This is a genomic window from Ruegeria sp. HKCCD7628, from assembly GCF_057221005.1.
Genome location: NZ_JBWVBA010000004.1, coordinates 226,003 through 335,631, shown reverse-complemented (window position 1 = coordinate 335,631; position 109,629 = coordinate 226,003). Strand labels below are relative to the sequence as shown.

Sequence of the window (109,629 nt, the reverse complement as noted above, 5' to 3'; positions counted from 1 at the left end):
AAAGCAGACCAAGAAAAAAGGCCCGCAAATTCTGCGGGCCTTACAAGTATTCGCTGAGATACTGGTTTACTGCGGAATTTCGCCTTCCAGCCCTTCAACGTAGAAGTTCATGCCAGCCAGGGTACCGTCGTCGGCTGTTTCGCCGTCCGCCAGCCAGTCGCTGCCGTCCTGCTTTTTGATCGGGCCGGTGAAGGGGTGGTATTCACCTGCAGCCATTGCGGCTTTCAAAGCCAGCGCCTCTTCCTTGACATCAGCAGGTACCGCGTCGGAAATCTCGCCGATAGCGACCATGCCTTCGCGGATACCGTCCCAGGTGTTCGCGCTTTCCCATGTGCCGTCCATCACGGCCTTGGTCCGTGCGATGTAGTAAGGTGCCCAGTCATCAATGATTGACGAGACGCGCGGGAAGGGGGCGTATTCGCTCATGTCAGATGCCTGGCCGAAGGTGACCACGTTGCCCGCTTCTTGTGCGGCGGCCTGCGGTGCGGTCGAGTCAGTGTGCTGCAGGATCACGTCCGCGCCCTGTTCGATCAGAACGGTGGCCGCGTCAGCCTCTTTTGCCGGGTCAAACCAGGTGTAGGCCCAGATGATCTTGAACTCGACATCCGGGTTTACGGCTTTGGCGTGCAGATAGGCCGAGTTGATGCCCCGGATCACTTCAGGGATCGGGTAGGATCCAATATAACCGATGATATTCGACTTAGTCATCTTACCCGCTATGTGACCCTGAACCGCGCGGCCTTCGTAGAAACGCGCCGAATAGACCGAGACGTTTTCGGCGGTTTTATAGCCGGTCGCGTGCTCGAACTTCACGTTCGGGAATTTCTTGGCAACGTTGATGGTCGGGTCCATGTAACCAAACGAGGTGGTAAAGATCAGGTCTGCGCCTTCCAGCGCCATCTGCGTCATTACGCGCTCGGCGTCGGGGCCTTCTGGGACGGACTCGACAAACACGGTTTCAACCTTGTCTCCAAACTCTTCTTCAACGGCCAGACGACCTTTGTTGTGTTCGTATGTCCAGCCGCCATCGCCGACTGGGCCAACGTAAACGAAGCCGACCTTTGTCTTTTCGTCGGCCATTGCGCCCGAAGCCAGCCCGAGCGCCATGGCGGCGCTTGCCAAAAGTGTAGTGAATTTCATGTGGTACTCCCCAAGTTGGTTCAGTTGGCCCCGTCTAGTGCGAGGCATGGAAGGTCCGGCCCAGTGAGGCAGGTGCGCTGCTCTTGTCGGCCGAAAGGATCACAAGCACAAGGATCGTGATGATGTAGGGCGACATTGCCAGATACTCGACCGGAATAGCAACGCCCGCCGCCTGCAAATTGAGCTGCAAAACGGTGATACCGCCGAACAAATAGGCACCCAGCAACGCACGCCACGGCTTCCAACTGGCGAACACCACCAGTGCAAGGGCGATCCAGCCAACCCCGGCAGTCATGCCCTCGGTCCATTGGGGCACACGGATCAGGCTGATGTAGGCTCCGCCCAGGCCCGCACAAGCTCCGCCGAACAGGATCGCCATGACGCGGATCTTGATGACTTTGTAGCCAAGCGCGTGCGCGGCATCGTGGTTTTCCCCGACCGCGCGCAGGATCAGACCGACACGAGTGTACTTTAGCGTAGCCCAAACCGCTGCAGTCAAAGCGATGCCAACATAAAGGATAGGGTCGTGCTGGAACAGGATAGGACCGATCACCGGAATATCGCTGATCACCGGGATATGGATATCTCCCATGCTCGGGGGTTTGACGCCTACATAGCTTTGCCCCATCAGAGCGCTAAAGCCGAGTCCGAACAGGGTCAGGGCAAGACCGCTGGCGACCTGGTTGGCCAAGGCCACCTGTGTCAGCACCACAAACAATAAAGACAGAACCGCGCCGCCAATGGCTGCCGCGATAAAGCCCAGCCAAGGTGACCCGGTCTCGACCGAGATCGCAAAGCCACTGATCGCGCCGACGATCATCATGCCCTCGACGCCAAGGTTCAAAACACCTGCTTTTTCAACAACCAGCTCTCCGATCGCGGCCAGCAGCAGGGGGGTTGCGGCCACCATCAAAGAGGCGACCAGAAGGACGGGGTTAATTTCACCAAGGTCCATTACGCCACCTCGCTACGTGCCGCACGGATGCGGTAGTTTGTCAGAAGATCGAAAGCCAGCAGGAAGAACAGAAGCATCCCCTGGAACACCTGAATTGCAGCGGCGGGCAGGCCCAGTTGGGATTGCGCGATTTCACCGCCGATATAGGTCAGCGCCATCAAGCCGCCGGCCAGCAGGATACCCACCGGGTGCAGCCGGCCTAGAAAGGCCACAATGATCGCAGTGAAACCGTAGCCTACGTTAAAGTCGATGCTGACCACGCCCGAAGGGCCTGAGACTTCGAACATCCCCGCCAGACCGGCCAGAGCGCCGGACAGGCCCAGACAAAACAGGATCAGACGGGCCGGGTTCACACCGGCAAACTTCGCAGCGCGCGGAGCTTCACCGGTCAAACGGATGTGAAAGCCCAGCATGTGCCGGTTCAGAAGGACATAGGAAAAGATCACTGCGATGAGGGCTGTCACGACGCCCCAGTGCATCCCAGATCCCGCGATCAACTCGGCATTATGCGCACTGTCATAGGATTGCAGATTACGCGATCCGGGAAAGCCAAACCCCTCGGGGTTTTTCAACAAGCCAAGCGACACCGAGGCCAGCATCTGCTCGGCGACGTAGACCAGCATCAGCGAGACAAGGATTTCGTTGGTGCCAAAGCGAACCTTCAGAAAGGCCGGGATCATCGCCCAGAGCCAGCCACCGAATGCCCCCGCGATTACCATGATCGGAAAAATGTAAAACGCGTCCAGAGGGTAAAAGGCCAGACCCGCACCGGCCCCAAATATGGCGCCCATGATATACTGCCCCTCGGCCCCGATATTCCATATGCCGGCACGGAAACCCAGCGACAGACCAATGGCGATCAGCACCAAAGGCGCCCCTTTCACCAGCAGCTGCGGGCGGTAATAGAATGCAAACTCACCGAACAGGGGTTCCCAGAAAATGGTGCCGATGGCCTCGACCGGGTTCTTCCCCAGAATGGCGAACAGCAGCCCGCCGAATACCATTGTCGCCAACACCGCGACCAAAGGGGTGGCATAAGACCACGCCTTGGACGGCTGTGGCCGTTTCTCCAACACAATCATCCGCTCATACCCCCGTTTTCGTCTTTTTCTGTAATAGCTTAGACATGGGCGACCTCCATGCCATGCGCGCCGCCCATCATTAGGCCAATCTCATCCACGGTAAGGCCCGTAGTTGGTCGAGGCGCGCTGAGGCGACCTTCGTTGAGGGCGGCGAAACTGTCGGAAATCTCCATCAGTTCATCCAAATCCTGACTGATACAGACAACCGCCGTGCCCTTGGCTGCTAAATCCAGAATAGCCTGCCGGATCGACGCCGCAGCTGCCGCGTCCACGCCCCAAGTCGGTTGATTCACCACTAGCACATCCGGGTTTTGTAGCACTTCGCGCCCAATCACGAATTTCTGCAGATTGCCGCCGGACAACGAGCGCGCGGCGTTTTCCGGGCCTGGCGTGCGCACGTCGAAGGCGCTGATGATCTTTTCAGCGAAACTTTTGGTCTCGGCCCATTTCAGGAAGCCATTGTTTTCTAGACCTTCCCGAACCGATCCAGTCAGTAAGGCATTTTCCGTGAGGCTCATGTCCGGTGCTGCCGCATGACCCAGACGTTCCTCGGGCGCGGTTAGAACGCCCAGTTTGCGACGCGTAGTAGGTCCCAGCAAGCCGATGGGCTGACCGTTGAACTTAATAGCATCAGCTGCGGTGGTGATTTCGCCCGACAGAACGCCCAGTAATTCATCTTGCCCGTTGCCTGCGACACCGCCGATGCCCAGAACCTCGCCCTTGCGGACTGTCATGTGAACGTTGCGCAGCGCAGTGCCGAACTCGGACGGCGAAGGCACAGATAGCCCGCTGACATCCAGCGCGACTTCGCCGAAGTCACGCCCCGACCGTTCGGGCGTTTGCAGGGTTGAACCGACCATCATCTCGGCCATGTCCCGCGCTGATGTCTCGGCCGGAACGCATTCGCCCACATTCTTTCCCAGACGCAGAATTGTGGCGTGGTCACACAACGTACGGATTTCTTCCAGCTTGTGCGAGATATAAAGGATCGAGGTGCCTTCGGCCCGCAATTTGTTCAGCGTTTCAAACAGGATTTCGACCTCTTGCGGGGTCAAAACGCTGGTGGGTTCATCCATGATCAGCAGCTTGGGGCCCTGCAGCAGACAGCGGATGATCTCGACCCGCTGGCGTTCACCTGCCGACAGGTCGCCGACGGTGCGATACGGGTCCAGCGGTAAGCCATAGGTTTCGGATACTTCGCGGATACGCGTGGCCAGATCGCTCATCTTGGGCGGGTTTTCCATCCCCAGCGCGATGTTTTCGGCCACGTTCAACGCGTCAAACAGAGAAAAATGCTGAAACACCATCGCAATCCCGTCGGCCCGCGCCGCGCGGGGTTCCGCCGGAGCAAAAGGCTGGCCGCGCAGCAGCATGGTGCCGCTGTCGGGTTTCACCAGCCCATAGATCATCTTGACCAGCGTGGACTTGCCCGCGCCGTTTTCGCCCAACAGGGCGTGTACTTCGCCTTCGCCGATATCAAAGGACACCTGATCATTGGCCACGACGCCGGGATAAGCCTTGGTCAGCCCTTGCAGACTTAAAAGTGGAGTGGTCACGCGCTCTGGTCCTTCTTCAGTTCGTTCTGCCAAGCCGGGCGCAGTAGTTGCGCGGCGACGCCAATGGCGATCATCTGCGGGTGTTTGCCCAGACCAGGATCGCCAATCGGGCAGGTGATCTGCCTGATCCGTTCCGGGGAATGGCCAAGGGTTGTCAGCCGCGACCGGAATCGCGCCCATTTCGTAGCTGAGCCGATGAGGCCAGCAAAGCCAAAACCATGCGTCAAAAGGCGATTACACAGCTCCAGGTCCAGATTATGTGAATAAGTAAGCACAAGATGCTCGGCATCGGCTGGGGCGTGCCGGACCAGAGCGGCGGGTTTGGGCGTTGGAATCGGGGTGACACTGGTCGGGATCTGCGTGGGAAAGCGTTCAAGGCCGGTATCGACCCATGTGATCGCAAGATCAGGCAGGGGCGACAGCACCTCAACCAGCGCCCGCCCCACATGGCCTGCGCCCCAAATCCATAGCTGCCGGGTCGGTTTGTGAACGGGTTCGACCATCCAGCCGTCGATCAATTGCGGCTCGGGCGCGACGCCCTGCGCGCGGGCTGCGGCCAGCAGGCGCTTGACCGAAAGTGGCATATCGCCGCCTGACGGGGCACGTGCGATGACTGTCTCATCCAGCGCGTCCAACGCGTGTTGGTCGTAAACCTCGCTCAAAAGCGAGACCGCCCCCCCGCAGCATTGGCCCATATCGGGGCCAAGCGCATGGTGGGTCAGTCGCATTGGGACGGACTGCGCCCGTGCGGCGAGCGCCGCCTGATGCTCCAGCGTACCGCCACCGATCGTGCCGGACTGACCGTCCGCCGAAACCAGCATGGCGGCGCCGACCTCGCGCGGGGACGAGCCTTTGATGGCAGCGATGACCACGCGGGTCACGCGCCCGTGAATCTTGACCGCCTCCTGCAGAGCTTCAAGGTCAAATCCCATCAGGTGCCGCCTTTCATCCGCTGGACACCGCGCCAGAGTTCCTCTGCCGTGGCGGGCGCGTTCAGGGCCGGGTAGCCATCCCCGCTGGCCGCCACTGCGTTCGACAGGGCCAACCACGCAGAAATACCTAGCATGAAGGGCGGCTCACCAACCGCTTTGGACCGATAGATCGTGTCCTCGCGGTTCTCGCCGCCCCATAGCGAAACGTTGAAGATATCGGGCCGGTCCGAACAGGCGGGAATTTTATAGGTCGACGGCGCATGGGTGCGCAGGTTGCCCTTGCCGTCCCAGACCAGTTCCTCGGTCGTCAGCCATCCTGCGCCTTGCACATAACCGCCTTCGACCTGCCCGATATCCAGCGCGGGGTTCAGCGAGGCCCCCGCATCATGCAGGATATCGGTGCGAAGAATGCGGTTTTCGCCGGTCAGCGTGTCCACCACGACCTCGGTGACAGACGCGCCGTAGGCAAAGTAAAAGAAAGGTCGCCCTCTGCCTGCGATCCGGTCCCATTCGATCTTGGGCGTTTTGTAGAAGCCGGTCGCCGACAGGCTGATGCGGCCCTGATAGGCCAGAGCGGCGGCTTCGGCGAAGGTATAGCGTTCCTCGCCAACTAAGACATGCCCATCCGTGAAGGTCACAGTCGCGGGATCGGCCTGGTGCCGTTCGGCCAGATAGTCCGTCATCCGGTCGCGGATCGTGTCACAGGCGGCTTTCACAGCCATCCCGTTCAGATCGCTGCCCGAGGACGCTGCCGTGGCCGAGGTATTCGGCACTTTGGCCGTGTCGGTGGCGGTGATCTTGACCATCTCCAGCGGAATGCCGAACCGCGATGCGGCCACTTGCGCGACCTTTTGGAACAGGCCCTGTCCCATCTCGGTCCCGCCATGGTTCAGGTGGACCGAGCCATCCTGATACACATGCACCAGTGCGCCCGCCTGATTGAGGTGGGTCAGCGTAAAGGAAATCCCGAATTTGACCGGCGAGAAGGCGATACCCTTCTTTATCACGCCGTTCTTGGCGTTCCACTCGGCGATGGCGGCCTTGCGAGCGGCATAGTCGCTGGATTTCAGAAGCGCTTCGGTCATGCCGTGCAGTTCGAAATCGCTGACCTCCATACCGTAAGGCGTGGTGTTGCCGCCTGCGGGTAGGGGACGAACGGGGGCATTCCCGGTTTCCACAGCACCTCGGCTGGTCAGGTCTTCGTGCGGGTCGGGATGACCCAGTGGTTTCGCGTGCAGCGGCTGATCGGCCACTTTATGCGCAGGCTCATAGTAGTTGCGGCGACGCAGCTCGACCGGGTCCAGCCCAAGCGCGTGCGCGGCGTGATCCATGACACGTTCGATCCCGACCATGCCCTGCGGCCCGCCGAACCCGCGATAGGCGGTCGCAGATTGGGTGTTGGTCTTCAGACGATGGCTTTCAATCCGGGCATTCGGCAGCAGATAGGCGTTGTCCGAGTGCAGCATCGCGCGGTCGGCGACGGGCAGGGACAGGTCCTGTGCCCAGCCGCAGATGACGTAGTGATGGAACGAGACGCCCTGAACATGGCCGTTCTCATCAAACCCAGCTTTGTAGGCAATGCGGAAGGCGTGACGCTTGCCGGTGATGATCATGTCATCATCGCGGTCATATCGCATCTTGCAGGCCTTGCCGGTGGCGCGGGCGGCGATGGCGCAAGCCACCGCCAGAGAGTTGCCCTGACTTTCCTTGCCGCCGAATCCTCCGCCCATCCGACGGGTTTCGACCCGCACGGCGTGCATGGGAACGCCCAAAGCATCAGCTACCTTGTGCTGAATCTCGGTCGGGTGCTGGGTCGAACTGTGGACCAGCATGTCCGCGCCTTCATTCGGCACGGCCAGAGCGGCTTGGCCCTCCAGATAGAAATGCTCCTGCCCGCCAAGTTCGAAACTGCCTTCAATCACATGGCGCGCGTTGGCAATGGCTGCGTCCGCGTCGCCCTTGGCATAGATGCGGGGGCCGTCCTCGAACCGGCTGTCGGCGGCCAGCGCCTCTTCGATTGTCAGGATCGGTGTGTCTTCGGCATAGTCAATCTTGCCCAGCCGTGCAGCCTTGCGGGCGGCCAGATGGCTGGTCGCCACCACCAGAAACACCGGCTGGCCGATATAATGGACCGTTCCGTCCGACAGCAGCGGCTCATCATGGATCGAGGGCGAGACATCATTGGCAAAGGGCAGGTCATCCGCCGTCATCACCTGCACCACACCCTCGGCGGCTTTCACCGCCGACAGGTCCATCGCGATGATTGTGCCCTTGGCAATCGGGCTGAGGCCAAAGGCCAGATGCAGCGTGCCTTTGGGCGTTGGGATATCATCCACGTATCGCGCAACGCCTGCGACATGCAGCGGGGCTGCGTCATGGGGGAGGGGTTTGGTCACGCTCATGCCGTCACCTTCAGTACGTCGGTCACTTCGCCCTGATCTTCGAGGAAATACCGCTCCAGCATCGCCTTGGCGGTTTCCAGACGATAGGTGGCCGAGGCGCGCATATCCGTGAGTGGTTGGTAATCGTCAGCATAGGCGGGCAGCGCGGCCTGAATGGTCGCAGCGGTCCAGGGTTTGCCGATCAATGCGGCCTCGACATGGGTGGCCCGCTTCGGAATGCCCGCCATGCCGCCAAACGCAATGCGCGCCTGGCTAACGGTGCCGTCCGTGACGGTGATGTTGAAGCAGCCGCAGACGGCTGAGATATCCTGATCGAACCGCTTGCTGAGCTTGTAGCATTTCAGGCGATCTGGCTGGCGGAGGAAGCTGACCGCCTCGACAAATTCTCCGGGCGCGCGGTCCTGTTTGCCGTAGTCGATGAAAAAATCTTCGAGCGGGATCGACCGGCGCGTGTCGCCCTTGCGCAGGTGCAGAGTTGCACCAAGGGCGATCAGGGCGGGCGGGTTGTCTCCGATGGGGGAGCCGTTGGCGATATTGCCGCCCACGGTGGCGGCGTGGCGAACCTGCACGCTGGCATAGCGGCGGATCATTTCGGCGTAGGAGGGGTGGAGATCGGCCAGCGCCGCGCCCATCCGGTTCATGTCGACCATGGTCCCGAGGCGGATTTCACCCTCGGTGATAGTGATGTTCTTGAGGTCGTCGCAGCGGTTCAGGAAAATCACCGGATCCAATTCGCGCAGCTGTTTGGTGACCAAGAGGCCCACATCGGTCGCTCCGGCAATCAAGGTGGCCTCCGGGTGGTCTGCGTAGATCGCGGCCAGTTCGTCCGATGACGTGGGCAGCATTGGTTGGGCAGCGGCATCCACGGGCGCGTCCTTGACCCAGACTGGTACAGGCATTGCCTCGATAGCCGTGGCGGCGCGGATGATCGGGGCATAGCCCGTGCAGCGGCACAGGTTCCCGGCCAGTTGTGTGTCATGGTCGGTCGCGCCATTCGCGTGGCTGGCGACCATCGACATGACGAAGCCCGGTGTGCAGAAACCGCATTGCGATCCGTGCAGATCGACCATCGCCTGCTGCACAGGGTGCGCCTCGCCATTGGGGCCGCTTGCGCCTTCGACGGTGCGCACGGCCTTACCGTGCAACTGGGGCAGGAACAGGATGCAAGCGTTCAAAGCCTTAGCACCGCCCTCATCTGTCACCATCACGGTGCAAGCGCCGCAGTCGCCCTCGTTGCAGCCTTCCTTGGTGCCGGTCAGGCCGAGATCCTCGCGCAGCCAGTCCAGCAGGGTGGCGGTCGGATCGACATCCGACAGCTCCACTGTCTCTCCGTTCAGAAGAAACGTGATGTTCATGCGTGAAACCCGTCGCCTTACCCGGTTGCGCCCCTGCGGCCCTCCTTCGATGCGACGTAGAAAGAGTGGCGGGCGAATAGCTTGCCGTCAGATGTTAGAAATAGCTCACCCGATCTGGCAAGAAAAACTGCCTGTGGGATGTACCATTACACCGGGCGGCGATGAAATTGAAATTGGTGTCTACCGCACAGTGCTTTGAAATTAAAGTGTTTTGGCTTCTTGGGTCGTTGCTGCTGCCGAAGCACCTTCTGGAAAAGCCGAATAATCCAAGCTGATTTTTTAGGCATTCCATCTATGCGGTTCCCGCTTTTGCCGCGCGCCTGGCTGGGATAGCTTGGGCTTCATGAGCAGCACTCCTCGATTCATCCACCTTCGTGTTCACACAGAATATTCCCTGCTGGAAGGGGCCGTGCGGCTGAAAAAGCTGCCTGGCCTGTGTGAAAAGGCCGATATGCCCGCCATCGCCGTTACTGACACCAATTCGATGTTCTCGGCGTTGGAGTTTTCCGTGACCGCCAGCGGGGCCGGCGTGCAGCCGATCATGGGCTGTCAGGTCGATCTGACTTACCTGCAAGCGCAGCCGGGGGAAAAGCCCAAAGCCCCCGCGCCGCTGGTGCTGCTGGCGCAGTCTGAGGTGGGGTATGAGAACCTGATGAAGCTGAGTTCCTGCCTTTATGTGGACAAGGGCGGGCAGTTACCGCAGGTCACGTTGGAGGAGTTGGCGGATCGCTCGGACGGCTTGATCTGCTTGACCGGTGGGCCGGAAGGGCCTGTGGGGATGTTGCTGCAACAGGGCCAGTGCCCAGCGGCTGAGGCTTTGGTGGATCGGCTGGCCGGGATGTTCCCGGATCGCCTGTATATCGAATTGCAGCGCCATCCGGGTGAGGGGGGGCAACCCGAGGCCGAACGTCTGACCGAGCGCGGCCATGTCGAGATGGCCTATGCCAAGAACCTGCCTCTGGTCGCCACCAACGATGTCTATTTCCCGACCTCGGATATGTACGAGGCCCACGACGCGCTGATCTGTATCGCCGAGGGCGCGTATGTCGATCAGCAGGACGGCCGCCGCCGCCTGACGGCGCAGCATTATTTCAAGTCGCAGCAGGAAATGGTGACGCTTTTTGCCGACCTGCCCGAGGCGATTGAGAACACGGTCGAGATTGCGCGCCGTTGCGCTTTTATGGCCTATCGCCGCGATCCGATCCTGCCGAAATTTGCCGATGATGAGGTCGCCGAGCTGCGGCGTATCGCCAATGAAGGCTTGCAGAAACGTCTGGCGGTGATCCCGCATGCGGTGACGCCCGAGGAATATCAGGAACGGCTGGATTTCGAACTCGGCATCATCGAGGGCATGGGCTTTCCCGGTTATTTCCTGATCGTCGCGGACTTTATCCAATGGGCCAAGGATCACGACATCCCGGTCGGGCCGGGGAGGGGCTCGGGTGCGGGCTCGCTGGTGGCTTATGCGCTGACGATCACAGACCTAGATCCGTTGCGGTATTCGCTGCTGTTCGAGCGGTTCCTGAACCCCGAGCGGGTCTCGATGCCCGACTTCGATATCGACTTCTGCATGGATCGCCGCGAAGAGGTGATCCGCTATGTTCAACAGAAATATGGCCGCGACAAGGTGGGGCAGATCATCACCTTTGGTGCGCTGCTGTCCAAGGCCGCTGTGCGCGATATCGGGCGGGTGCTGCAGATGCCCTACGGGCAGGTGGACCGCCTGTCCAAGATGATCCCTGTCGAGGGCGTAAAGCCTGTTTCCATCGAAAAGGCTCTGAAAGACGAACCCCGCCTGCGCGAAGAGGCGCGGAACGAAGAGGTGGTGGACCGGCTTCTGACCTATGGCCAACAGGTCGAGGGGCTGTTGCGTAACGCTTCGACCCACGCGGCGGGGGTGGTGATTGGCGACCGGCCTCTGGACGCGCTGGTGCCGCTGTATCAGGATCCGCGATCCGACATGCCTGCGACCCAGTTCAACATGAAATGGGTGGAACAGGCCGGGCTGGTTAAGTTCGACTTTCTGGGCCTGAAGACGCTGACCGTGATTCAGAACGCGATGGATATCATCTTCAAGTCCGGGCGTCCTTTGCACATCGCGGCCGATGGCACGGAACTCTATGAACCCGCCGATGGGGCCGAGAACCAGATCAATGCCATCCCGCTGGACGACGAGGCGACGTATAAGCTCTATTCTGCCGCCAAGACGGTGGCGGTGTTCCAGGTGGAATCCTCGGGCATGATGGATGCGCTAAAGCGCATGAAGCCGACCTGTATCGAGGATATTGTCGCCCTTGTGGCGCTGTATCGTCCCGGCCCGATGGAGAACATACCGACCTATTGCGAGGTCAAGAACGGGTTGCGGAAAATTGAATCCGTGCATCCGCTGATCGACCATATCCTTGAGGAAACACAGGGCATCATCGTTTACCAGGAACAGGTGATGCAGATCGCTCAGGTCATGGCTGGGTACTCCCTTGGTGGTGCCGACCTGCTGCGCCGCGCGATGGGTAAGAAGATCAAAGAGGCGATGGATGCCGAACGCCCCAAATTCGAAAAGGGCGCGGGTGAAAACGGCGTGGATGCCAAGAAAGCCAGCGAGGTTTTCGACCTGCTGGAGAAATTCGCCAACTACGGCTTTAACAAATCCCATGCCGCCGCTTATGCGGTGGTCAGCTATCAGACCGGCTGGCTTAAAGCGAACCACCCGGTCGAGTTCATGGCCGGTGTCATGAACTGCGATATCCACCTGACCGACAAGCTGGCCGTCTATTTCGAAGAGGTCCGCAAAGGGCTTGAGTTGCCCTATGTGCCCCCTTGCGTGAACCGATCTCAAGCGACCTTCGATGTGGTGAACGGAGCGCTTGTATATGCGCTGGGCGCCTTGAAAAACGTGGGCGTTGAGGCGATGAACTTGGTGGTCGATGGTCGAGCGGAAAAGCCCTTTGTGAACCTGTTCGATTTCGCCCGCCGGGTTGATCTGAAAAAGGTCGGCAAACGCCCGCTGGAAATGATGGCGCGGGCGGGCGCGTTCGATCAGTTGGACAAGAACCGCCGCCGCGTGTTCGAAAGCCTTGATCCTCTGGTGCAGTATTCCGCGGCGATCCATGAACAGAAGAATTCGAACCAAGTGTCGCTGTTTGGTGAGGCGGGCGATGACCTGCCCGAACCGCGCCTGTCGCCCACGCCCGATTGGCTGCCCGCAGAACGGCTGAGCGAGGAATTCAAGGCCATCGGCTTTTACCTCTCGGGCCATCCGCTGGACGACTATATGCCTGCGCTGAAACGCAAGCAGGTCATGACGCTGGACGAGGTGACGGAAAAGGCACGTTCGGGTCCGTTCATCGCCAAGATGGCCGGTGTTGTTGCCGGTCGACAGGAGCGGAAATCGGCGCGCGGCAACCGGTTTGCCTTTGCGCAGCTTTCGGACCCCAGCGGTGCGTATGAGGTCACGCTGTTCTCGGAAACGTTGGAGAAATCGCGCGAGTATCTGGAAACTGGCGCGCAAGTTGTATTAACCGCCGAGGCCACAATGGAAGCTGATCAGCTGAAACTGCTTGGCCGCTCTGTCGGCCCGGTGGATACGGTAGTGGCCGAGGCGGGTGCGACCGGCCTGCGCATCTTTGTGGACGAGGAACAGGCCCTGCCTACCGTGGCCAAAGTGCTAGAGGACGCGGCTGGCGCGGCCAAAAACGCCGCGCGCGGGCCTATCCAATTGCTGCTGATGGCGCCCGGATTGCCGGGCGAGGTCGAGATGGATCTGGGCCAGAACTTCCCCATCAATCCGCAAATTAAAGGCGCGATCAAATCGCTGGAAGGCGTGATGTCGGTCGAGGAGTTCTGACCCCGCCTTTTGTTGCCAGACACAGTCCCGCGGGCTAGGCTGACTTTGGTCGGTTTCGGGCCAAAGGAGGGTTTGACATGGTGATTTTAGGTCTCGGGTTCAGAACTGTTGCGCTTGCTGCTGTGGCGTCGTTGGCATTTGCCTCGGCAGGGGTGGCTGATGACAAGAAGAAAAAGCAGACAATCGAAGGTGCGCTCATCGGGGCTGGTGTCGGGGCGTTGGTCGGAGACGGCAAGGGCGCAGCAATCGGCGGCGTAGCTGGTGCGATCATCGGGCATAACTGGAAATGAAAGCCATGATGAACACCTCCGGACTGATCCTAAGCGCCGTGCTCTTAATAACGCCAACTTTCGCTGCGGCGGATGAGGCGGCTGAACAGATGGTGCAGGATGCATTGCCAGTGATGCATTATACCTGCGCGTCGATTGCCGAAGAGGCAGACGGAGACGAAGCCTTTGTCGTAGAGGTCGTCGGGAAAATGACGGCCCTGTCGCTATATAACCGTCAGATCAATATCGAAGATCACGCAACGACCGATGAGGAAAAGGCCCAATTGCGTGAAGCCTTCATAGCGGCGCTTTCCGAAGGCTGCGCTGCGGACAAGAACGCTCTTTTGGGAGGTGTGGTCGACAATGCGGTGAAAATGACGCTGGGGTTATAAGCAGTCAGTAATGCGGCGGGCGTTCGTCTCCGAACACGACCCCACCTGATCCTTCCTGCGCCCGTTCAGCCTCGCGCTGCAACAGCATCTCGACGCGCCGGGTCAGGCGATCGATCTCACTCTGTTGGGTTGTAACGACCGTGTTCAACTCTTCGACCGTGCGGGTCAGGTGGGCGATCTGCTCTTCCAGATGCTGCATGGGGCTCTCCTTTGGGCGTGGTCATAGCGGCACGGGCGGGTCATGACCAGCGAAAGCGCGCCTTGCCCCGATGCGGGCCATGGGATAGACCGCGCGCGGAACATGAACCGCAAGGACGCCCCACATGGCCAAGCCCAAGAAACAGCCCCGCCCCAAGGCCGTCACGCCGAAAGGGTTCCGCGACTATTTCGGCCAGGAAGTCTCGCAGCGCACCGAGATGCTGCGGGCGATTGCGGATGTCTATCATCGGTATGGGTTTGATGCGCTGGAAAGCAGCGCTGTGGAAACCGTCGAGGCGCTGGGCAAGTTTCTGCCCGACGTGGATCGCCCGAATGAGGGCGTATTTGCGTGGCAGGAGTTTGACGAGGCCGGCAACGGTGACTGGATGGCCCTGCGCTATGACCTGACCGCGCCGCTGGCCCGTGTTTATGCGCAGCACCGCAACGACCTGCCAACGCCCTATCGCCGCTATGCGATGGGTCCGGTCTGGCGCAATGAAAAGCCGGGGCCAGGGCGGTATCGCCAGTTTTATCAATGCGATGCGGATACGGTGGGCACGGCCTCGATGGCCGCCGACGCCGAGATTTGCGCGATGCTATCGGACACGTTGGAGACCGTGGGCATTCCGCGCGGTGACTATCTGGTGCGGGTGAATAACCGCAAGGTCCTGAACGGAGTGCTTGAGGCGATGGGGCTGGGCGAAGACGTAGCCGCCCGCGACAATGTTCTGCGCACCATCGACAAGTTCGACAAAGTAGGTGAAGCCGGTGTGCGCGAGCTGCTGACCAAGGGCCGACTGGATGCCTCGGGCGCGTTTATCGACGGTGTGGGGCTGAGCGACGATCAGGCCGAGCCGGTAATTGCCTTCCTGACCTCGAAGGCTGCGGATACCGCAGGAACACTGGCCAACCTGCGTGCTGCCGTGGGCGACAGCAAGATTGGCGCGGATGGGATTGCCGAATTGGAACAGATCGGCGCTCTGCTCGATGCGGGCGGCTATGGCTCGGACCGGATCGAGATTGACCCGTCGGTCGTACGGGGCCTCGGGTACTATACCGGACCGGTTTATGAGGCCGAGTTGACCTTTGAGATTTTCGACGAGAAAGGCCGTAAGCGGCAGTTCGGTTCGGTCTCGGGCGGTGGGCGTTATGACGACCTGGTCAAGCGGTTCACAGGGCAGGAAGTGCCTGCGACCGGCGTGTCTATCGGTGTCGACCGGCTGCTGGCCGCCCTGCGCGAAAAGGGCCGGATCGCGGCGCAAGCCACAGGCCCCGTGGTTGTGACCGTGATGGACCGCGACCGTATGGCCGACTATCAGGCGATGGTGGCCGAGCTGCGCAATGCAGGTATCCGGGCCGAGGTCTATCTGGGTAACCCCAAGAACTTTGGCAATCAGCTGAAATACGCAGACAAGCGGAACTCTCCCATCGCAGTGATCGAGGGGGGCGATGAAAAAGTAAATGGGATCGTGCAGATCAAAGACCTGATCCTTGGGGCCAAGATCGCCGAAAGCGCCACGCTTGAGGAATGGAAAGAACGCCCCAGCCAGTTCGAAGTGCCGCGTGGCGATCTGGTCGCCAAGGTGCGTGAAATTCTGGACAGTCAGGACTGACCCATGCCGAACCGTTCCCAGATACAAGCCCGCGCTGCCATGATGCGCGTGAGGTTCGAGGCCGCAGGCGCACAGGTCGTGGACCCTCCGCTGCTGCAACCGGCCGACACGCTGCTGGACCTTTATGGCGAGGATATCCGCGCGCGCGCCTACGTGACCTCGGACGCGCTGCGGGGCGAGCAGATGCTGCGCCCGGATTTCACCCTGCCCGTGGTGCAGATGCATATGTCCGACGGGGCCGAGCCCGCGCGCTATACCTATTCCGGCGAGGTGTTCCGCCGTCAGGAGCATGATCCGGATCGCTCGAATGAATACATTCAGGTCGGATACGAAGTATTCGACCGCAATGATCCCGCAGGCGCGGATGCAGAAGTCTTCTCGCTGCTCGCGCTGCAATTGCGAGGGCTGCCTTTGCGCGCGGCGACCGGGGATATCGGCATCCTGACTGCCGCTGTCGAGGGCCTTAAGACCACAGACCGGCGCAAGGCGGCGCTGATGCGGCACTTGTGGCGGCCTCGCCGATTCCGGGTGCTGCTGGACCGCTTTGCCGGTCGCAAACCGGGACCTGAAGGGCGCGACAGCCTGTTGGATGCAGAAAATCCGCTGGATACGGACATCCCGATGATCGGCAAGCGCCGTGCCTCCGAGATCGAAGCGCGGATCGCTGCCTTGCGCGAAGATCGCGACACACCGCCTATCTCCGACAACGAACTGGTTGGGCTGGAAACCCTGCTGAACGTGCGTGAGACCATGCCCTTTGCGTTGGAACAGCTGCGCGACGTGGCGGTGGATCTGCCGCAGATCACTCCGGCGCTGGACCGGCTTGAGGCGCGGATTGCCTCGCTACAGGCGCGTGGCGTGGATGTGGAACGTCTGGATTTCGAGGCCGCCTATGGCCGCACCTCGATGGAATATTATGACGGGTTTGTCTTTGGTTTCTACGCTGAGGGTCGCCCCGATCTACCCCCCATCGCCACCGGCGGGCGCTATGATGCGCTGACGCGGCAGTTGGGCAACGGGGCCGAAATTCCGGCGGTGGGCGGTGTCATCCGCCCCGACCTGATGCTGGAGATTGAGGAGGACGCGCAATGAGCCTGAAACTGGGCGTGCCCTCGAAGGGCCGTTTGATGGACAAGACCTTTGGTTGGTTCGAAAAGCGCGGCATCACCCTGTCGCGTAGCGGATCGGATCGGGAATATGCGGGTAAGGTTGAAGGCATCGACGGGGTATCTCTGATCCTGCTATCTGCTGGGGAAATCCCGCGCGAGCTGGCCGCGGGGCGCATTCATCTGGGTGTCACCGGCATTGATCTGGTGCATGAGAAACTCCCCCGCTGGGAACAACAGGTCGAGGAGATCTCGCAGCTTGGGTTTGGCAAGGCGGACCTTATCATCGCAACACCGGCTTGCTGGGTAGATGTGGACACGCTGGACGATCTGGACGCGGCGGCAGCGGCGTTTCGCAAGACCCACGGGCATCGGCTGCGGATTGCCACTAAATACCACCGGTTGGTGCGCGAGTTTCTGACCGATGCGGGAGTTGCCGATTACACTCTGGTCGATAGCCAGGGCGCGACCGAGGGCACGGTGATGAATGAGACCGCCGAGGCGATTGCCGATATCACATCTACCGGCGAGACGCTGCGGGCGAACCACCTCAAAATCCTGACCGATGGGTTGATCCTGCAATCGCAGGCGACCCTGTGGCGCAGCCGGGTGGCGAAATGTGACCCTGAGACAAAGGCCACTCTGAACGCATTGCTGGATCGTCTGCGCTAAAGCACGCCGATCTCGGCAAGCGCGCGATTCAGATCGTCGGGCAAGGCATCGTCCTGTTCTCGCCCTTCCGGCAGGTCGGCGGGGGTGTCCTCGGGTTTGAGATAGCGCCAGCCTTGGAATGGGCGTTTGAGCGCCGTCTGGGTGCGATGGACCTGCGGGTCCAGCACGATGGCGCAGCGGCGAATGCCGTCCTCGCCCCGGACCTCATCCAGACGCAGGATGCGCTGACGGCATTGGATCACGCCCTTGATCACCCAATAGATTGATCCGCCATTCAAAATCTCAGCCTCGCGCTTGGGCCACATGCGGGTGACATGGCGCGGGCAGCCGTCCTCGTAAAGCGGTCTGCGACTGTCCTGCCACGCCATCAGCGTATCAACGCTTTCCGATCCGACGGACAGTTTGATGAGGTTTACGTACTTATCCACAGCTTTCCCACAGAGTCGTCCCAAGGCCCACCTTTATATTGTAGCTCGCTATGCGGCGTCATCAAGGTGTTGTGGTTTGGATGTGAATTGCGGTAATCTGGATACCTCTTTCAAAACAGGGAATCACCAATGAGCCGCTTTGCCGCCCCCATCGCCGAGCAGATCTGGGACATGAAATACCGCTTTAAAGAAGCGGATGGCACGCCCATCGACCAAACAGTCGAAGACAGCTGGCGGCGCATCGCCCGCGATCTGGCGCGGGTCGAGGATGACGCGGCCCATTGGGAAGATAAGTTCTACGCAGCGCTGGAAGATTTTAAATATCTGCCCGCTGGTCGCATCACTGCGGGTGCAGGTACGGCGCGGCAGGTGACTCTGTTCAACTGTTTCGTCATGGGCACCGTGCCCGACAGCATGGGCGGTATTTTCGACATGCTGAAAGAGGCCGCGCTGACCATGCAGCAGGGTGGGGGGATCGGTTACGATTTCTCGACCATCCGCCCGCGGGGGGCGGATGTAAAAGGCGTGGCGGCGGATGCTTCTGGACCTTTGTCGTTCATGGATGTGTGGGACGCGATGTGCCGGACGATCATGTCCGCAGGCTCGCGTCGTGGGGCGATGATGGCGACCATGCGCTGCGACCACCCCGACATCGAGCAGTTCATCACAGCGAAATCTGACCCCGCGCGCCTGCGCATGTTCAACATGTCGGTTCTGGTGACGGATCCGTTCATGGAGGCCGTCAAGGCCGATGGCCCGTGGGAACTGGTCTTTGGTGACAAGGTTTATCACACAGTTCAGGCACGCGATCTGTGGAACAAGATCATGCAGGCTACCTATGACTATGCCGAGCCGGGTGTGATCTTCATCGACCGTATCAACAAGGCCAACAACCTGAGCTATGTGGAAACCATCGCCGCGACGAACCCGTGTGGCGAGCAGCCCTTGCCGCCTTATGGTGCGTGCCTGTTGGGTTCGATCAATCTGGCGCGACTGGTGGCGGACCCGTTTGGGGATACGGCGCATTTGGATGAGGCCGCCTTGCAAGAGCTGGTCGCTACGGCTGTGCGCATGATGGACAATGTTGTGGACGCGTCGAAATTCCCGCTGGCCGAGCAGGAAGCCGAAGCACAGGACAAGCGCCGGATTGGCTTGGGTGTGACGGGTCTGGCAGATGCGCTTTTGATGCTGGGTCTGCGCTATGGGTCCGACGAAGCGGCGCGTCAGACCGAGCGCTGGTTGCATGCGATCGCCCGCGCCGCCTATCTGGCCTCGGTCGATTTGGCGAAGGAGAAGGGTGCGTTCCCGCTGTTTGACGCCGAAAAATACCTGGCCAGCGGCAACATGCAGCAAATGGATGAAGACGTGCGTGACGCGATCCGCGAACATGGCATCCGCAACGCGCTGCTGACCTCAATTGCGCCGACTGGGACGATTTCGCTCTATGCAGGGAACGTGTCTTCGGGGATCGAGCCGGTCTTTGCCTACGCCTACACGCGCAAGGTATTGCAAAAGGATGGCTCGCGCACCGAGGAAGAAGTAGTAGATTATGCCGTGCAGATGTGGCGCGACAAATTCGGCGATGTAGCTTTGCCCGATTATTTTGTGAACGCCCAGACGCTTTCCCCGTCTGACCACGTCAAGATGCAGGCGGCGGCGCAGAAATGGATCGACAGCTCGATCTCGAAAACCATCAACTGTCCCGAAGATATCAGCTTTGACGCCTTCAAAGACGTTTACATGCAGGCCTGGGATCAGGGCTGCAAAGGTTGCACGACCTATCGCCCGAATGACGTGACCGGTTCAGTCCTGACAGTTTCCGAAAGCGCCGACAAAGCCCCCGGCGAAAGCGCCGATGCCCCGCATCAGGTGGATGGCGGCGAGGTTGTCTATATGTCCGAACCACTGGACCGCCCGCAATCGCTGGAGGGATCGACTTACAAGTTGAAATGGCCCGATAGCGAACACGCGATCTATCTGACCATCAACGATATCGTCATTGGTGGCCGTCGCCGTCCGTTTGAGGTGTTCATCAACTCGAAGAACATGGAGCATTACGCTTGGACTCTGGCGCTTACGCGGATGATCTCGGCCGTGTTCCGTCGTGGAGGAGATGTGTCCTTTGTGGTCGAAGAGCTGAAAGCCGTCTTTGATCCACGCGGCGGTGCGTGGGTTAAAGGCAAGTACATCCCTTCGATACTTGCTGCGATTGGGGGCGTGATCGAGCAGCACCTGATTAATATCGGTTTCCTTGAAGGCGAGGGCATGGGGCTGAAATCAGATCCGCAGGCGCAGGTCTTCAATATGGATGCTCCGCGTGGCAAAGCGTGCCCGTCCTGCGGGCAGTTCGACATGGCAATGATCGAAGGCTGCATGACCTGCCGCAGTTGCGGCCACTCTAAGTGCGGATAACATTTAGACTGCTGTGGAACAGTTAAAATCAGCGTCTGTTTGCAATCTAACCAGCTAAAACAGCAACTTTGATTGTCAAAACTTTGCCACTGCATTTGAGGCAGTGGCAATTTCAACGAAATCGGGTTGTTTTGCGGAATATCTGCGCTTTGGCGCGCGCTCCGCACAAAGCTGGTGTGCGCAAAGACGCATTTTTTTCGCCGGTTTGGGCTTCGTCCGCGCGCGGGGGGTGGACGGGCCGGTATCTAGATATGACTTTCTTGCTTCGCCCGACCTAACCGATGGTTAGCCCTGGGTTCTTGAAAGCGGGGAAACTTTGCACCCAATGCACACCGCGCACAGTCTAACCGACCTTAATGTCATCGCGCAGGCGGCTCACCGTAATCTGGGTGTCGCGATGTTGCCTTTGGACATGGTAGACCGTGAGTTGCACTAGCTGCAGGTCACAGGTGCCACACCTTTGACGCGGGATTTGTTTGCCGTCTATCCCAACCGCCGCCTATTGCCAGCGCGGGTCAGGAAGCTGATTCACTTCGTGACACCGGGCTGAACCTACCAATTGATTGCGACGCCGTCGCGAAAGAACCCACCGGTCGGGACCACGAACTGGTCGGTTTACATAGATGCATTGAAGCAGCGCGGATCGCTGTCGATCTGATTTGACCCGCAGATGGTGTCGGTGCGGCCACCAAGCGGTGGGCGCGGACGCCTTTTCCAATCATAGATGCGGTACTCCAAGCCTGCCTGACTTTGAAGGTGTTGTTCGGAATGCTGCCCCCGGCGAACGACTGCGTTTGTTGCGAGCCTTTTGCGGCGGGTCGAACTGGATTAGGACGTGCCGGATTTCAGCACTCATTGTCGTCGTCAGAGAACGCCGAACGTGAGCCTTCTGTATCGCGGTTGGGCCGGCCCGCTGCACTCCTTCATCGACAGCGCTGGCACCAAGACCGAGGGTCAAGGTGAGTGGAATGCGCGCAAGCGCGGCTGCCGCAAGATACATATCGGCATCGACGAAGAAACGTAGGAAGTCTGGGTGATGGAGGCCCTAGGAAAAAACTGTTCAGGGAAAAGGGAAACTCTGTCCTTCAAAGGATTTGTGAATCAAAGCCGTTTGCGTCCGAACGAAGATACGGTGGTAATCGGAGTTAGGTTAGCGAAATTCTGGGCAATCACTGAACTAGTGTGTCGTCAAAAGACGTTATCCGACAGTTCTTGGAGGATAGTCGAAGCTCACATTGAAGCGAGAAGCACGTGGGGTTCCATTGCGAAGTTAGGAGGACAGATTGCTCAAGTCATCGAGGTATTAAGTTTGCCTCTGATCACGTAACAAAAGTTACATTTGTGACTATTTCGCTGTGTTAGTTTTGCCGATCGACTTCTTGCTGATCACTCCTGCAGACTCTGCTTTAGCAGGAACTGGTTCTTGAAATTCTTCAACCCTGGCATAACGTCGGCATTGGCAATATCGTCACTCGCGTGGATATCAAACTCCAGAAAGTCCTTCAAAGCGTCATCATCGTCGCTAACCAGTTCGATTATTAGGTCATAGCGACCCGCGACCCACAGGATAAAGACAACGCGTGGGTTCTTTTCAAGCCGCTCGGCAACTTGCCTTGGAGTCACGCCGGTTGCAACGTTCAACCCAATCATCGCGTCAGTAGTATATTCTGTTGCCACCGGATCCGACATCGCGACAATCCGAAGCATATTGTTGTCTCGCAGCCCGCTCACCCTGTTGCGTATGGTTCCTTCCGACACATCCAACTGTTGTGCAATTTCAGAAAAAGCCATTCGGCCATCCTGTTGCAAAAGACGGATGATCTGCTGGTTCAAATCATCATTTGGCGATCGAATGCTCTGAGTAGCACGCGCGTTCGATTGCTTTTTGACTGACATAGGCTTGACGCTCGATTGCTGTATTCGCAGCCATGATTACGAAAGAGCATCGATATCCGCAATTCTCTTTGGTGAATTCTGTGGAGGGAAGTGTGAAAAACGACATACATCAGATCTCCTCGTCACAATTGACCAGCGCAGGATTGCGGAATGATAGCCGGATTTTCTGTTGATTCATTTTGATTTTGCGATTCCCGTCGCTGTGTCATCCGAAAATTTCGAATTTCGTATCATGATGCCGTTTTTTGACAAGATACCTTCTGATCCTTGCTCAACACTGCAAGTTAACGGCGAATATCGAAGCGCAGAGGTGTGAGTAGTGCGGTATTCGTAATTTCAAGCCCTGAGTCCGGCGCGGCAGGAGAGAGCCTGAAAATAGGCAGCCCGCGGGAAACAGTGAATTCATGCACACGCCGTTCGAAAAGTGGGTGCTGCTGTCAGTATCGAAAGGAGGACAAATGACAATAGCCGAGCAGAACACGCAGGCTGCTTTTGGTGGGCCTCGGCACGGCCTGACCGCCGACGCATACCGCAGCGAAGATTTCTGGCAGCGGGAATGCCAGACGGTTCTAGCCAAAAATTGGGTGTTTGTCGGGTTTGCTCATCAGATGAACAGCCCAGGTGATGTACTTCCTATCACTTGTGCCGACTTACCACTTCTGGCGGTACGCGGTCGTGACGATGACATACAGGTGTTTCACAATGTCTGCTTGCACCGCTGCATGACACTGGTCGACAAGCCCAAGAATGTCGGGAAGCTAATCCGCTGCCCGTATCATGCTTGGGCCTATGATCTGGATGGACGCCTGCGGGCCGCGCCACACTTTGCGGGCACCGGCAAGCAGGAGTTCGACGGTTTTGACATCAAAGAGCATCAATTAAAACGCGTGCGCACTTATGTCTGGCACGACTGGATATTCGTCAATCTGGATGGGAACGCTCCTGATTTCGAAGACTATGCCGCACCTCTGATCAACCAATTGGAAGGGATTGACTACAGCAAGTTGGAGCCTATTGGACTGCTCGATTTTGGTGAGATCGACACCAATTGGAAGCTTATAATGGAGAACTTTATCGAGCCCTACCACGTTCAGTTTGTTCATTCCTCAACTACCGATCAACCGTTGGAAAATCACTATACGATCATCGATGGCACCTGCATCGGTAGCGCGGTGGACCTTGAGGAAGAATTGGGCACATCGGACAGTTTGGGTGTTAGCTCAAGGTATCTGACTCTTTATCCCAACTTCATTTTGGGCCGCTATTTCCCAGATCAGCTGGGTGTCTATCTCAATGTGCCCGTCGGTCCAGGAAAGATGCGCCAATACCGAGCGCTTTACACTACGGAAGGCCAAGACTTGAGCGCCAAGGAAATAGAGGCCCTCAGGAACCTATGGTGGGATGTCCACAAAGAAGACCACGAGATGGTTGAACGCATGTTCGAGGGCCGAAAGTCCCCGGTGGCCAAGGATGGGGGCCTGTTGTCACCTGCCTGGGAGGACAGCGTGCGCGCCTTTCAGGATTTGATCGAGCGTGACGTGGCGGGCGCCTAAATAAGGAGGATCAAGACCAATGAGCAACTCTATATCCAAGGGGTTTCGTCTGGCCCATACGATGATGCGGGTCACAGACATGGAAAAGTCGCTGGACTTCTATTGCGGAATTCTGGGTATGGAGGTGCTGCGGCGTACCGATTATCCCGAAGGTAAATTCACCAACACGTTCATCGGTTACGGGCCGGAAGCCGAGTTTCCCACACTGGAGCTAACCGCCAATTGGGACCAGGACACGCCTTACGACAAGGGCAATGGCTGGGGCCATATCTGCATTGAAACTCCGGATGTTTACGCCGCCTGCGAGCAACTGTCAGCCGCTGGGGTAAACATCACTCGCCCGCCAGGGCCGATGAAGAGTGGCACGAGGGTTATCGCCTTCTGCGAAGATCCTGACGGTTACAAAGTCGAATTGAACGAATCCATACTGAAACACTTGGCGCAGGAAGGCTGACCAAATGGGTGATACACCTCAACTTTTCAAATTCGACCTGGTTCAGAAACGCTACGACGCGATGGGCGACAGCGATACATACATTAAACCGATGGTGACCAGCGAGTTCAGCAAGTCAATGTGCGGCGGCATCAACGTACTCAATAATATCAAGGTGCCTTGGGACTTGACATGTGACGAGATCATCTACTGCCTTGAGGGCACTTTTCGACTGGTCTGCGACGGTGAAAGCTATGTCTGCAACCGTGGTGACGTGCTGTTTGTCCCGAAAGACAACCACATCTCATACGAGTCGGATGGCAAATGCGTGATCTTCTATGCTGCTTATCCCCACAACTGGAAACAGCTTGCCGGGATTACACAAGTTCCGGGTATCGACCCAGACGATTTCGTCCCGGGTTAAGCGCCTTGTGCGTTGAACGACAGGATAAGCAAAACAAGCGCCAACACCGGGGGTCGCCGTTGGTGAATTAAGTCTGATTGCCATTCGATTGGAGGATGCCAAATGCCCAAGGACAATGCAAACGCCCGAATCTACTATGAGCCATTCCACGAGGCTGTTGAGCGGAACCGTCCACGTATCCCTGAAGTTCAGCAACGTTTGGAAAAGGCAGGCGTCAAGTATGTGATGGCTGCGTGGATCGATTTGCATGGTATTCCCAAAACCAAACCCGTCCCGATGAGTGATTTCGAACCCCTGTGTCTTGGGAAAGGGCCCCAATTTGCAGTGCATTCTATTTCTTACGTACCCGAACTCAGTCCCGCAGACAGCGATCAGGTGGTGGTGCCGGATCTCGATGCAGTCTACGTCTGTCCGTGGGACACATCGATGGCGATCATTTTCTCTGATCTGTATTGGGAAGATGCGCCTTACAATGTTTGCCCGCGTCAGGCTCTGAAGCGCGCCATGCAAGAAGCTGCGCTGGAGGGGTACACCGGTTATGCCGGGGTCGAACCTGAGTTTATCGTGATGAAGTACGACGACGCTGGCCACCCGGTAAAGGCCTTTGACGACGACCCTGCAATCGGTGTCCGACCACGCCGCCAGGCTTTTGGATATGACGTTGAATACTCGATCGACTCGATGGCGTTTCTGAAAGACATGATCGACATCATCGAAGGTCTGGGTTGGAACCTGCATGACGTGGTCGCAGAGGGTGCGTATTCACAGTTCGAACTGGATTTTCACTATACCAACATGCTGGAGATGTCCGATCGCCTGGCCTTTCTGCGGATCACTTTGAAAGAGGTGGCCAAAAAGCATGGGATGTTCGTGACCTTTATGCCGAAACCGACAGTGGGTGACTGGCGATCTGGTGCGCATATCAACATGTCAATGCAACATGACAGCCGCCCGGGTGAAAACATTTTTGAAACACCCGAAGGTGAATGGAGCGATGAAAGTCGTTGGGCCGTTGGCGGACTGATGCAGCATGCCGAAGCTATCACGGCTATCACTTGCCCAACCGTGAACTCCTATAACGGGTTGGTGCCTCGTGTTGGTGGGTTTGAAGGCGGCACGGTCACCTGGGCCCCGACGAATATTACTTATGGTTTCAACAATCGCTCGGCCCAGTTTCGCCTGCCGCAGAGCCGGCATTGTATCGAAAATCGCGCGTGCGACATGACCATGAATGTCTATCTGGCAATGGCGATGCACCTCGGTTGCGCTGTTATGGGGATCAAGCACAGGATCGACCCGGGCAAGCCGACAGATTTTGACCTTTATTCGAAAACTGAAAATGAGCTTTCCGAGCTGGGAATCCGCCGGTTGCCGCGTACTCTTTTCAATGCGATCGAGGCTTTGCGGCACGACACTATGGCGGAACATGTGATGGGTCCCGTGATGCGTAAATCCTACCTGGAATACAAGAATGATGAGTGGGAGCGTTATCATCAATCGGTCACCGACTGGGAAGTTCAGGAATACCTAAGGCTCTACTAAGTCGGGAAGCATGAGATGATACCCGAATTTCAGATTTATGAGTTGGGTGACCTTCCTCTTTTGTCGGGCGAAGTACTGAAAGAGGCCAAGCTCGCCTATCAAACTTATGGCACGGTGTCTGAGACTGGCGACAACGTCATCGTAATGCCGACCTTTTACACCGGTACAAATTCCCGAAACGAAGGTTTCTTTGGCCCAGGGCGGGCGATCGATCCTGCGCGGCATTTCATCATTAGCCCAAACCTGTTTGGAAATGGTCGTTCGTCGTCACCATCGAATGCGCCTGCGCAACAGAGCGGCCCTCGCTTTCCGCTGGTGCAGATGTGGGACAACATCGCTGCCCAACACCGATTGATCCGAGATCACCTTGGGATCGAAAAAATTGCTCTTGTCGCGGGTTGGTCAATGGCAGGTTGTCAGTCTTACCAGTGGGCGGCGCAATACCCAGATATGGTGCGGGCAATCCTTCCATTCTGTGCGTCGGCCAAAACCTCGCCTCATAATTTCGTCTTCCTCGAAGGTGTCAAGGCGGCCCTTTGCGCGGATCAAAATTGGAATGGCGGTAACTATGTCAATCCACCCGAAGCGGGGCTGAAGGCATTCGGTCGAGTCTATGCAGGATGGGCTTTTTCTCAGACCTTTTTTCGCGAAGGGCTTTATCGGCAACTTGGCTTTCAAACCATTGAGGAGTTGTTGCGGGATTGGGAGCTAGATCATGTACTTGGCTGGGACGCCAACGATCTGTTGGCCAAGCTGGCGACTTGGCAAGCTGGCGACGTCTCTATCGGACCGCTTTACAACGGGGATTACAAATTGGCATTGGGTGCCATCAAAGCTCGTGCCATTTTGATGCCTTGCACGCAGGATCTCTATTTCCCACCAGAGGACAATGAAATCGAGGCCAGCCTCATGCCGAATGCCATCTTCCGTCCCTACCATTCGCCTTGGGGCCATTGCGCTGCTAACCCAGGAAATGATGTGGGCTTCACAGCGCAGTTGGACGCCAACATTCGAGAATTGCTAGGCGAATAGAGCGCGCTGGCACCGGTTGTTCCAAAGGTTTGCGACACATCCCGGCAAAGCGCCAAAGGTTGGGATCGCTGCGATCCACAACAGAGATTCTTGTTTCTTTCAGTCGGTCTTCGGGTTTCAGCCCCAGTTCTACTGCGGTGCCGCACAACACTTGCAAGCTTGTTGAGGTTTTGGATTTCGTGTGCACAGGCATCGCATAGAAGACAACTACAGTAATCAGAAACCAAAACACAAATTTCAGGCATTGCACGTCCTCGCGGACCTAGGCGAAATATGACTGCAAATTCCAAACGGCTTGTGGGGGTGCAGAGCTTCCGCAAAAAACGGGCCGCAGAGTTGAATGGTAACACAGCTACATTGGGGCCGTGCAAGCTCAGGAAGCACTTTTCAACGGCTGAAAGCGGCCGAGGTAAGGGTGTCTTTGCCCGAATGATGGTAAGCTTTTTCGAATATCACTGTGCAAAGTGGACTGTTATTTTCAATTCTACCTACCTAAAGGCACAGCGACCAGCTTGAGCATCGAAAAGGGTGTATGCAGGCGGCTGATGATCAGACAAAAGGCGAAATGAATACTAAACTGAATGTTGTTGGCGACAGCTGGGGGCGACACCCGGCGCTTCCATTCTGTGCCTTCGTTGGCAAAACAATACGGTTTGCATCCAGCTACACTTAGGCGAGCAGCTTCTCCGCGAGGGTTAGTTGGAGAAACGAAGCCAAATCCCTGCTTCATTATAGCCAGATACTGAAGCGTTCTCGGGCGGCACACTTATGCTGGATTTGACAACAATTTACGGTTTGCCGGCGGGATAGTTTCTCTGCAGATCCGAAATTATGATTCTCAATAGCAACAACTTTATGAACGTTACATTAACGTCTCTTTTCTGCCCGATTTATGGCTGATAAGAACGTCCACGTGAGCAGTGATTTGTTTCTAAGTGCAGGCGGTAAAGATGAGAACCGGACAAAGCGGTCGTGTGGCCATTTCGTGGGCGCAAACAGAATTGGATGGTCTTGAAGGGGCGCCATTGTCGTTCATGGCTGTAGGGGCAGTGTGGTCGTGGCGGGGACATATTCTCTGCGTTGAAGATTCCACAGACACGGCGAAGGGCTTGCGTTCTCGGCTGCCGGATCACTTTATCTCTGAACAAGAGCTGGATGGTGACGCGTTAGGCGTAATTGTTCTGACAAATGGTGCGCAACAGTATTCAGCTTTATTGCACAGCGTCGGCACCCTGGGCGATCCGGTTCTTGTGTTCGAAAATGGATTGCCTACGCGTGAACAAGAATTCTGGGTCGACGAGGTGATCGAGATCAGAGTTGCCAATGATCATGCCACGGGTACAGCGGATACCGTTATTGCATTTCCGACGCGACCCAGCATGGCTTCTGACATTCACCCAGTCCCGCGTTTGCCAGCGGTGAATGCTGCTCAGGCAATGGACTGAGCGACATCGCAGTTTTTGCGTCCGAAAAATCACATCTTCTCATGCTCCACGTGTTGACTCTGCCTGAGCTGGGGATATAAGCGCGGCTTCATTGGTGTTGGTGGCCCCCGCAAGGGGATGCCTGTCATGGGGGAAACCTCAAGAGGACAACGCCCTTCATAGTAGGCGTCTGCTCCCTTCGCGGGGGAACGCCTTCGACCACAAAGAAGGAGATCAGCCGTGACGAAACGCACGTCTGCCAAGCACAAAATCGACCGCCGGATGGGCGAAAACATCTGGGGTCGTCCGAAATCCCCGGTTAACCGTCGTGAATACGGCCCCGGCCAGCACGGTCAGCGCCGGAAGGGCAAATTGTCGGACTTCGGTCTGCAGCTGCGCGCCAAGCAGAAACTGAAGGGCTACTACGGCGACCTGACCGAGAAGCAGTTCCGTCGTATCTACGCCGAAGCTGAGCGTGTTAAGGGCGACACCGGTGAAAACCTGATCGGCCTGCTCGAGCGCCGTCTGGACGCCGTTGTATACCGCGCCAAATTCGTGCCGACCGTGTTTGCCGCACGTCAGTTCGTGAACCACGGCCATGTCAAAGTGAACGGCAAGCGGGTCAACATCCCCAGCTACCGCGTCAAAGAAGGCGACGTGATCGAAGTGCGCGACAAGTCCAAACAACTGGCTGTTGTTCTGGAGGCTGTTGCACTGGCCGAGCGTGATGTGCCCGACTACATCGACGCCGACCATTCGAAAATGACCGCGACCTTCGTGCGCGCCCCGGGTCTGAGCGATGTGCCTTACCCGGTCATGATGGAACCGAACCTGGTCGTCGAATTCTACGCGAAGAACTAATCTTCGCCGATACAGTTAATAGAAAAGGCCGCGATCTCCGCGGCCTTTTTTGTTTCCTACACTGTTCTTGTTCAGAACGTGTCCGCTATCAAACGATGTGCATGAAGAAATCGGCAGCGGATACTTCGACGTCTGCTTTGGCAGAAGTGCCGGTGTCAAAAGTGTCATCGGTAATTACGTCGATGTATTCACCTTCACCTGGCCCGAACTCGCCCCCGTTGTTGCCCGCCTTGATTGTAAGGCCGAGTATGTCGCAATCACCAAAGTCGGTCTTGTCGAGATATTGCTCCAGCTCTGCGACAGTGATTTCGTTAACACCATCGCCAAAATCGTCGATCTTGAACTTGATGACGTCGCCCTCGCAATCGAGGTAAAGGACAATGTTAGAGATGTCCTTGTCGACAGTAATACACTGTTCGATCTCATACATCAGGTCGTCGACGGCACCGCTTTCGTCAAAAGTGACCACAAGCTGCGATACATCTTCGAACTCGCTAAGATCAACAGTGCCCACTTTACCGTCAGAGCCGTCGCCTTCGGCCACGATGACAATGACCCCAAGCGAGTTCCCCTCGCTATCAAAGGCTTCGAATTCCGCACCACCTTCGAACGCATCGACCAATGCGATACTGGTAAGGTTCACTGGTGTGTTGAAATCAAACGTCAGCGTTCCGCCGCCTGCTTCGTCGTCAGGATCCGAAGAATCCCCGTCTTCGGAAACGATCAAAAGATTCCCCTGAGAGACTGTCGCCAAATCAGTGTCTTCACCAGTTGGATTGGCGCTGTCAAAAATCATGGCTTCGTTTGAAATCCCTGACGGAGAGTTTGAAACACCCGTCACTGTGAAATCGGCAAAAACAAATTGATCTCCGGTATCACCAGCCATCAACGGGCCGTTGTCATCACTTTCAAAGTCGATTGTCCGGGTCTTGGTGGACGACGTGATCGTCGCCATAGAATTAGGGTTACTCTTCTTGGGCATGGCCCCCTCCACATTTAACCAAACAAAACCACACGCAGAAGCTAAAGGACAAAAAGGCAAACAGCCTTAATGTCCACCCACGCGCGGCATACGCCCAATAGGTTCTAGCCTTTAGGAAATCGCCCCCAATTCCCAGTGCGAATTCTCGCTTCTATCTTTTGGTCCTGAAACACCGGTATCATACACGAGTTTGTGACATTCTCAAGAAAATGGTTTTTTTACTTAATTTGACTGCATTTAATGCGTCGAGTCTGCCGTGAAATTCGCCTTTTTAAAGCGAATAGTCCGCTGCCCTAGATCGGTAACGGGCGTCCTTCGGCAATCGCTTCCATAGCGAAATAGGACGTAACACTATCCAGCTCGACCTTTTCGATCAGTCGCTGATAGACCTTGTCGTAGGACGCCATATCCTGGGTTACGACTTTCAGCTGATAGTCGTAGTCCCCTCCAATACGATGAAAATCTACAACTTCTGGAATTGTAAGTACGTGACTACGAAATGCTTGTAGCCAGTCTGCTGAATGATGCCGGGTGCGCAACATAACAAACACCACAAGGCTTAGGCCCAGTTTTTCTCGGGCGATCCGTGCTGTCGAGCCAATGATGACACCGCTTTCGTTCAACGCTTTCAAGCGCCGCCAACACGCGTTTTGGGACAGTCCGACGCGATCGGCCAGCTCTCGCTGGGACAGCGTGGCATCTTTCTGTAGTTCGCGTAGAATGCCTTCATCAATCTGATCTAAATTTTTCATCATTATTAATCATATGACACAATATAAGATGAATAAATCCAAAAATATGTGAAGTTTTTTGATCGAATACCAATCATATTGATGGCACAACAAGGAGCCTGATCTATGACCCTGTCCCGTTTCCGCTCGACCATCCAATCCGCCAACTGCATCTCGACCCTGCCAGGCGGATTGATTGGAGAGAACGTTATGATCCCGGGTCTGAACGGGGACGTGCCGCTTGTGTATGCGGACTATGTCGCGTCGGGCCGCGCATTGCGGCAAGTCGAGGATTTTGTGGCCGAGCATGTGTTGCCGTTTTATGCCAACAGTCACACCGAAGCCTCCTATTGTGGGTCTTACATGACCCGCCTGCGCCGCGAGGCGCGGGCCGAGATTGCCAGTGTCGTTGGTGCCAAGGAAGAGGATGCGGTGATCTTTACCGGATCCGGCGCCACCGCGGGCCTCAACCGGCTGGTCAGCCTGATGGGAGTGAACGAGGCAGACCGGCCGGTTGTGTTGTTGGGACCGTACGAGCATCACTCGAACATCCTGCCATGGCGCGAAAGCAAGGCGCGGGTGATTGAAATTCCCGAAGCGCCGGGCGGTGGTGTCGATCTGGAAGTGCTAGAGCGTATTCTGTACGACCATGCCGCGTCGGATCTGATCATTGGGTCGTTTTCGGCCGCCTCCAATGTAACAGGCATTATCACCGACCCTGATCCGGTGACACGGATTCTCAAAGCGCATGGCGCGCTTGCCGTATGGGACTACGCCGGAGGCGGACCCTATCTGCCGATAAGCATGGGGCAGGGCGATACGTGCAAGGATGCAATTGTGGTCTCTCCGCACAAGTTTCCGGGCGGGCCGGGGGCCTCGGGTGTGTTGGTTGTTAACCAGAATATGGTGACGCGCCGCAGTCCAAGTTGGCCGGGCGGTGGGACTGTCAGCTTTGTCTCGCCATGGCGGCATGACTACAGCACCGATCTTGCAACGCGAGAGGAGGCCGGAACGCCGAACGTCATTGGTGATATCCGCGCGGCTTTGGCCTTTATCGTCAAGGACGCGGTTGGAGAAGATGAGATCGCCGAGCGCGAGGCGCGCTATAACCGTATGGCGATCGCAGGTTGGGGGAATAATCCTAACCTGACGCTTCTGGGTTCCGAAAACGCGCACCGGTTGCCTATCTATTCATTCCTGGTGCGAGATAACGCGGGGAATCCGGTACACCAGCAACTCTTCACGCGTATGTTGAGTGATATCTATGGAATACAAGCGCGTGGTGGCTGCGCGTGTGCTGGGCCGTATGCGCACCGTCTTTTGGGAATCGACCAGTCGACTTCGGATGAGCTGCACGCGGCGTTGTCTGCTGGGGAAGAAATGAAAAAGCCTGGCTGGGTACGTCTGAATTTCTCGTATTTGATGAGCGAGGATACGGTTCGCTTCATCATCGACAGCGTCAATGATCTGTCGCGGCGCACGTCAGAGTTTGCCCCGTTCTACAGCGCCGACCCGGCGACTGCCCGCTTCAAAGCGGCGTGACGGAATTGCCGCTTTTCTCAACGCGTTGAGACAGGTATGAGAGGCTCCAATCAACGGAGCCTCTTATGACCAAGATTACCCCGCAACCCGGCATTATGGACATCGCGCTTTATCAGGGCGGTCAGTCGCATGTGGCGGGGGTTGCGCATGTGATCAAGCTTAGTTCCAACGAAAACCCCTTTGGTCCAAGTCCCAAGGCGATCGAAGCCGTGCGCGACAGTGCCGCCACCCTGCATCGCTATCCCAGTACGGATCACGCGCCTCTGCGCGAGGCAATCGGTGCGCGCTACGGGCTGGACCCGGCACGGATCATCTGCGGTGTGGGCAGCGACGAGGTGCTGCAATTCGTCGCCCAAGCCTATGCCGGGCCGGGGGATGAGGTCATCTATACCGAGCACGGGTTTTCCATGTATCCGATCATCGCGCGGATGGCTGGCGCGACACCTGTGATGGTTCCCGAAAAGGATCGCCATGTGGACGTGGACAACATCCTTGCCGCCGTGACCGGTCAGACACGGATCGTGTTCGTAACCAATCCGGGCAACCCGACCTCGACCATGATCCCTGAAAGTGACCTTGTGCGGTTGGCCGAGGCTCTGCCCGACAGTTGCCTGACGGTGATCGACGGGGCCTATGCCGAGTTTGTCGATGATTTTGATGGCGGGGCGTCCATCGTGGATCGGTTCGACAATGTGATCATGACTCGGACGTTCTCGAAAGTGTACGGTCTGGGTGGGATGCGCGTCGGCTGGGGCTATGCCGCGCAGTCGATCATTGATGTGCTCAACCGAGTGCGGCAGCCGTTTAACTTATCACTGACCGCTTTGGCGGCGGCCGAAGCTGCGGTTAAGGACGAAGAGTTCCTGTCTCACTGTCAGGCCGAAAACGCGCGCCTGCGGGTGTGGTTGTCCGACGAACTGGCCAAGATCGGCGTGCCTTCGGATGCGTCCTGCACCAATTTCATCCTCGCCCGGTTCACCGATCAGGCCGAGGCTGAGGCTTGCGATGACTATCTGAAAACCCAAGGTTTGATCGTGCGGCGTGTGGCGGGATACAACTTGCCAAATGCGCTGCGCATCACAGTCGGCGATGAAGACGCGTGTCGCCGGGTCGTTGAAGCTATCACCGCATTCAAAGAGGGCGCAGCATGAGCCAGGTTTACGATCGTGTTGCCTTGATCGGGTTGGGCCTGATTGCTTCATCCATGTTCTGGGCGATCAAACGCGCCGGGCTTGCTGGCGAAGTGACGGGGTATGCGCGGTCTGCCAAGACGCGCGAAATCGCGCGGAAGATCGGCCTGTGCGATCGGGTTTGCGATTCAGCGCAAGAGGCGGCCAAGGGCGCCGATCTTGTCGTTCTTTGTGTGCCGGTTGGTGCGATGGGGGCAGTTGCTGCAGACATCGTGCCTGTTCTGAAGCCGGGGGCGACCGTGTCGGATGTAGGCTCGGTGAAACGACATGTGATCGAGGCGGTATCGCCCCATATTCCTGATGGCGTGCATTTCATTCCTGCCCACCCGTTGGCCGGGACCGAGCATTCCGGGCCCGAATCCGGTTTTGCTGAACTGTTCGACAATCGTTGGAACCTGCTGGTGCCGGTCAAGGGGTCTGACCCTGACGCTGTGGCGCGGTTGCGCGCCTTGTGGGAGGGCATGGGCGCCAATGTCGATGAGATGGATGCCGATCACCACGATTTGGTGTTGGCGGTGACGTCTCATGCGCCGCACCTGATCGCTTATACTATGGTTGGTGTGGCCGATGATCTGCGTCGGGTGACGGATAGCGAGGTCATTAAGTACTCGGCCGCAGGTTTTCGGGATTTCACGCGCATCGCGGCCTCGGATCCGACCATGTGGCGCGACGTTTTTCTAACCAATAAAGACGCGACGCTGGAAATCCTTGGACGTTTTACCGAGGAGTTATTCGCCCTGCAACGCGCCATCCGAACCGGCGATGGAGAGCAGCTTTTCGACTATTTCACCCGCACTCGGGCGATCCGTCGTGGGATTATCGACGCTGGCCAGGATACTGATGCGCCGGACTTTGGGCGAGGAAAGACAACCTCATGACGCTTAAGGTATTGTGGATCGGATTGCTTGCGCTCAGCGCCACGAAGGCTTCTGCGGCGCCTTTGGATCAGTCCCTGGTCCCCCTTTCGCGCCCTGCAGAAAGTATTGTTTTAGCCTATGCGCAGCCGACCAGATTGCGCCCTGCCATGCGTCCGGAATCCGCTCAGGTTGTCGCTACCGCTGCGCGACCACTGGATTTGCCGTCGCTTGGACCGGATACATCGTTGATGCCTTACAAGCGGCCCAAGGCGGTCGAACAACAGGCGTTGTTCAAAAAGCGCAAGCTGCGCAAAGGCTCGGTCTGTGGTGATATTGCGATTCAGGGCAAGGCCGTTGGCAAGGTTCCGGGTAGGATCAAAGCCTGTGGGATCAAGGATGCCGTGCAAGTCACGTCGGTATCGGGGGTTGCGCTTAGCAGACCTTCTACGATGGATTGCGGCACGGCAATCGCTTTGAATGAATGGGTGGACAAATCCGTCAAGCCGACGTTCCGGCGCCGCGGACCCGTGGTCGAGCTGCAAGTTGCCGCGCACTACGCTTGCCGGACGCGGAACAATCGCACGGGTGCAAAAATCTCGGAACACGGCAAGGGGCGCGCGATTGATATCTCAGGTTTCAAGATGGCCGATGGTGAGGTGGTGACGGTTTTGAACGGATGGCGCAAGAACCCTTCAAAAAAGCAGTTGACCAAGATCTGGCGCAACGCGTGTGGGCCGTTTGGAACAGTGCTTGGTCCGAATTCGGATCGGTACCACCGCGACCATTTCCATCTGGACACGGCCCGGCACCGGCGTGGGCCTTACTGCCGCTGACCGAGCTTATTTTCTTTTGTCGAACGCCAGAAGGTCCGTCTGGCCCTGTATTGCGTCGAACGATTGCGCCGTTAGTGGTGTAGGTTGGCGGCCAAAATCGATGACGTGTTCATAGTGACTGAACAGAAGGTCACGCAGTTTTTTATTGTGAGCAGACGACTCTGAAGGGGTATATTCGAGGAACACTGCCGGGCGACAGGTTTGTAGCGTCTTCAATGCCCCTTCCAGCACTTCAAGCTCGTGCCCTTCGACATCAATCCATATCAAGGAAAGATCTTTGAAAGGCTCACTGTACTGTTCAAACAAGCGGTCAACCGTGGTGATATCAACTACTATCGCTTCATCGGAGTGATCGCCAATCCTTGATCCGCCCCTATTCATTTCGTTTGAAACGAAAGGCAATTGGCCGGAGGTGCTGGATGCACCCACTTGGAGATGCGTGACGCGGTCGCCCAGATTGTTGAGTTTTATGTTCCGCGTTAGCAGGTCATAGTTTTGTGGATCAGGCTCCAACGCAATGACATGCGTGCATTCAAGGTCACGGAAGAAATAGACAGTATGCGTTCCGATATTTGCGCCAATTTCCAGAACCGCACCAGCGCTCAGCGCAGCGCCTTCCTGTTTCAAGTAGTTTGAAAGCGCACTTAGAACCCCACGGCCGTATTCACCGCCTTAGGTGATCTGTTCTCCTATGACGTCATGTGGGTAGTAGATCAGGCAGTGATCCTGCATCTGGCGGAAAAAAAAACGACATCGTCTTTCCAGAGATCGCGCAAGATGGCGTTTCGAACCTTTTCAGCGCCCAGCGGGACAGTTTGTTGGACAACGCGGTTTTCAGACCCATATTCGACGCCCCTTGGACAGATTTAAAGCAGAAGTTGTTAGCGTAGGATCAAACGCGGTGCAGGCCCGATTGGCAAGGGGCCGAGCGCGACAAAGCCGTCGCGGAAATTAAGCTGCAAGTCCAGTGCGTTGGGGTTGCCGCCTAGGCCCGCCATGAAGTTTAAGGCACGGGTTACCGGATCAACCGCCTGATCGGGCAGGGCGCCTGCTGCATTGGCCATGGCAATCATATCGCGCCAGTTTTCTGCCTTGACCGCGATTTCGCCGGTGGGGATGCCTTGGGGGTCAACGTCCAACTCTCCGACAGCGAACAAGCGCAGCGCGCCCCATTTCATCTCGGCCAGACGGAGTTCAATGTTCACGGGTTGCGGCCTGCTCAGTTCCAGCGCGGACCGGTCCCAGGGTTTGTCGAATGTTGCACGCATGTCCAACTCGAGCGTTTCGAAGGTCTGCGGCAGTGTGGTGGCTGATCGCATTAGCGCGCGCAACTCATCCCCGGGCATGAAGGCATCAATGCGAGCGCTGATCATGTATGTTTCGGGCGTCTCAGTCTGCTCCATTACAAGCGCCAGGGTTTCGCCTCCGGCCAGAGCCTCGGAATTGTCGGCGACTGACCATGCTCCGGCTGTCAGCGCCATCTTTTCCAGGACCAGCGCAACACCGGGCTGAAGCTGTAGCTCAGCTTGCATATCAGCGGCTTGAATAGTCGATGTCTGATCAAAATAGGACAGCCGTTGCGGCGTGTCGGCAAAACGCAAAACCTGTCTGCCGGGCCAGATTGCGGGGCTTTGGAACTGAATCCAATCGGCGCTCCAGGCGGTGCCGTTGACCGGGTCGGCAAGCGCGGGACTGCTCAGGCGTGTTACGTGGTTCAACGGGTATCCGGCTGTTGTGACCTCAGCGAACTCGGCTTGCCAGCCCTGTTCTCGCTGCGTGTCGAACCAGGTCGTGATCGCGTTTCGCAAGCCGATGCCCGCGACGAACCAGTAAGCGCTCCAGATCACAGTTATGACAATGATGACTCGTATCAGCCCGCGCATGGCAGTTGGCCCTTTTTCCCACCTCAAATTTGATGTTTATAGGCGCAAACGGGCAAGGACCAGAGTTATGACGATGTGGGTTTTCGGATATGGGTCGCTGTTGTGGAATCCCGGCTTTCCTGTGGCCCGCAGTGAACGCGCGACTTTGATCGGCTACGCACGCTCATTTTGCATGAGTTCGATTCACCATCGCGGTACAGAGGATGAGCCGGGCCTTGTTCTGGCGCTGGATGAACAAGACGACGCACAGTGCAAAGGGTTGGCTCTTGCGGTCCAGCCGGGCCACGAAGATCGCACCTTACAAGAGCTGCGAGAGCGCGAGTTGATATCTTCCGCCTATGTCGAAAAGATGCTGGATGTGCATTTGGAAACCGGCGACACGGTCAATGCGGTCACTTACGTGATCGAAAAAGACCATGTGCAGTATTGCGGGGGAATGCCTTTGGAAGAGCAGGCCCAGATCATCGCACACGCCGTTGGTGGTCGGGGGCCAAACACTGAATACCTCTACAACACTGCCGAACATCTGGCCGAGATTGGCCTGCACGATGCCGATCTTGAGTGGTTGGCGCAACGCGTGCGTGACATTACCGCATAAACCCTTGGCGTAACCGGCGGATTTTCGCTAGATTTATCCTCAGAGCAGCTAAAGACCGGGAACCACGCGCATGGCGCAGGCACATCAAAGCGCGAGACCGCATTTCTCGCAACCCATTCGTCAGATCGTAACGATGTTGGTTGCGATTGCGCTGGCGGGTGGCGGAGTTTTTATGGCTCTGCCCTATGTTCTGCCTGTTTTCTACGCCAACCCTTACCTGAACGGGTTCATCCTGCTGGTATTTGGCATCGGCGTATTGGCCTGTTTTTATCAGGTGACACAGCTGATCGGCTCGGTTCGTTGGATCGAAGCCTTCGTCGGTGGCGTTGTACGCGAAGACGCTCGGACCCCGCAGCTCTTGGCCCCTCTGGCGTCGCTGCTGCGGGAACGTGGGGCGCGGTCTCAGATCAGCTCTAGCTCGACCCGGTCCATTCTGGATTCGGTAGCAGAACGGGTTGAGGAAGAACGCGAGATCACGCGTTACATCACCAATGTTCTGATTTATCTGGGCCTGCTGGGCACTTTCTTTGGTCTGGCGACAACTGTTCCGGCCATCGTTGACACGATCCGCAGCCTAAACCCCCAAGAAGGGGAAGAAGGGCTGGCTGTTTTCAACCGCCTTATGGTCGGGCTCGAGGCGCAGTTGCAGGGTATGGGTGTGGCCTTTGGGTCATCGCTTTTGGGTTTGGCCGGATCGTTGATCGTCGGCCTGCTTGAACTGTTTGCAGGTCACGGGCAAAGCCGGTTCTACCGCGAGTTGGAAGAGTGGCTGTCGTCAATCACACGAGTCGGGTTCGCTTCTGGTGATGAAGGTGGGGCTGAACTGGCGGTTCTTACTCCTGTACTGGATGCAATGTCGGAACAGATGAATGCGTTGCAGGATCTTTTCGAAGCGCAAGAGGCCGACCGCGCATCGGTGTCCGCCAACCTGAATCAGCTGGTCAGTTCGATAGGTGAAATGAACATGCGCCAGTCCGAGGCCGAAGGGGTCACAGCCGCGCTGGAACGCGTTGCTCTGGGACAGGATGCCTTGTTGGACCACATGCGCGAGCAAGGCACTGGCGATGGGATCGATGCCGAAAGCCGCATGCGCCTGCGGTCCATGGATGTTCAGTTGCTTCGTATTCTCGAAGAAATCTCGGCAGGTCGCCAGGAAAGCATGAGCGAACTGCGCAAAGATATTGAACTGTTGGTCAAGGCTTTGACCTTGCCACGGGGCGCCGTTCGCACCACTCCGGATGGAGAATAACCCATGGCCCTGTCTCGCCGCACAGGTCAACGGTTTCAGGGCTCTGTCTGGCCAGGCTTCGTGGACGCGATCACTGGGCTGTTGATGGTGCTGACCTTTGTCCTGACCATTTTCATGGTCGTGCAATTCGTTCTGCGCGAAACGATCTCGGGTCAGGAAGATGAGCTGTCTGCCTTGTCTGGCGAGGTTGCCGCGTTGGCCAACGCGCTGGGTTTGGAAGAGCGTGAGAACAGTCGGCTTGAGGCGCGGTTGGGAGCTTTGAATTCGACCTTGTCCCAAGTCGAAGGCGAACTTGTTGATGCTCAGTTGCGTCTAACTAATTTTGAAGATCAGGTCGCGGCGCTTCTTGCAGATCAGGAACGCGCGCGCGGGGCCATCGCGTCGCTGGAGTCGGAACGTGAGACCCTGTTGACCGAACAAGAAGCGTTGAACCTTGCCCTTGCCCAAAGCCGTTCGGAAATTGACGCACAGGCCGAGGCCGCGCGTCTGGCAGCCGCGCGCCGTGAGGCGCTTGAGGCACTTGTTGCTGATCTCGAACAAAGCGGCACGGCGCAAGAGGCATTGATTTCCGAGCTCGAAGAGCAGCTAAGCGCAGAAGAAACCGCCCGATTGGCCGAGGCAGCAGCGGCAGAAAACCTGCGAAACCGGCTTCAGGATGCGGATGCGGAACTGACGGCCATGACGCTTGCGCTAGAAGCGCAAAGGAAAGAGGCCGAGGATACGCTTACCCTTCTTGCGGCGGCGCAAGCCGCCAAGGCAGAGTTGGAGCGTCAGTTCGGCGAGTTGAATACTGAGGAGTTGCAAGCCCAGCTTGAAGCTGCCTTGGCTGCGCGCACGCAGGCCCAGACCGAAGCGCAGGAGCAGCGCACGCTAGCAGAGGAAAGAGCTGCGCTGCTGGCCGTCGCGCGCGAAGCGATCTCGGCAGAACAGGCGGTTTCCGCAAAAGCGCAGCGCCAAACCGCGCTGCTGAATCAGCAGATGGCCGCCCTCCGTAACCAGCTGGGCGGTTTGCAAGCCTTGCTGGACGACTACGAAGAGCGAAACGCTGCCGCCGACATCCGCATTCAGACGTTGGGGCAGGATCTGAACGCTGCACTTGCCCGTGCGGCCTCGGAAGAGCGGCGCCGCCGACTTCTGGAAGAGGCTGAGCGCGTCCGGTTGGAAGCCGAAGCCGAAAAGCTTTCGGGTCAGAACGAAGAACTGGCTGCTCAGGCTGAGGATTTGCAGCGCTATCGCTCGGAATTCTTCGGCCGACTCCGGGATGTTTTGGGGGATCAGGAGGGTGTTCGGATCGAAGGAGACCGCTTTGTGTTTTCCTCCGAGGTTTTGTTTGATACCGGCTCGGCCGTCCTGTCCCCCGCAGGCCAGCTAGAGGTCGCAAAGGTTGCCAACATCCTGCGGACCGTGGCGGCCGAGATCCCAGAAGGGCTGAACTGGGTTATCCGGGTCGATGGTCATACCGACAACGTCCCGCTGGCAGGATCAGGTCGTTATCGCGATAACTGGGAACTTAGCCAGGGCCGCGCGTTGTCGGTCGTGCTGTACATGGTCGAAGCGCTGGGTATCCCACCGAACCGCCTGGCGGCCAACGGGTTTGGTGAGTTTCAGCCTGTAAACCCGGCGGACACGCCAGAAGCCCGCGCCCAGAACCGCCGGATCGAGCTGAAACTGACCGAACGCTGATTGTGTATCTCTGATTTGAGACGGTCTGAACCTACGCTAAAATAGCGGCGTAGTCGCATGGAAAAGGCCACGCGCATCCCTATATATGTACCCTAGGTTGAACGGGTAGGGATCGTGAAAGCAGGCGTTTCGGAACTTCGCTATATTGTTGATAGCGCACTAAGGGCTCCTTACCGTCGTGTAACAAGGTGCGAAATGCGCTGTGGGGCCGCGGTTTGGCTCAAACGGATCGAGCGTTCAGGTCCACACCTTTGGGTTGTGAAAGGGTTGCCCGGGCAAGCTTTTGATAGGGATCGTCGATCGCATCGCTTCCTGCGCAGTTGCGGAGTTCCAGTTCCGGCGGTTCTTCTGGAAAGCGACAGCTATTTTGTAATCGAAGACGCAGGGCATAGTTTGAGTGCCTTATGCGGCGACCCGCTTGTAACCAAAGTGGAGAAATTGGCAGCCTGCAGTGCGGCCGGGCAAGCACTCGCGCGTTTGCATGCAGCGGATTTGGCGCATGGGCGCCCCGCATTTCGGGACATGTGCTGGGACGGGCACAGAATACGCTTTATTGACTTCGAATATTTCGATCCAAGCCAGGCCGGATCGATTAGAAAAGCCCGAGATATTGGCATCGCACTTTTGTCTGCCCTTTCTCAAGGGGGTGAAGGCGTACGTTATGCCCGTTCGTTTTTGTCAGCGTATCGCTTGGCTCGCAGGAAGAGGTCGAAGCCGTATTTAACACCGCTATGGGATCAACCGATATAACGGTGCAATGAAAAACCCGCCGCATTAGGCGGGTTTTTCTTTTCTCATCGATCAGTCAGCTGTGAGCAAGGGTGGTTTGTCGCCCGGTATGCGGGGCTGATCGGGGCCCAGAATTTCCAGGTTCAGATCGCCTTTCTTGACCGAAACGCGGACCACGCCGCCCTTGGCCAGCTTGCCAAATAGCAGCTCCTCGGCCAAAGGCTTCTTGATGTGTTCCTGAATGACGCGGCCCAGCGGGCGCGCACCCATCTTGTCGTCATACCCTTTGTCCGCCAACCATTCGGCGGCCTTGGGTGTCAGGTCAAAGGTCACATTGCGGTCCATCAACTGTGCCTCAAGCTGCAGCACGAATTTCTCGACAACTTGAAGGATGACCTCTTTAGGCAGCGGCGCGAACGAAATCACCGCGTCCAGACGGTTGCGGAATTCCGGTGTGAAGGTCCGTTCAATCGCAGCGGTATCTTCGCCTTCGCGACGGTCGCGTCCAAAGCCGATCGCGGCCTTGGCTTGCTCCTGAGCGCCAGCGTTCGAGGTCATGATCAGCACAACGTTGCGGAAATTCACCGTGCGGCCGTTGTGGTCCGTCAGCTCACCATGATCCATAACCTGCAGCAGGATGTTAAAGACGTCCGGATGCGCTTTCTCGATCTCATCCAGCAGCAGCACGCAATGCGGATGCTGGTCAACGCCGTCAGTCAGAAGACCGCCCTGATCGAACCCGACATAACCCGGAGGCGCACCGATCAGACGAGAAACGGCGTGTTTCTCCATGTATTCAGACATGTCGAAACGCAGCAGTTCTACACCCAGCGTATCTGCCAGCTGTTTCGCCACTTCGGTTTTGCCCACACCGGTCGGACCTGCGAACAGGTAATTACCGATGGGCTTTTCAGGTTCACGAAGGCCCGCGCGCGCCAGTTTGATCGCGCTGGACAGCGCGACAATGGCGTCGTCCTGACCGAACACCACCCGTTTCAGCGAGGTCTCAAGGTCTTTCAGAACCTCGGCATCGTCCTTGGTGACGTTCTTGGGCGGGATGCGCGCGATCTTGGCGACCACGGCCTCAATCTCTTTCACGCCGATGGTTTTGCGACGCTTGCTTTCCGCGACCAAATGCTGAGCTGCACCGGCCTCGTCAATCACGTCGATAGCCTTGTCAGGCAGTTTGCGGTCATTGATGTAGCGCGCCGACAGTTCCACCGCCGTTTTGATCGCGTCCGCAGTGTATTTGATCGCGTGATGCTCTTCAAAATACGGTTTAAGGCCGCGCAGGATTTTCACGCTGTCCTCGACCGAAGGCTCATTCACGTCGATCTTCTGGAACCGGCGGCTAAGCGCGCGGTCCTTTTCGAAATGCTGCCGGAACTCTTTGTAGGTGGTCGAACCCATCGTGCGCAGTTTACCGCCCTGTAGGGCAGGTTTCAGAAGGTTCGACGCATCCATTGCGCCGCCCGAAGTGGCTCCTGCGCCGATGACCGTGTGAATCTCGTCAATAAACAGCACGGCATCGGGATGCTCTTCCAATTCGGTTACGACTGCTTTCAGTCGCTCCTCGAAATCACCGCGATAACGCGTGCCCGCCAGCAAAGCGCCCATATCCAGCGAGTAAATCGTGGTTTCGGACAGCACATCGGGCGCTTCGCCCACGACGATTTTATGGGCCAAACCTTCGGCGATAGCGGTTTTCCCCACGCCCGGATCACCCACCAACAGCGGGTTATTCTTGCGGCGACGGCAAAGCACTTGAATGCAACGTTCAACCTCATCCGCGCGGCCAATCAGCGGATCTACATCCCCTGCACGGGATTTGGTGTTCAGATCAACGCAGTATTTGCCAAGTGCGCTTTCCTTCTGCTCACCTTCGCCAGCAGAGGGTTGCGTTTCGTCCTCGACCTGATCCGCGCCCGAGACCGATCGGCTTTCGCCGTAAGCTGGGTCTTTGGCGACGCCATGTGCGATGAAATTCACCGCGTCATACCGTGTCATGTCCTGTTCTTGCAGGAAATAGGCCGCGTTGCTTTCGCGTTCAGCAAAGATCGCAACCAGCACGTTTGCGCCCGTGACCTCGGTCCGGCCCGAGCTTTGAACGTGGATGGCGGCGCGCTGGATCACGCGTTGGAAAGCGGCCGTTGGCACAGCCTCGGACCCGTCGATATCCGTAACCAGATTAGACAGGTCTTCGTCGATGAATTCGACCAGAGTGCTGCGCAGCTCATCCAGATCGACGCTGCAGGCTTTCATAACTCGGATCGCGTCCGGTTCTTCCAGCAGCGCCAGCAGCAGATGCTCTAGCGTGGCGAATTCGTGTCGCCGTTCGTTCGCAGCCGCAAGGGCCGCGTGAATGGCTTGTTCTAATGTGCTCGAGAATGAAGGCACGCGGGTGCTCCTCTGTCTTGGGTCGGAAGGGGCGCGGGCTTTAGGCCGGATCCCCAACCCAACCGTGTCCTCATACTATTAGAGTTTGGTTGATCATGGCCCGGCTTCAAGGGTTTTCTTTCACTTGACAGTCACATTTATTGTGACCGTGGCCGTGAAGCGGGTGAAATAGGCATCAAAACCTGTCTTTTCTAGCCCGAATTTCTGCAAATACCGCAGCGGGTTCAGCGCCCGACATCCCTAAATGCGCTTGAATCGCCGGATCAGCGGCGCGCAGAAACGGATTTGTGGCCTTTTCCAGCGCCAAACTTGACGGCACCGTAGGTTCGCCAGCGGCACGGGCGCGGTCGATATCCGTCGCGCGTTCGCGCAGCGCGGCATTGTCTGGGTCGACGGTCAGAGCGAATTTGGCGTTGGATTGCGTATATTCGTGACCCGAACACACCAGAGTATCGTCGGGCAAAGCGGCCAGCTTGGATAATGAGTCCCACATCTGCGGGGCGGTTCCTTCAAACAGGCGACCACATCCCAAAGCCATCAAACTGTCGGCGGTAAATACAACGGCGCTTTGCGGCATATAGAATGCGATGTGTCCAACTGTATGGCCCGAGACATCCAGCACTTGCACCGTCTCTCCGCCCAACTCAAACGTATCGCCTTCGCTGACTTGTTGGTCCAAAGGGGGCAAACGATGCGCGTCCGCAGCGGCCCCTATGACTTTAGCGGGGTGCTTTTCCAGAATTCCGGGCAACCCGTCCACATGGTCAAAGTGGTGATGCGTCAGTAACACGTGGCTGAGTTTCCAGCCGCGCTGGTCCAGCTGGGCCAGAATGGGGGCAGCCTCTGGCGCGTCGATCAATGCGGTGTTGCCGCTTGCGGCGTCATGCGCCAGAAAAGCGTAGTTATCGCTGAGACATGGGATGGTGACGATCTCAAGAGGCATGGCCTTTTGCCCTTTCGTTGCTAGACTGCGCCGAAGCTAAGCCGATTGACCGGGTGTCCGCAATGCATCTTGATGTGCAGGATCTTAGGAATTTCTACTACCGCAGCACATTGGGGCGTGCGGCGCAGGCGGCGATCCGGGGTCGGTTGATCGCGCAATGGCCCGAAGCCAAGGGCCAGACGGTCGCTGGGTTTGGCTTTGCCGTACCCTTGCTGCGTCCCTATCTGGCAGATGCCCGGCGGGTGATCGGGCTGATGCCTGGACCGCAAGGCGTGATGCCGTGGCCCGCAGGGATGCCCAATGTCTCGGTCCTGACGGAAGAGACGATGTGGCCGATTGAGACCGGGCATGTGGACAAGCTGGTGGTGATGCACGGGCTTGAGACCTCGCAACGGCCGAGCGAGCTGTTAAATGAATGCTGGCGGGTTCTGGGCCCCGGAGGGCGCGCGTTCTTTATTGTGCCCAACCGCGCGGGGTTGTGGTCGCGAACGGACCGGACGCCGTTTGGCTTTGGACGCCCTTATTCAGCGACGCAGTTAGAAAACCAGCTTCGGGCGCATCATTTTGAACCGGAAAGCCATTGTTCAGCATTGTATCTGCCGCCGTCATTCCGCCGATTTTGGCTCAAGTCGGGCAGTTTGATTGAAAAGACGGGTCAGCGGATTCCCACGGTCATGGCCGGAGGTGTCTTGATGGTCGAAGCAACTAAACACATCCGGCCTCCAAGCGGCAGCGTCACAAAGGATCCTGTTCGTCGGCCGATCAAGGCGTTGGACGGTTTGCTGAAGCCCGCCTAACTTTTGTCCACTTTTGGAACTCCGCCACGCGAAGAAAATGCGGGAAAATGGTCACAGGAATCGCAAAAACCTACACTTTCGTAACATTTTTAGTCCCTTCCAACCGGACAAAAGGGTCGCACCCTGCGTAACTCCATGAAATCAAACATTTTGTGGATAAGGCTGCCCTCGTGATAATATGTTGCGAGCTGTGTTCGGCTCTGCTACATCCCCGGTGATTTTGATCCCCGACCGTATGGCCGGGGTTTCTTCACGCCCCCGGGGTAGCTGCCGCAACGCGAATTCGGGGCCTCAAATATCGGAAGGGTGGACGTGTCCGAACCAGCTTCGATTTCCACAGGCATTGCCGAGCGCTATGCCACTGCGATTTTCGAGATCGCGAAAGAGAATAAAGACCTCGCAGGTCTGGAGACCGGAATTAACGATCTGGCAGCAGCATTGGGCGACAGCGCCGAACTGCGTAACCTGATCGCTTCGCCTCTGGTTTCGCGCGCCGAACAGGAAGGCGCCATTACAGCGATCGCTGACAAGATGGGCCTGAACGCGATACTGCGTAATACGCTGGGTCTGATGGCGCAAAAACGCCGCCTGTTTGTCGTGCCGCAGCTGGTGCAGGTTCTGCGCGACATGCTGGCCGAAGAGCGTGGCGAAGTAACCGCCGATGTCGCCTCGGCCAAGGCCCTGACCAAGACACAGATGGAAAAACTGTCCAAAACGCTGTCCGAGCGTGTGGGCAAGACCGTGACAATCAATGCGACCGTGGATGAAAGCCTCATCGGCGGTCTTGTCGTTAAAGTGGGCTCGAAGATGATCGATAGCTCGATCCGTTCGAAGCTGAACTCCCTACAGAATGCAATGAAAGAGGTCGGATAAATGGGAATCCAAGCTGCAGAGATTTCTGCAATCCTGAAGGACCAGATCAAGAACTTTGGTCAGGAAGCAGAAGTGGCCGAAATCGGCCGCGTGCTGAGCGTCGGTGACGGGATTGCCCGTGTATACGGCCTGGACAATGTGCAAGCCGGTGAGATGGTCGAATTCCCCGGTGGCATCATGGGCATGGCCCTGAACTTGGAAAGCGACAACGTCGGTGTCGTTATCTTCGGTTCTGACCGTGACATCAAAGAAGGTGACACCGTCAAGCGCACCAACTCGATCGTGGACGTTCCGATCGGTGACGAACTTCTGGGCCGTGTTGTTGACGGTCTGGGCAATCCGCTGGACGGCAAAGGCCCGATCAATGCCTCCAAGCGTGGCGTTGCAGACGTCAAAGCCCCTGGCATCATCCCGCGTAAATCGGTGCACGAGCCGATGGCAACCGGCCTGAAATCGGTTGACGCGATGATCCCGATCGGCCGTGGCCAGCGTGAGCTGATCATTGGTGACCGTCAGACCGGTAAAACCGCCGTTGCTCTGGACACCATCCTGAACCAGAAAGTCTACAACGACGCAGCAGGCGACGACGAGTCGAAGAAACTGTACTGCATCTACGTGGCTGTTGGTCAGAAGCGTTCGACCGTTGCGCAGCTGGTGAAGAAGCTGGAAGAATCCGGCGCGATTGAATACTCGATCGTTGTGGCCGCAACCGCGTCCGACCCGGCGCCGATGCAGTTCCTGGCGCCGTACTCGGCGACCGCGATGGCCGAATACTTCCGCGACAACGGCCGCCACGCGCTGATCATCTATGATGACCTGTCGAAGCAGGCTGTGTCCTATCGTCAGATGTCCCTGCTGCTGCGTCGTCCGCCCGGACGTGAAGCCTATCCTGGTGACGTTTTCTACCTCCACTCCCGTCTGCTGGAGCGTTCGGCGAAGCTGAACGAAGATTTCGGCGCAGGCTCGCTGACCGCTCTGCCGGTTATTGAAACCCAAGGTGGCGACGTTTCGGCGTTTATTCCGACCAACGTGATCTCGATCACCGACGGTCAGATCTTCCTGGAAACCGAACTGTTCTACCAGGGCATCCGTCCTGCTGTGAACACCGGTCTGTCGGTTTCGCGTGTGGGCTCGTCGGCCCAAACCAACGCGATGAAATCGGTCGCTGGTCCGGTAAAACTGGAGCTGGCTCAGTATCGCGAAATGGCTGCGTTTGCGCAGTTCGGTTCGGACCTCGACGCCGCGACCCAGCAGCTGCTGAACCGTGGTGCGCGCCTGACCGAGCTGATGAAACAGCCGCAGTACTCGCCGCTGACCAACGCGGAAATCGTCTGCGTCATCTTCGCGGGCACCAACGGTTACCTCGATAAGATCGACGTCTCGGACGTTGGCCGCTATGAGGCCGGTCTGCTGGCGCACCTGCGCGGCAAGCACGCCGACCTGCTGAAATGGCTGACAGACGAAGATCCCAAGATCAAAGGTGACGCGTCCGACAAGATCAAGGCAGCGATCGACGAATACGCCGCGACCTTCGCGTAACGGGGGGTTCCGATGCCTAGTCTGAAGGACCTTAAAAACAGGATCGAGTCGGTCAAATCGACCCGCAAGATCACCAAGGCCATGCAGATGGTCGCGGCTGCAAAACTGCGCCGCGCCCAGGAATCTGCCGAAGCCTCGCGTCCCTATGCCGAGCGGTTCAATGCCGTGATGGCGGGGCTGGCGGCTTCGGTCGGGGGCAGCGACAGCGCCCCCAAGCTGCTCCGTGGTACGGGCAGCGATGATGTCCATCTGCTGGTTGTGATGACAGCTGAACGCGGCCTCTGCGGCGGCTTCAACTCGAACATCGCCAAGCTGGCCCGCCAAAAGGCGGAAGAGCTGCGCGGCAAAGGCAAGACGGTCAAGGTTCTGACCGTTGGCAAGAAAGGCCGCGACGCGCTCAAGCGCGATTTGGGCGATCTGTTCGTTGGACATGTCGACCTGAGCGAGGTCAAGCGCATTGGCTATGCCAACGCGCAGGACATCGCGAAGGACATCCTGTCCCGCTTTGACGGGGCTGAGTTCGATGTTGCCACGATCTTCTACTCGAAGTTCGTCAACGTCGTGACCCAGATCCCGACGGCACAGCAAATCATCCCCGCCTCGTTCGAGGACGACGCGGCAGGTGACGACAGCGGTGCCATCTTCGACTACGAGCCCAGCGAAGAGGCCATTCTGGCCGACCTGCTGCCCAAGGGGGTTGCCACCGCGATCTTCTCGGCTCTGCTCGAAAACGGAGCGTCTGAACAGGGTGCACGGATGTCCGCAATGGACAACGCGACACGCAACGCGGGCGAAATGATCGACAAGCTGACGATCCAGTTCAACCGCTCGCGTCAGGCCGTGATCACCAACGAGCTGATTGAAATTATTTCCGGCGCCGAAGCGCTGTAGAGACATACCGGAGACGAAACATGGCGAATGCAAAAGGCAAAGTCACACAGATCATCGGGGCCGTCGTCGACGTCCAGTTTGATGACGCACTGCCTGAAATTCTGAACGCGCTGGAAACCACCAACAACGGCAAGCGCCTGGTGTTGGAAGTTGCTCAGCACCTGGGCGAAAACACCGTCCGCACCATTGCGATGGACGCGACCGAAGGTCTGGTCCGTGGCGAAGTTGTGACCGACACCGGCGCACCGATCTCGGTTCCGGTCGGCAATGCCACCCTGGGCCGCATCCTGAACGTGGTCGGCGAGCCGATCGACGAAAAAGGCCCGGTTGAAGCAACCGAGGCCCGCGCGATTCACCAGCCCGCGCCCGAGTTCGCGGAACAGTCGACCGAGTCGGAAATCCTTGTGACCGGCATCAAGGTTGTGGACCTGCTGGCCCCCTACGCCAAAGGCGGTAAGATCGGCCTGTTCGGCGGTGCCGGCGTTGGCAAAACCGTTCTGATCATGGAACTGATCAACAACATCGCAAAAGTGCACTCGGGCTTCTCGGTGTTCGCGGGTGTTGGTGAACGGACCCGTGAAGGCAACGACCTGTATCACGAAATGATCGAATCGAACGTCATCAAGCCCGACAACCTGTCGGAATCGCAGGTGGCCCTGGTCTACGGTCAGATGAACGAACCTCCGGGAGCGCGTGCGCGTGTTGCTCTGACCGGCCTGACACTGGCCGAGCAGTTCCGTGACCAGTCCGGCACCGACGTTCTGTTCTTCGTCGACAACATCTTCCGCTTTACGCAGGCGGGATCCGAGGTTTCGGCTCTGCTGGGTCGTATTCCTTCGGCGGTGGGCTACCAGCCGACGCTGGCTACCGACATGGGCGCCCTGCAAGAACGCATCACCTCGACCAAGTCGGGCTCGATCACCTCGGTGCAGGCCATCTACGTTCCCGCGGACGACTTGACCGACCCCGCGCCGGCAACATCGTTTGCTCACTTGGATGCAACCACCGTTCTTAACCGTGCGATCTCGGAAAAGGGTATCTACCCGGCTGTTGACCCGCTCGACTCGTCCTCGCGTCTGTTGGACCCCGCGATTGTGGGTGAAGAGCACTACGCGGTTGCGACCGACGTTCAGCAGATCCTCCAGCGCTACAAGTCGCTTCAGGACATCATCGCCATCCTCGGCATGGACGAACTGTCGGAAGAAGACAAACTGACCGTGGCCCGTGCCCGTAAGATCGAACGCTTCATGTCGCAGCCGTTCGACGTTGCACAGGTTTTCACCGGCTCGCCGGGCGTTCAGGTTCCTCTGGACGTGACCATCGCGTCGTTCAAAGCTGTTGTCGCTGGCGAATACGATCACCTGCCCGAAGCGGCCTTCCTGATGGTTGGCGGCATCGACGAAGTGATCGCCAAAGCGGAAAAGATGGCCGCAGAAGCCGCCTAAGGAGTATCCCTGATGGCAAACACGATGCAATTCGACCTAGTCAGCCCCGAGCGGAGCCTTGCTTCGCTTGAGGCCACCGCGGTCCAGCTTCCCGGCGCGGATGGGGACATGACGGCGATGCCCGATCATGCCCCCACCATCACGACGCTGCGCCCTGGTCTGCTGAAGGTTGAGGCACCTGCAGGAGCCAGCGAATACCTGGTCACCGGCGGGTTTGCCCAGATCAACGGCGACGGCCTGTCGGTTCTGGCTGAAAAGGCTATCCCGGTTGCCGAAGTGACCCGGTCGCATCTGGACGACCTGATCGCGGAAGCCCGCGCTTCGCACGAGGCCGCAAAGTCTGGCGACGATCAGTCGATCGTAGACGATGCAGCCAAGCTGCTGGCCGACATGGAAGCGCTTGGGACGCATATGAGCCTGTAACGGCTTGTTGCAAATGGATCATTAGAAACGGCCCTGCGACAGTAGGGCCGTTTTTTTGTCGTGATTTCATCATGAAGCCGAATTAGATTTCGGGAATTGATAAAGAACAGACAATAAAATGAAGACGTTTCGAACCCATCCTATTGGTATCGACCAAGGCGAGACCGTGGTGTTTTCCGAATTTTCCAACGGTGGTGACATGTGGACCGGCAACGGTACGCGCGAGAGACGCTCGGCTGTGACGTTTCGCCAGCCGTTCCGATCTGCGCCGGTTGTTCAGATCGGTATATCCCTATGGGATGTGGACACAACCTCGGCGTTGCGGGCCGAAGTGAAGGCCGAAAACACTACGAACGAAGGATTCGACGCAGTGTTCCGCACTTGGTCAGACACGCGAATCGCACGGATTAGGGTGACGTGGACCGCGATCGGCGAGGTTGCGCATGAGGATGATTGGGACATCTCCTGATGCCCGTGGTCAAGTGTCAGTCAGTTGATGCTTCGATCATTCCGACGCGGGTCGCGTGACGGCCACCTTCGAACTCGGCACCAAGGAACGCGGCGACAATGTCCAGCGCTTGCCCTTCACCGACGACACGCGCGCCGATGGACAGCATGTTGGCGTCATTGTGCTGACGGATCATCCGGGCCGAGAATGCGTCAGAACACACGCCACAGCGTATGCCGGGCACTTTGTTTGCCGCCATCATGATGCCCTGTCCAGTGCCACATAGAATAATGCCCAGCTGACAATCGCCGGATGCGACGGCTTCGGCTGCGGCTTTGCCGTGGATTGGATAGTGCGTGCTCTCGGGTGTCTTCGGCCCGATGTCCACGACCTCCCATCCGAGGTCAGTGACATGCTTGGCGATGGCCTGACGCAGATCGATGGCGGCATGGTCGCTGGAAAGAACAATACGTTTTGCGGCTGTCACGGGACGCTCCTGCCTGTTGGGTTGGTACGAAAAGGGTGGCCGCGCCACCCTTGTCAATCAGTCCATGTGGTACATGGATTCGTAGATCGGGGTCAGGGTCTTGTCCTCGAACAAGGACGATACCGAGGTGCCGTTCCAGATGTTCAGGATTGCCTGTGTAAAGATCGGCGCGGTCGGCACGATCCGGATATTCTTGGCTTTGGCGACCTCTTTGGTGGGTTGGATCGTGTCGGTCAGAACCAGAGACTTCATGACTGAGTTTGTCACACGTTCCACCGCTGGGCCGCTCATGACGCCGTGGGTGATATAGGAATGCACCTCTTTCGCGCCGTTATCCAGCAGCACTTGAGCCGCCTTACACAGAGTTCCGGCGGTATCGCACATGTCGTCCACGATTAGGCAGATCTTGTCTTTGACGTCGCCGATGACAGTCATTTCGGCCACTTCACCCGCCTTTTCGCGGCGTTTGTCGACGATCGACAACGGCGCTTCGATCCGTTTGGCCAACTCGCGCGCGCGGGCCACGCCGCCCACATCGGGTGAGACCACCATGATCTCATCCATCTGGTCCTTGAACTGGTTTTTCACATCCAGCGCAAAGATCGGCGAGGCATAGAGGTTGTCCACCGGGATATCAAAGAACCCCTGAATCTGCGCGGCGTGCAGGTCCATGGTCAGAACCCGCTCGATCCCGGCGCCGGTCAGCATGTTGGCGACCAGCTTGGCTGAAATCGGCGTGCGCGCCTTGGTGCGGCGGTCCTGACGGGCATAGCCGAAATAGGGGATCACGGCGGTGATCCGCTGCGCGGACGAACGGCGCAGTGCATCGGCGATGATCAGAAGCTCCATCAGGTTGTCGTTTGCCGGGTTCGAGGTCGGCTGGACGATGAACATATCCTCGCCGCGCACATTCTCGAACACTTCGACGAAAATCTCACCGTCGTTAAAGCGTTCGACGCGCGCATCGACGAGGCCCTGATCGACGCCGCGATACAGGCTCATGCGGCGGGCAATGGATTCGGCAAGCGGAAGATTGGCGTTCCCAGCGATCAGCTTGGGTTCGTGGAGTGTCGGCATCGGCTGAAGTCCCCGGGCAGCAATGGCAAATGTGACAGATTCGTGATGTTGACACCGCTTACCACGGCCTTACCGTCCAGCAAAGACAACGCAGCGGAGAAAGTGAACATGGCCACCATTGACTACTATTTTGCGACAATTTCGCCCTTCACCTACTTGGCCGGAAACCGGCTTGAAGAGGTCGCGGCAAAGCACGGCGCGACGATCAACTACAAGCCGCTGGATATCATGGCGCTGTTCGGACGCACCGGGGGAACTCCACCGAAGGACCGGCACATTTCGCGCATCGAATACCGGGCGCAGGAACTGCAGCGGCAAGCCAAGAATCTGGGAATGGAGTTCAACCTGAAACCTGCTCATTGGCCCACGAATATGGCACCGTCCTCTTACGCTGTGATAGCCGCCGCCAAGGAAGGCTCGGGTGATGTCGGACAGCTGGTTCATTCCATTCTTCGCGCCTGCTGGGCCGAAGAAAAAGACGTCGCGCAGGACGAAGTGATCCGTGAATGCCTGTCTTCCGCAGGGTTCGATCCCTCTCTGGCCGATAGCGGCTTGCTGGTCGGGGCCGATACCTATGCCGCCAATCTTGAGGAGGCCGTAGACAAAGGCGCGTTTGGTGCGCCGTTCTATATCACCGAAGATGGTCAACGGTTCTGGGGACAGGACCGGCTAGAGGACCTGGACCGTCACCTGAGCGAGATGAAAGGGTGAAGGATTTGATGCCGTCGGTTCACGTCAGAACCTTGGGGCAGGGCGAGCGCAAAGTGCTGGCCCTGCATTGCACGATTGCTCACTCTGGGGCGTGGGCAGGGTTGGCGGGCGTGTTGGGGGATGACGCGACATTTGTCGCGCCCGATATGCCCTCACACGGTAAGAGCCCCGATTGGAACGAACAGGGCGATCTGTTCGATTTGTTGACCGAACAGACTGTCGAGCAATTGACAGAGCCGATGGATGTCATCGGTCATTCCTTTGGCGCGATGATCGCGCTGCGCCTGGCGATGGAACACCCAGATCTGGTCCGCAGTGCGGTTCTGATCGAGCCGGTATTCTTTGCCGTTGCCAAGCAGGGCGCGCCTGATCTGCTGGCGCAGCATGACCATGAGGCGCAACCTTATGCAAAGGCTTTAGCTGACGGTGATATGGAACTGGCCGCGCGCCTTTTCAACAGGATGTGGAGCACCGATGACAGCCCTCGCTGGCCGGACCTACCCGAACGGACCCGTGCCGCAATGACCCGCGGTGTGCATCTTGTTCCTGCGGTTAAAGATGATTTGTTCGAGGATAAAAAGGGCTTGCTGGCCCCCGATATGATGAGCCGCGCAAATATGCCCATTCTATTGGTCAACGGGTCACGTACACATCCCGCGATGCCCGCGATCTGTGAAGGGCTGCAACAACGCCTGCCCAATGCCTCGGGCTGTGTCATTGAAGGGGCAGGGCACATGGCCCCGATCACGCATCCTCGGGACATGGCGCGCGTGATACGCGATTTCTGGGATGGGCAGCCTTCGGAAGTGCTGACCTTACAGTAGTGCGATGAACTGGTCGATCTGTTCAGGGCTGATCGACCAGTCGCAGACCAGACGACAAGCAAGCGGCTCTGCGTCATCGGCCCCGTTCAGCTCTCCGCCCCACAGATGATAGACTGCACCCGCGTCGTGCAATTGCTTGTGCCGCGCGCGCGAGAATTCGGCGAAGATCATGTTTGCCTGCGGTTGATGCAGGAAAGAGGCCCCCTTGGCCCGCAGCCCGTCAGCCAGACGTGCGCAATTGTCATTGGCCTGACGCGCCATCTGCAACCAAAGGTCGTCCTGCAGATAGGCGGCCATCTGAGCCGACAAGTACCGGTGTTTCGAAAACAGATGCGCGCCACGTTTCCGGCGCAGCTCGAACTCCCAGGCTTTGGTCTCGTCGAAAAAGACGACCGCCTCGACCCCCATCAGTCCGTTCTTTGTGCCGCCAAAGCTGACCGCATCAACACCCGATTTCCATGTCATCTCGGCCGGAGAACAGTTCAGCGCGACCAGCGCATTGGTGAACCGCGCACCGTCCAGATGCACCGGCAGGCCGTATTCCTTGGCAACAACGCACAGCGCCTGCAACTCTTCCAGCGAATAAACCGAACCTCGCTCGGTCACCTGCGTGATCGAGACTGGCCCGCGTTGCGGCCCATGCACACCGCGAGTTTCTTCGGCCAGAATGGTGCTGCGCAATGCGTCTGCCGTCATCTTGTCACCACCGGGCACCAGCGTCAGCTTGGCGCCGCTGTAGAATTCCGGGGCGTTGCACTCGTCCTCGTGAATATGCGCAACGGGGGAACAAAACACGGTGTCCCACGGGTTCGCCAGCGTCGACAGAGCCAAAGAATTCGCCGCCGTCCCGGTCGCCACCAGATAGACAGCTGCCCCCGGCGCTTCAAAGATACCACGGATACGGTCGCGCACCTCGTTCATCAGCGTGTCGGCCCCGTAGGCCATCTGATAGCCCTCATTCGCGGCGCTCAACGCGGCCATCACTTGCGGGTGAACCGGTCCGGAATTGTCAGAGGCGAAATACATCAGTTGGGCTCCTCAATGATATAGTCTTCCCACTCTTCCATGGGGGTTTCGAACTCGGACACCGTGCGCCCCTGAACCGAGACCCCGGCGGCGTGTACGCTGTCGGGCGTACCAGATATCAAAGGGTGCCAGTCGTAAAGGGGTTTGCCCTCCCACAGCAGCCGATAGGCGCAGGTCTGGGGCAGCCAATAGGCGTGTTCATCGATATTATCGGGCGTCATCACGATGCATTCCGGCACGAATTGGTGGCGGATGTCGTATTGGGTGCAACGGCAGGTCTCATCGTCCAGCAGACGGCAGGCAACGCAGGTCAGGGCAACCTCGCCCGTATCTTCGTCTTCCAGCTTATTGAGGCAGCATTTACCGCAGCCGTCGCACAGCGCCTCCCACTCGCGCTGGTTCATCTTGGTCAACGGTTTGCGTTCCCAGAAGCGGGCGGACAGGCCGTTGCGGTCAATCGGGTCGGTGGTCATAGCGCTGCCAGTAGCGCACGGGCCTTTTCGCAATCTGCATCCATCTGGGTGATCAGCCCGTTCAACCCGTCAAACGTCATCTCGGGGCGCAGGTATTCGACCAGACCAACCGAGAGCGTCGCGCCATAAAGATCACCCGAGAAATCGAACAGGAACGTCTCGATATTGGGGACTTCGCCGTTAAACATGGGGCGCGTGCCCACCGAGGCCGCGCCGTGATAGCTGCCCTGATGCGGGCCATCCAGCACATCAACCAGCACCGCATAGACGCCGAACTTCGGAGGGTGTAGCCCCTCGATCGACATGTTGGCGGTGGGATAACCCAGCTCGCGTCCGCGCTGTTCGCCGCCAATCACCTCGCCCTCGATCCGGTGCCAGTGGCCCAGCATCGCGGCGGCATCCCGCGGGCGACCTTCCGACAGCGCAGTACGGATCGCGGTCGAAGACACGACGTTTTCCGACCGCTCCATCAAGGGGGCGATGGTGACGCCAAAGCCCATCTGGGCCCCGAACCGCACCAGATCATCGGCGGTGCCGCTGCGGCCTTTGCCGAAACAGAAATCGGCCCCGACCACCACATGCGACAGCCCCAGCCCGTCACAGATCACATTGCGTGCGAATTCTTCGGGCGTCAGCCCGGCCAGCGCCGCGTTGAAGGGCAATTCATAAAGCTTCTGCACTCCTAGTTTCTGCAACCGATGCGCGCGGGCATTGCCGCGCATCAGGCGAAAGGGCGGGCTGTCGGGCGCAAAATATTCGCGCGGGTGCGGCTCGAACGTCATCACACCCAGCGGCGCGTCGGGCGCGGCGTTACGTGCCAGCTCGATCACTGAACGGTGGCCGATATGAACGCCATCAAAGTTGCCGATGGCCACACTGGCACTACGGTCCTGAGGCTCGACAAACTGGAAATCCCGAATAATGCGCATAGCGCCTGCCTAGCGGGACTGCGAGGCAGGTTCAAGGGTTTGAGACGTCAGTCGAACTTGCGCGATGGTGCCAGCACCATGGCCTCGCCCATCAACACCTTTTTGCCGTCCACCGCACAGTGGCAATCCAGCTTGACCCGTCGCTTGGCAAAGTCGATGTCGATCACCTTGACCTCGGCGTAGACCATGTCACCGGGGCGAACGGGGGCCAGGAATTTCAGCGACTGCCCCATATAAACTGTGCCGTGGCCCGGCAGTTGTTCACCGATCACGGCCGAGATCAGGCCGGCCGTCAACATCCCGTGGGCAATGCGCCCCTCAAAGATTGTGTCGCGGGCATAGTCGTCATCTAGATGCACGGGATTACGGTCGGTCGAGACCTGCGCGAACATTTCGATATCCTCGTCCGTCACCACTTTGCGCAGGTGGCGGGTCATGCCCATTTCGATGTCTTCAATACAGATCGTGCCGCGCGGAAGATTGTCCAACATGTCACCCTCACTCGATTTCAGTGGGCAACAAAAAAACCAAAGTCACCCAAGTTGGGTAACTTTATTACTTCGCAACTGCAGAAAATCAAGTCTTTTCTGACTAACGTAGCCGTCCGATCGTATAGGTGGGGTTGATGTTTTCCCTTGCGATATAATCGGTTAAGGACTCGTGGTGCGGATGGTGCGACGTTTTGGTTTCCGCCGCAGCCAGTCCGCCCGAAATGAACAGAGAATCAATCCCCTCACCCATGCCCCCAAGAATGTCGGTATGTGGGCCGTCGCCGATGACCAGAATATCCCCATCCGAGATATCGTGACCCAGCTCCTGCAGCCGCCGCCGCGCCAGATCATAGATCGGCGGATGCGGCTTGCCGAAGTAAAGGCTCTCGCCCCCCATCTCGGTGTAGAGCTTGGCCAAAGCGCCCGCACACCATTCCCGAACCTCGCCCCGGTCGACCACGATATCTGGATTGGCGCAGAGAAGTTTCATGCCCTTCTGCTTGGCATAAAGGAAATCCGCGCGGTTGACGTCAGGGTCGGCCATTGGATCGAATGGTCCACAGCAGACAATCCCTTCGGCCTGATCCAGTGGCACACGCTCGATTTGAATTGGGTGGTGCAAAATCTTCAGTGGCTCGAAAAAGCCAGCATCGCGCGCCCATTCTCCCATGAAGTAAACTTTTTCGCCTACAGCGCCTCGAAACATAGCTGAGCGCGCCGAGTCTCCGCTTGTGGCGATCGTATCATATGCATCGTTGGGAACGTTGAATTGTTCCAGTTGCTCGGCCACCCCCGCGCGGGGCTTGGGCGAGTTGGTGACCAGAACAACAATGCCCCCTTTGGCGCGATAACCTTGAAGCGCTGCCACGGCTTCGGGATAGGCGGTTATGCCGTTATGCACGCAGCCCCAGAGGTCGACAAACAGCGCTTTGTAGCGATCGGAGATTTCATCAAGTTTGTGAATAATCTGAGTCATTGAGCTGCCCCCGAGGGTCTGGAGTCGAAGTTGTGCCAGCTATGTCAAAGCTTCGGTCTTTTGACCATCCCAGCTGCAAATTTTCTGAATGAATAGCCGTATGCGATCAGTTGTCTTCACTGATTTCCTCGACGTCTGGTGCCTGTTGAACGTTTTCAGTGCCTAGAATGACCTGGGCACCGATCCTGTTCTGAAAGCGAACGACAACCAGATAACCCGGCCCCAACTCGTTGCGCAGCACGTCGACTAGGGGGTTCTCGCGCAGGCTTTCCGGCAGGAGGCCTGCGATTGAAGACACCTTGAACGCGGCTTCAATTGGCAGGTCAACGATCAGCCAGATATCGGCTTGCTTGCGTTGAGCGTTGACGTCGACGCGAATAATCTCGACCGAGACTGGGTCAGCCCAATCGCGAATTGTCTGCGCCAATTGCGCTTCGGTCCGGGTTTCCAGATAGCGGTTATATGTCGACTTGCCCAATTGAATGACAACGAAGGTCAAGAACGCCAAGGTCACAACGACGCTGGCAGTAAAGTTCAGCTTGCGACGCCCCTTGCTGAAAACCACCGAACGAGCAGCGTACACGATGTAGACCGCGCAAGCCGATAGGATGATCGCCCCAAGGTTTGTTGCGAACAGCAAGCCGGCCTCATAAGCTTCAGCCGCTTCTTCAAAATACATCAATACCCCCGAGGCGGATAACGGGGGCACCAAAGACACGCCGATCGCAGCACCTGGCAGCAGGCTAACTTCTGATCGATTTATCTGCACATACGCTCCGGCGACGCCAGCCGCCAAGGCAACGATCAGATCTTCAGTTCCGGGATCGGTACGCGCCAGAACCTGATCTGGGATCAGAATTCCGCGGGGAACATCGGCGATATAGACAAGAAACCAGGCCAGAAAGACGCAGATAACTGCCGCCCCGCTTACAATCAGGGCAAGCTTAAACGCACGTCCCAGCCACCCCATGACCATCGAGGCAGCTATCCCCAGTATCGGTGTCATCAACGGTGCGACCAACATGGCGGCAATCACCACTGCGCCTGAATCGCGAAGCATCCCCATGGTCGCGATCACCACCGACAATGTCAAAAGCATCGCAAATCTGCGCCAGTAGGCCGCTCGGTCATGCCCTTCGAACCGAAGGATATCCCTGGTGGTGCTGAATTTTCGTTTACTCATTCCTGCGACCAAGACCCAAGCAAGACTATCCGCACCAGACTATCAACGGATACGCTCTATGCAAAATCTTGTGTCTTAACGAAAAAAAGGCGCCCCGATACAGGCGCCTTTTGTTTGTGGTGCTACGAAGATCACACTTTGAGGTTGGGGATGATCTGCTTTTTCCGGCTCATGATTCCGGGCAGAACCACGGCGTCGCCGTTTACTGACGCACCAAAGCTCTTCTCGGCCACGCCCTTCACAAGGTCATTGGGCACAAGCAGAGTGGCTTCTTCGTTGAGGATGTCGACGACAAACAGCAATACCTGATCAACGCCGTCTTCCTTGGCTACGTCCACCATTGACGCGGCTAGGCTGGCTTTGCGGTCCAGAACGACGCCCGGAGCGGTGGTTTCTAGGACCGAGACGCGGAACTTGGTGCCGTCGACTTCGTATTCCTTGCTGTCCATGCGGATTAGTTCGGCGTCCGAGAACGAGGATACGTCCGATTTTGCCGCGAACATGTCAGCGGCATAGGCCGAGACGTCCAGACCCAGCTCAGCCGCCAGTTTCTCGGCCACTGCGCGGTCATGCGCGGTGGTGGTAGGCGAGCGGAACTCCAGAGTGTCCGACAGGATGCAGGTCAACGCTGCGCCTTTGACGGCGTCGGGCATTTTGGCCGCGTCGTCGCCCATCAGGTCAACCATGATAGTCGCGGTGCAGGCCAGCGGGCGCACGGTGATGTCGATGGGGCCTTTGGTTTCCAGACCGCCAACCAGTTTGTGGTGGTCGATGATGGCGCGAATGTCGGCGCTGTTGACGCTGGCAGGCAGTTCGGCGGGGTTGTTGGTATCAACGATGACAACTGGCGCGTCCGCGTCTACGTCTGCGATGATGCGCGGCTTGGGCAGGTCCCAGCGCTGCAGCATAAAGGCGGCCTCGGTGTTGGGTTCACCTAGCAGCACGGGTTCGGCCTGTTCGCCTTTGACTTCGTTCAGGTACCAAGACCACAGGATCGGAGAGCCGGTGGAATCGGTGTCGGGGGATTTGTGTCCAAATACGAGGGTTGTCATGTCTGCGTCCTGAGGAAGGTAAATTTGCGCGCCTTATAGGGCGGTCTGACGCGCTTGTCACCCGCCCCTGCGTAAACTGCGACGAAGGGTAAATTTTTCCTTAGAACGGCGCGCGTTCCAAGGTGTAGCCAGCTTGTTGCAATTGGTTCAGAAGGCCGAATTCGTCAGCAAGATGCCCCGCGCCAACGGCGATGACTGCTGTTTGGTCCTGAATATTCAGAATATGCTGCATCCAGTTGTTGTTGCGCCCGACGAGCAGCTGATCTTCAAAGCTGCCCCATTCCTCGTCAAAGACATCTTGTGACAGGCCCGAAGTCTCAAGCCCCTGTAGGCGAGCAAAGTGAAGAATCTCGCCATGTTTTTCCTCGATATAGGCGTTGACCATTGTAGCGAGCTGATCTTCGCTGCTTTCAAAGGCGCTGGCCATTCGCACCAGGGACTGAACCTGTTTTTCCAGCGGATGTTCATTGAACATCGCCATCAGGTCTTCGATTTCTTCCAGTGAGTACTGAGGTTTTCCGAGTTCGACAGCCAGATCAGTCAGGCGTGCATCCATGCCATAGCTGGCATCTTCGTCCTGGGTCATACATGGCGGGACACCCAACATCATGCTCAGGAACCACGGGCGCATTTTGGCGGCCATCCAGCCGGGGATGCCTCGATCGGCCAATCCGGTGGACAGGGCGGCCCAGTCTTCTTCAGACATCAGGTCAATCAAGGTTGGGCCCGAAGTTATCAGAACAGGGCTGAGGTCTTGGGCAAGCTGTTGCTCGAATCCGTCCATCTTGTCCTTGGTAACTTCGAAATAGAACGCGTCCGCGTCGGACAGGGCAGGGGCCAGACGTTCCATAACGGCATCCATGCGTGGATCATTCGTGTGCAGTGTTCCGATCATGTGCAGCACTGTATCGCCTTTGGTCGCGATCCAGTGGTTGCCTTCAGAAAACGGGGTGCCGCTTACCGCCTGATCAAGCTGCGCCCGCATGTCAGCAGAAAGATCCGGCCGAAGGTCTCGCCCTTCGCAGGCCGCATAGGCTGCCAAAGGAAAAAACAAAAAAGCAACAAAGAACAAGAAACGCATCAGGATCATCCCGTATTAACTCGGTACGTATATGTGGCGCGACCTTGCCTTGGCCAAGTGTTGGGTTCAAGCAAGTTGACCAATTGTCGGCGTTTTCTGTGTCTGGCATTCCACAATAAATCACTTAGCATGGCGCCATGGACCGTGAGCAGGATCTCTATCCCCCCATAAAAGCGCTGTTGGAGCGTCAGGGTTATACCGTCAAGGGTGAAGTGGGCGCGGCCGATATCGTGGCTGTGCGCGCAGGTGATGAGCCTGTTATTGTCGAGCTGAAACTGCGGTTTACTCTGGCCTTGTTTCATCAGGCGGTGGCGCGTTTAAAAGTTACGGATCAGGTCTATCTGGGCGTGTGCAAGCCTACCGGGCGCAGTGCGCGTCGGGCACTGAAGGATAATCTGGCCATGTGTCGACGTTTGGGGCTGGGCTTGATCACCGTTCGCGCGGATGGGGCAGTCGAGGTGCAGTGTGATCCGGGTCCTTATGCCCCGCGCAGGAACAAAGCCAAAGCGGCGCGACTGCTGCGCGAGTTTGATCGGTTGGAGGGTGACCCAAATGCAGGCGGGGCTACGCGGCATGGGATTGTCACTGCCTATCGTCAGGATGCGCTGAAATGTGCCGCTCATCTGGTGGAATGCGGAGCGACCAAAGGAGCCGAGGTTGCCAAGGCAACGGGTGTGACCACCGCCACCCGCCTAATGCGAGAGAACCATTACGGCTGGTTTGAAAAGGTCGACAAGGGTGTTTACGCCCTGACCGATGCCGGACAAGAGGGTCTGAAACACTGGGCTTACAGTTGGGATCAGCCCAAATAGGGGCCGCGGTTCAAAAAATCCTTCACGGCTTGTTGACTCGGGGAATTGCACCCCCTAGCTATGCGTCGTTATCACTCGACAAGCATGAGTGCTAACGCCCCGCCATCCGGCGAGGGGAGGATTAACAACTTTGAGCCCAAGGAGCTGCAAAGATGGCATTGAAACCGCTTCATGACCGCGTGCTGGTTCGCCGTACCGAAAGCGAAGAAAAAACCGCAGGCGGCCTGATCATTCCTGACAGCGCAAAAGAAAAGCCCAGCGAAGGCGAAGTCGTCGCAACCGGCGAAGGCGCACGCAAGGACAGCGGCGAGCTGATCGCAATGGCTGTGAAAGCTGGCGACAAGATCCTGTTCGGCAAATGGTCGGGCACCGAGGTTCAGGTCGACGGCGAAGAGCTGCTGATGATGAAAGAAAGCGACATCATGGGGATCATCGAGTAAGGCCCTCGCGCTTCACTCTGATCTTCATCTACAACTAATTTCTCAAGGAGAAACGACATGGCTGCAAAGGACGTCAAGTTCGACACCGATGCCCGTAACCGGATGCTGGCAGGCGTAAACATCCTGGCCGACGCGGTTAAAGTGACCCTGGGCCCCAAAGGCCGCAACGTGGTTCTGGATAAATCCTTCGGCGCACCGCGCATCACCAAAGACGGTGTTTCGGTTGCTAAGGAAATCGAACTGGAAGACAAGTTCGAAAACATGGGCGCGCAGATGGTGAAAGAAGTCGCCAGCCGCACCAATGACGAAGCCGGTGACGGCACCACCACCGCAACCGTTCTGGCCCAAGCCATCGTGCGCGAAGGTCTCAAGCAGGTTGCTGCTGGCCTGAACCCTATGGACCTGAAGCGCGGCATCGACCTGGCGACCGCCAAGGTTGTTGAAGGCATCAAAGACGCCTCGCGCGAAGTCAAAGACTCGGCAGAAGTTGCTCAGGTTGGCACCATCTCGGCCAACGGCGAAGCCGAAATCGGCCAGCAGATCGCAGACGCGATGCAGAAGGTTGGCAACGAAGGCGTTATCACCGTCGAAGAAAACAAAGGTCTGGAAACCGAGACCGATGTTGTCGAGGGTATGCAGTTCGACCGTGGCTACCTGTCGCCTTACTTCGTCACCAACGCAGACAAGATGATCGCAGAACTCGACGACTGCATGATCCTGCTGCACGAAAAGAAACTGTCCTCGCTGCAGCCGATGGTTCCGCTGCTGGAGCAGGTGATCCAATCGCAGAAGCCGCTGCTGATCATTGCCGAAGACGTTGAAGGCGAAGCGCTGGCAACTCTGGTTGTCAACAAACTGCGCGGCGGCCTGAAAATTGCTGCTGTCAAAGCACCGGGCTTCGGCGATCGTCGCAAAGCCATGCTGCAGGACATCGCAATCCTGACCGGCGGTCAGGTCATCAGCGAAGATCTGGGCATGAAGCTCGAGTCCGTCACCATGGACATGCTGGGCACCGCCAAGAAAATCGAAATCACCAAAGACGAAACCACCATCGTCGACGGTGCAGGCGAAAAAGCCGAGATCGAAGCACGTGTTGCTCAGATCCGCACTCAGATCGAAGAAACCTCGTCGGACTACGACCGTGAGAAGTTGCAAGAGCGCGTTGCCAAACTGGCAGGCGGTGTTGCTGTTATCCGTGTCGGCGGCATGACCGAAGTGGAAGTGAAAGAGCGTAAAGACCGTGTGGACGATGCTCTGAACGCGACCCGCGCTGCTGTGCAGGAAGGCGTTGTTGTAGGCGGTGGTGTTGCTCTGGTTCAGGCCGGTAAAGCACTGGAAGCTCTGGAAGGTGCAAACGCTGACCAGAACGCAGGCATCAACATCGTTCGTAAGGCAATCGAAGCGCCGCTGCGCCAGATCGCTGAAAACGCAGGCGTTGACGGTGCAGTTGTTGCTGGCAAAGTCCGCGAAAGCGGCGACGCCGCGTTCGGCTTCAACGCGCAGACCGAAGAATATGGCGACATGTTCTCGTTCGGCGTGATTGACCCGGCCAAAGTTGTCCGTACTGCACTGGAAGATGCAGCATCGGTTGCTGGCCTGCTGGTCACTACCGAAGCAATGGTTGCCGACAAGCCCCAGAAAGACGCACCCGCTGCAGGCGGCATGCCCGACATGGGCGGCATGGGCGGCATGATGTAAGCACGTCAAATTCGCCCCGGCGAATTTTGACGAGCCCGACAGGCGCTTGGCCAAAAGGCCAAGCTGCCGGAAGGGAAGCCGCAGAGCTTAGGAACGGGGTCGCCTTTGGGCGGCCCCGTTTCGTTTCAATCCTCGCGCCAGATTGTGAATGTGCAAACGGCCCTAAACCCATTATGCGGTTGTTATGAAACTGTTCCTGTTGACGGCCCTAACCATGGTTGCCTTTGCGGCCAACTCGATTCTCAACCGGCTTGCCATCGACAGCGGGGCAAGCGATCCGGCCGGATTTGCCACTGTGCGCGTACTGGCCGGGGCGTTTGTTCTGGCCGCGCTTGTTTTCCTCAAAGGGGGAAATCTGCCGCTTCGGAATATGCGGCGGATCGCAGGGGCAGGGTCATTGTCATTATACATGATCGGGTTTTCGATTGCCTATCTGACGCTGGATGCGGGATTGGGCGCGTTGATCCTGTTTGGTGTCGTGCAGATCACGATGTTTGCCGTGACCTCTGTTACCGGGGCCCTGCCTACCGTGCGCCAGATCGCTGGCGCGGTGATCGCGCTGGCAGGATTGGCCTGGGTGCTTTGGCCCACAGATCAGGTGCACGTCAGTCCGGTTGGCGCGACGCTGATGACAGCCGCCGGGATCGGGTGGGCGATCTATTCGCTGGTTGGTCGGTCCGAGCCGGATGCTCTGGCCGGGACTGCGGCGAATTTCGTGGTCGCTCTGCCCGTGACGGCGTTAGCCTTGCTGACCGTCGGGGGCGATTGGCAGATGACTGGCTCGGGATATGTGCTGGCGGCTGTGTCGGGCGGTGTCACCTCGGGGATGGGCTATGCGCTGTGGTACCGCGTATTGCCGCAACTGGCCCCGACCACGGCGGCGGTGGTGCAGTTGAGCGTGCCGATCATTGCCATTTTGGGCGGTGCGGTTCTGTTGGGTGAGGTCGCCAGCTTGCGCCTGATCTTTGGTGCGGCACTTGTGCTGGGCGGTATCGCGCTGGCTGTTCTGCGCCTGAAACCGCGCTAGGGGTTTCATCACTCGCGCTTAGGGCTTATCTGGCCGCTATGAGAGTTCTGCTGACCTTAATTCTGTTCCTTCTGCCGGTTGCGGCCCAAGCGAAATGCGTAGTGCTTTTGCACGGGCTTGCACGGACCGAGGCGTCTTTTACCGTAATGGATCAGCTGTTCAAGGCGCATGGTTATACGGTTGTGCGACCGGGCTACCCCTCGACCGACTTGCCAATCCCGGACCTTGCGAACCAGACCCTGCCGGATGCGTTCGCGGCCTGTGGCGAGGATACGGTCAACGTGGTGGCCCATTCGATGGGCGGCATCCTGCTGCGCTATTGGCTGCAGGACAACATACCCGAAAATCTGGGCCGCGTGGTCATGCTGGGCCCGCCCAACCAGGGCAGCCAATTGGTGGACGAACTTAGCGCCTATGAGGTGTTCGGCATGTTGAACGGCCCCGCCGGCCTTGCGTTGGGCACCGGCCCCGAGGGCCTTCCGCGCATGTTGCCGCCGGTGGATTTTGAATTGGGCGTGATTGCGGGCAAAGACACACTGAACCCACTGTTTTCCTCGATGATTGATGGGCCGGATGACGGCAAGGTTTCGGTCGAAAGCACCAAGGTCGCGGGCATGAAGGACCATATCGTCCTGCCAGTGACCCACACTTTTATGATGAATAACCCGCGCGTCATGGCACAGGCGCTGCACTTCATCGAATTCGGTCAATTTGATCCTCAGATCACGTGGCTGGACGGGGTGCAGGATATCATCGACGAGATCTGCATCGGGCAGGATTGCTCCGAGCCCGAGTCGGAGCGTTCCGAATGAGCACATTGAACCTGACCCTGACCGGCGCAGAGGTTCTGCTTCCGGAGGATGGCCTGATCCCGACCGACCTGTTCTTGGCGGACGGTGTGATACAGGCGGATGCCACCGGGCGCCCTATTGATCTGTCCGGCTATCTGGTGCTGCCGGGCATCATCGACCTGCACGGCGACGGGTTCGAACGCCACATCGCCCCGCGCCGGGGTGCGATGAAACAGATGGACGAAGGCATCCTCTCGGTCGAGGCCGAACTGGCCGCCAACGGCATTACCACCGCCGTTCTGGCGCAGTTCTACAGTTGGGAGGGCGGCGTGCGCGGCCCAGCATTCGCTGGTCAGGTGTTTGATGCGATTGCCTCGGTTAAAGGCCGTGTGGTGACCGACCTGGTTCCCCAACTTCGGTTTGAGACGCATATGCTGAACGACTACGCCGGTCTGCCCGAAAAGATCGCCGCTTGGCAGGTGCCCTATGTGGTGTTCAATGACCACCTGCCGCATGACCGTCTGGCCGAAGGGCGCAAGCCACCGCGCTTGACCGGACAGGCGCTGAAAGCCGGGCGCAACCCGGACAAACATTTTGAGATGCTGCTCTCCATGCATGCCCGTTGCGGTGACGTTCCAGCGGCGCTGGATCAGCTGTGCGCGACATTGGCGGGGCAGGGGGTGCGCATGGGCAGCCATGATGACGCCACCGCCGAAACCCGGGCAGACTGGCGCGCACGCGGGGCGCAAATCTCGGAATTCCCCGAAACGCTCGACGCGGCTGAGGCCGCGCATACCGCAGGCGACCACATCATTCTGGGCTCGCCCAATGTGGTGCGCGGCGGATCGCACAAGGGCAATGTCAGCGCGCTGGACCTGATCACGATGGGACTGTGCGACGCGCTGGCCTCGGACTACCACTACCCAAGCCCGCGCCGCGCGGCGCTGATGCTGGCCAAATCGGGCCTGTTGGATATGGTCGGGGCCTGGGCGATGGTTTCTTCGGGGCCCGCGAAGGTGCTGGGCCTGACCGACCGGGGCACGCTGGCCCCCGGAAAACGCGCCGACCTGACCATTCTGGACAAAAACACCCACCGGGTCGCCGCAACAATGGCCAGGGGTCGGATCAGCTATATGACCGGGGATATCGCGGCCCGGTTCTTCAACTGATCCGCGCTTCATCTGGCTAAAAATACCTCCGCCGGAGGCATCGCGCGCCAGCGCGATTTCTCAGCGGACGATACGGTTGAAATGCCCCATCTTCCGGCCTGCCTTAACCTCGGCCTTGCCATAAAGATGCAGTGCCACGTCTCGTTCCTGCGCCAGCTCAGGCACACGGGTCATGTCGTTACCGATCAGGTTCTCCATCACCACATCCGAATGCCGCTGACCGTCGCCCAAAGGCCACCCGGCCACCGCGCGGATATGCTGCTCGAACTGATCCACCGCGCAGCCATTCTGCGTCCAGTGGCCCGAATTATGCACGCGCGGCGCGATCTCATTCACGATCAGGCCCTGCGGCGTCACGAACAGCTCAACCCCCATCACGCCCACATAGTCCAGTGCGTTCAGGATATTGGCTGCCAACAGCACCGCATCCGTGCGTTGCGCCGGGCGCAGGCGAGCGGGCACCGTCGTCGTGTGCAGGATGCCATCGCGATGCACATTCTCGCCGGGGTCAAAGCAGGCGACCTGCCCATCCAACCCGCGCGCCGCGATGATCGAGACTTCGTGGCTGAACTCCACAAACCCTTCCAGGATCGCAGGGGCGCCCGCCATATCGGCCAAGGCGGTCTCGGCATCCCCGGGTGCGCGCAGCCGGGCTTGCCCTTTGCCATCATACCCAAAGCGGCGGGTTTTCAGGATTGCAGGCGTGTCGATCTGATCAATCGCGGCCTTCAGGCTGTCGAGATCGGTGATATCTGCAAAAGGCGCGGTCTGCAGGCCCAGCCCTTGCAGAAAATTCTTTTCGGTCAGGCGATCCTGACTAACCCGCAGCGCCTCGCGCCCCGGACGGATCGGACGGTGGGATTCCAGCAGGTCCAGCGCCTCGGTCGGGATGTTTTCGAATTCATAGGTGATGACATCGACGGATTCGGCAAAAGCGCGCAGGGCGTCGGCATCGTCATAGGCCGCCGTGGTCACCCGGTCGGCCACCTGACCGGCGGGCGGGTTGGCACCGGGTTCAAAGATATGGGTCACAAACCCCAGTCGAGCCGCCGCGACGGACAGCATCCGCCCCAGCTGTCCACCACCGAGGATGCCAATCGTGTTGCCTGGTGCAAGCATGTCGGTCATTGTTCAGGTCTCCAACCGTTTGCCGATTGCCGTCAGGGCGTCGCGCAGCGCCTTGTGGGCCTTGTCCGTTTGCAATGCCTGCGTCATCTGCAAGCTCAGAGTTCCCTCTGTTGCCAGCGCATCGCGTTCTGCAGCAAGCCGACCCGCCCGATCCTTTTCCGTGGACGCAAGAAATCCTGCTATCAACTGGGTCGTATAGAACTCGGCTCCGTCAGCGTCACCAGTCTGTTCGGCTAGCCATTTCGAGCCGGTTGCCAACAAGTCCAGAACACCGGGAACCATCGCGCAGATCGCAAAATGGGCATTTAGCGAGGCTTCATTTGCGACTTTAACAACCGAGTTCTCGGGTGAGACCAGATTGGCCAACAACTGATCATTTCCAAAAGCTGCCATGGGGCAGCCGCCGTTTTCTAAAAAGCCCAGAGGGATTGTTTGCACGAAATCCTCCGCCGGAGTGCAAAGCGATCTGAGGTCCGTTTCGGACACCGCCGCCATAACCGATACGATCCGATGATCGGGGCGAAAGCTCAGAGGTTCGAGCACATCAAGCGCGGCTTGAGGCCGAAGGCACAGAAACAAGATGTCCGATTGGTCGATCACTGATTGCGGGTCGCCGACGGTTGCGTTGATGTCGGCCTTTAGCGCGGCTGAGACAGTGGTATTACGCTCAGTCACATAAATATCATGCCCCTTGCGTGCCAGCAGCCGTGCAATCGGCGCTGCTATATGGCCAGTTCCAATGAACCCGACGCGGCTCATCCTTGCGGTTCTTCCGGGATCGAGGCTGACAGGGCATCGCGCCACGCGTCCAAACGGCCCGCCAAGGCGTCGTCCTGCAGTGCCAGAATACCGGCTGCCATCAGGCCCGCATTGGCTCCACCGGCGGCGCCAATCGCCATGGTTGCCACCGGAAACCCTTTGGGCATCTGGACGATGGAATAAAGCGAATCGACGCCCGACAGCGCCCGCGTCTGCACCGGAACACCGATCACGGGCACGCGGGTTTTCGAGGCCATCATGCCAGGCAGATGTGCTGCCCCTCCGGCACCGGCGATGATCACATGCAGACCACGCGATACGGCGGTCTTGCCATAGTCCCACAACCGGTCCGGGGTGCGGTGGGCGGACACGATGCGCTTTTCATAGGCTATGCCCAATTCGTCCAGAATATTGGCGGCTTCTTTCATCGTGGGCCAGTCCGACTGGCTGCCCATGATGATCCCCACTTTCACGTCGCTCATCCGCTTATGTCCCTGCCTTCTGAGAGAGCGCGCACTATAGCCAAATCCGCATTCGAGGCAATGTGTCAGGCGATGATATCGGGGGTCAGGCGGTCTTCGATCAGACGGATGATGTCTTTCAGCCGCAATTTCTGCTTTTTCAAACGCTTGATGGTCAGTTGGTCGGCCGTACCGGTGCCTTGAAGTGCCTCAATCGCTTCGTCCAGATCACGGTGCTGGCGGCGAAAAACCTCCAGCTCGACCCGCAGAACGTCATCAGTTTTCATCGAAAGATCGGTGGGGGCGTTCATGGTCGACTCAGTGGTTATTGTGGTGCTTGTCACACAAGATAGTGTGTCAGGGTTTATCCTGCCAGACCTTGTGGACATCTGGCTACATTCCCATATTCTATTCTACGCGGTTGCCAGAACGGGGCCGCACCACACGTCGCTTTGACAATAAAGGACGAAATACGTGTCTAAACTTACCTTGGGCTCATACCCGCATCTTTTGGGGTTCGAGCAACTGGAACGCCTTTTGGAACGGTCTGCAAAGGCCGGAAATGAAGGATATCCGCCCTACAATATCGAACAGACCTCGGACTTTTCGTATCGGATCACGCTGGCCGTGGCCGGGTTCGCCGAGCAGGATTTGTCGATCACCATCGAGGATCGCCAACTGGTGATCCGGGGCCGTCAACGCGACGACAGCGAGGGGCGCATATTCCTGCATCGCGGCATCGCGGCGCGTCAATTCCAGCGCATGTTCGTGCTGGCCGACGGGGTTGAGGTGGGCGAGGCGATCATGGAAAATGGTCTGCTGCATGTGGATCTGACCCGCGCTGTGCCAGAAACCGTGGTGCAAACGATCAACATAAGAAAGGGGTAAGAGCAATGAATACACCGATTGAACTGAACGCCGAGGGCGACCGGATCGTCTATGTCAAAACGGTTGAAGTCGCCGATTTGCCAGAAGAAATGCGCGAGCAGGCAGGCGATCTGGATCAGATATATGCCGTCCATGATTCGGATGGGCAACGGCTGGCTTTGGTCGCCGACCGTAAGCTGGCCTTCAACCTCGCGCGCGAGCATGACTTCTCGCCGGTGGCCGTGCACTGACACGGCCCTTTGGGCGTTTTCCTCGTGACATCCGACGCTGACCGGGCGAGATATGCCTTGTAAAGCAAAGGGTCCGAGGAATGAGCTGGTTTGATTTTGACTGGGTAGATGCCTTTACCGATCGCGCTTTTGGGGGCAATGGGTGCGCAGTCGTGCATGGCGGCGCTGGTTTATCCGATGCGATCTGCATGGCCTATGTGCAAGAGACGTCTTTGGTCGAATGCACCTTTACCGGGCCTTCTGACATCGCTGATATCCGGGTTCGCTACTTTCTGGCCAGCCGCGAGATCCCCTTTGCCGGGCACCCAACCATTGCGACCGTGGCCGCCATGCGGTCACGCGGGATGATTGACGGCGACAGCCTGACGCTTGAGACGGGCGCGGGCCTCGTCGAAATCCGCCTGAACGGTGACGAGATCGAGATGACTCAGGTCGCACCGCAATTTGGCGCCGAGGTGCCGGCTGATTTGGTGGCCTCCGCGATCGGCCTGTCCACAGATGCCATCACTTCACCGCCGCAATTCGTGTCTACCGGCTTGCCGTTCTGCATCACCGTCCTGCGTGATCACGCGGCGCTGCGGGCCGCGAAACTGGCCGAGGGACCGCTGCGTGAGGTCGCGGCTATGGCTGGGTTCTCGGGTTCGGATATGGCCGAGCCGTTTCTGGTTGCACTGCAAGGCGCGACCGATGGCGGGGACACGTTTTCGCGCTTGTTGCTGGCGCCGCCCAGCCCGCCTGAGGACCCGTTTACCGGGTCCGCCACCGGTGCGATGGCGGCCTATCTGTGGAAGCACGGTCTGATGGAGAAAGACAGCTTTGTTGCCGAACAAGGCCATGACATGGGCCGCCCGGGTCAGGCCACCGTTACGCGTGTTGGCCCGCCGGAGGCAATGACCGGCATCAAGGTGGCCGGGAGCGGCCATGTGCTGATGCGTGGGCAGGTCAATCTGCCGGAGGGAAATTGATGTCTGAGCCCGCAATTGCGATCCTGCCCTATGGGCACCGGTTGGGGCCGAAACTGAGATCGGTTTTTCTCAGCGATCTGATCTGGCCCGAGGGTTGCCCGGATCGTCTGACTGGCAAAACTGTCGGGGATCTTGAACCAACCGATCACCTGATCATGTATCCCAATTCCACCGTGCATCTGCGGTTGCGCCGGGGTACCCGCGCGCAGATTTCGCTGATGATGGGGGAACCCTCGGCCATCCACGCAAAACACGACAGGATGCTGCGCTGGACATGGCGTCGGTTCTTTCGTGTGCTGACCTTCCATGACGTCCTGCTGCAAGGCATCCCGAATGCGGTCTTTCTGCCCTATGGCGTCACCATGGTGCCGGACTGGCAGAAGTTGTCCGTCGAAAAGATCAAGTCCTGTTCGTTGATCGCCTCGGCCAAGCGCGATCTGGAAGGTCACCAATTGCGTCATGCGGTCATCGACTGGGTGCGCGAGACGGGCGCGGATGTCGATATCATGGGTCGTGGTTATATGCCGTTTGACCAGAAATCCGACGGGCTGGCCCCGTATCGCTATTCTGTGGTGATCGAGAATGTGCGGGAACGGAATTATTTCTCGGAAAAACTGACGGATGCGATCCTGTGCGCCACTGTTCCGATCTATTGGGGCTGCCCGAATATCGGGGATTTCTTCGACACATCCGGCATGATCCTGTGCGAATCCGAGGCCGATGTTCACCGCGCTGTTCAAGCGGCCTCACCCGAGGACTACGCTGCGCGCCTGTCGCATCTACAGGCGATCCAGCCCAAGGCGGCTGAATACGGTGATTTCGAAGCCCGCGCTGTTGCGGCCATTCGCGCCGAGCTCTGATCACAAAAAAGGCCCCCGCAGCGCGAGGGCCTGTTTCATGTGGCGGTCAGCTTAAGTCGCCGCGATCAGACCCATGCTTTCAAGCTTGAGCAGCACCTGATGGGCGCAGTTGTCGACCTCGACATTCTCGGTCTCGACGCTCAGCTCCGGGTTCTGGGGCACATCATAAGGGTCTGAGATGCCAGTGAATTCCTTGATCTTGCCTTCACGCGCAAGCTTATACAGACCCTTGCGGTCACGGCGCTCGCATTCTTCGATGCTGGTCGCAACATGGACTTCGCAGAAGGCACCGAATTGCTCGATCTCTTCGCGAACTGCGCGACGGGTGGTGGCGTAAGGCGCAATGGGCGCACAAATGGCGATGCCGCCGTTCTTGGTGATTTCCGACGCCACATAGCCGATGCGACGGATGTTCAGGTCGCGGTGTTCCTTCGAGAAACCGAGTTCCGACGACAGGTTCTTACGAACGATATCACCATCCAGAAGGGTCACGGGGCGGCCGCCCATCTCCATCAGCTTGACCATAAGCGCGTTGGCGATAGTCGATTTGCCGGAACCCGAGAAGCCGGTGAAGAACACGGTAAAGCCCTGCTGGCTGCGTGGTGGTTTGGTTTTGCGCAGCTCGGCCACAACCTCGGGAAAGCTGAACCATTCGGGGATTTCCAGACCTTCGGCCAGACGGCGGCGCAGTTCGGTGCCCGAGATGTTCAGGATGGTGACGTCATCCTTGTCCGCGATTTCGTCATTGGGTTCGTATTGGGCGCGTTCCTGCACATAGACCATGTGTTTGAAGTCGACCATCTCGACTCCGATCTCGTCCTGGAACTGGCGGAACAGGTCCTGCGCGTCATAGGGGCCATAGAAATCTTCACCGGCCGAGTTCTTGCCGGGGCCCGCGTGGTCGCGGCCCACGATGAAGTGGGTGCAGCCGTGATTGGCGCGGATCAGCCCGTGCCAGACCGCCTCGCGGGGGCCTGCCATCCGCATGGCCAGATTCAGCAGCGACATCGAGGTGGTCGAGGCCGGATACTTGTCCAGAACCGCCTCATAACAGCGCACGCGGGTAAAGTGGTCGACGTCGCCGGGCTTGGTCATGCCGACAACCGGATGGATCAGCAGGTTGGCTTGGGCTTCCTTGGCAGCACGGAAGGTCAGCTCCTGATGGGCGCGGTGCAGCGGGTTACGGGTTTGGAACGCAACGATGCGGCGCCAGCCCAGCTTGCGAAAATAGGCGCGCAACTCGTTCGGGGTGTCGCGGCGGGCGCGGAAATCATAGTGGACGGGTTGCTGGATGCCGACCACAGGTCCACCCAGATACACCTTGCCTGCGGTGTTGTGCAGATAATTCACGGCTGGATGCGCGTCGTCATCCGCGCCGAATACCTTTTCAGCCTCGCGGGATTTGTTCGGGGTCCAGCGGTCGGTCACGGTCATGGTGCCGAGGATGACGCCTTCCTGATCACGCAGGGCGATGTCCTGACCCAGCTCGATTGATTGGGCGAAGTCTTCGCTGACGTCCAGCGTGATGGGCATCGGCCAAAGGGTACCGTCGGCCAGACGCATGTTTTCAACGACGTTGTCGTAATCGGCTTCGGACAGGAAACCCTTAAGCGGGTTGAACCCGCCGTTCATCAGCAGTTCAAGGTCACAGATCTGGCGCGGGCTCAGGTCCCAACTGGTCAGGTCAGCGGCTTCTACTTTCAGCTTCTGCGCCGAGTCGTAGGAGACATAGAGTTCTGGGATAGGGGCCAGATTGCTTAACATCGTCATCGGAATACTCTTGCGTAAGGGCAGTTTTGCCCGTGATTCATAGGTGTTTAAGGGGCGTTTGCCCCGATGATCAGGTGAAGTCCATATACATTCATGAAACAAAGGACGATATGCGCGGTTTTCGCTCGGATTGGAAGAATTTTCCACATTCAAATGCAAATGCCGACTGTGGTTCTTCGAATTGTCGGCAATTGGGCAAGTTCTAGGCCATGTGTTCCTAAGCAGCTATCCTAAGCGCCAGTAAGGTGGCGTTCCTTACCGGTAACGCAGGAATTGGGCGGGAAACCCCCCTTAGTTTGAAAGACTGTAGCCCCGTTTCGTCACCGTCATATCCGGCCGCGCGCAGAAGGTCCTCTGAGACCAAAAGCTCGACGCCCAGAGTTTTGGTCTCTGCCTCTAACCGGCTGGCAACGTTGACCGCGTCTCCGATAATGGTGCGTGTCGCTGTTCCGGCGGCACCGATTTCGCCCAGAACCAGATCACCCAGATGCAACCCCATGCCTATGCGAATATGCGAGCTGCCTTCTGCGTTGAGTTGCTTGTTGAATCGTTCCAGTGCGCGGCTGACATCGGCTGCGGCCATCAAACCAGCACGGGCGGAACTTGCGGGGTCGGCGGTTTCGAACACGGCCAAAAGACCATCGCCCATGTATTTGTCGACCACCCCACCTTCGGCAGTGATCGCAGGAACGATCGCGTCAAAAAAACGGTTCAGAAGGAAGACAATATCATAGGGCAGCTGTCCCGTCGTGCGCGACGTAAACCCACGCATGTCCAGAAACAGAACGGCAAGCTGACGTTCCTGGCCTTGGCTGGCATGTGCGCGGTTTCGAAGGCCATCAGGACGAAACATTCGAAAGGCCGTAATCGGCTGAGTCGGGCGGATTTGGCAAGCCAGCCGCGCGCCTTTGGGCGCCCGGACTGCGGCAAGGCTGCGGGCTTCAACTTCGCTTGGAGCCGGAAGCTCTGCCGCACCGTCTTCGACAATGACTCGGCACGTGGTGCAGCGGCCTTTGCCACCGCACAGGGCCGTATGTGGGATGCCATTGGCCTGCGATATCTCAAGCAGGGTCATGCCTTTTTCAGCGACGACCTCTGGTCCTTCGACATATGTAACGCGGACCGAATGTCTGCGCCGTAGAAGTTTGCGTCCCGCAAACACGGCCAACGAAACACCCAGAGCGATCCAAAAGGCCAATAGCGCATTGTCCTTGACGCTAAACAGAGCCTGAAATTCTTCGGGCGACGGCCAATTGTAATGCTCGATATATTGGTCGCGCAGAAACGGGTCGCCGAAATCGGCCCAAATCCGCCGCCCTTCTGTCAATAGTCCCGCCATCGAAAATGACGGGACGAACACGGCCAATCCGATCAGATAGGGGACTGTTTTGGGCCACCATTTGGTCAACCGCAGCCACATATGAAGACCAATGCAGCTGTGCACCCAAACGACCAGCAAGAGCATGCTTTGCATCCAGATCGCCGAGCTGGGCCACATCAGCGCGATGATGTATCCCATCTCGTCGTTCACGTTGAACACCTCGTGCGCGTAACGTGTGTGAACGATATGCGCGATCAGTTGCAGCGGGATCAGCAATCCCAGAACAATCTGCAATGCCATGCTCAGCGGCATTTTTAGTGTTTTGCGTTGACTGATCGAATAGAGCGCCAGACCCGAGTGAATGAACAAAGCAGCATAGAGCAAGGCGCTGCCGATGTCGTGACGGGTGACAGCGTGGCGGCCGTCTTGCATTCCGTGCAGGTAATCGGTGTGGAACAGGCCCAAGCCGATATTGATGAAGTGCAGGAATGCAAACGCGAAAAGGATCAGGCCACTGCCAATCCTCAGCCGGGTTATCCACCCGCCTTGCCACAATACGCTCTTCACTTCAGGTCACCTGTGAATTCTTGCCTTGTACCCCGAGTCTGATACGGGCGCGCGGGCGGGTCAAGAATAAGCAGGTACCCAGGTTTCTGACGGCGCATCGACGCAAATAAGCCGGGCACTGGTACGGAACAGAACCACATGGCTGAGCTGGGGCCGTGATCGAGAGCTATAGATCATGCCATCGGCACCTAAAGCTCGAGCCTTGTCCGAGAATTGCCAGGTTGGAGAACGCCCGCAGGTTTTTGCAATGTCTTGCCAAACGATGGATGCTTCGGGCTGACCTCTCAGGTCGACAAGACGTGCCTCTGTGATCCTTGCACGTTGCAGGATTCGCGGTGGGTCATCGCGCGATACATAGCGACGTATCGCGACTTCGACCCCTTCGGGGCTGAGAGATGCATAAAGTGCGGTCTGACCTGCATAGTGAAAACGCCCCTCTGGCGCCCGAGCGGGGGCCAAAGGGGCGTCTGAATGTGTTCGAAACAGAATTCTCCAGACCGGGCCGGAGAATTCTATCATTGGCTAGTCCTGCTCCGCCAGGAACCGCTCGGCATCCAGCGCTGCCATGCAGCCCATACCGGCGCTGGTAACGGCCTGACGATAGATGTGGTCAGTCAAGTCACCGGCGGCGAATACGCCAGGTATGGAAGTCTCGGTCGAACCCGGCTTGGTCACGACATAGCCACCCATGTGGGTTTCAAGCGTGTCCTTGACCAGCTCGTTTGCAGGGGCGTGACCGATGGCAATAAACACGCCCTTACAAGGAATCTCAGAGATTTCACCGGTTTTCACGTTCTTGACGCGCACGCCCTCAACGCCCAAAGGCGCATCGGTGCCAAGCACTTCATCCAGCTCGTGGAACCAAAGCGGTTCAATCTTTTCGTTTTTCATCAGGCGATCCTGCAGGATTTTCTCGGCCCGCAACTCGTCGCGACGGTGGATCAAGGTGACCTTGCTGGCAAAGTTCGTCAGAAACAGAGCTTCTTCCACGGCAGTGTTGCCGCCGCCAATGACAACGATTTCCTGTCCACGATAGAAGAACCCATCGCAGGTGGCACAGGCCGAGACACCAAAGCCTTTAAACTTGTCCTCGGACGGCAGCCCAAGCCATTTTGCGCGTGCGCCGGTCGCCAGAATGACTGCATCAGCTGTATAGGTCGTGCCGCTGTCGCCTTTGGCAGTGAAGGGGCGTTTGCTGACGTCCAGATCGCTGATGATGTCACCGATGATCTCACATCCCATTGCCTTAGCATGGTCCTGCATACGAACCATCAGGTCGGGGCCTTGAACCTCTGTATCGCCGGGCCAGTTCTCGACCTCTGTGGTGGTGGTCAACTGACCGCCGGGTTCAATGCCCTGAACCAGGATCGGTTCCAGCATTGCGCGGCTGGCATAAACGCCCGCCGTGTATCCGGCGGGCCCCGATCCTATGATCAGAACCTTGGTGTGTTTCGTTTCGGCCATGGTACCCCCAACTCGATCTGCCTGATGTGGGCGCGTGGCCCCTTGGCGACTGGATATAGCGACCCGATGGCGGTGCTTAAAGCCCCTTCCTGACAGAGAACCGCTATGCATTACGCGAATGGCGCCCATAAATAGGGCGTTTAAAATAAAGAATATTGCGCTAACGCGAAAGATTATTGCGCATCTTCTGGGTGCTGATATAACAACCGAAAAATCAGGAGCATTTTATGGTCGCGACACAGCTGGATGAGATTGACCGCAAAATTCTGGCGGAATTGCAGGCAGACGGTCGAATGACCAATGTCGAACTTGCGAAACGTGTCGGCATTTCTGCGCCTCCGTGTTTGCGGCGCGTCCGTACGCTTGAGGAATCCGGCCTGATCCGCGGTTACCACGCCGAAGTGAACGCGCGAAAGTTGGGATTCGAGGTTCAGGTCTTTGCCAGCGTTGGTTTGGAAAGTCAGGCCGAGACCGAACTGAGCGCCTTCGAAGAGCGGTGCCGCGACTGGCCCTTGGTCCGCGAATGCCACATGCTGAATGGCGAGGTTGATTTCATCCTGAAATGCGTCGCCCCTGACCTTAGCAGTTTTCAGCGGTTCCTGACCGGCGATTTGCTGACCACCCCAAATGTGGCCAGTGTTAAGACATCGCTTGTGATTCGAGGCGCTAAGGACGAGCCCGGTGTGCCGTTCGATGTTCTGGAAGAACGCATGAACCGGATGGCCTGAAGCGCATCCGTTTATGTGCGGAACAACATGGCGGAAGAATCGCTGTAACGATCAGGAACAGCACCCAACCCAAAAGAATCTGCATAAAGCCCCCACTCTGCAGCACTGACAAAAATTTACGCTGTGATCGCGTCCACCTCTCCGTCGCCAGCACGCGGCATCAGCAGCGGACCAAAATCATTCAGCGAATCGGCATGCGCGAACAGGTTCAGGTAGATCGAGCGCAAGGAATGGCTGATCATCCGAACTGCATTGACACCGGGATGATACGTCTCGAACTGCAGCCCGTCGATCTTGATCACAGAATGGCGCTTGAGACAGATATGGAACAGTTCGATCGGCGTTGGCGGCAGGGTTTCGACCACGCTCATTCCGTCCTGAAATTCGTGAACCGGGGTCAAAACGGTCTCATTGCCGTGCAGATGGCGCAGGTGGGACGGGGTTCCAACCAACCGCGCCGCTGGGCCCGCGATAACGCCTGAAAGAGGTTTCTGCATCCCGAATGTGTCGGCCATGATCCGCGTCAGAGGGCGAGTCCGACCTCGGGAATCCTCGCGTCCGGGAACCAGGGTCACAGAGCCTTTCCATAGCACAGTCTGAGACGAGCCATCCTGCGTCAGTACAGTATCACCGGGCAGCAGGTCCTCAATCGCGAGCGGGCCGGTTTCCGTCTCAATTAAAGATCCTCGGGTAAAGGCGCAGAATGCGTCCTCGAACATCGGCAAAGCGGGCGCGATATGGCGGGTCTGAGAGATATCGCCATTTGGCAGCAGCGCGCTCACTTCATAGCGCCGCAGTTGCGCCTTTGGTTTGTCCCTTGGCGCATCCCGCAGCATCGCCGAAGTATCGACGGCGTTTTTGGCCGCGCGCGAAAGCGAATGTGGAATAGGCATTTTTATTCCGTCCCTTCTATCATCCGTGCAGACAGGTTGAACCCTCCGTACAGGCCCGTCTGACCGATCTTTTTCTTTGTTTTGAATGAAAGGGCGACCTCAGGGCGAGCGTCAAACCGACGTCGCAACGTGATGGTATTCAGCACACCTTTGGTCAACATCTTGACCCCCCAGACAAACTCACAACAACGCCGGCGAAAATTACCCGCGCACACAACGCCCCTGAACCTGACCGCGGAAAATACCTGCGGCAGGTCACGCATCGGGCCGGAGCACCCCTCCGATGCGCGTCTTGGCCCCTGGAACCGGCAGCTTGGTACCCTGGGCGTCACGATCAGACCCCTTCCGCCAAACGACGGGCAACCCTGACCGAGTCGCTGGAAATGCTTTTCCACGGCATCTCCGGCGTCTTTTCGTTGGTCGCCGCGACAACGGCGCTCAGAAAGCGAGATTTTACCTTCATGATCTGGTCCTGCTCCTCTGGGGTTTTTGGGCCCCATTTCCCTTTGGTATGCCAATCTGACGCCATATTGAGGCAGCGATAAGGCTGATCCGGGATCAATTCAGGACAAAATGAAGGTTAGCAGCTCCTCTTTCTTCATACTGTCTCACACTGCTGGAGCATCGGCAGATAAACACCTGAGAGCGGACAATAAAACTCAACTTGTTACGACTCAGGTAGACACAAAGAATGTGGCAAAAAAGCGGCGAAATCGCCACAATTCAGTCTAGGTCTACAATTTGATTGCAGAAATAAGGCGGCCATAGTCCGCTTCTTTGGCGTGCGTAGATCGCCGGTAGGAATAGAATCTGTCGGGGTCTGAATAGGTGCAGTGCCGGGTCCATTCAGCTTGGCCTACGCCTGCCTGTCGAAGGCGATGCAAACCGTAAGCGGGAAGGTCAAATTGCAACCTGTCGCCTTCCCCATTTGCGAAGAAACGCAGATTTTCTGTCGTTTCTGCGACGAAATCATCCAGGAACTCAGGCCCGACCTCATATGCTTGTTGCGAAATCGACGGGCCAATCACAGCGACCGTGTTTTCGCGCTTTGCCCCCAGTTCTTCCATGGCGTCCAGAGTCGATTCGAGAACGCCGTCCAAAGCCCCGCGCCACCCTGCGTGGGCCGCGCCGATAACATTTGCGTGGGTGTCGGCAAAAAGAACGGGCTGGCAATCCGCTGTAAGTATGGTCAGGGCCAAGCCCGGAGTAGCTGTGACCACTGCGTCCGCGCGTGGACGCTCGCCGTTCATCGGTGCGTCAACCTTAACCACGGTCGGAGAATGCACCTGGTGTACGCCAATAAGCGCCTCGGGCTCGACCTCCATCGCCTGAGCCACACGCGCCCGGTTGATCGAAACAACCTCGGTCTGGTCTGACGAGCCGTAGCCGCAATTCAAGCCGGAAAACACCCCTGATGACGCTCCGCCACGGCGGCTGAAAAAGCCGTGGCGTACGTCTGACAGCATGTCCGAGGTCAGTATTTCCAGTGTCATGGTTCCAGTCCCGGTGGAGGTGCCGCGTAAGAGGGGTAGAGCCCCAGTACTTTGAACAGGTTTCCCATTTCCTCGGGATGCGTCAACCTGCGATGTGCGGTCACCAGCGTATCAAGCTCGGACCCGCCGAGCGGTTTGGCCAAAGCTTGCGCACGGGCGGTAATGCCAAGCCGTTCCAGAAACACGCCCTGATAGGTCAGGCGGGAATAGGCGCAACCGGCGGCACGTGCTGCCAGGGCAAGAGGTTCGAAATCCACATGCGCGGTCAGATCCGCCTGACCGGGTGTATCCAGCGGATTCACACGCTCATGCCCGCGCAGGGCCTGAAACGTGTCGCCCAGCGAATACCAGTCGCCATAATCCACGATCAGACCGGCACCGCCGTGGCTGGCGATTCGACCCGCGATGACGGTCAGGATGGGGATAGCTGCCGCGCAAAGCTCAACCAGATCGCCATCTTTCGTGTCTTGCAATCGGTCCGTCAGAGCGACCTGATCCGCCTGAGCACCCAGTCCGAAGGTCAGCGATTCGCCCTTAGCCCCGATAAGGCGCTCGCGCCACGCCAGGCCGTCGCGCAGGAACTGGCGGATGGGCAGGGCGTCAAAGAACTCGTTGGCGACCAGAAACAAGGGCGCGTCGGGCAGGTCGGTGAGCGTTGTGATCCGGCGCGGTGCAAAATCCTTCAACGTTTCTGCCTGTATGTCGCGCAACGTCGGTGAGGCTTCGAATAACACGATTTCAGCCGCATCATGGAACCCGTGGACCCCGCGTGTGGCCCGGAGGATGTCCGCCATCAGTGTTCCGCGCCCCGGCCCAAGCTCGGCCAGAACGAAGTGATCTGGGTGCCCCTGATCCATCCAGCTTTGCGCCAGACTTAGGCCGATTAATTCACCGAACATCTGACTGATTTCAGGCGCGGTGACGAAATCGCCCTGCGTACCCAAAGGGTCGCGTGTGGTGTAATAGCCATACGTCGGGTGCAGCAGGCATTCGGTCATGTAGTCGGCCACGGTCATCGGGCCGTCTTGCGCGATGCGCTCCAGCAGATGGTCAATCAGGCTCATCGCGCGTTTCGCGCGCGCAGGGCGAACCATAGGCCAAGCGCGATCATTGGCAGCGACAAGAGCTGCCCCATGGTCAGGCCATATTCGCCAATAGGCCACGCCAGTCCCAGTGGGTTTCCGGCCGAGATAAACTGTGCGTCCGGTTGCCGAAAGAACTCAACGATGAACCGGGACGCACCATACCCGGCCAGAAACACACCCATAACCAGTCCGGGTTTGCGCAGCGCGCCCTTGCGGTAGACCAGCCACAGCAGCGCAGCCCCCAGCAGCAACCCCTCCAGCGCGGCCTCGTAAAGCTGCGAGGGATGACGTGCACACATGCCAACCAGCACACCGGGGCAGTCTTGCGCGGCAGGGCCGGGGAAGATTACCGCCCATGGCAACTCGCTGGGGCGGCCCCAAAGCTCGGCGTTGATGAAGTTGGCCAACCGTCCCAGCAGTAACCCCGGCGGAACAGTGTGGGCAATGAGATCAGCCAGCGGCAGTACCGATATCTTGTGACGGCGCGCATAGATGTAAGAGGCAACAATCACCCCCAGCAGACCGCCGTGAAAGGCCATGCCACCCTGCCAGACTTTCAAAATGTCCGCCGGGTTCGCAAGATAGTAGTCGCGCTGATAAAACAGCACGAACCCAAGTCGACCACCCAGAATCACCCCAAGGATGATCCAAGTGATCAGATCCTCAAGCTGCTGGGGTTTCATCGGCGGCGTGTTATCCGCCCAAAGCGCGGGGCGTTTCAGCGCCGCTGACCCCAGCCTCCACGCGATTAGGATGCCTGCGATATAAGCCAGCGCGTACCAACGTAGGGCGAACTCCATCCCCAATAGTGAGATCGAGAACAGTTCGGGCGACAGATCGGGGAAATTCAGAACAGCCTGCATGTGCGTCTCATTGCCCGTGCTTTGCAGGGCAAGTCAACCTTGAGCCTGACGCAAAGTTTACCCATATAGAGAACAACCGCGATTTCGGAGAAAAACCATGCAGACCCGCAACAAGATCCTCGACGATGTTTCCCAACTGATGACCAACGCCATGGGCGTGGCGCAGGGCGCGCGGGAAGAGGCCGAGAATGCGATGAAGTCGATGATCGACCGCTGGCTGGCGGACCGCGATTTCGTCACCCGCGAAGAATTCGATGCGGTCCGCGCCATGGCGCAAAAGGCGCGCGAAGAAAACGCAGCCTTGGAACAGCGTATCGCCGCGCTTGAGGCAAAGCTGGACAAGTAACGTCTCAGCACAGATTCGAAGATAGAGAGAACGCCGCGCAATCTGAGGCCAGATTGTGCGGTGTTGTGCATTTTGCTGCCCTGCAAACGCAAATCAAGACAAAGCTGTGCTCGGCGCCAATATTTTGATCTCCGTTGCTGTTCGTCCACAACTTATTGCTGTTATCCCCAATAAATAGGGTTGCCAGATGGGTGCGCGCGGCGCACCATATTTAGTACAGGCACATGGGGGAAGCCCGGCTTGTAGAGCAGGCAACTAGCGCTGGGGCGCTGCCAGCCCCGAATTGCTAGAGATAAGTGAGGTGGCATTATGGCCCTATCCGAGCAGTTTCTCGAAGAAGACCTTCATCCGATTGATATTGTTGAACACCTGGCCGAACATCACGACTGGGATTTTGATCGCATCGGCGATGATCAGATCGCCATGGCTGTCGAAGGACAGTGGCGCACCTATTCCATCACTCTGGCCTGGTCGAACTATGACGAAACCCTGCGCATGGTGTGCTCGTTCGAAATGGACCCGCCATCCGAGCGGGAAAGCGAGCTGTATGAGCTTCTGAACAAGATGAACGATCAGTGCTGGGCCGGGGCGTTTACCTATTGGGCTAACCAGAAACTGATGGTCTATCGCTATGGTCTGGTTCTGGCGGGTGGTCAGACGGCCAGCCCGGAACAGATCGACACGATGATCACTGCAGCTGTCCTGAGCGCTGAACGCTATTACCCGGCGATCCAGCTGGTCACTTGGGGCAATCGTGATCCCGAAGATGCGATGCAAGTCGCCATTGCAGAGGCTTACGGCCGCGCGTAAAGCTTTGCCCCAAGCCAGATAATGGGGAGGGGCAATCATGGACATGTCGCGCATCGCGGAACAGGGGCTTGTGCTTCTGGGATGCGGAAAGATGGGATCGGCCATGTTGGCTGGCTGGCTAGAGCATGGCTTACCAGCGTCGTCAGTCTGGGTCGTGGATCCGTACCCCTCGGACTGGTTGAAAGCACAAGGCGTCAATATCAACACACCGTTGCCCGAAGCCCCAGCCGTGGTGCTTGTGGCCGTCAAACCGCAGATGATGGGCGAAGCATTGCCCGCGATCAAAGCGCTGGGCGGGGGCGGAAGCCTGTTCGTCTCGGTCGCGGCGGGGACGTCGATTTCCACATTTGAATCTGTGTTGGGCGCGGGCACGCCGATCGTACGGGCGATGCCGAATACGCCTGCAGCAATCCGGCAGGGCATCACGGCGCTGATCGGCAACGCACAGGCCTCCGAGGCCGATGTGACCATAGCCGAAAACCTGCTGTCCGCGATTGGTGAGACTGTCCGGCTGACGGATGAGGCGCAGATGGACGCAGTGACTGGCCTAAGCGGATCGGGTCCGGCCTATGTGTTCCACCTGATCGAAACGCTGGCCGCTGCGGGGCAGGCGCAGGGCTTGCCGCATGAACTGGCAATGAAGCTGGCCAAATCTACTGTTGCAGGGGCAGGCGCGCTTGCGATGACCGCCGACGAAGACCCCGCGCAGCTGCGAGTCAATGTGACCTCGCCCAATGGCACCACGCAGGCAGCGCTCGAGGTGCTGATGCACGAAGAACAGGGTTTCCCAGACCTGCTGCACCGCGCCGTCAAAGCCGCGACCGACCGATCCAAGGAGCTGTCCCGTGAGTGAGATTTCCTTCGACGATTTTCTCAAGGTCGACATCCGCGTGGGTGAAGTGATCCGCGCCGAGCCGTACCCCGAGGCCCGTAAGCCGGCGATCAAGATGTGGATCGACTTCGGCGATGAGATCGGCGAGCGAAAGACGTCGGCCCAGATCACCGCGCATTACGATCCGGCTACGCTGGTGGGCAAGCAAGTTATGGCCGTGGTGAACTTCCCGCCGCGCCAGATAGGCAAGTTCATGTCCGAGGTGCTGGTTCTGGGTCTGCCCGACGAAAATGGCGAGATCGTTCTGATCGGACCGGATGGAGAGGTTCCGACCGGCGGGAGGATGCACTGATGAAATTATTGATTACACGCCCCATGACCGACGCCGTAATGGAGCGCGCACGGACGGAGTTCGATGCGGAGATTCGCGAAGGAACGTCGCCACTGACACCGGATGAGATGCGGCGGGCCTTGACGGAATTCGACGTGGTAATGCCAACGCTTGGCGATCTTTTTTCGGCGCAGGTATTCGCGGATGTGTCCGATCCGCGCTGCAAACTGCTGGCCAATTTTGGCGTCGGCTACAACCATATTGACGTGGACGCGGCCAGCGCGTCAGGTATTGCGGTCACCAATACGCCGGGTGCCGTTACGGATGCCACAGCCGATATCGCCATGACTTTGTTGCTGACAACCGCGCGCCGTGTCGGGGAAGGAGAACGCATCGTCAGGGCTGGGGGCTGGCATGGCTGGCATCCCGCGCAAATGCTGGGCCACCACGTCACCGGCAAGCGGGTGGGTATCGTTGGCATGGGTCGGATCGGACAGGCCATTGCCCGGCGCTGTCACTTTGGGTTTTCCATGCAGGTTGCCTATCAGTCGCGTAGTGCGAAGGAATTGGAATTCCCGGCAGAGTTCGTACCCGATCTATCCGCTTTGGCCGCGTCGGTCGATTTTCTGGTGCTGGCCGTCCCCGGTGGAGCGGAAACTCAACATCTGATCAATGCGCCGGTACTTGAGGCGATGAACCCCAATGCCTTACTGATCAATATCGCGCGCGGAGAAGTCGTGGACGAGGCTGCCCTGATCGCAGCCCTTCAGTCCGGACAGATCGCAGGGGCGGGGCTGGATGTATACGAATTCGAACCCAAGGTTCCGCAGGCGCTGATCGACATGGAGAACGTGACCCTTTGCCCGCATCTGGGTACCGCCACTGAAGAGGTGCGCACCGATATGGGTTACCTGGCGCTGGACAATGTTGCGGCCTTTATCGCAGGCCGGGCGCTGCTGACGCCGGTTTAACCGCCCATCGCCTCGCGCCAGTGTCGGCGACAGAGCGAGACATAGGTTTCGTTCCCGCCGATCTGAACCTGTGCTCCTTCGGTGATCGTATTCCCGTGCGCGTCCTGACGGATGACCATTGTGGCCTTGCGCCCACATTCGCAAATCGTTCGAACTTCGCGCATCTCATCCGCCAAGGCCAAGAGGGCTGCAGAGCCGGGAAACAGCTGTCCCTGAAAATCTACCCGTAACCCATAGGCAAGAACCGGTACGTTCAGATCATCCACGGCACTGGCCAGCTGCCAGACCTGATCGCGGGTCAGAAACTGTGCCTCGTCCACAAACACGCAGGCCACCTTACCCTGCGCCAGACGGCTCTCGATCATGTCGAACACATTATCTTCTGCCCCGAACGTGTCCGCATCTGCAGATATGCCAATGCGCGAGGCGATCTTGCCCACGCCCGCGCGACCGTCAAGCTGTGCGGTCATAAGATAGGTGTCCATGCCGCGTTCACGATAGTTGTGCGAGGCCTGCAATAACACGGTCGATTTGCCCGCGTTCATGGTTGAATAGTTGAAGTACAGTTTTGCCATGTGCCCGGGTCTAAAACGCCTGATCCGCATGGGCAAGTAACCAAATTCTAAGAAATAAGCGACGTCGCCGTTGTCGTTGCAAGGGTCGAGCGAAAGCTCATTGGGGATGGATACCCCCACGTCAACAACAGCGACGCCGTCGGCCATCATGCGGCCATAACAGAGCAAGACCAGAAAACCGCCTTGCAAACACTCATTACCGGCTGGAAACGCCGCCACTCACTCACAAAATCCCTGCATATCTGAGGGATAGTCAATTTATGGCATTTCAATTATGACTCGAGTATGGGAAATTTCCTTACCCTTTCCCCCATAGTGGCAGATGTCGTGGGAAAGCCAGGCAGTAAAGGTTGAAACATGGCAGATATCGGGGCTTATCTGAAAAAACATACCGAGGCGTTGGTAAAAGACGTCGGCATTGAATCGGCCTGCGAGATTACAGGCAAGTCCAAGGCAACATTGGGTCGGTACTATTCGGACAACGCGGAACATGCGGACCGTTTTATGCCAGTCGATGCGGTTGCTCGGCTCGAGGCCGTCTCGAACTTTCCGCATGTGACCTCGGCCCTGGCGGATCTTAAAAATATCACGCTGTCCTATGATGGCCGTAATACGGATACCCCCAGGACCGGAGGTGTGAATTCGGATGTCATCGCCTTAAGCCAACGGTTTGCAATGCTGATGACCGAATATCAAGCTGCTATTGAAGACGGCATCATCACCGTCAACGAGGCCAAGCGCTTGTTGAAGGAGACCAGCTTGTTGCAACAGGTCCTGATCGAGATGAAGCTGCATCTGGAAGAAGAAAGCGTGAGTTGATCGCCGGTTTTTCGTTAATCGAAATCGAAAAGCCGTTTAAGGTCGCCACCAAACGCGTCAGCTAATTCCTTTGCAGACTGATCGAATTCCGGTTTCAGAAGGGGATCAGCACCCGCTTTCAAAAGCGCTTCAATAACGCTCAGGTTTTGTTTCTTAACCGCGACGTGAAGGGGCGTTTCCGACATGTCGCCGACTGCGTTTACGTCAGCGCCAGCGGCAATCAACGTCAGGGCCGCGTAGGTGTCGTCGCGCCAAAGAACGGCGTGCAACGCAGTATCACCGTTTGACGCGCGGCTGTTCAAAGAAACCGGAGCTTCGCCGAGAGATTCCGGGAAAAGAACGTCCGAACAAGATGCCAGGATATCTTCCAGAGACGCACGTGCTTTAGGTTTGGTTGCCATTTTGTGAACTCAGAATGATTGGTGTCGCTGACTCAGCAAATGCGTGCAAAGGCAAGTTGACTTCAATCCATCACGCCAAAGGGTTTTGGAGCAAGTGAATTCTTGAGTTGCGCGATGGATCGAGCTGACTATCCGTGCCGCCGCACGATTACCGAACCTACGGAATACCCCGCCCCGAAGGAACAGATCAGACCGACTTCTCCATCCGCGAAATCATCCGAGTATTTCGAGAATGCGATGATCGACCCTGCTGAGGACGTGTTGGCGTAGTCCTGCAAGATATTGGGTTGTTCGCCGGGTACGGGCTCGCGGCCCAGAACTTTTTTGCCTATGAAATCGTTCATCGTCTTGTTCGCCTGATGTAGCCACAGGCGTTTCAGGTCAGAGCTGTTTAGCCCTTCGGAGTCCATATGGTCGGCAATGTGCTTGCTGACCATCGGAAGCACTTCCTTGAAGACTTTACGGCCGTTCTGCATGAATTGCATGTCGCGGCGATCAACTACGCCATCGGGGCGCGAACGGCGCAGGTAGCCGTTGTTGTTGCGAATGTTGTTCGAAAACTCGGTTGCGCAACGGGTGGAGAGGATTTCGAAATAGGGACCATTTGCGTCTTCAACACGCTCGATCAGGGTGGCGGTCGCTACGTCTCCGAAAATGAAATGGCAATCGCGGTCGCGCCACTCCAGATGGCCCGAGCAAATCTCGGGATTGACCACCAGCGCGGATTTCACTGACCCTGACCTGATCATGTCAGCGGCCGCCTGAATACCGAAGGTGGCCGAGGAACAGGCGACATTCATGTCAAAGCCAAAGCCTTTGATCCCCAGCGCCTGCTGGATTTCGATCGCAATCGCCGGATAGGCCCGTTCGTGGTTCGAGGCGGCGCAGATCACCAGATCCACATCTTCTGGTGCGCGCCCGGCCTGGGCCAGCGCCTTTTTGCAAGCATCCACGGCCATCTCAGTCATGATGCCGGGTTCATCATCACTGCGCTGGCGCAGCAAGGGGTGCATCACGTCGGGGTCCAGCACGCCGGTCTTGTCCATCACATACCGGTTCTCGATGCCTGACGCTTTGAGAATGAACTCTTCCGATGAATGCTGCAGGGGTTCCACTTCACCCGAAGCAATCGCGTCGGCATTTTCGGCATTCACCTTATCGGCGTATGCATTAAAGGCGGCAACAAGTTCCGCGTTGGTGATGACGTTGTCTGGCGTGAACACACCGGTGCCGGTGATTGCTGGCGTATACATTGTTGCCCCTGCGTTTTTCGGATTTGCCCAAAATGCAGTCAACGCAAGGTTAGTTCAAGAGAGATTGACCCAAGGGAATATCAAAGTTGCGGCGTCAATGCGCTTCAAATCTTGAATAGTTCATTTTTTGAAGTATATGACGCCCTGTGAACGGCAACGGATTCGACACATGACATTCGACGACAGCGCACTGGTAAAGCGACTAAGCCCCGAAATGCAGGCCATGATGGGGGTCTATGCCCTCTATTGGAAGCTGGAAGAGAGCTTTGATTTGATGGAGGTCGAACTGACCCATCAAGAGTGTCACATGGTGATAAAACTGGACCAACCCAAGCGTATGGGCGTTTTGGCGGCGGATATGCTGACGGTGCCATCCACAATCACGTCTACTGCTGATGCTTTGGAAACGGCAGGATACCTGACGCGAGAGCGCGATCCGGACGACCGTCGAGCCTGGCTGTTGGTGTTGTCCGACAAGGGGTTGGCGATGCGCCAGACTTTGGTGGCCGAGGCCGGGGCGCTGTTTCAGCGCGCATCCGGTTTGACGCCTGATGAAACGGCCGAATTCGCCCGGCTTGCCCGGAAAATCCGTGAAAACATTCTGAAAACGGGAATACCCGAGGGGTTGAAGAAATGAAATTGATCTCTGTTTTGGGCCTCGCCCTGACCATGCTGGCCACCACGGCCATGGCAGAAAGTGCTGCCAAGCCGGTCAAGCTGATGGTTGTGCAAGAAACTGCGCCCGGGTTTTCGCGGCAGTTCTTTGGCCGGGTCGCAGCGCGACAGACGGTTGATCTGGCTTTTCAGGTGGCGGGGCAAATCGTTGATATGCCGGTAACCGAAGGTTTCGTGATTCCCAAAGACGAATTGATTGCGGAACTGGATCGTGAACCATTCCAGCGTCGCTACGACCGGGCTGTGCTGCAGAAAGATCAGGCGGACCGGACGCTGGCGCGCTTGTCCCGTCTGCGGGGAACTGCAGCAAGTCAAGTTGCTGTGGATGATGCCGAGACAGCGGCTCAGCTGGCGGATATTGCGGTGCGCGATGCGCTTTATGATCTAGAGCAGGCAACGCTAACAGCCCCCTTTGATGCTCTGGTTTCAAGCCGGGCAGTGGAATCCTTTACGACCGTCTCGGCGGGGACACCGATTGTGCGTATCCATGACATGTCCGAGCTACGCATCGAAGTCGACGTGCCCGAGATTTTGTTCCAGCGCTCGGGCCAGCAGGATGACATCACCATCACGGCGAAATTCCCTGTCAGTGACGAAGTATTCCCTCTGCAAATTCGGGAATTCGACGCCGAGTCGTCGAGCGTCGGTCAGACTTTCCGTATTCAATTCGGCCTGACACCGCCAGAAGGTCTGCAGATTCTTCCGGGGTCATCGGTAACGGTGAATGTGCAGGTGCAGGACCAACGTACAGGTATCGTTGTTCCGGCCACAGCGGTTGTTGCGGATGCGGAAGGTGTTTTGGGTGTCTTTGTCTTTTCGCCCGTCGGCGCGGATGAAGGCAGTGTCAAATGGGTCCCCGTGACCATTGAACCCACGGCATCGGGTGACGTAAGCGTCCTGTCCGGGCTGGAGGATGGCGATGAAATCGTGGTTGCCGGAGGCGGAGCGCTGATCGACGGGCAAGCCGTACGCCGCTTTGCCGGCTTTGCGAACTAAGGGGCGGACGCATGAATATCGCACGCGCATCCATAGACCGGCCAATCTATACGTGGTTGATCATCCTGATCGCCTTGTTCGGCGGCATCTGGGGTTTTCTGTCGCTTGGGCGACTGGAGGACCCGGCCTTTACCATCAAGAATGCTGTCATCGCCACGCAGTATCCCGGCGCAACGGCCGAGCAGGTGGCTCTGGAGGTATCGGAGCCACTGGAATCGGCCATTCAGCAGATGGGAGAGGTCAAAACCATCACCTCGCTCAACCAGCCGGGATTTTCGCTGATCGAGGTTGAGATCAAGTCAACCTATGACGGTACCGAGCTGCCCGAAGTCTGGACCAAGCTGCGCGCCAAGGTTCGCGACGCAGCCCGGGCGTTGCCGTCCGGAGTCGGCCAGCCGCTGGTCAACGATGGATTCGGCGACGTGTTCGGCCTTTTCTATGCAGTCACTGCGGATGGCTTTTCGGACGCTGAAAAACACGAACTATCCACGTTTCTGCGGCGCGAATTGCTGACGGTCGAAGGAGTGGCCGATGTCGAAGTCATGGGCCTGCCGCAAGAGGCGATTTTCGTCGAACCGGACTTGGCAATCTCGGTCAATCAGAACGTGCCGCTGCAGGCAATCAACGATGCGATTGCCAATGCGGATTCGGTGAACGCATCAGGCTCGTTGCGGTCTGCAGATGACCGAACAACGGTCCTGACCGCCGAAGGCTCCGACACTGTTTCGGCCATTGCGGGTCTGTCCGTTGGATCGCAGGGGCAGGTGATCAACCTGTTTGACATGTCAAATGTGTACCGCGGCCGCCAGACCGACCCGGATGTCATCATCCGCTTTAACGGGGAAGAAGCCTTTACGCTGGGCATTGCGGGGCTGTCGACCGAGAACATTGTCGAGGTTGGCAAGCGCGCAGACGAGAAATTCGCCGAACTTGACGGGCAAATCCCCTACGGTGTCGAAATCCTGCCGATCTATCAGCAGCACGTGGTCGTCGAGCAAGCCTCGAACGATTTTCTGTTGAACCTTGCGATGTCGGTGGCAATCGTCGTTCTTGTCCTGGCCTTGTTCATGGGTTGGCGGGCCGCGATTGTCGTCGGCTCGACGCTGTTGCTGACCGTTGTCGGGACGTTGCTGTTCATGGCGCTGTTTTCCATCGAGATGGAACGGATTTCCCTAGGGGCCCTGATTATTGCGATGGGTATGCTGGTCGACAACGCCATCGTGGTCGCCGAAGGAATGCAAATCGCAATGTTGCGGGGCAAAAACTCGCGCGATGCAGCGGACGAGGCCGCGTCCAAAACCCAAATTCCGCTTTTGGGGGCGACCATCATCGGCATCATGGCTTTCGCCGGGATAGGCTTAAGCCCGGACGCGACCGGAGAGTTCATGTTCTCGCTGTTTGCCGTCATCGGAATATCACTTTTGCTGAGCTGGATTCTGGCCCTGACGGTTACTCCGATGCTGGGACATTACTTTTTCAAGCAGGGTAAAGCTGGTGCAATTGATGCCTATGGCGGTATCATGTTCCGCGTCTACGGAGCGATCCTAAGATGGGCATTGCGGTTCCGCTGGTTGGTGATTGCCTTGTTGGTGTCTGTCACCGTGGCATGCTTTGCCGGGTTCGGGCTGGTGAAACAGCAGTTCTTTCCCGACTCGAACACGCCGCTGTTCTTCGTCCATTACAACCTGCCGCAAGGAACGCCGATCGCGCGGACCGCTGAGGATATGGCGGTTTTCGAAGAGTGGCTGGCCAACCGGGATGATGTAGTGTCCGTCGCCACCTTTGTCGGGCAGGGCGCGACCCGTTTCCTGCTAACTTATGAGGCAGAAAAACCCAATCCAAGTTACGGCCACCTGATCATCCGTACCAGGACGCTGGAGGACATCCCCCCGCTGCGTGCCGAACTTGCGGAATTTGGTCAGGCGCAATTTCCTGAAGGAAAGTTTCGTACAAGACGACTGATCTTTGGTCCGGGCGGAGGCGATCCGATCCAGGCCCGCTTCTCGGGCAGTGACCCGGTTGTGCTGCGCCAGCTTGCGGATGAGGCTGTGTTGCGGATGCGGGATGCGTCGCAAAACGCGCTACACGTTCATCATGACTGGCGTGAAAAGTCGTTGGCCGTCCAGCCGATCTATGCGACCGAACGTGCGCAGACGGCGGGTGTTACGCGCGAGGATATTGCGGCCACGCTACAGTTTTCGACCGATGGAATCACGGGCGGCGTTTTCCGCGAAAGGGATCGCCTGATCCCGATCATCCTGCGTCGACCGGCGGACGGAGATTATTCGATCGTGGACCAGGTCGTGTTCTCGGACCAATCCGAGCGCTTTGTTCCTATCGAACAGATGGTGGATGGGTTCGAATACAAGGCGTTGAACACGCTTGTGCACCGAAGGGACAGGGTTCTGACCATCACAGTTGGCGCGGATATTCCGGCGGGATTCACGGCGGCTCAGGTCCATTCCGAGGTCCGTGAGGCCATCGAAAGCATGGACCTTCCTGCAGGGTATCGGATGGAATGGGGTGGTGAGTTCGAAAATGCCGGCGAAGCGAATGAAAGCCTTGGGCGTCAACTGCCGCTGAGCTTGCTGATCATGGTGCTGATCTCGGTGCTGATCTTTAACGCGATCCGTCAGCCGATCATCATCTGGTTGCTTGTGCCTATGTCGGTCAATGGGGTGGTCTTGGGCTTGCTGGGCACCGGATTGCCCTTCACGTTTACGGCGCTGCTTGGGCTGCTGAGTCTCTCGGGGATGTTGATCAAGAACGGAATCGTTCTGGTCGAAGAGATCGATCTGGTACGCGAAACCGGCAAAGGGCTGCGCGAGTCGATCATTGAAGCCTCGGTCTCGCGTCTGCGTCCTGTGATGCTGGCAGCGATCACCACCATTCTTGGGATGGCGCCGCTGTTGACGGATGCATTCTTCAAATCGATGGCGGTGACGATCATGGGCGGACTGGCTTTTGCCACGATCCTGACCATGGTGGCGGCGCCGGTGTTCTACATGGTGTTCTTCCTGCCGGAATACCGGCGAAAGTCCGCGCCGCAACCTGTTGTTTAAATGAAAAACCCCCGGTCATCGACCGGGGGCTTTGCTTTATTCTGGTGCGGGAGTCAGCCCTGAAGAGATTTGACCTCGACATCGCCCTCGGCCTGCGCCTTGATCGCCAAAGCGGCTGCATGGCTGGCGGCCGCTGTGGTGAAATAGGGGATCTTGTCATAGAGCGCGATCGACCGGATGGCTTTGCTGTCTTCGACCGCCTGCGCACCTTCAGTGGTGTTCATCACCAATTGTACCTGACCGTCTTTCAACATGTCTGCCACGTCCGGACGACCTTCATAGACCTTGTTGACTACGTCGCAGGCCACACCCTGTTCCGCCAGCCATGATTGCGTGCCGCGCGTGGCAACCAGCGTAAAGCCCTGTGCCGTCAGCACCTGCGCCGCCTCAAGCATCGAGGGTGTTTTGTCGGCATCCTTGATCGAGATAAATGCGCGGCCCTCAGACGGCAGAACCATACCAGCGCCCATCTGCGCCTTGAGGAAGGCACGCGGGAAGTCGCGGTCCCAGCCCATGACCTCGCCGGTCGAGCGCATTTCCGGCCCCAGAATGGTGTCGACACCGGGGAAGCGGGCGAAGGGCAGCACCGCCTCTTTCACCGAGAACCACGGCATGTCCGGGTCGGCCAGCGTCATCTGGTCGGCAATCTTGGTGTCTTGACCTTCTTTGTAGGCAGGGCGCATCGGGAAGGTCGAGAGCTTCTCACCAGCCATGATACGCGCCGCGATGGACGCAATCGCGCTGTCGGTCGCCTTGGCGACGAACGGCACGGTCCGCGAAGCACGGGGGTTCACTTCGATCAGGTAGATCTCATCGTCCTTGATCGCGAACTGCACGTTCATCAGGCCCACGACGTTCAGCGCCTTGGCCAGTTTGAACGCCTGATCCTTGATCTGGTCGAGGATATCTTTGGACAGCGAGTAAGGCGGAAGTGAACAGGCCGAGTCGCCCGAATGCACACCGGCCTCTTCGATATGCTGCATAATGCCGGCCACATGCACATCAGCGCCGTCGCACAGCGCATCGACATCCAGTTCGACCGCGCCGGCCAGATAGCTGTCCAGCAGAACGGGGCTATCGCCCGAGACCACTACGGCCTCGTTAATATAACGTTTTAATTGCTCCATATCGCGCACGATCTCCATTGCGCGTCCGCCCAGCACGTAAGAAGGGCGGATCACCAGCGGGAAACCGATCTCGTCCGCGATCTCAAGCGCCTGTTCATCGGTCGAGGCAATGCCGTTCTTGGGCTGTTTCAAGCCCAATTCGTTGACCAGCGCTTGGAAGCGTTCGCGGTCTTCGGCAAGGTCGATGGCGTCGGGCGTGGTGCCAAGGATAGGAATGCCTTCGGCCTCAAGCGCGTTGGCCAGTTTCAGCGGGGTCTGACCGCCGAACTGAACGATCACACCGTGCAGCGTGCCGTTTTCCTGTTCCTTGGACAGGATTTCCATGACGTGTTCAAAGGTCAGCGGCTCAAAGTACAGGCGGTCCGAGGTGTCATAGTCGGTGCTGACGGTCTCGGGGTTGCAGTTGACCATGATGGTCTCATAGCCCTGTTCGGTCAGCGCGAAACATGCGTGACAGCAGCAATAGTCGAACTCGATTCCCTGACCGATCCGGTTGGGACCACCGCCGAGGATGACAACCTTTTTACGGTCGCTTGGGCGGGCTTCGCATTCGACCTCGCCCATCATCGGGGCCTCATAGGTCGAGTACATATAGGGTGTCTGCGCCTCGAACTCGGCGGCGCAGGTGTCGATGCGCTTGAATACAGCGTGCACACCAAGGTTGCGGCGGGCGCGGCGGATATTGGCCTCGTCCCGGCCAGTCAGGTTGCCCAGACGCGCGTCGGTGAAGCCCAGCATTTTCAGTTTGCGGATACCGTCTTCGGTGACGGGCAGTCCCTCTTTGCGGACCTGACGCTCGGCGTCGATTATCTCGCGGATGCGGGCAAGGAACCACGGGTCGAACTTGGTTACGCCGAAAATCTCATCGTCGGTCAGACCATGGCGCATGGCCTGCGCGATGGTGCGTAGGCGATCCGGTGTCTGTTGGCTGATGGCCTTGATCACGGCGGCCTTGTCGTCGGCTTCATCCCATAGGCCAACGTTCAGGCCGGGGATTTCAATTTCATCAAAGCCGGTCAGGCCAGATTCCATCGAGGCCAGCGCCTTTTGCATCGATTCGTGGATGGTGCGGCCGATGGACATGGCCTCACCCACCGATTTCATTGCGGTGGTCAGGTAGGGTTCCGAGCCGGGGAACTTCTCGAAGGCGAATTTCGGGATTTTGGTGACGACATAGTCGATGGTCGGCTCGAACGAGGCGGGCGTGACCTTGGTGATGTCATTGTCCAGCTCGTCCAGCGTGTAGCCCACGGCCAGTTTCGCGGCGATTTTCGCAATCGGGAAGCCGGTCGCCTTGGACGCCAGCGCAGACGAGCGAGACACGCGCGGGTTCATCTCGATCACGACCATCCGGCCATCGACCGGGTTGATCGCCCATTGCACGTTCGATCCGCCGGTCTCGACCCCGATCTCGCGCAGCACGGCAATCGAGTGGTTACGCATGATCTGGTATTCTTTGTCGGTCAGCGTCAGGGCCGGGGCAACCGTGATCGAGTCGCCCGTGTGCACACCCATCGGATCGACGTTTTCGATGGAGCAGACGATGATGGCGTTGTCGGCGGTGTCGCGCACCACCTCCATCTCATATTCTTTCCAGCCCAGCAGGCTTTCGTCGATCAGGATCTGACCCACGGGGGACGCATCCATGCCTGTGCGGCAAATATGGATATAGTCTTCTCGGTTATAGGCTACGCCGCCGCCGGTGCCGCCTAATGTAAAGGCGGGGCGGATGATGGCGGGCAGACCGACGGTCTCCAGCGTCTCAAGCGCCAGCGCTACGCCCGCGTCCAGATCTTTCTTGCCGTCCGCGTCCTTGGGGGCGGTCACAATCTCGGCCTTGGGGTTTTCGATGCCCAGCCGGTCCATCGCCTCGCGGAACAGTGCGCGGTCTTCGGCCATCTCGATGGCGTCACGCTTGGCACCGATCATCTCGACGCCGAACTTATCCAGCACGCCCATCTCTTCCAGCGCTAGCGAAGTGTTCAGCCCGGTCTGCCCGCCCATGGTGGGCAGCAGCGCGTCGGGGCGCTCTTTCTCGATGATCTTGGCAACAACTTCGGGGGTGATCGGCTCGATATAGGTGGCGTCGGCCAGACCGGGGTCGGTCATGATCGTGGCAGGGTTCGAGTTCACCAGAATGACCCGGTAGCCTTCTTCGCGCAGCGCTTTACATGCCTGAGCGCCGGAATAGTCGAACTCGCATGCCTGACCGATGACAATGGGGCCCGCCCCGATGATCATGATCGACTTGATGTCGGTTCTTCTCGGCATGGCCACGTTCCTTCAATTGTTCGCGAGTCAGGGCACCCCCAAGCGCCCAAATTGTCCTGCGTTATAGGGACAGCGCGAAAAGGTTCAAGGGGTATCGGAAACAGGGGGGAAATTGCCGCTTTCCCCTCTTTCCCTCGGCACCGTATTCTCTATACCGCGCAGCACGGCAAATGAGGATGCAGGTGCGTATTCGTTTCGATCAGGGCCCGGCCGGGCAAGGGACCACTTTTGACCGGCCCACGCAGGTTATCCGCGCCGACCGCGCGGAGGACGTGCCCCACGCGTTGGAGGCGCTGGATTCCGCGCGCGCGGATGGTGCGTGGTTGGCCGGTTATGCCAGCTATGAGCTTGGTTATGCGCTGGAGCCGAGGTTGTCCGCGCGGATGCCCGAGGGCCGCCGCCTGCCATTGCTGTGCTTTGGCGTCTTTGACGCGCCAGCCCAAAGCGACCTGCCTGCGCCTGCGGGTGGAGTGACCGGTTTCGCGCCTCGCTGGGACGAAGCGCGTTATACGCGCGCCTTCAACCGAGTGCACGAGGCCATCGGCGCGGGCGATATCTATCAGGCAAACCTGACCTTTCCGATTGACCTGATGCTCGAAGGCGCCAGCGCTGCGCTTTATGCCGCGCTGGCGGCGGGTCAGCCCGTGGGCCACGGCGCGCTCGTACAGCAGGACGGGTTGCCTGACTTGCTCAGCCGCTCGCCCGAGCTGTTTTTCCGTACCGATGCCGACCGTTTGATCGAAACGCGCCCGATGAAAGGCACCCAACCGCGCAGCGAAGACTTGGCCGAAGACGCCCGCCGCCGCGATTTCCTGTCGACCGATGCAAAGAACCGGGCGGAGAACCTGATGATCGTCGACCTGCTGCGCAACGATATCAGCCGTGTGGCGCTGCCCGGTTCGGTCAACGTGCCCGAACTGTTCAAGGTCGAAACTTATGCGACCGTGCATCAGATGATCTCGCTGGTGCAGGCGCAGCTGCATCTGGGGGCCGAGCTTTCGGACATTCTGATGGCGCTTTTCCCCTGCGGCTCGATCACCGGCGCGCCCAAAATCCGCGCGATGGAGATTCTGTCCGACCTCGAACCCTGGCCGCGCGACATCTATTGCGGTGCCATCGGCTGGGCCGCGCCGGATGTGCGGTCGGAATTTAACGTTGCCATCCGCACGCTGATGGTCGAGGGCGGCAAGGCCACACTGAATGTGGGCGGCGGCGTGGTCTGGGACAGCACCGCCCCATCCGAATATGAGGAGGCGCTATGGAAAGCCCGCTTCGCCCGCCAGATGATCCTGACTTCCGCCTGATCGAAACGCTGGCCTTCCGGCCGGGGCAGGGGTTTGTGCGCCGTGATCGCCATTTGGCCCGCATGGGTCGCTCCGCTGCGGCGCTAGGAGTGCCGTTTGATCGGGACCGAGCTATTGCCGCTTTGGAAGGTGTCGCGGGTCCATCCCCTCTGCGTTGTCGCCTGACGCTGGACGCAGCGGGCGCTGTAGAGGTGACGACCGGCGCACTGGCCGAGAACCCGCCGCTCTGGCGGGTGGCAATAGCGGACCAGCGTCTGCAGGCCTCGGATGTATGGTTGCAGCACAAGACAACGCAGCGCGCTTTGTACGATGACGCTCGCGCATCGCTGCCACCGGGGATAGATGAGTTGCTGTTCCTGAACGAGCGCGATGAACTGTGTGAGGGCACGATCACCAACCTGTTTGTACACATGGCGGATGGCCGGCGATTGACACCTGCGTTGTTCAGCGGCGTCCTGCCTGGCATTCTGCGCGAAGAATTGCTGGATAATAAACAGGTTACCGCGGCCCCGGTGACCTTGACCGATCTGCAAAACGCGGAAAAACTCTATGTCGGAAATTCTCTACGTGGTCTGATCCGGGCGGAGTTGGCAATACAGTGAGCAAACAAACCGATTGGGCCGAAAGTGCGGCACCGCTATTGCGGTTGCGGCTCGAGTTCTGTCTGTTTTTTGTTGCAGTACCGGTGTTGATCGCGGTGTTTCTCCCGCCGAACTGGATGTTTCCGTCGCTATTTACCTTTACGGCCATCGGCATCGTCCTGCTGCATTACACGCCGGGATTTGCGTGGGCAGAGCTTCGATACAACCCGTACAACTGGTCCTGGACCGAAGTCGCCATTTTCGCAATCTTGATGACCGGGTTCTGTGTGGCCGTGGTCATGATCGCCCGGCCCGAGGCGGCCTTTTTCCTGCTGCGCGAACGGCCGCAGATGCTGTTGGTGATCTGCATGTTCTATCCGATTGTCTCGGCCCTACCGCAAGAGCTACTCTTCCGGTCGCTGTTCTTCCGCCGCTATCATGCAATTCTGCCGGGCGAGCGCGCGGCCTATCTACTGAACGCCGCGCTGTTTTCGCTGGCTCACCTGATGTACTGGAGCTGGATCGTCGCCATCATGACCTTTGCGGGCGGGCTGCTGTTCACCTGGGCCTATCGCAGGCGCGGTTCGTTTTTCTACGCAGTGCTGCTGCACGCAATTGCCGGGAACATCATCTTTGCGGTCGGTCTGGGCATCTATTTCTACTCGGGCAACGTGCAAAGGCCGTTTTGAGCGGGATACCTGCCTTGACTTTCGCGGCCCGACGGGGTGTATCGGCGCGACGAATTCTGCGCCCGAAGGGATATGATCCATGCACGCCTATCGCAGCCACACCTGCGCCGCTCTGACCGCCGCTAATGTCGGTGAAACCGTCCGCCTGTCCGGCTGGGTGCATCGGGTTCGCGACCACGGTGGCGTGCTGTTCATCGACCTGCGGGATCACTTTGGCGTGACCCAAGTTCTGTGCGACGGCGACAGCGCCGCCTTTGCCGAGCTGGAAAAAGTACGCTCCGAATGGTGTATCCGCATCGACGGTACCGTCAAAGCGCGCGACCCGGAACTGGTGAATCCGAAACTGCCCACCGGTGAGGTTGAAGTCTACGTGCGCGAGCTAGAGGTGCTGGGCGCAGCCGACGAACTGCCGTTGATGGTGTTCGGTGATCAGGAATACCCTGAGGAAACCCGCCTGCGCTATCGCTATCTGGACCTGCGCCGCGAGGCGATGCAGCAGAACATGACCCTACGCTCGGACGTTGTTGCCTCGATGCGCCGCCGCATGTGGGATCAGGGCTTCCGCGAATATCAGACGCCGATCATCACGGCGTCCTCGCCCGAAGGCGCGCGTGACTTTCTGGTGCCCTCGCGCCTGCATCCGGGCAAGTTCTATGCGCTGCCGCAGGCCCCGCAGCAGTTCAAACAGCTGATCATGGTGTCGGGCTTCGACAAGTATTTCCAGATCGCGCCGTGCTTCCGCGATGAAGACCCGCGCGCTGACCGTTCGCCCACCGATTTCTACCAGCTGGACCTTGAGATGTCGTTTGTCGAACAGCAGGACGTGTTCGACACGATCCAGCCCGTTCTGACCGGTGTGTTCGAGGAATTCGGCGGTGGCCGCAAGGTCGATCAGGACTGGCCGCAGATTTCCTACAAGGACGCGGCGCTGTGGTACGGCTCCGACAAGCCCGACCTGCGGAACCCTATTAAAATGCAAGTGGTCTCCGACCACTTCCGCGGGTCTGGCTTCGCGATTTTCGCGAAGCTGTTGGAGCAGGACGGCACCGAAATCCGCGCCATCCCGGCGCCGACTGGTGGCAGCCGGAAATTCTGTGACCGCATGAACGCGTTTGCCCAGAAAGAGGGCCTGCCGGGGATGGGTTACATCTTCTGGCGCGATCAGGGCGAAGGGATGGAGGCTGCAGGTCCGCTGGCCAAGAACATCGGCCCCGAACGCACAGAAGCGATCCGTCAGCAGCTGGGTCTGGGTGTCGGCGATGCGGCGTTCTTCCTGGGCGGCAAGCCGAAAGCCTTTGAAAAGGTTGCGGGCAAGGCGCGTGATGTGATTGGTGAGGAACTTGGCCTGACCGAAAAAGACCGCTTTGCCTTTGCCTGGATCGTCGATTTCCCGATCTATGAGCAGGACGAAGAAACCGGCGCGATCGACTTTGAACATAACCCGTTCTCGATGCCGCAGGGCGGGATGGAGGCGCTGAACGGCAACCCTCTGGACGTGCGCGGCTATCAGTACGATCTGGCCTGCAACGGGTATGAGCTGGTCTCAGGTGCGATCAGGAACCACAAGCCCGAGATCATGTTGAAAGCTTTTGAGCTGGCAGGCTATGGTGCGGATGAGGTGAAATCTCGATTTGGTGCGTTGTTCAACGCCTTCCACTATGGCGCGCCGCCCCACGGTGGTTGTGCTGCAGGTATCGACCGGATCGTGATGTTGCTGGCGGATGAAGCCAACATCCGCGAAGTCATGATGTTCCCGATGAACCAGCGCGCCGAAGATTTGATGATGGACGCTCCGTCCGATCCAAGCTCGGATCAGTTGATGGAACTGGGACTGAGGATCATCCCGCAGGAATAACAAAAACCCGTCGCATCCTTTGCGGCGGGTTTTTTCTGTACGCCAAGCTATATCCGTCCGGTCTTTTCCAGCGGATCGCTGACCTCGTCGCGGGCTGCCCTAATATCGCGTGCTGCAAGTCTTGCCTGGCAATAAGCCCACAGGCAGACCAAACCTGCGGTTACAAAATAGGCGGTTGCCATCTCAGATGGCCTCGCGCTGTTCAAGTCGCGCCTGAACAATGCCGGCCACCTGAGCCGCAAGTGCCGTTACCGGAGTGCCACTCGCGCGTGACTCAGCAAGTTTGCTGGCAGCTTCAGCCAGAATCGTGTCTTCGGCATCGCGTGCAACGCCACGCAAGAACTGCGCCGCATAGTCCAAACTTCGGTGATCGTTCGGCCCGGCAAGAACATCAGCGATATGGGCCATATCGTCCTGATAGGCCATTGGGTCCGGGTGTATAACTTCGTCCCGGACAGCGTGCAGACTGTGAGGGCGGCGGTCCGCGGGCAGACGCTCTAAAATCGACTTCTGAAAATAGGAAAGTGATTTTAGGGGTTTGGCCAGAAATCCATCGGCCCCTGCGGTTTGCGCATCCTTCTGTGCGTAGTCATCCCCGGACATACCCAGAATGGCACCGATCCGTGGCACAGCCTCGGTCAGTTCGGCGATCAAATCAGCGCCTGACCCGTCAGGCAGGCCCATATCGACCAGAATTACCGAGGGGCGATAAATCTGCAGGTGTCTGCGGGCCGATTTCAAGCAATCTGCGCGTCGAATACGTGCGCCAGAGTGCAAACACATCAGGCGTATCGCATCGCAGGCATAGCGGCTGTCTTCGACAACCAAAATCGTTTGACCCAGCAGCGGCCGCGTCGCCGTTGGCTGCGCGGGCGAGGTGAAGGGGTTCGAATCGTCCATGGCAGAACTCCTATTCAGCAGATGCCTTCAGGCTAGGAACTTCTGGCTAACACGACGTTAACGGCAATTTGGCGCACTTGTTCTTTGCCCGGACACGCCCCATAACCGCTGCAACGCAGAGAACAGAGGAGAGTTCCATGATTGGTCGTCTGAACCACGTCGCCATCGCCGTGCCTGACCTAGAGGCCGCATCGGCGCAGTACCGCAACGCGCTGGGCGCCAAAGTCGGTGCACCGCAGGACGAGCCCGATCACGGGGTGACCGTTGTGTTCATCGAACTGCCAAACACCAAGATCGAACTGCTGTATCCGCTGGGCGATGACAGCCCGATCAACGGATTTCTGGAAAAGAACCCCGCTGGCGGCATCCACCATGTCTGCTATGAGGTCGAGGATATCATCGCGGCCCGTGATCATCTGAAGGAAACTGGCGCCCGCGTGCTGGGATCTGGTGAGCCCAAGATCGGGGCGCATGGCAAGCCGGTGCTGTTTCTGCACCCCAAGGACTTTAACGGCTGTCTGGTCGAGCTAGAACAGGTTTAACCGAAGCGAGGATGTCATGACCATTACTGCTGCACTCGTCCTGTTTGCCGTCATCTGGTTCATGACGTTGCTGATCGTGCTGCCGATCCGTATCAAGACGCAGGGGGATCTGAACGAGATCGTGCCGGGTACCCATGCGGGTGCGCCGGAAGTCCACCACATGAAAAAGAAGATGTGGATCACCACCGGGATTTCCGTGGTGCTGTGGGCGATTATCGCCGGGATCATCGTTTCCGGCGTGATCTCGGTCCGCGATTTCGACTGGCTGAACCAGTTGGAACCCAGGGGATAACTGTCAGGGCGTCGGCCCTGACAGCTTGTGATAGATGTGGGTGAATGTAGCCGCACCGATGATCGGAATCACAAGGTTCACTAGCGGTACTGACAGCGGGATGGCCATCAGTGTGCCGGCAAGCCAAATGGTTGACGTGTGTTTTGCGCGCAGCTTCCGCGCTTCTTCGCGCCCGATCCGGCGCATCGCGGCCAGAGTGAAATATTCCCGTCCCAGCAAGAAGCCATTCATGGCCCAAAAGATAAACGGAGCCAAAGGCGAGAAGATCACATAAAGGATCAACGCCAGAAGGTTGGCCACAATCAGCACGCCCATAAAGCTGAGCGCATCTCGGACACCGTCGCTAAACGGGATGCCGGGTACGGCGGGCAGCGTGGGATAATGCTTGTCTTCGACCGCCTGCGCGACCTCTTCGAGAAACATCGAAATTATGGCCGAGGCGACGGGCATCATCAAGAATACCGGCAGCACCAGAACGACAAAGATGCCCGAATAGTTCAGCACGTCGTTCAGCCATGAGACTGTACCGATCCAAGGCAACGAGATTTCACTGCTTGCCAACCAGTTAATCAACCAAATCGCCGCTGCGCAGCCCGCGATCAGAAGAATGATCGTTAACCCGACACCGCGCAAAAGGACCGAGCGGAACTTCGGGTCGCCGATCTGACCAAGCGCCGCGAAGAACGCGTTGAGGATCATCATTCGAACACCCATTCGATCAGCGCGGCCACGTCGGGTCGAGGGCGTTCAGGCGGTGTGACAGATTCTGTGGCGATGTGGATAAAGCCTGCGATCCGTTCATTGTCCTTTAGACCCAAAGCTTCGCGGCAGAACTCGGGGTCGTGCGATTGCCAGCCAGACAGCCAGTTTGCCCCCCAACCGGCCGCCAAAGCCGCGTTTAGCAAGCCAAGGCAAACCGTGCCTGCCGAATACGTTTGCTCGATTGAAGGCACCTTGTCAGACGGTTTTTGGACCTCAACCACAGCGACAGCCAACTGACCCATGTCGAATTGGCTGCGGGTCTTATTGATATCTTCCGGAGTTTTGCCCAAACGCTCGCCGCAGGTCTGTGTCAGGGCAGAAAGCCTGGGCATCGCGCCTTTCTCGATCACAATAAACCGCCACGGTTCCAGCTTGCCGTGATCGGGGCTGCGAGCGGCGGCTGTCAGCAAAGGCAACAGCTCTTCTCGGGTCGGGGCAGGGGCGACCAGCGTCTTTGCGGGCCGGGACCGGCGCGTTTGCAGAAACTCAAGGGCGGCCGGGTTCTTCAAGGACATATGTTAACTTCCTTCACATAGACAGATTGTATCTGGTTGACCATCTGGCAGGTTTCAAGAGCATACGGCTGGACTGCGAGGATCATTTCCATCCCACGCCATAGGGTACAAGGGTGTTTGGGGACAGGAGGTCCGCATGGCAAAGCCAAAACTGCAAAACGTGCCGGATTTAACCGGCATTGCTCTTCCGGGGGCCGAGATCAACGTGAAGGTAACACCCAAAGCTGCCTTGGACCGGATCACGCTTGATGGCGGTTTAATTGGCGTCTACGTCACCGCCCCGCCCGCCGAAGGTAAGGCCAACGACGCAGTGCGCCGGGTTCTTGCGATTGCGTTAGGCGTTCCGGCGACTTCGCTGAAACTAAGGCGAGGGCAGACATCACGGGACAAGCTGTTTGTCTATGACCCTTGATCCGGTGTCTCGTGGATTTGGTAAACCCCCTCGGGCAGGTCAAGGGCAGCAGCCAGATCGCGAACCTGTTCGGGCGATAGTGTGATTTTCTGCACTGTGTCGGTCCGTGGATCCAGTTGTTCCAGCGTGACGCATTCGGCAAAATTGTTGATGATTACGTCCTCCTGCAAAGGCTTTCGGCCCTCGTCCACCAGAGTAATCACTGTCGAGTCGAATTCATGCTCAATCGAAAACATGTGATCAGATTGCCGGGCGTTTAACGCCATTGCAACCCGTTCAAACGCATTCAACCAGTGGCGGTCTTATTCTGGGCGCGCTATGGTCGAAAAAAGCGGCAGGACTGTTTAAAGGGATGATGAATGCGCCGTCTGATTGCTTTGATTTTACCTGTGGTGTTGGCAGCTTGCACAGCCGATACGCTGCGTGTTCAACCCGCTGAAGACTGGCAACAGGATTCTGCCGGTTTTGCGGTTCAGGCAACCGCTTTTCAGGAGATCAGCCGGAGGGTGGGCCGACAGGCTCGCAGTGAATGCCTGAAACGGGAAGGTGTCAGGAATTGCGACTTTACCATTGTTGTTGACCTGAACCCAAAAGCCCCCGCAAATGCCTTTCAAACGCTGGACGATAAGGATCAGCCGGTAATCATCTTTACAAGGGCCATGATTCAGTCGGCTGAGAATGCGGATGAATTGGCCTTTGTTATGGGGCATGAGGCCGCCCATCACATCCTGCGGCACATTCCCCGGCAATCGGTGAATGCCCGCGAAAGTGCTGCCATTTTTGGTGAACTGGCCCGGCTTGGCGGGGCGCAAGGTGCAGATGTGGAAGAGGCGCAGAAGCTAGGTGCTCAGGTCGGGGCGCAAGTCTATATCAAGGACTTCGAGCTCGAGGCCGACGCGCTTGGTACCGTTATCACTTACAAGGCAGGTTATAACCCACTTGTTGGGGCCAAGTACTTCGATCGCATTCTAGACCCCGAAGACAGTTTTCTAAGCACTCATCCGCCCAATGCAAAACGGGTTCAGGTTGTGGTGGATACAGCGCGCCAGCTTGGGTTGACGCAATGACCGGGTTGAAATGCTTGGGGGTGGTTCTGACTGACCGGGGATCAAAATACGCCGTGTCGGGTGCTCCGGTCGCATCGCGGGCCGATGTGGAAGTCGTTCTGAAGACGCTGAAATCGGATAAGAGTTATGCCAAGGCAACGCACAACACTTGGGCTGCGACACTGCCGACGGGTGCGTTAAAGGCGGACGACGGTGAAGCCGGGGCTGCCATGGTTATTCTGCGGATGATGGAACGTGCGGCTTTGGACGGGCACGTTATCATCGTAACGCGTTGGTATGGTGGTAAAAAACTGGGCGGAGACCGGTTCCGCCGCGTTCAGGATGCAACACGAGCATATCTGGACCAGATCGTTGCAGAGTGTTGACCTGAGTCAAGGGCGTGGCAGCAGCTTTCGGATACTCTGATCAAAACGTGTCAGGGAAAGGATGCCGAATGCCCAGCCGAGAAACGTTGAAGCAGCACGCAAGTCTCGTTGATCGAATGGCAACGCGGGTCGGTATCGACCTTGAAGATGCGGCGATCCGGGGGGATGTCTCGATCGATCAGATATCAGAGGCGGTGCTGCGTTGCGCGGAATGCGGAAATCCCGGACATTGCAAAACCCTAATGGAGCAAGACGCGACATCGCCGTCGGCACCAGAATATTGCCGCAATAAGGATCTGTTTTCTCAACTGGTCTCGTCGGCGGCTATGTCATGCAAAAATTAGGGAACGTTATGACTCATCTGCGGCTGGTGCTGCGTATGGGAAAGGCGACAGGCACAGATGTGACTTCGGCTCACCGACAAGGGCGTCTTAGTCAGCAGGATTGGGCAAGAATGGTGAGATCCTGTCAGGGATGCAATTGGGCCGAACGATGCCCAGACTGGCTGTCTGATGCTCAGAATGCGGTATGCGCGCCACAGACCTGCCCAAACCGAGAGCGGTTTGCAGAACTAAAGGTGCAACAAATGCAGGAGACCCAATAATGCGGGACGTTCTAGGCGAAGTGGAGATGCATTTCTGGCTTACGCGGTCTATGGCCAGATGTATCGACCTATCGCTGTCGGAGGCAATGGCAGAGGGCAGGCTCAGTACAGATGACTACGCGACTATGGTGACGCGATGCAGGGCCTCGAAATGCAGCGGTCAATGCGCCAGATGGCTTGCGGACCAGCAAGCAGGGGCCGACAAGGCCCCCGGCTTTTGCGCCAATGCCGAGACTTTGAACGCCTTGAAGGCTTAGAGCTTTGAATGGGATCCGTCGCAAAGCGGCGGATTAGCGCTGTGTTTGCACCCGCAAAAAAACACCTTCTTGGTGCTTTCCGCGGTGTATTTTACCGGCTCAATACCGCTTCCCTTGTGAGACCCATCGCAAAACGGCTGGCGCTTAGACTGTCCGCACGCACACCAGAAGTAGTTTTTGCCCTCGGTCACCTCGACCGGGTATGGGGCTTTCTGAGCGATAATTGGCGCATCTGACATTTGGCTGCTCCTTTTCTTGGCGTGTGTTGTCCGATGGTTCTAGTTCAAATCCTCTGAAACTCCAGCAACGGTCGGATATTCCGCCACAACGGCGTAGAATTGCTGGCCTCACATTTTTGTGATCGGATTTGTTGCAAATTCGCCAGCGAAGTCGTATTTTGAGACTGGCCCCGAATTTCTGGGGAATATCAGGAAATTAATAAAGGAATGACGGACATGAAATTGAAATTCGCTACAGTTGGCGCGTTTGCATTGATCTTGGGCGCGTGTTCGCAACAGGAAGAACCGGCACCGGTTTATATCACTCCTGAATACGACAAGGTTGGAAACCCAAGCTGCCCTGCGGGTACTCAGCTGGCAACGACCGAAGCAGGTCAGACAGTTTGTGACCCGGTCGCACAATAACCATATCGCGGGCGACCTTCGCAGGGTCGCCCGTTTCCAGAAACGTGCCGCCCTTTGGGCGGTTTTTTCTTGCCTGCAGCCCCCGGATTGAGGTTTTGTCCGCTCTACTGTTATGCAGAGGGCGCATGAAAAACTTTCTGATCCGATTAAAACACCGCACAGTCTGGAGTTGGCAAGGACTGGCCGCCACGTGGCGCGACGAGTATTCGTTTCGTGTTTGGGGCTGGGCTAATCTCATTTCCGCTGGGCTTGCGGTAACTTTGCCTCTTACAGGCAGTCTGCGCGCGCTAATCATCGTGCTGGGCATATTGGTTATGGTCGCCGAACTGTTCAACACGGCGATCGAACGGGCTGTAGATCACACATCCACCGATCACAGCATATTGGCTGGTCAAGCCAAGGACGCCGCCAGCGCGGCGGTTGCGCTGACAGCCGTTGCCGCCGGGGTTGTATGGGTTATTGGCCTGATCACACTGATCTGACGTGGGCTATTTGATTCGATATCTTGCAAACCCACGATGGAATTTATGATGCCGAAACCCATGGCGTCGCGGCGTATAGTATTTATAGTATTTCTTTTTGTGCCGCTTGAACGACGATCGGTGGTGCTTTTTTACCGGTTTCGCGTGATGTAATTTTGCTTTTGCAGCAGGTTTATGCACTTTCGGCGCGATAAAACGCCGATGTACCCGCGCTTTTCCGCGATGCGAAATGCCGAAGGATTTCACCCCGGAAAGCGTAACTTTGGCCGAACTGCCATGTCGGTAGTCAGCGGCGGCAGGGGCCGCAATCAGTTGAGCGGCAAGCACTGCCACTGCTAATTTCGCCGCGAAGGGACGCAGTTTAGTCATGATAACCCTCCTTCTTGCGTGTTGAGGTCTCATGTCTATGTGGGGCGCCGAGTGGTTGATCTCCAATAAACTCGGCTCACGCTTCGACTATAATCAGTGACCGATCAGGCCAGTTTGCCCCAGAGATCGTATTCCCCCGCTTCATCCACTACGACCGAGACAATATCGCCGGGTTTGAGATCCGCGAACTCTTCGTCAATGAACAAATTGCCATCGATCTCGGGCGCGTCGGCCTTGGTGCGGC

Annotated in this window: 117 protein-coding genes and 1 pseudogene (1 of these 118 only partly in view); 66 read left to right on the top strand and 52 right to left on the bottom strand. The window is 57.9% G+C overall.

Going from position 1 to position 109,629, the window contains the following annotated elements:
* Positions 1 to 66: 66 nt before the first annotated feature.
* The 7 genes from AC2TAD_RS12175 to xdhA are packed head-to-tail and all read right to left on the bottom strand — an operon-like array spanning position 67 to position 9,422.
* On the bottom strand, positions 67 to 1,140 hold the full coding sequence (locus tag AC2TAD_RS12175; protein ID WP_170352264.1) for a BMP family ABC transporter substrate-binding protein: 1,074 nt from the start codon (positions 1,138 to 1,140) through the stop codon (positions 67 to 69).
* Between the two features lie 34 nt (positions 1,141 to 1,174).
* Complete coding sequence (locus tag AC2TAD_RS12170; protein WP_170352265.1) at positions 1,175 to 2,095, bottom strand: ABC transporter permease; 921 nt, start codon at positions 2,093 to 2,095, stop codon at positions 1,175 to 1,177.
* On the bottom strand, positions 2,095 to 3,177 hold the full coding sequence (locus AC2TAD_RS12165) for an ABC transporter permease (RefSeq protein WP_170753505.1): 1,083 nt from the start codon (positions 3,175 to 3,177) through the stop codon (positions 2,095 to 2,097). The genes AC2TAD_RS12170 and AC2TAD_RS12165 overlap by 1 nt, the downstream gene beginning before the upstream one ends.
* A 38-nt stretch (positions 3,178 to 3,215) precedes the next feature.
* Positions 3,216 to 4,733 (bottom strand): ABC transporter ATP-binding protein, encoded by a 1,518-nt coding sequence (locus tag AC2TAD_RS12160; RefSeq protein ID WP_480867925.1) that lies wholly within the window; start codon positions 4,731 to 4,733, stop codon positions 3,216 to 3,218.
* A complete protein-coding gene (gene xdhC, locus AC2TAD_RS12155; RefSeq protein ID WP_480867924.1) occupies positions 4,730 to 5,665 on the bottom strand; it encodes a xanthine dehydrogenase accessory protein XdhC in 936 nt (311 codons plus the stop codon). Before xdhC ends, AC2TAD_RS12160 begins: the two co-directional genes overlap by 4 nt.
* A complete protein-coding gene (gene xdhB, locus AC2TAD_RS12150; RefSeq protein ID WP_480867922.1) occupies positions 5,665 to 8,067 on the bottom strand; it encodes a xanthine dehydrogenase molybdopterin binding subunit in 2,403 nt (800 codons plus the stop codon). Before xdhB ends, xdhC begins: the two co-directional genes overlap by 1 nt.
* On the bottom strand, positions 8,064 to 9,422 hold the full coding sequence (gene xdhA, locus AC2TAD_RS12145) for a xanthine dehydrogenase small subunit (protein ID WP_480867919.1): 1,359 nt from the start codon (positions 9,420 to 9,422) through the stop codon (positions 8,064 to 8,066). The genes xdhB and xdhA overlap by 4 nt, the downstream gene beginning before the upstream one ends.
* A 343-nt stretch (positions 9,423 to 9,765) precedes the next feature.
* Between xdhA and dnaE the strand changes: the two genes are divergently transcribed.
* From dnaE to AC2TAD_RS12130, 3 genes are all read left to right on the top strand, one after another.
* Complete coding sequence (dnaE, locus tag AC2TAD_RS12140) at positions 9,766 to 13,266, top strand: DNA polymerase III subunit alpha (protein ID WP_480867917.1); 3,501 nt, start codon at positions 9,766 to 9,768, stop codon at positions 13,264 to 13,266.
* Positions 13,267 to 13,343: 77 nt separating this feature from the next.
* Complete coding sequence (locus tag AC2TAD_RS12135) at positions 13,344 to 13,556, top strand: YMGG-like glycine zipper-containing protein (RefSeq protein ID WP_170352272.1); 213 nt, start codon at positions 13,344 to 13,346, stop codon at positions 13,554 to 13,556.
* A gap of 5 nt (positions 13,557 to 13,561) precedes the next feature.
* The gene (locus AC2TAD_RS12130; RefSeq protein WP_480867914.1) at positions 13,562 to 13,927 is read left to right on the top strand and encodes a hypothetical protein; all 366 of its coding nucleotides are present in this window, start codon (positions 13,562 to 13,564) and stop codon (positions 13,925 to 13,927) included.
* A gap of 4 nt (positions 13,928 to 13,931) precedes the next feature.
* On the opposite strand, the gene AC2TAD_RS12125 is transcribed toward AC2TAD_RS12130, so the two are convergent.
* Complete coding sequence (locus AC2TAD_RS12125) at positions 13,932 to 14,126, bottom strand: SlyX family protein (RefSeq protein WP_170352274.1); 195 nt, start codon at positions 14,124 to 14,126, stop codon at positions 13,932 to 13,934.
* A gap of 124 nt (positions 14,127 to 14,250) precedes the next feature.
* Here AC2TAD_RS12125 and hisS point away from each other — a divergent pair, with 124 nt between their 5' ends.
* The 3 genes from hisS to hisG are packed head-to-tail and all read left to right on the top strand — an operon-like array spanning position 14,251 to position 17,516.
* Positions 14,251 to 15,738 carry a histidine--tRNA ligase gene (gene hisS / locus AC2TAD_RS12120; protein ID WP_480867913.1) on the top strand — a complete coding sequence of 496 codons (1,488 nt, stop codon included), beginning with the start codon at positions 14,251 to 14,253 and terminating at the stop codon, positions 15,736 to 15,738.
* Between the two features lie 3 nt (positions 15,739 to 15,741).
* The gene (locus tag AC2TAD_RS12115) at positions 15,742 to 16,830 is read left to right on the top strand and encodes an ATP phosphoribosyltransferase regulatory subunit (protein ID WP_170788148.1); all 1,089 of its coding nucleotides are present in this window, start codon (positions 15,742 to 15,744) and stop codon (positions 16,828 to 16,830) included.
* Positions 16,827 to 17,516, top strand: coding sequence for an ATP phosphoribosyltransferase (gene hisG, locus AC2TAD_RS12110; protein ID WP_170753491.1), 690 nt, complete (start codon positions 16,827 to 16,829; stop codon positions 17,514 to 17,516). The genes AC2TAD_RS12115 and hisG overlap by 4 nt, the downstream gene beginning before the upstream one ends.
* Here the strand turns inward: hisG and AC2TAD_RS12105 are convergent.
* Positions 17,513 to 17,944, bottom strand: a complete 432-nt coding sequence (locus AC2TAD_RS12105) for a DUF1489 family protein (RefSeq protein WP_353393499.1) — start codon at positions 17,942 to 17,944, stop codon at positions 17,513 to 17,515. The genes hisG and AC2TAD_RS12105 overlap by 4 nt on opposite strands.
* 129 nt (positions 17,945 to 18,073) lie before the next feature.
* Here AC2TAD_RS12105 and AC2TAD_RS12100 point away from each other — a divergent pair, with 129 nt between their 5' ends.
* Complete coding sequence (locus AC2TAD_RS12100; protein WP_480867911.1) at positions 18,074 to 20,356, top strand: adenosylcobalamin-dependent ribonucleoside-diphosphate reductase; 2,283 nt, start codon at positions 18,074 to 18,076, stop codon at positions 20,354 to 20,356.
* 562 nt (positions 20,357 to 20,918) lie between these two features.
* Positions 20,919 to 21,377: pseudogene (locus AC2TAD_RS12095) on the top strand (transposase); the annotation flags it as partial.
* Positions 21,378 to 21,742: 365 nt separating this feature from the next.
* Here AC2TAD_RS12095 and AC2TAD_RS12090 read toward each other — a convergent pair.
* Entirely contained in the window at positions 21,743 to 22,189 is a 447-nt protein-coding gene (locus AC2TAD_RS12090) for an Lrp/AsnC family transcriptional regulator (RefSeq protein ID WP_170753446.1), read from the bottom strand.
* A gap of 521 nt (positions 22,190 to 22,710) precedes the next feature.
* Between AC2TAD_RS12090 and AC2TAD_RS12085 the strand changes: the two genes are divergently transcribed.
* The 7 genes from AC2TAD_RS12085 (at position 22,711) to rpsD (ending at position 29,521) form a co-directional block, all read left to right on the top strand.
* Positions 22,711 to 23,805, top strand: a complete 1,095-nt coding sequence (locus AC2TAD_RS12085) for an aromatic ring-hydroxylating oxygenase subunit alpha (protein ID WP_170753444.1) — start codon at positions 22,711 to 22,713, stop codon at positions 23,803 to 23,805.
* Positions 23,806 to 23,824: 19 nt separating this feature from the next.
* A complete protein-coding gene (gene gloA, locus AC2TAD_RS12080; RefSeq protein ID WP_480867908.1) occupies positions 23,825 to 24,259 on the top strand; it encodes a lactoylglutathione lyase in 435 nt (144 codons plus the stop codon).
* Positions 24,260 to 24,263: 4 nt separating this feature from the next.
* Positions 24,264 to 24,662, top strand: coding sequence for a cupin domain-containing protein (locus AC2TAD_RS12075; protein WP_170352301.1), 399 nt, complete (start codon positions 24,264 to 24,266; stop codon positions 24,660 to 24,662).
* Between the two features lie 102 nt (positions 24,663 to 24,764).
* Positions 24,765 to 26,204, top strand: coding sequence for a glutamine synthetase family protein (locus tag AC2TAD_RS12070; RefSeq protein ID WP_480867906.1), 1,440 nt, complete (start codon positions 24,765 to 24,767; stop codon positions 26,202 to 26,204).
* A 15-nt stretch (positions 26,205 to 26,219) separates the two neighbouring features.
* The gene (locus AC2TAD_RS12065) at positions 26,220 to 27,236 is read left to right on the top strand and encodes an alpha/beta fold hydrolase (protein ID WP_480867905.1); all 1,017 of its coding nucleotides are present in this window, start codon (positions 26,220 to 26,222) and stop codon (positions 27,234 to 27,236) included.
* 950 nt (positions 27,237 to 28,186) lie between these two features.
* Positions 28,187 to 28,681 carry a hypothetical protein gene (locus AC2TAD_RS12060; protein ID WP_480867903.1) on the top strand — a complete coding sequence of 165 codons (495 nt, stop codon included), beginning with the start codon at positions 28,187 to 28,189 and terminating at the stop codon, positions 28,679 to 28,681.
* A gap of 219 nt (positions 28,682 to 28,900) precedes the next feature.
* The gene (gene rpsD, locus AC2TAD_RS12055) at positions 28,901 to 29,521 is read left to right on the top strand and encodes a 30S ribosomal protein S4 (protein ID WP_170352305.1); all 621 of its coding nucleotides are present in this window, start codon (positions 28,901 to 28,903) and stop codon (positions 29,519 to 29,521) included.
* A gap of 88 nt (positions 29,522 to 29,609) precedes the next feature.
* On the opposite strand, the gene AC2TAD_RS12050 is transcribed toward rpsD, so the two are convergent.
* Together AC2TAD_RS12050 and AC2TAD_RS12045 are read right to left on the bottom strand one after the other, a co-directional pair.
* The gene (locus tag AC2TAD_RS12050) at positions 29,610 to 30,503 is read right to left on the bottom strand and encodes a hypothetical protein (protein ID WP_480867900.1); all 894 of its coding nucleotides are present in this window, start codon (positions 30,501 to 30,503) and stop codon (positions 29,610 to 29,612) included.
* Positions 30,504 to 30,796: 293 nt separating this feature from the next.
* Positions 30,797 to 31,258, bottom strand: coding sequence for an Lrp/AsnC family transcriptional regulator (locus tag AC2TAD_RS12045; protein ID WP_480867899.1), 462 nt, complete (start codon positions 31,256 to 31,258; stop codon positions 30,797 to 30,799).
* Between the two features lie 102 nt (positions 31,259 to 31,360).
* Between AC2TAD_RS12045 and AC2TAD_RS12040 the strand changes: the two genes are divergently transcribed.
* From AC2TAD_RS12040 to AC2TAD_RS12025, 4 genes are all read left to right on the top strand, one after another.
* Entirely contained in the window at positions 31,361 to 32,776 is a 1,416-nt protein-coding gene (locus tag AC2TAD_RS12040) for an aminotransferase class V-fold PLP-dependent enzyme (RefSeq protein WP_480867897.1), read from the top strand.
* A gap of 65 nt (positions 32,777 to 32,841) precedes the next feature.
* On the top strand, positions 32,842 to 33,927 hold the full coding sequence (hisC, locus tag AC2TAD_RS12035) for a histidinol-phosphate transaminase (RefSeq protein WP_480867895.1): 1,086 nt from the start codon (positions 32,842 to 32,844) through the stop codon (positions 33,925 to 33,927).
* Positions 33,924 to 34,844: a prephenate/arogenate dehydrogenase family protein gene (locus AC2TAD_RS12030; protein WP_480867893.1), complete on the top strand. Its 921-nt coding sequence runs from the start codon at positions 33,924 to 33,926 to the stop codon at positions 34,842 to 34,844. The genes hisC and AC2TAD_RS12030 overlap by 4 nt, the downstream gene beginning before the upstream one ends.
* On the top strand, positions 34,841 to 35,656 hold the full coding sequence (locus AC2TAD_RS12025) for an extensin-like domain-containing protein (protein ID WP_480867892.1): 816 nt from the start codon (positions 34,841 to 34,843) through the stop codon (positions 35,654 to 35,656). The genes AC2TAD_RS12030 and AC2TAD_RS12025 overlap by 4 nt, the downstream gene beginning before the upstream one ends.
* Positions 35,657 to 35,662: 6 nt before the next feature.
* Here the strand turns inward: AC2TAD_RS12025 and AC2TAD_RS12020 are convergent, their stop codons facing one another.
* Entirely contained in the window at positions 35,663 to 36,283 is a 621-nt protein-coding gene (locus AC2TAD_RS12020) for an FkbM family methyltransferase (protein WP_480867890.1), read from the bottom strand.
* Positions 36,284 to 36,537: 254 nt separating this feature from the next.
* The gene (locus AC2TAD_RS12015) at positions 36,538 to 37,539 is read right to left on the bottom strand and encodes a DUF2125 domain-containing protein (RefSeq protein ID WP_480867888.1); all 1,002 of its coding nucleotides are present in this window, start codon (positions 37,537 to 37,539) and stop codon (positions 36,538 to 36,540) included.
* 67 nt (positions 37,540 to 37,606) lie between these two features.
* Between AC2TAD_RS12015 and AC2TAD_RS12010 the strand changes: the two genes are divergently transcribed.
* From AC2TAD_RS12010 to AC2TAD_RS12000, 3 genes are all read left to right on the top strand, one after another.
* A complete protein-coding gene (locus AC2TAD_RS12010; RefSeq protein ID WP_480867886.1) occupies positions 37,607 to 38,137 on the top strand; it encodes a gamma-glutamylcyclotransferase in 531 nt (176 codons plus the stop codon).
* 70 nt (positions 38,138 to 38,207) lie between these two features.
* A complete protein-coding gene (locus tag AC2TAD_RS12005; protein WP_170352315.1) occupies positions 38,208 to 39,386 on the top strand; it encodes a biopolymer transporter ExbB in 1,179 nt (392 codons plus the stop codon).
* A 3-nt stretch (positions 39,387 to 39,389) separates the two neighbouring features.
* Positions 39,390 to 41,069 carry a peptidoglycan -binding protein gene (locus AC2TAD_RS12000; protein WP_480867884.1) on the top strand — a complete coding sequence of 560 codons (1,680 nt, stop codon included), beginning with the start codon at positions 39,390 to 39,392 and terminating at the stop codon, positions 41,067 to 41,069.
* 801 nt (positions 41,070 to 41,870) lie between these two features.
* On the opposite strand, the gene clpA is transcribed toward AC2TAD_RS12000, so the two are convergent.
* Entirely contained in the window at positions 41,871 to 44,195 is a 2,325-nt protein-coding gene (gene clpA, locus AC2TAD_RS11995; protein WP_170352317.1) for an ATP-dependent Clp protease ATP-binding subunit ClpA, read from the bottom strand.
* Positions 44,196 to 44,370: 175 nt separating this feature from the next.
* Positions 44,371 to 45,138, bottom strand: a complete 768-nt coding sequence (gene gloB, locus AC2TAD_RS11990; RefSeq protein ID WP_480867882.1) for a hydroxyacylglutathione hydrolase — start codon at positions 45,136 to 45,138, stop codon at positions 44,371 to 44,373.
* 62 nt (positions 45,139 to 45,200) lie between these two features.
* On the opposite strand from gloB, the gene AC2TAD_RS11985 reads away from it, so the two are divergent.
* The 7 genes from AC2TAD_RS11985 to AC2TAD_RS11955 all read left to right on the top strand — a co-directional run bounded on the left by AC2TAD_RS11985 (position 45,201) and on the right by AC2TAD_RS11955 (position 51,575).
* On the top strand, positions 45,201 to 45,935 hold the full coding sequence (locus tag AC2TAD_RS11985) for a methyltransferase domain-containing protein (protein WP_170352319.1): 735 nt from the start codon (positions 45,201 to 45,203) through the stop codon (positions 45,933 to 45,935).
* A 312-nt stretch (positions 45,936 to 46,247) separates the two neighbouring features.
* Positions 46,248 to 46,808, top strand: a complete 561-nt coding sequence (locus AC2TAD_RS11980) for a F0F1 ATP synthase subunit delta (RefSeq protein WP_170352320.1) — start codon at positions 46,248 to 46,250, stop codon at positions 46,806 to 46,808.
* On the top strand, positions 46,809 to 48,347 hold the full coding sequence (gene atpA, locus AC2TAD_RS11975; RefSeq protein ID WP_170352321.1) for a F0F1 ATP synthase subunit alpha: 1,539 nt from the start codon (positions 46,809 to 46,811) through the stop codon (positions 48,345 to 48,347). It begins immediately after the preceding gene.
* Positions 48,348 to 48,359: 12 nt separating this feature from the next.
* Complete coding sequence (locus AC2TAD_RS11970; protein WP_170768996.1) at positions 48,360 to 49,238, top strand: F0F1 ATP synthase subunit gamma; 879 nt, start codon at positions 48,360 to 48,362, stop codon at positions 49,236 to 49,238.
* Positions 49,239 to 49,258: 20 nt separating this feature from the next.
* Positions 49,259 to 50,683 carry a F0F1 ATP synthase subunit beta gene (gene atpD, locus AC2TAD_RS11965; protein WP_170352323.1) on the top strand — a complete coding sequence of 475 codons (1,425 nt, stop codon included), beginning with the start codon at positions 49,259 to 49,261 and terminating at the stop codon, positions 50,681 to 50,683.
* 12 nt (positions 50,684 to 50,695) lie between these two features.
* The gene (locus tag AC2TAD_RS11960) at positions 50,696 to 51,106 is read left to right on the top strand and encodes a F0F1 ATP synthase subunit epsilon (protein WP_170753407.1); all 411 of its coding nucleotides are present in this window, start codon (positions 50,696 to 50,698) and stop codon (positions 51,104 to 51,106) included.
* Between the two features lie 118 nt (positions 51,107 to 51,224).
* Positions 51,225 to 51,575 (top strand): H-type lectin domain-containing protein, encoded by a 351-nt coding sequence (locus AC2TAD_RS11955; protein ID WP_170352325.1) that lies wholly within the window; start codon positions 51,225 to 51,227, stop codon positions 51,573 to 51,575.
* A 16-nt stretch (positions 51,576 to 51,591) separates the two neighbouring features.
* On the opposite strand, the gene rpiB is transcribed toward AC2TAD_RS11955, so the two are convergent.
* Both rpiB and AC2TAD_RS11945 read right to left on the bottom strand, forming a co-directional pair.
* Positions 51,592 to 52,041 carry a ribose 5-phosphate isomerase B gene (gene rpiB / locus AC2TAD_RS11950; RefSeq protein WP_480867879.1) on the bottom strand — a complete coding sequence of 150 codons (450 nt, stop codon included), beginning with the start codon at positions 52,039 to 52,041 and terminating at the stop codon, positions 51,592 to 51,594.
* Positions 52,042 to 52,098: 57 nt separating this feature from the next.
* On the bottom strand, positions 52,099 to 53,118 hold the full coding sequence (locus tag AC2TAD_RS11945) for a ribose-phosphate pyrophosphokinase (protein ID WP_170352327.1): 1,020 nt from the start codon (positions 53,116 to 53,118) through the stop codon (positions 52,099 to 52,101).
* Between the two features lie 108 nt (positions 53,119 to 53,226).
* Here AC2TAD_RS11945 and AC2TAD_RS11940 point away from each other — a divergent pair, with 108 nt between their 5' ends.
* Together AC2TAD_RS11940 and AC2TAD_RS11935 are read left to right on the top strand one after the other, a co-directional pair.
* On the top strand, positions 53,227 to 53,829 hold the full coding sequence (locus tag AC2TAD_RS11940) for a DsbA family protein (RefSeq protein WP_480867980.1): 603 nt from the start codon (positions 53,227 to 53,229) through the stop codon (positions 53,827 to 53,829).
* On the top strand, positions 53,826 to 54,653 hold the full coding sequence (locus AC2TAD_RS11935) for an alpha/beta fold hydrolase (protein ID WP_480867877.1): 828 nt from the start codon (positions 53,826 to 53,828) through the stop codon (positions 54,651 to 54,653). The genes AC2TAD_RS11940 and AC2TAD_RS11935 overlap by 4 nt, the downstream gene beginning before the upstream one ends.
* Here AC2TAD_RS11935 and AC2TAD_RS11930 read toward each other — a convergent pair.
* The 8 genes from AC2TAD_RS11930 to AC2TAD_RS11895 all read right to left on the bottom strand — a co-directional run bounded on the left by AC2TAD_RS11930 (position 54,645) and on the right by AC2TAD_RS11895 (position 61,864).
* The gene (locus tag AC2TAD_RS11930) at positions 54,645 to 55,679 is read right to left on the bottom strand and encodes a threonine aldolase family protein (RefSeq protein ID WP_480867875.1); all 1,035 of its coding nucleotides are present in this window, start codon (positions 55,677 to 55,679) and stop codon (positions 54,645 to 54,647) included. The genes AC2TAD_RS11935 and AC2TAD_RS11930 overlap by 9 nt on opposite strands.
* Positions 55,679 to 56,152 (bottom strand): YcgN family cysteine cluster protein, encoded by a 474-nt coding sequence (locus AC2TAD_RS11925; protein WP_170783791.1) that lies wholly within the window; start codon positions 56,150 to 56,152, stop codon positions 55,679 to 55,681. Before AC2TAD_RS11925 ends, AC2TAD_RS11930 begins: the two co-directional genes overlap by 1 nt.
* The gene (locus AC2TAD_RS11920) at positions 56,149 to 57,081 is read right to left on the bottom strand and encodes a bifunctional riboflavin kinase/FAD synthetase (protein ID WP_480867874.1); all 933 of its coding nucleotides are present in this window, start codon (positions 57,079 to 57,081) and stop codon (positions 56,149 to 56,151) included. The genes AC2TAD_RS11925 and AC2TAD_RS11920 overlap by 4 nt, the downstream gene beginning before the upstream one ends.
* Before the next feature lie 47 nt (positions 57,082 to 57,128).
* Positions 57,129 to 57,572, bottom strand: coding sequence for a MaoC family dehydratase (locus tag AC2TAD_RS11915; RefSeq protein ID WP_170352332.1), 444 nt, complete (start codon positions 57,570 to 57,572; stop codon positions 57,129 to 57,131).
* Positions 57,573 to 57,672: 100 nt separating this feature from the next.
* Positions 57,673 to 58,548 (bottom strand): TIGR01459 family HAD-type hydrolase, encoded by an 876-nt coding sequence (locus AC2TAD_RS11910; RefSeq protein ID WP_170352333.1) that lies wholly within the window; start codon positions 58,546 to 58,548, stop codon positions 57,673 to 57,675.
* Between the two features lie 106 nt (positions 58,549 to 58,654).
* Positions 58,655 to 59,731, bottom strand: coding sequence for a DUF389 domain-containing protein (locus AC2TAD_RS11905; protein WP_170753394.1), 1,077 nt, complete (start codon positions 59,729 to 59,731; stop codon positions 58,655 to 58,657).
* A 131-nt stretch (positions 59,732 to 59,862) separates the two neighbouring features.
* Positions 59,863 to 60,783, bottom strand: a complete 921-nt coding sequence (locus tag AC2TAD_RS11900) for a manganese-dependent inorganic pyrophosphatase (protein WP_170756422.1) — start codon at positions 60,781 to 60,783, stop codon at positions 59,863 to 59,865.
* Positions 60,784 to 60,883: 100 nt separating this feature from the next.
* Positions 60,884 to 61,864: a TraB/GumN family protein gene (locus tag AC2TAD_RS11895; protein WP_480867871.1), complete on the bottom strand. Its 981-nt coding sequence runs from the start codon at positions 61,862 to 61,864 to the stop codon at positions 60,884 to 60,886.
* Positions 61,865 to 62,001: 137 nt separating this feature from the next.
* Between AC2TAD_RS11895 and AC2TAD_RS11890 the strand changes: the two genes are divergently transcribed.
* The 6 genes from AC2TAD_RS11890 (at position 62,002) to AC2TAD_RS11865 (ending at position 67,801) form a co-directional block, all read left to right on the top strand.
* On the top strand, positions 62,002 to 62,676 hold the full coding sequence (locus AC2TAD_RS11890; RefSeq protein ID WP_480867869.1) for a DUF2161 domain-containing phosphodiesterase: 675 nt from the start codon (positions 62,002 to 62,004) through the stop codon (positions 62,674 to 62,676).
* 152 nt (positions 62,677 to 62,828) lie between these two features.
* Complete coding sequence (groES, locus tag AC2TAD_RS11885) at positions 62,829 to 63,116, top strand: co-chaperone GroES (protein WP_170352338.1); 288 nt, start codon at positions 62,829 to 62,831, stop codon at positions 63,114 to 63,116.
* A 57-nt stretch (positions 63,117 to 63,173) separates the two neighbouring features.
* Positions 63,174 to 64,814 carry a chaperonin GroEL gene (gene groL / locus AC2TAD_RS11880; RefSeq protein WP_480549186.1) on the top strand — a complete coding sequence of 547 codons (1,641 nt, stop codon included), beginning with the start codon at positions 63,174 to 63,176 and terminating at the stop codon, positions 64,812 to 64,814.
* A 184-nt stretch (positions 64,815 to 64,998) separates the two neighbouring features.
* Entirely contained in the window at positions 64,999 to 65,841 is an 843-nt protein-coding gene (locus tag AC2TAD_RS11875) for a DMT family transporter (RefSeq protein ID WP_480867867.1), read from the top strand.
* Between the two features lie 38 nt (positions 65,842 to 65,879).
* Positions 65,880 to 66,653, top strand: a complete 774-nt coding sequence (locus tag AC2TAD_RS11870) for an alpha/beta fold hydrolase (protein WP_480867865.1) — start codon at positions 65,880 to 65,882, stop codon at positions 66,651 to 66,653.
* Positions 66,650 to 67,801: an alpha-D-ribose 1-methylphosphonate 5-triphosphate diphosphatase gene (locus AC2TAD_RS11865; RefSeq protein ID WP_480867863.1), complete on the top strand. Its 1,152-nt coding sequence runs from the start codon at positions 66,650 to 66,652 to the stop codon at positions 67,799 to 67,801. Before AC2TAD_RS11870 ends, AC2TAD_RS11865 begins: the two co-directional genes overlap by 4 nt.
* Before the next feature lie 60 nt (positions 67,802 to 67,861).
* Here the strand turns inward: AC2TAD_RS11865 and AC2TAD_RS11860 are convergent, their stop codons facing one another.
* The 4 genes from AC2TAD_RS11860 to AC2TAD_RS11845 all read right to left on the bottom strand — a co-directional run bounded on the left by AC2TAD_RS11860 (position 67,862) and on the right by AC2TAD_RS11845 (position 70,460).
* Positions 67,862 to 68,929, bottom strand: coding sequence for a 5-(carboxyamino)imidazole ribonucleotide synthase (locus tag AC2TAD_RS11860; protein WP_480867862.1), 1,068 nt, complete (start codon positions 68,927 to 68,929; stop codon positions 67,862 to 67,864).
* A 3-nt stretch (positions 68,930 to 68,932) separates the two neighbouring features.
* Positions 68,933 to 69,688 (bottom strand): NAD(P)-binding domain-containing protein, encoded by a 756-nt coding sequence (locus AC2TAD_RS11855; RefSeq protein ID WP_480867861.1) that lies wholly within the window; start codon positions 69,686 to 69,688, stop codon positions 68,933 to 68,935.
* Positions 69,685 to 70,170 (bottom strand): 5-(carboxyamino)imidazole ribonucleotide mutase, encoded by a 486-nt coding sequence (gene purE / locus AC2TAD_RS11850; RefSeq protein ID WP_170352345.1) that lies wholly within the window; start codon positions 70,168 to 70,170, stop codon positions 69,685 to 69,687. Before purE ends, AC2TAD_RS11855 begins: the two co-directional genes overlap by 4 nt.
* A 65-nt stretch (positions 70,171 to 70,235) precedes the next feature.
* Positions 70,236 to 70,460: a YdcH family protein gene (locus AC2TAD_RS11845; protein ID WP_170352346.1), complete on the bottom strand. Its 225-nt coding sequence runs from the start codon at positions 70,458 to 70,460 to the stop codon at positions 70,236 to 70,238.
* Here AC2TAD_RS11845 and AC2TAD_RS11840 point away from each other — a divergent pair.
* The 5 genes from AC2TAD_RS11840 to AC2TAD_RS11820 all read left to right on the top strand — a co-directional run bounded on the left by AC2TAD_RS11840 (position 70,459) and on the right by AC2TAD_RS11820 (position 73,092).
* Entirely contained in the window at positions 70,459 to 70,605 is a 147-nt protein-coding gene (locus AC2TAD_RS11840) for a hypothetical protein (RefSeq protein WP_170352347.1), read from the top strand. The genes AC2TAD_RS11845 and AC2TAD_RS11840 overlap by 2 nt on opposite strands.
* Positions 70,606 to 70,623: 18 nt before the next feature.
* Complete coding sequence (locus AC2TAD_RS11835; protein ID WP_058280036.1) at positions 70,624 to 71,037, top strand: Hsp20 family protein; 414 nt, start codon at positions 70,624 to 70,626, stop codon at positions 71,035 to 71,037.
* Between the two features lie 5 nt (positions 71,038 to 71,042).
* Positions 71,043 to 71,267 (top strand): DUF1150 family protein, encoded by a 225-nt coding sequence (locus tag AC2TAD_RS11830; RefSeq protein ID WP_170352348.1) that lies wholly within the window; start codon positions 71,043 to 71,045, stop codon positions 71,265 to 71,267.
* 80 nt (positions 71,268 to 71,347) lie between these two features.
* Positions 71,348 to 72,232 carry a PhzF family phenazine biosynthesis protein gene (locus tag AC2TAD_RS11825; RefSeq protein ID WP_480867858.1) on the top strand — a complete coding sequence of 295 codons (885 nt, stop codon included), beginning with the start codon at positions 71,348 to 71,350 and terminating at the stop codon, positions 72,230 to 72,232.
* Positions 72,232 to 73,092, top strand: a complete 861-nt coding sequence (locus AC2TAD_RS11820) for a hypothetical protein (RefSeq protein ID WP_480867856.1) — start codon at positions 72,232 to 72,234, stop codon at positions 73,090 to 73,092. The genes AC2TAD_RS11825 and AC2TAD_RS11820 overlap by 1 nt, the downstream gene beginning before the upstream one ends.
* A gap of 51 nt (positions 73,093 to 73,143) precedes the next feature.
* On the opposite strand, the gene AC2TAD_RS11815 is transcribed toward AC2TAD_RS11820, so the two are convergent.
* The 4 genes from AC2TAD_RS11815 to trxB form a co-directional block, all read right to left on the bottom strand.
* The gene (locus AC2TAD_RS11815; protein ID WP_170753371.1) at positions 73,144 to 74,862 is read right to left on the bottom strand and encodes a bifunctional sulfate adenylyltransferase/adenylylsulfate kinase; all 1,719 of its coding nucleotides are present in this window, start codon (positions 74,860 to 74,862) and stop codon (positions 73,144 to 73,146) included.
* Positions 74,863 to 75,079: 217 nt separating this feature from the next.
* The gene (locus tag AC2TAD_RS11810; protein ID WP_480867854.1) at positions 75,080 to 76,750 is read right to left on the bottom strand and encodes an adenylate/guanylate cyclase domain-containing protein; all 1,671 of its coding nucleotides are present in this window, start codon (positions 76,748 to 76,750) and stop codon (positions 75,080 to 75,082) included.
* A 60-nt stretch (positions 76,751 to 76,810) separates the two neighbouring features.
* Positions 76,811 to 77,269, bottom strand: coding sequence for an RES family NAD+ phosphorylase (locus AC2TAD_RS11805; protein ID WP_480867852.1), 459 nt, complete (start codon positions 77,267 to 77,269; stop codon positions 76,811 to 76,813).
* 3 nt (positions 77,270 to 77,272) lie between these two features.
* Complete coding sequence (gene trxB / locus AC2TAD_RS11800) at positions 77,273 to 78,214, bottom strand: thioredoxin-disulfide reductase (protein ID WP_480867850.1); 942 nt, start codon at positions 78,212 to 78,214, stop codon at positions 77,273 to 77,275.
* 227 nt (positions 78,215 to 78,441) lie between these two features.
* Between trxB and AC2TAD_RS11795 the strand changes: the two genes are divergently transcribed.
* Complete coding sequence (locus tag AC2TAD_RS11795) at positions 78,442 to 78,942, top strand: Lrp/AsnC family transcriptional regulator (RefSeq protein WP_480867849.1); 501 nt, start codon at positions 78,442 to 78,444, stop codon at positions 78,940 to 78,942.
* A 116-nt stretch (positions 78,943 to 79,058) separates the two neighbouring features.
* Here AC2TAD_RS11795 and AC2TAD_RS11790 read toward each other — a convergent pair whose 3' ends face one another.
* The 6 genes from AC2TAD_RS11790 to lgt all read right to left on the bottom strand — a co-directional run bounded on the left by AC2TAD_RS11790 (position 79,059) and on the right by lgt (position 83,276).
* The gene (locus tag AC2TAD_RS11790) at positions 79,059 to 79,835 is read right to left on the bottom strand and encodes a Hint domain-containing protein (protein ID WP_170352356.1); all 777 of its coding nucleotides are present in this window, start codon (positions 79,833 to 79,835) and stop codon (positions 79,059 to 79,061) included.
* Between the two features lie 2 nt (positions 79,836 to 79,837).
* The gene (locus AC2TAD_RS11785) at positions 79,838 to 79,996 is read right to left on the bottom strand and encodes a hypothetical protein (RefSeq protein ID WP_170352357.1); all 159 of its coding nucleotides are present in this window, start codon (positions 79,994 to 79,996) and stop codon (positions 79,838 to 79,840) included.
* Between the two features lie 173 nt (positions 79,997 to 80,169).
* Positions 80,170 to 80,298, bottom strand: a complete 129-nt coding sequence (locus tag AC2TAD_RS11780; RefSeq protein WP_269149638.1) for a hypothetical protein — start codon at positions 80,296 to 80,298, stop codon at positions 80,170 to 80,172.
* A 271-nt stretch (positions 80,299 to 80,569) separates the two neighbouring features.
* Positions 80,570 to 81,328, bottom strand: coding sequence for a peptidoglycan editing factor PgeF (pgeF, locus tag AC2TAD_RS11775; RefSeq protein ID WP_480867846.1), 759 nt, complete (start codon positions 81,326 to 81,328; stop codon positions 80,570 to 80,572).
* Complete coding sequence (locus tag AC2TAD_RS11770) at positions 81,325 to 82,392, bottom strand: class I SAM-dependent methyltransferase (protein ID WP_480867844.1); 1,068 nt, start codon at positions 82,390 to 82,392, stop codon at positions 81,325 to 81,327. The genes pgeF and AC2TAD_RS11770 overlap by 4 nt, the downstream gene beginning before the upstream one ends.
* Positions 82,389 to 83,276: a prolipoprotein diacylglyceryl transferase gene (gene lgt, locus AC2TAD_RS11765; RefSeq protein ID WP_480867842.1), complete on the bottom strand. Its 888-nt coding sequence runs from the start codon at positions 83,274 to 83,276 to the stop codon at positions 82,389 to 82,391. The genes AC2TAD_RS11770 and lgt overlap by 4 nt, the downstream gene beginning before the upstream one ends.
* Positions 83,277 to 83,373: 97 nt before the next feature.
* Between lgt and AC2TAD_RS11760 the strand changes: the two genes are divergently transcribed.
* The 5 genes from AC2TAD_RS11760 (at position 83,374) to AC2TAD_RS11740 (ending at position 86,566) form a co-directional block, all read left to right on the top strand.
* Entirely contained in the window at positions 83,374 to 83,622 is a 249-nt protein-coding gene (locus tag AC2TAD_RS11760; RefSeq protein ID WP_170352360.1) for an accessory factor UbiK family protein, read from the top strand.
* 309 nt (positions 83,623 to 83,931) lie between these two features.
* Positions 83,932 to 84,432, top strand: a complete 501-nt coding sequence (locus AC2TAD_RS11755) for a type III secretion system chaperone family protein (protein WP_170352361.1) — start codon at positions 83,932 to 83,934, stop codon at positions 84,430 to 84,432.
* A 37-nt stretch (positions 84,433 to 84,469) separates the two neighbouring features.
* A complete protein-coding gene (gene proC / locus AC2TAD_RS11750; protein ID WP_480867841.1) occupies positions 84,470 to 85,285 on the top strand; it encodes a pyrroline-5-carboxylate reductase in 816 nt (271 codons plus the stop codon).
* Positions 85,278 to 85,616 carry a tRNA-binding protein gene (locus tag AC2TAD_RS11745; protein WP_170352363.1) on the top strand — a complete coding sequence of 113 codons (339 nt, stop codon included), beginning with the start codon at positions 85,278 to 85,280 and terminating at the stop codon, positions 85,614 to 85,616. Before proC ends, AC2TAD_RS11745 begins: the two co-directional genes overlap by 8 nt.
* Positions 85,616 to 86,566 carry a 2-hydroxyacid dehydrogenase gene (locus tag AC2TAD_RS11740; RefSeq protein WP_480867839.1) on the top strand — a complete coding sequence of 317 codons (951 nt, stop codon included), beginning with the start codon at positions 85,616 to 85,618 and terminating at the stop codon, positions 86,564 to 86,566. Before AC2TAD_RS11745 ends, AC2TAD_RS11740 begins: the two co-directional genes overlap by 1 nt.
* Here the strand turns inward: AC2TAD_RS11740 and AC2TAD_RS11735 are convergent.
* On the bottom strand, positions 86,563 to 87,141 hold the full coding sequence (locus AC2TAD_RS11735; protein WP_480867838.1) for a thymidine kinase: 579 nt from the start codon (positions 87,139 to 87,141) through the stop codon (positions 86,563 to 86,565). The genes AC2TAD_RS11740 and AC2TAD_RS11735 overlap by 4 nt on opposite strands.
* A gap of 357 nt (positions 87,142 to 87,498) precedes the next feature.
* Between AC2TAD_RS11735 and AC2TAD_RS11730 the strand changes: the two genes are divergently transcribed.
* Positions 87,499 to 87,960: a hypothetical protein gene (locus AC2TAD_RS11730; protein WP_068336404.1), complete on the top strand. Its 462-nt coding sequence runs from the start codon at positions 87,499 to 87,501 to the stop codon at positions 87,958 to 87,960.
* A gap of 14 nt (positions 87,961 to 87,974) precedes the next feature.
* On the opposite strand, the gene AC2TAD_RS11725 is transcribed toward AC2TAD_RS11730, so the two are convergent.
* Complete coding sequence (locus AC2TAD_RS11725) at positions 87,975 to 88,361, bottom strand: ankyrin repeat domain-containing protein (RefSeq protein ID WP_480867836.1); 387 nt, start codon at positions 88,359 to 88,361, stop codon at positions 87,975 to 87,977.
* Positions 88,362 to 88,489: 128 nt separating this feature from the next.
* Positions 88,490 to 89,614, bottom strand: coding sequence for a beta-ketoacyl-ACP synthase III (locus AC2TAD_RS11720; RefSeq protein WP_480867835.1), 1,125 nt, complete (start codon positions 89,612 to 89,614; stop codon positions 88,490 to 88,492).
* Positions 89,615 to 89,783: 169 nt separating this feature from the next.
* Here AC2TAD_RS11720 and AC2TAD_RS11715 point away from each other — a divergent pair, with 169 nt between their 5' ends.
* The 3 genes from AC2TAD_RS11715 to AC2TAD_RS11705 are packed head-to-tail and all read left to right on the top strand — an operon-like array spanning position 89,784 to position 94,347.
* A complete protein-coding gene (locus AC2TAD_RS11715; RefSeq protein WP_170753347.1) occupies positions 89,784 to 90,251 on the top strand; it encodes a MarR family winged helix-turn-helix transcriptional regulator in 468 nt (155 codons plus the stop codon).
* Positions 90,248 to 91,285, top strand: a complete 1,038-nt coding sequence (locus tag AC2TAD_RS11710; RefSeq protein ID WP_170753345.1) for an efflux RND transporter periplasmic adaptor subunit — start codon at positions 90,248 to 90,250, stop codon at positions 91,283 to 91,285. The genes AC2TAD_RS11715 and AC2TAD_RS11710 overlap by 4 nt, the downstream gene beginning before the upstream one ends.
* An 11-nt stretch (positions 91,286 to 91,296) precedes the next feature.
* Positions 91,297 to 94,347, top strand: coding sequence for an efflux RND transporter permease subunit (locus AC2TAD_RS11705; protein ID WP_480867834.1), 3,051 nt, complete (start codon positions 91,297 to 91,299; stop codon positions 94,345 to 94,347).
* Between the two features lie 53 nt (positions 94,348 to 94,400).
* Here AC2TAD_RS11705 and carB read toward each other — a convergent pair whose 3' ends face one another.
* On the bottom strand, positions 94,401 to 97,745 hold the full coding sequence (gene carB, locus AC2TAD_RS11700) for a carbamoyl-phosphate synthase large subunit (RefSeq protein ID WP_480867832.1): 3,345 nt from the start codon (positions 97,743 to 97,745) through the stop codon (positions 94,401 to 94,403).
* 176 nt (positions 97,746 to 97,921) lie between these two features.
* On the opposite strand from carB, the gene AC2TAD_RS11695 reads away from it, so the two are divergent.
* The 4 genes from AC2TAD_RS11695 to aspS all read left to right on the top strand — a co-directional run bounded on the left by AC2TAD_RS11695 (position 97,922) and on the right by aspS (position 102,174).
* Positions 97,922 to 99,049 (top strand): aminodeoxychorismate synthase component I, encoded by a 1,128-nt coding sequence (locus AC2TAD_RS11695; RefSeq protein WP_480867978.1) that lies wholly within the window; start codon positions 97,922 to 97,924, stop codon positions 99,047 to 99,049.
* A complete protein-coding gene (locus AC2TAD_RS11690) occupies positions 99,004 to 99,651 on the top strand; it encodes an aminotransferase class IV family protein (protein ID WP_480867830.1) in 648 nt (215 codons plus the stop codon). The genes AC2TAD_RS11695 and AC2TAD_RS11690 overlap by 46 nt, the downstream gene beginning before the upstream one ends.
* Positions 99,648 to 100,319: a CPBP family intramembrane glutamic endopeptidase gene (locus AC2TAD_RS11685; RefSeq protein WP_480867828.1), complete on the top strand. Its 672-nt coding sequence runs from the start codon at positions 99,648 to 99,650 to the stop codon at positions 100,317 to 100,319. The genes AC2TAD_RS11690 and AC2TAD_RS11685 overlap by 4 nt, the downstream gene beginning before the upstream one ends.
* A 79-nt stretch (positions 100,320 to 100,398) precedes the next feature.
* The gene (gene aspS / locus AC2TAD_RS11680) at positions 100,399 to 102,174 is read left to right on the top strand and encodes an aspartate--tRNA ligase (RefSeq protein ID WP_480867827.1); all 1,776 of its coding nucleotides are present in this window, start codon (positions 100,399 to 100,401) and stop codon (positions 102,172 to 102,174) included.
* Between the two features lie 47 nt (positions 102,175 to 102,221).
* Here the strand turns inward: aspS and AC2TAD_RS11675 are convergent, their stop codons facing one another.
* Entirely contained in the window at positions 102,222 to 102,356 is a 135-nt protein-coding gene (locus AC2TAD_RS11675; protein WP_480845665.1) for a hypothetical protein, read from the bottom strand.
* Position 102,357: 1 nt separating this feature from the next.
* Complete coding sequence (locus AC2TAD_RS11670) at positions 102,358 to 103,074, bottom strand: response regulator (RefSeq protein WP_480867825.1); 717 nt, start codon at positions 103,072 to 103,074, stop codon at positions 102,358 to 102,360.
* Positions 103,075 to 103,211: 137 nt separating this feature from the next.
* Here AC2TAD_RS11670 and mce point away from each other — a divergent pair, with 137 nt between their 5' ends.
* Positions 103,212 to 103,616: a methylmalonyl-CoA epimerase gene (mce, locus tag AC2TAD_RS11665; protein ID WP_170352375.1), complete on the top strand. Its 405-nt coding sequence runs from the start codon at positions 103,212 to 103,214 to the stop codon at positions 103,614 to 103,616.
* Positions 103,617 to 103,632: 16 nt separating this feature from the next.
* Complete coding sequence (locus AC2TAD_RS11660; protein ID WP_170352376.1) at positions 103,633 to 103,908, top strand: DUF1467 family protein; 276 nt, start codon at positions 103,633 to 103,635, stop codon at positions 103,906 to 103,908.
* Between the two features lie 3 nt (positions 103,909 to 103,911).
* Here AC2TAD_RS11660 and AC2TAD_RS11655 read toward each other — a convergent pair whose 3' ends face one another.
* Together AC2TAD_RS11655 and AC2TAD_RS11650 are read right to left on the bottom strand one after the other, a co-directional pair.
* On the bottom strand, positions 103,912 to 104,607 hold the full coding sequence (locus AC2TAD_RS11655; protein ID WP_170753330.1) for an EI24 domain-containing protein: 696 nt from the start codon (positions 104,605 to 104,607) through the stop codon (positions 103,912 to 103,914).
* Positions 104,607 to 105,185: a nitroreductase family protein gene (locus AC2TAD_RS11650; RefSeq protein WP_480867823.1), complete on the bottom strand. Its 579-nt coding sequence runs from the start codon at positions 105,183 to 105,185 to the stop codon at positions 104,607 to 104,609. Before AC2TAD_RS11650 ends, AC2TAD_RS11655 begins: the two co-directional genes overlap by 1 nt.
* Before the next feature lie 136 nt (positions 105,186 to 105,321).
* Here AC2TAD_RS11650 and AC2TAD_RS11645 point away from each other — a divergent pair, with 136 nt between their 5' ends.
* A complete protein-coding gene (locus AC2TAD_RS11645; RefSeq protein WP_480867822.1) occupies positions 105,322 to 105,597 on the top strand; it encodes a DUF167 domain-containing protein in 276 nt (91 codons plus the stop codon).
* Here the strand turns inward: AC2TAD_RS11645 and AC2TAD_RS11640 are convergent.
* Entirely contained in the window at positions 105,585 to 105,833 is a 249-nt protein-coding gene (locus AC2TAD_RS11640; RefSeq protein WP_480867977.1) for a hypothetical protein, read from the bottom strand. The two genes, AC2TAD_RS11645 and AC2TAD_RS11640, sit on opposite strands and share 13 nt — an antisense overlap.
* A 123-nt stretch (positions 105,834 to 105,956) precedes the next feature.
* Between AC2TAD_RS11640 and AC2TAD_RS11635 the strand changes: the two genes are divergently transcribed.
* The 5 genes from AC2TAD_RS11635 (at position 105,957) to AC2TAD_RS11615 (ending at position 107,890) form a co-directional block, all read left to right on the top strand.
* Entirely contained in the window at positions 105,957 to 106,664 is a 708-nt protein-coding gene (locus AC2TAD_RS11635) for a M48 family metallopeptidase (protein WP_480867820.1), read from the top strand.
* Positions 106,661 to 107,029, top strand: a complete 369-nt coding sequence (locus AC2TAD_RS11630; RefSeq protein ID WP_480867819.1) for a YigZ family protein — start codon at positions 106,661 to 106,663, stop codon at positions 107,027 to 107,029. The genes AC2TAD_RS11635 and AC2TAD_RS11630 overlap by 4 nt, the downstream gene beginning before the upstream one ends.
* A gap of 68 nt (positions 107,030 to 107,097) precedes the next feature.
* Complete coding sequence (locus tag AC2TAD_RS11625) at positions 107,098 to 107,373, top strand: DUF6455 family protein (RefSeq protein WP_480867817.1); 276 nt, start codon at positions 107,098 to 107,100, stop codon at positions 107,371 to 107,373.
* On the top strand, positions 107,361 to 107,633 hold the full coding sequence (locus tag AC2TAD_RS11620) for a DUF6455 family protein (protein WP_414478914.1): 273 nt from the start codon (positions 107,361 to 107,363) through the stop codon (positions 107,631 to 107,633). The genes AC2TAD_RS11625 and AC2TAD_RS11620 overlap by 13 nt, the downstream gene beginning before the upstream one ends.
* A complete protein-coding gene (locus AC2TAD_RS11615) occupies positions 107,633 to 107,890 on the top strand; it encodes a DUF6455 family protein (RefSeq protein ID WP_170753320.1) in 258 nt (85 codons plus the stop codon). Before AC2TAD_RS11620 ends, AC2TAD_RS11615 begins: the two co-directional genes overlap by 1 nt.
* Here AC2TAD_RS11615 and AC2TAD_RS11610 read toward each other — a convergent pair.
* A complete protein-coding gene (locus AC2TAD_RS11610; protein WP_170753318.1) occupies positions 107,887 to 108,129 on the bottom strand; it encodes a CDGSH iron-sulfur domain-containing protein in 243 nt (80 codons plus the stop codon). The genes AC2TAD_RS11615 and AC2TAD_RS11610 overlap by 4 nt on opposite strands.
* 216 nt (positions 108,130 to 108,345) lie before the next feature.
* On the opposite strand from AC2TAD_RS11610, the gene AC2TAD_RS11605 reads away from it, so the two are divergent.
* Complete coding sequence (locus AC2TAD_RS11605) at positions 108,346 to 108,534, top strand: hypothetical protein (protein WP_170352385.1); 189 nt, start codon at positions 108,346 to 108,348, stop codon at positions 108,532 to 108,534.
* Positions 108,535 to 108,659: 125 nt separating this feature from the next.
* Positions 108,660 to 109,016, top strand: a complete 357-nt coding sequence (locus tag AC2TAD_RS11600) for a diacylglycerol kinase (RefSeq protein ID WP_480867814.1) — start codon at positions 108,660 to 108,662, stop codon at positions 109,014 to 109,016.
* 6 nt (positions 109,017 to 109,022) lie between these two features.
* Here AC2TAD_RS11600 and AC2TAD_RS11595 read toward each other — a convergent pair whose 3' ends face one another.
* On the bottom strand, positions 109,023 to 109,385 hold the full coding sequence (locus tag AC2TAD_RS11595; RefSeq protein ID WP_480867812.1) for a hypothetical protein: 363 nt from the start codon (positions 109,383 to 109,385) through the stop codon (positions 109,023 to 109,025).
* A 104-nt stretch (positions 109,386 to 109,489) separates the two neighbouring features.
* Positions 109,490 to 109,629 carry the end of a 30S ribosomal protein S12 methylthiotransferase RimO gene (gene rimO / locus AC2TAD_RS11590; protein WP_480867810.1) on the bottom strand. 1,249 nt of this gene lie beyond the right edge of the window, so only the last 140 of its 1,389 coding nucleotides appear in the window; its start codon lies off the right edge, out of view; the stop codon is at positions 109,490 to 109,492.

Excerpts from the sequence above, each read along its gene's own strand:
- AC2TAD_RS12130 (WP_480867914.1), top strand. The coding sequence starts at position 13,562 with ATGATGAACACCTCCGGACTGATCCTAAGCGCCGTGCTCTTAATAACG.
- AC2TAD_RS11780 (WP_269149638.1), bottom strand. The coding sequence starts at position 80,298 with ATGAAGGTAAAATCTCGCTTTCTGAGCGCCGTTGTCGCGGCGACCAAC.
- AC2TAD_RS11740 (WP_480867839.1), top strand. The coding sequence starts at position 85,616 with ATGAAATTATTGATTACACGCCCCATGACCGACGCCGTAATGGAGCGC.
- AC2TAD_RS11660 (WP_170352376.1), top strand. The coding sequence starts at position 103,633 with ATGACCATTACTGCTGCACTCGTCCTGTTTGCCGTCATCTGGTTCATG.
- AC2TAD_RS11875 (WP_480867867.1), top strand. The coding sequence starts at position 64,999 with ATGAAACTGTTCCTGTTGACGGCCCTAACCATGGTTGCCTTTGCGGCC.
- AC2TAD_RS12010 (WP_480867886.1), top strand. The coding sequence starts at position 37,607 with ATGACGATGTGGGTTTTCGGATATGGGTCGCTGTTGTGGAATCCCGGC.
- AC2TAD_RS11830 (WP_170352348.1), top strand. The coding sequence starts at position 71,043 with ATGAATACACCGATTGAACTGAACGCCGAGGGCGACCGGATCGTCTAT.
- AC2TAD_RS11690 (WP_480867830.1), top strand. The coding sequence starts at position 99,004 with ATGGAAAGCCCGCTTCGCCCGCCAGATGATCCTGACTTCCGCCTGATC.
- AC2TAD_RS12170 (WP_170352265.1), bottom strand. The coding sequence starts at position 2,095 with ATGGACCTTGGTGAAATTAACCCCGTCCTTCTGGTCGCCTCTTTGATG.
- AC2TAD_RS12135 (WP_170352272.1), top strand. The coding sequence starts at position 13,344 with ATGGTGATTTTAGGTCTCGGGTTCAGAACTGTTGCGCTTGCTGCTGTG.
- AC2TAD_RS11755 (WP_170352361.1), top strand. The coding sequence starts at position 83,932 with ATGGCCCTATCCGAGCAGTTTCTCGAAGAAGACCTTCATCCGATTGAT.
- AC2TAD_RS11595 (WP_480867812.1), bottom strand. The coding sequence starts at position 109,385 with ATGACTAAACTGCGTCCCTTCGCGGCGAAATTAGCAGTGGCAGTGCTT.
- AC2TAD_RS11795 (WP_480867849.1), top strand. The coding sequence starts at position 78,442 with ATGGTCGCGACACAGCTGGATGAGATTGACCGCAAAATTCTGGCGGAA.
- AC2TAD_RS11860 (WP_480867862.1), bottom strand. The coding sequence starts at position 68,929 with ATGACCGACATGCTTGCACCAGGCAACACGATTGGCATCCTCGGTGGT.
- AC2TAD_RS11910 (WP_170352333.1), bottom strand. The coding sequence starts at position 58,548 with ATGACTCAGATTATTCACAAACTTGATGAAATCTCCGATCGCTACAAA.
- AC2TAD_RS11785 (WP_170352357.1), bottom strand. The coding sequence starts at position 79,996 with ATGTTGACCAAAGGTGTGCTGAATACCATCACGTTGCGACGTCGGTTT.
- AC2TAD_RS11890 (WP_480867869.1), top strand. The coding sequence starts at position 62,002 with ATGGACCGTGAGCAGGATCTCTATCCCCCCATAAAAGCGCTGTTGGAG.
- AC2TAD_RS11610 (WP_170753318.1), bottom strand. The coding sequence starts at position 108,129 with ATGTCAGATGCGCCAATTATCGCTCAGAAAGCCCCATACCCGGTCGAG.
- AC2TAD_RS12005 (WP_170352315.1), top strand. The coding sequence starts at position 38,208 with ATGGCGCAGGCACATCAAAGCGCGAGACCGCATTTCTCGCAACCCATT.
- AC2TAD_RS11845 (WP_170352346.1), bottom strand. The coding sequence starts at position 70,460 with ATGAACGCCCCCACCGATCTTTCGATGAAAACTGATGACGTTCTGCGG.
- AC2TAD_RS11895 (WP_480867871.1), bottom strand. The coding sequence starts at position 61,864 with ATGCGTTTCTTGTTCTTTGTTGCTTTTTTGTTTTTTCCTTTGGCAGCC.
- AC2TAD_RS12115 (WP_170788148.1), top strand. The coding sequence starts at position 15,742 with ATGCCGAACCGTTCCCAGATACAAGCCCGCGCTGCCATGATGCGCGTG.
- AC2TAD_RS11730 (WP_068336404.1), top strand. The coding sequence starts at position 87,499 with ATGGCAGATATCGGGGCTTATCTGAAAAAACATACCGAGGCGTTGGTA.
- AC2TAD_RS11615 (WP_170753320.1), top strand. The coding sequence starts at position 107,633 with ATGCGGGACGTTCTAGGCGAAGTGGAGATGCATTTCTGGCTTACGCGG.
- groL (WP_480549186.1), top strand. The coding sequence starts at position 63,174 with ATGGCTGCAAAGGACGTCAAGTTCGACACCGATGCCCGTAACCGGATG.
- AC2TAD_RS12030 (WP_480867893.1), top strand. The coding sequence starts at position 33,924 with ATGAGCCAGGTTTACGATCGTGTTGCCTTGATCGGGTTGGGCCTGATT.
- AC2TAD_RS11955 (WP_170352325.1), top strand. The coding sequence starts at position 51,225 with ATGAAGACGTTTCGAACCCATCCTATTGGTATCGACCAAGGCGAGACC.
- AC2TAD_RS12060 (WP_480867903.1), top strand. The coding sequence starts at position 28,187 with ATGAGAACCGGACAAAGCGGTCGTGTGGCCATTTCGTGGGCGCAAACA.
- AC2TAD_RS11920 (WP_480867874.1), bottom strand. The coding sequence starts at position 57,081 with ATGCGCATTATTCGGGATTTCCAGTTTGTCGAGCCTCAGGACCGTAGT.
- hisG (WP_170753491.1), top strand. The coding sequence starts at position 16,827 with ATGAGCCTGAAACTGGGCGTGCCCTCGAAGGGCCGTTTGATGGACAAG.
- AC2TAD_RS11650 (WP_480867823.1), bottom strand. The coding sequence starts at position 105,185 with ATGTCCTTGAAGAACCCGGCCGCCCTTGAGTTTCTGCAAACGCGCCGG.
- xdhB (WP_480867922.1), bottom strand. The coding sequence starts at position 8,067 with ATGAGCGTGACCAAACCCCTCCCCCATGACGCAGCCCCGCTGCATGTC.
- AC2TAD_RS12040 (WP_480867897.1), top strand. The coding sequence starts at position 31,361 with ATGACCCTGTCCCGTTTCCGCTCGACCATCCAATCCGCCAACTGCATC.
- AC2TAD_RS11840 (WP_170352347.1), top strand. The coding sequence starts at position 70,459 with ATGGTCGACTCAGTGGTTATTGTGGTGCTTGTCACACAAGATAGTGTG.
- AC2TAD_RS11695 (WP_480867978.1), top strand. The coding sequence starts at position 97,922 with ATGCAGGTGCGTATTCGTTTCGATCAGGGCCCGGCCGGGCAAGGGACC.
- AC2TAD_RS11900 (WP_170756422.1), bottom strand. The coding sequence starts at position 60,783 with ATGACAACCCTCGTATTTGGACACAAATCCCCCGACACCGATTCCACC.
- gloA (WP_480867908.1), top strand. The coding sequence starts at position 23,825 with ATGAGCAACTCTATATCCAAGGGGTTTCGTCTGGCCCATACGATGATG.
- AC2TAD_RS12045 (WP_480867899.1), bottom strand. The coding sequence starts at position 31,258 with ATGATGAAAAATTTAGATCAGATTGATGAAGGCATTCTACGCGAACTA.
- AC2TAD_RS11715 (WP_170753347.1), top strand. The coding sequence starts at position 89,784 with ATGACATTCGACGACAGCGCACTGGTAAAGCGACTAAGCCCCGAAATG.
- atpD (WP_170352323.1), top strand. The coding sequence starts at position 49,259 with ATGGCGAATGCAAAAGGCAAAGTCACACAGATCATCGGGGCCGTCGTC.
- pgeF (WP_480867846.1), bottom strand. The coding sequence starts at position 81,328 with ATGACACTGGAAATACTGACCTCGGACATGCTGTCAGACGTACGCCAC.
- AC2TAD_RS12085 (WP_170753444.1), top strand. The coding sequence starts at position 22,711 with ATGACAATAGCCGAGCAGAACACGCAGGCTGCTTTTGGTGGGCCTCGG.
- AC2TAD_RS11710 (WP_170753345.1), top strand. The coding sequence starts at position 90,248 with ATGAAATTGATCTCTGTTTTGGGCCTCGCCCTGACCATGCTGGCCACC.
- AC2TAD_RS11645 (WP_480867822.1), top strand. The coding sequence starts at position 105,322 with ATGGCAAAGCCAAAACTGCAAAACGTGCCGGATTTAACCGGCATTGCT.
- AC2TAD_RS11820 (WP_480867856.1), top strand. The coding sequence starts at position 72,232 with ATGTCTGAGCCCGCAATTGCGATCCTGCCCTATGGGCACCGGTTGGGG.
- AC2TAD_RS12025 (WP_480867892.1), top strand. The coding sequence starts at position 34,841 with ATGACGCTTAAGGTATTGTGGATCGGATTGCTTGCGCTCAGCGCCACG.
- AC2TAD_RS11945 (WP_170352327.1), bottom strand. The coding sequence starts at position 53,118 with ATGCCGACACTCCACGAACCCAAGCTGATCGCTGGGAACGCCAATCTT.
- lgt (WP_480867842.1), bottom strand. The coding sequence starts at position 83,276 with ATGCAGGCTGTTCTGAATTTCCCCGATCTGTCGCCCGAACTGTTCTCG.
- AC2TAD_RS12125 (WP_170352274.1), bottom strand. The coding sequence starts at position 14,126 with ATGCAGCATCTGGAAGAGCAGATCGCCCACCTGACCCGCACGGTCGAA.
- proC (WP_480867841.1), top strand. The coding sequence starts at position 84,470 with ATGGACATGTCGCGCATCGCGGAACAGGGGCTTGTGCTTCTGGGATGC.
- hisC (WP_480867895.1), top strand. The coding sequence starts at position 32,842 with ATGACCAAGATTACCCCGCAACCCGGCATTATGGACATCGCGCTTTAT.
- AC2TAD_RS11905 (WP_170753394.1), bottom strand. The coding sequence starts at position 59,731 with ATGAGTAAACGAAAATTCAGCACCACCAGGGATATCCTTCGGTTCGAA.
- AC2TAD_RS11970 (WP_170768996.1), top strand. The coding sequence starts at position 48,360 with ATGCCTAGTCTGAAGGACCTTAAAAACAGGATCGAGTCGGTCAAATCG.
- AC2TAD_RS12050 (WP_480867900.1), bottom strand. The coding sequence starts at position 30,503 with ATGCCCAAGAAGAGTAACCCTAATTCTATGGCGACGATCACGTCGTCC.
- AC2TAD_RS12065 (WP_480867905.1), top strand. The coding sequence starts at position 26,220 with ATGATACCCGAATTTCAGATTTATGAGTTGGGTGACCTTCCTCTTTTG.
- AC2TAD_RS11825 (WP_480867858.1), top strand. The coding sequence starts at position 71,348 with ATGAGCTGGTTTGATTTTGACTGGGTAGATGCCTTTACCGATCGCGCT.
- AC2TAD_RS11625 (WP_480867817.1), top strand. The coding sequence starts at position 107,098 with ATGCCCAGCCGAGAAACGTTGAAGCAGCACGCAAGTCTCGTTGATCGA.
- AC2TAD_RS11815 (WP_170753371.1), bottom strand. The coding sequence starts at position 74,862 with ATGACGATGTTAAGCAATCTGGCCCCTATCCCAGAACTCTATGTCTCC.
- AC2TAD_RS11865 (WP_480867863.1), top strand. The coding sequence starts at position 66,650 with ATGAGCACATTGAACCTGACCCTGACCGGCGCAGAGGTTCTGCTTCCG.
- AC2TAD_RS11940 (WP_480867980.1), top strand. The coding sequence starts at position 53,227 with ATGGCCACCATTGACTACTATTTTGCGACAATTTCGCCCTTCACCTAC.
- atpA (WP_170352321.1), top strand. The coding sequence starts at position 46,809 with ATGGGAATCCAAGCTGCAGAGATTTCTGCAATCCTGAAGGACCAGATC.
- AC2TAD_RS11600 (WP_480867814.1), top strand. The coding sequence starts at position 108,660 with ATGAAAAACTTTCTGATCCGATTAAAACACCGCACAGTCTGGAGTTGG.
- AC2TAD_RS11925 (WP_170783791.1), bottom strand. The coding sequence starts at position 56,152 with ATGACCACCGACCCGATTGACCGCAACGGCCTGTCCGCCCGCTTCTGG.
- AC2TAD_RS11635 (WP_480867820.1), top strand. The coding sequence starts at position 105,957 with ATGCGCCGTCTGATTGCTTTGATTTTACCTGTGGTGTTGGCAGCTTGC.
- gloB (WP_480867882.1), bottom strand. The coding sequence starts at position 45,138 with ATGCCTCTTGAGATCGTCACCATCCCATGTCTCAGCGATAACTACGCT.
- AC2TAD_RS11770 (WP_480867844.1), bottom strand. The coding sequence starts at position 82,392 with ATGAGCCTGATTGACCATCTGCTGGAGCGCATCGCGCAAGACGGCCCG.
- hisS (WP_480867913.1), top strand. The coding sequence starts at position 14,251 with ATGGCCAAGCCCAAGAAACAGCCCCGCCCCAAGGCCGTCACGCCGAAA.
- AC2TAD_RS11915 (WP_170352332.1), bottom strand. The coding sequence starts at position 57,572 with ATGTTGGACAATCTTCCGCGCGGCACGATCTGTATTGAAGACATCGAA.
- AC2TAD_RS11855 (WP_480867861.1), bottom strand. The coding sequence starts at position 69,688 with ATGAGCCGCGTCGGGTTCATTGGAACTGGCCATATAGCAGCGCCGATT.
- AC2TAD_RS12175 (WP_170352264.1), bottom strand. The coding sequence starts at position 1,140 with ATGAAATTCACTACACTTTTGGCAAGCGCCGCCATGGCGCTCGGGCTG.
- AC2TAD_RS11725 (WP_480867836.1), bottom strand. The coding sequence starts at position 88,361 with ATGGCAACCAAACCTAAAGCACGTGCGTCTCTGGAAGATATCCTGGCA.
- AC2TAD_RS12100 (WP_480867911.1), top strand. The coding sequence starts at position 18,074 with ATGAGCCGCTTTGCCGCCCCCATCGCCGAGCAGATCTGGGACATGAAA.
- AC2TAD_RS11760 (WP_170352360.1), top strand. The coding sequence starts at position 83,374 with ATGCAGACCCGCAACAAGATCCTCGACGATGTTTCCCAACTGATGACC.
- AC2TAD_RS11675 (WP_480845665.1), bottom strand. The coding sequence starts at position 102,356 with ATGGCAACCGCCTATTTTGTAACCGCAGGTTTGGTCTGCCTGTGGGCT.
- xdhA (WP_480867919.1), bottom strand. The coding sequence starts at position 9,422 with ATGAACATCACGTTTCTTCTGAACGGAGAGACAGTGGAGCTGTCGGAT.
- AC2TAD_RS11790 (WP_170352356.1), bottom strand. The coding sequence starts at position 79,835 with ATGCCTATTCCACATTCGCTTTCGCGCGCGGCCAAAAACGCCGTCGAT.
- trxB (WP_480867850.1), bottom strand. The coding sequence starts at position 78,214 with ATGGCCGAAACGAAACACACCAAGGTTCTGATCATAGGATCGGGGCCC.
- AC2TAD_RS11705 (WP_480867834.1), top strand. The coding sequence starts at position 91,297 with ATGAATATCGCACGCGCATCCATAGACCGGCCAATCTATACGTGGTTG.
- AC2TAD_RS11985 (WP_170352319.1), top strand. The coding sequence starts at position 45,201 with ATGCATCTTGATGTGCAGGATCTTAGGAATTTCTACTACCGCAGCACA.
- AC2TAD_RS12015 (WP_480867888.1), bottom strand. The coding sequence starts at position 37,539 with ATGCGCGGGCTGATACGAGTCATCATTGTCATAACTGTGATCTGGAGC.
- AC2TAD_RS12075 (WP_170352301.1), top strand. The coding sequence starts at position 24,264 with ATGGGTGATACACCTCAACTTTTCAAATTCGACCTGGTTCAGAAACGC.
- AC2TAD_RS11735 (WP_480867838.1), bottom strand. The coding sequence starts at position 87,141 with ATGGCAAAACTGTACTTCAACTATTCAACCATGAACGCGGGCAAATCG.
- AC2TAD_RS11605 (WP_170352385.1), top strand. The coding sequence starts at position 108,346 with ATGAAATTGAAATTCGCTACAGTTGGCGCGTTTGCATTGATCTTGGGC.
- AC2TAD_RS11870 (WP_480867865.1), top strand. The coding sequence starts at position 65,880 with ATGAGAGTTCTGCTGACCTTAATTCTGTTCCTTCTGCCGGTTGCGGCC.
- AC2TAD_RS11640 (WP_480867977.1), bottom strand. The coding sequence starts at position 105,833 with ATGTTTTCGATTGAGCATGAATTCGACTCGACAGTGATTACTCTGGTG.
- AC2TAD_RS12000 (WP_480867884.1), top strand. The coding sequence starts at position 39,390 with ATGGCCCTGTCTCGCCGCACAGGTCAACGGTTTCAGGGCTCTGTCTGG.
- AC2TAD_RS11655 (WP_170753330.1), bottom strand. The coding sequence starts at position 104,607 with ATGATCCTCAACGCGTTCTTCGCGGCGCTTGGTCAGATCGGCGACCCG.
- AC2TAD_RS11930 (WP_480867875.1), bottom strand. The coding sequence starts at position 55,679 with ATGTATTTCGCCTCTGACAATTCCGGACCGGTTCACCCGCAAGTGATG.
- xdhC (WP_480867924.1), bottom strand. The coding sequence starts at position 5,665 with ATGGGATTTGACCTTGAAGCTCTGCAGGAGGCGGTCAAGATTCACGGG.
- AC2TAD_RS11670 (WP_480867825.1), bottom strand. The coding sequence starts at position 103,074 with ATGGACGATTCGAACCCCTTCACCTCGCCCGCGCAGCCAACGGCGACG.
- dnaE (WP_480867917.1), top strand. The coding sequence starts at position 9,766 with ATGAGCAGCACTCCTCGATTCATCCACCTTCGTGTTCACACAGAATAT.
- AC2TAD_RS11960 (WP_170753407.1), top strand. The coding sequence starts at position 50,696 with ATGGCAAACACGATGCAATTCGACCTAGTCAGCCCCGAGCGGAGCCTT.
- AC2TAD_RS11805 (WP_480867852.1), bottom strand. The coding sequence starts at position 77,269 with ATGATAGAATTCTCCGGCCCGGTCTGGAGAATTCTGTTTCGAACACAT.
- aspS (WP_480867827.1), top strand. The coding sequence starts at position 100,399 with ATGCACGCCTATCGCAGCCACACCTGCGCCGCTCTGACCGCCGCTAAT.
- purE (WP_170352345.1), bottom strand. The coding sequence starts at position 70,170 with ATGAGCGACGTGAAAGTGGGGATCATCATGGGCAGCCAGTCGGACTGG.
- mce (WP_170352375.1), top strand. The coding sequence starts at position 103,212 with ATGATTGGTCGTCTGAACCACGTCGCCATCGCCGTGCCTGACCTAGAG.
- AC2TAD_RS11620 (WP_414478914.1), top strand. The coding sequence starts at position 107,361 with ATGCAAAAATTAGGGAACGTTATGACTCATCTGCGGCTGGTGCTGCGT.
- AC2TAD_RS11720 (WP_480867835.1), bottom strand. The coding sequence starts at position 89,614 with ATGTATACGCCAGCAATCACCGGCACCGGTGTGTTCACGCCAGACAAC.
- carB (WP_480867832.1), bottom strand. The coding sequence starts at position 97,745 with ATGCCGAGAAGAACCGACATCAAGTCGATCATGATCATCGGGGCGGGC.
- AC2TAD_RS12070 (WP_480867906.1), top strand. The coding sequence starts at position 24,765 with ATGCCCAAGGACAATGCAAACGCCCGAATCTACTATGAGCCATTCCAC.
- AC2TAD_RS12165 (WP_170753505.1), bottom strand. The coding sequence starts at position 3,177 with ATGATTGTGTTGGAGAAACGGCCACAGCCGTCCAAGGCGTGGTCTTAT.
- groES (WP_170352338.1), top strand. The coding sequence starts at position 62,829 with ATGGCATTGAAACCGCTTCATGACCGCGTGCTGGTTCGCCGTACCGAA.
- AC2TAD_RS11630 (WP_480867819.1), top strand. The coding sequence starts at position 106,661 with ATGACCGGGTTGAAATGCTTGGGGGTGGTTCTGACTGACCGGGGATCA.